This is a genomic window from Terriglobia bacterium, from assembly GCA_020072845.1.
Taxonomy (GTDB): domain Bacteria; phylum Acidobacteriota; class Terriglobia; order Terriglobales; family Acidobacteriaceae; genus JAIQGF01.
Genome location: JAIQGF010000001.1, coordinates 1 through 115343, shown reverse-complemented (window position 1 = coordinate 115343; position 115343 = coordinate 1). Strand labels below are relative to the sequence as shown.

Sequence of the window (115343 nt, the reverse complement as noted above, 5' to 3'; positions counted from 1 at the left end):
GAGAAGCCAAGGACCCGGAGCGTGCCGTGCCCCGCGCCATGCGTTCCATGGTCGGCCGGCTCATCCTCTTCTACATCGGAGCGATGATTGTCCTCATCGGCGTGGTGCCCTGGGACCGCATTCAGCCGGGCGCCGACGTCACCGCCAGCCCGTTTGTCACCGTTTTTCAAGTCATGGGGATCCCAGCCGCAGCGCACGTGGTTAACTTTGTCGTGCTCACCGCCGCACTCTCCAGCATCAATTGCAACTTCTACCTGGTCACGCGCATGATGTTTTCGCTCGCGCGCGGCGGCTATGCGCCCGGCGTGTTTGGAAAGGTCTCGCGCCAGGGCACGCCGGTCAACGCCCTGCTCATGTCCACCTTCGGACTGGCGCTGGCTACCGTGATGGCCGCATTGTACCCGCGCACGGCGTATGTCTACATGTTCGGGATCGCGCTGTTCGGCGGGCTTTTCATCTGGCTGATGATTTTCCTGACTCACCTGCCCTTTCGCCGCCGCTGGGAACAGAGTGGCGCGCCGCCGCTACCGGTGCGCATGCCGGGATATCCGTTTACCACGCTGCTGGGAGCGGCCTCGATCATCGCCATCCTGCTGACCACGTGGTGGGTGGAGGGAATGCGCGTGACGCTGCTCGCGGGCATTCCATGGCTGGCGTTTATTTCGCTGTGTTACGTCCTGTGGCGACGCGCGAGCCGTGTGGCCCGGGTCTACGACCCGGGAGGCCACGGGTCAGAGACCCGTGCCACACAGCCGGCTCCGTGATGGAGCTGCCCTTGCCGTACCAGCCGGGGTTTCTGATAAATTGGTGCGCCCGGAGTCTTGCTCCGGCGGTCGGAATGAGAGTGGGGCTCATTCATGTATCCGCACGCCTTCCGTTACCATCGCGCCGCTTCGCTTGAGGAAGCCGCGTCCATGATTGCCGAACTGGGCGAGGACGCCAAGCTGCTCGCCGGCGGCCAGAGCCTGATTCCGCTGATGAAGCTGCGGCTGTCCTCGCCTTCGCACCTGGTGGACCTGAACTTCGTTCCCGGCGTTTCGTACATCCACCGCGCCAATGGCGACCTGCGCCTGGGCGCGATGGCGAGGCACGCTGACCTTGCCGCCTCCGCCGCCGTGCGCGCCATCCCGCTGCTGCACGATTGCGCCGCTGGCATTGCCGACGTGCAGGTGCGGAACCGCGGCACCATCGGCGGATCGCTCGCCGAGGCCGATCCCAGCGGCGATTGGGGCGCCGCGCTGCTGGCGCTTCCCGCCGAGGTGCGCTGCGTTGGCCCGGCAGGCGAACGGAGCATTTCGATTTCCGATTTTTTTCTTGACGCCTACACCACCGCGCTCGCGCCCGGCGAGGTGGTGCGCGAAATCCTGGTGCACGTTCCGCAAGGCGCCGCCGGCGGAGCCTACGTTGCCTTCAAGCGCTGCGCTCCCGTGTATGCCACCGCCAGCGTCGCCACGCAATTGACCATGAACGACCGCGCCACCTGCCGCGAGGCGCACATCGTGCTCGGCTGCGTCGGGCTCACCGCAATCCGCGCCCGCACCGCTGAAGACGAGCTCGCCGGCAAGGAGCTGAACTCGCAGACCATCGCGCGCGCCGCCGAGGCCGCCATGGCTGCCGCCGATCCCCAACCCGACATGCGCGGCTCGGTGGGTTACAAGCGCACCCTGGTAGGTTCGCTCACCCGGCGCGCCCTGGAGGCTGCGCTGCGCCGCAGCCAGGGCGGGGCCGTGCAAGGCGGCCACATCTATGCCTGACGTGATCTCGAAACCGACGGACCGCGTGGCAATCACGCTCAAGGTGAACGGGAAGTCGTACACCGAGAGGATCGAGGGGCGCACGCTGCTCGTGGATTTCTTGCGCGAGACGCTCGACCTTACCGGCACGCACATCGGATGCGACACCAGCTATTGCGGCGCCTGTACCGTGCTTCTGGACGGCAAAGCGGTGAAGTCGTGCACGGTGTTTGCCGTGCAGGCTGATGGCGCCGAAATCACGACCGTCGAAGGGCTGGCGGCGGGCGGCAATCTCAATCCATTGCAAGAAGCGTTTGCCGGCAACCATGGCTTGCAATGCGGTTACTGCACGCCGGGCTTCCTGCTGGCCGCCACCGAACTGCTGGCGTCGCATCCACGGCCCTCCGACGAGGAAATTCTCAAGGGAATCGCAGGGAACACGTGCCGCTGTACCGGGTACCAGAACATCTTGAAGGCAATCCGGGCGGCGGCGGGAACAGCAGATTCCTCGCGGGGTTGAAACCCCGCTCGGAATGACAAGAGAGAAAATGCGCGGGTTCGGCACGACTAAAGTCGTGCCCGGATACAAGGCGAAGCACGATACGTAGGCAGTCTGTCAATCGCGTCGACGATGCACGACCTATCGCGGCGACGAGGAGGGGGAATGGCCTTTAGCTTTGGCGGCGAATTCACGGTGCAGCGCACGCCCGAGGAGACCTACGATTTCCTTACCGACCCGAACCGGTTCTGCCCGCTGCTGCCCGACTACCAGAAAGTGGACGTGCGCGACGCGGAGAATTTCATGGTGGATGTGAAGGTCGGCATCTCGCACATCCGCGGTACGGCCACGGTGAAGCTGCATCTGGCCGAGCACACTCGTCCTTCCCACGCCCTTTACACCGGCAAGGCCACCATGGCGGGAGGGAACGTGGACCTGAATGCACGTTTCGATCTGCGTCCTGACGGCGTCGGCACGGTGGTGAGTTGGAAAGGCGAGGCGCAGGTGTTCGGCCGTCTGACATCCATCGCCGGCGGGCTGCTGGAGCCGCTGGCGCGCAAGAATATTCAGAAAGTGGTCGCGAGCCTGCAGCAGGCGATGAATGGGGAGAGGAATCGCACCACCGAGACACCAAGAACACAGGGGACCACCGAACAACCAGATGCGACAACAGGAACGGATAAGCTCGGTGTACCTCGGTGACCTCGGTGCCTCGGTGGTGAATACTCAGCGGAGTTCTACTCGGATCGACGACCGATAGACCGAAACAGCTATGGCGACCAAGGACGACGTCAAGACGACATGGACCGGCCAGCCGCTGCGCCGCAAGGAAGAAGACCGCCTGGTCCGCGGCAAGGGCAAGTTCATTGACGATTACAAGCTCGAGGGCATGCTCTACATGCGCCTGGTGCGCTCGCCGTACGCACACGCGCGCCTCAACAACGTGGACGTCAGCGCCGCCGAAGCTCACCCCGGAGTGGTTTGCACGCTGACCGGCGCCGAGGTCGCGAAACTTACGCAGCCCTTCCCCGAGATCGCTTCGGGCGCTGGCGCAAAAATCCAGGACTATCCGCTGGCGGTTTCGAAAGTTCGTTTCCAGGGCGAGCCGGTTGCCGCCGTGATCGCCGATTCCCGCCTCACTGCCGAAGATGCCGCCGAACTGGTGCAGGTGGACTACGAAGCGCTCGAGCCGGTGGTCACCTGCGATGCAGCGCTCGCCGACCGCAGCATCCTCCACGACGAAGCCGGCACGAATCTGGTCTGGCAGGGACAATTCGAGTACGGCGAAGTGGACAAGGCGTTCGCCGAGGCGGCGTCCGTCGTCACGATCGACCGGATGCACTTCCACCGTTTCTCTTCGACGCCGCTGGAGAACAACGCCGTCATCGGGCAATGGGATGCGGACGACAACACCATCCAATACTGGAGCAACAACAGCTTTCCCGCATTCGCCATCCAGTTCCTGGCGCCGCACCTCGGAGTGCACATTGACGCCATCCGGACACAGAGCTACGACATCGGCGGCAGCTTCGGAATCAAGATCACGAATTATCCGTACATGGCGCTGTGCGCGCTGGCTTCGCGCAAGGCCGGCGGCCGTCCCGTCAAATGGAGCGAAACCCGCACCGAGCACCTGATGGCCAGCGCTCACGGCAACGAGCGCACCTTCCTGAACACGCGCGTCGCGCTCGACAAGAACGGCGTGATCACCGCCATCGAATCGCGGCACATCGACGATTGCGGCGCCTACCCGCGCTACGAGCCGCTGGGCTGCATCATCTGGGCGCAGGTGCTGCCGGGCGCGTATCGCTTCCGCAACCTGCGCATTGATTTCAAGCAGGTGGCGACCAACAAGTGTCCGGTCGGCCCCAACCGCGGCTACTCGCGCATGCAGCACCTCTGGTTCCTGGAGCGCGTGCTCGACACTTGCGCGCGTGAACTCGGCATCGACCCCGTCGAGATGCGCCTGCGCAATTACATTCAGCCGACTGAGATGCCGTACACCACGCCCAACGGCTGCGTGTACGACTCCGGCAATTATCCGGCGATGCTGAAAAAAGCGCAGGAGCTGATCGGCTGGGACGACTGGCAGAAGAAAATTCCCGAGATGCGCCAGCAAGGGCGCGCGGTCGGCATCGGCATCGGCACCACGCTCGATTCCGGCACCAACAATTTCGGCCAGGCGCGCATCATCAACCCGCTCGCGCCGTTCTCCGGGAATTCGAAGGCAGCGATGGTGAAAATCGACATCTACGGCGAGGTCGTCGTCTTGCTTGGCTCCGTGCCCCAGGGCCAGGGACACGAGACCACTGCTTCGCAAGTGGTCGCCGACGTCCTCAATATCCTGCCCGAGACGGTGCACGTTCGCCCCGGCTTCGACACCGATTTCAACGTCCATACCGGCCACACCGGCACCTACGCCAGCCAATTCGCGGTCACCGGCCTGTCGGCGATTTACGGCGCCGCGGTGAAGCTGAAAAAAGAACTCGCGCAGCTTGCCGCCTTCGTGCTCGACGCGAGCATTGACGATCTGGAATTCGGTGTGGGCAAGGATGGTCCCGAGGTTCGCGTCAAGGGCTCCGATAAGGCGATTCCGTATGGCGGCCTCGCCAACATTGTGAACGTCAACAACGCCGGGCTGCCGGAGGATCTCGACGTCACGCTCAACTGCCGTTACGTGTATCGTCCGCCATTCAAGCTTCCCGACCTCGGGAGGAAATACGGCAACCTGACGCTGACCTATGCCGCACAATTGCACATCGCGGTGGTCGAGGTGGAGCGCGACACCTTCGTCCCGCGCATCCTCGCCTATGCCTGCGTGGACGATTGCGGGCGCGCCGTCAACCCGCGCATCGTCGAAGGCCAGGTGCACGGCTGCACCGCGCACGGCATCGGCGCCGCCATCATGGAGACCTGCGCCTACGATCCCGCCGGAAACCTGCTCACCAGCACTTTCAGCGACTACACGCCCATCACCGCCCTCAACATGCCGCGCCTGCGCTACGGCCACATCGAAACGCCCTCGCCGTTTACCTTCAACGGCGCCAAAGGAATGGGCGAAGGCGGGGCCGCGCCGCTGCACACCATGTGCGCCGCCATCCAGGACGCGGTGTATCCCCTGAAGGTGTTTGTCAGCGATTCGCACAACACTGCCGACAGCTTGTTTGCCGCCATCCAGTCGGCGCAATCGGGCGCGCACGCACGCGGCGTTCGCATCCAGCATTCCAGCGCCGGCACGGAAACCAAATGGGAGGGAGGCCAGGACCTGATGTAGCAAGATCACGGGATGAAAAAAGTTCTCATCGTCGGCTGCGGGGCTATCGGCTCGCTCTACGCCGCGCACTTGGCGCGCGTCGCCGAGGTGTGGGCGCTGGTCCGCCGGGACGACCACGCGCGTGTCTTGAACGAGCGCGGAATTCGCGTCACCGGCCAGCGCGGTTTTGTCGCGCACGTCCATGCCACCGGCGATCCGCAACAACTCCCCGAATTCGACTTCGCCATCGTCGCCACCAAGGCCACCCACACCCGCCAGGCCTTTGCCCCGGTGGGAAAGCGCTGCGACCGCGCCGCCGTTATTTCCGCGCAGAACGGCCTCGGCAGCGAGGAAGTGCTGGCGGAACTCACCCGCGGATACGTCATCCGCGGCACGACGTTCATGAGCGGAACGCGCCACAGCGATTGCGACGTTGAACTCGAACTCGACCAGTACACATGGCTCGGGCCGTTCGAGCCGTCCGGAACGCCGTTCGCGGTGGTGAAGGCGGCGGCGGACCTGATCGTCGCCGGCGGTCTCAAGGCGGTGGCGCTGGAAGATGCGCGCCCGGCGCAATGGTCGAAGCTGATCTTCAATGCCTCGGTCAATGCGGTTTCCGCGCTCACCCGGTTGCCGCACTCGCCCGAGTTTGCCGACGAGCGCTCGCCCGAGGCGCTCGGCCGCCTGCTTCACGAGTTGATCGACGAAGGCAAGCGCGTGGCACAGGCGTGTGGCGTTGCGCTGCACGAAGATCCGTGGGAGATGAACAAGATTGGCGCGCAAACCAATCACCCGACCTCCATGCTCTTCGATGTGGACCACGAGCTGCCGACCGAGGTGGATTATCTTTGCGGCGCCATCGCGTGCGAGGCGGAACGCGCCGGCGTCGCGGCTCCGCTGCACTCCGCGATGTGGCGGTTGGTCCGGGGCTTGGAAGTTTCCTGGCAGCAGGAGAAACACAAGAAGGCTACGCAGAGGGCGTAGCAAAGGCATGCCGTATCCAATCGACACCGCCAAGCTCGACCGTGTTCGCGCGCTGATGAACGAGCACCGTCTCGACGCCATCGTGGCGCGCGCACCCGACAATGTGATGTACCTCACCAACTATTGGTGCATGAAGGGCTACGACGCAGTGGTATTCCCGCGCCAGGGCGAACCGACGCTCATCGTCATCGAGCCGCAACTCGGCGACGCGCACCGCACCGCCTGGACGCGCGACATCCGCCCGTTCAGGTTCTACGACGAGCGCGACCCGCGCCCGCCGACCGCGCGCTCCCTCGACCTGGCGCTGCAGGTCCTGCGCGAGCGCGGATTGACCGAGCGAATCGGAATCGAGCTGACCAACGGCTCGCAGGCCGCCGACCGCATGGTTGGCGAGCCGACCGTGTACACGCAGCCGTATTTCGACGCGTTCCGTGGCGCCTGCCACGATCTTGCCGATGCCATGCCGGTGCTGATTGAAGCGCGCGCCATCAAGACCGCGCAGGAAATCGAGCGCATGCGGCTGGCCAACGAGCTGGCGGCCATCGGCATGGAGTACGCGCGCGACCACATGAGACCCGGCGAGCACAAGGAGAGCGACGTCGCCGCCATGATCGAAGGCCGCATTCACGCTGCCGGGATCGGCTACAAGAACAAGGTCGAAATGGCGCGCGCCTTCACCCTGGTCTGGTCGGGCAAGGGCATCGCCACCTTCACCGCCACCAAAGCGAATCCCATTCAGGAGCACGAGCCAACGCTGGTGGAAATCTGGGTTTGCGCCGATGGATACTGGAACGACCTGACAAAAAACATCTGCCCGGGCCGCCTTACGCCGGAATACAACCAACTGCTGGAGATGCTGCTCGGCGTCTTTAACGATGCGGCTGATTACGTGCGCGACGGCGCCAGCTTGCCGGAACTCGATCGCCGCATCCGCGCCGGCATTGCCGCCGGAGGATATCCCGGCCAGCCGTCGCATCCGGTGGCGCACGGCGTCGGCGCACGCGCCCACGAGCCGCCCTACGCGCACCAGGCGGGTACGGGCACCATCCGCCGGGGCATGGTGCTGGCCATCGAGCCCGGATGTTACTGGCCCGGCGGCGGCGGCTTGCGTCTGGAGGACAATTTTCTGGTCACGGAAAACGGTTGCGAAAAATTGTGCAGCTATCCCGATGATTTCCGCGTCTTCTCCGCGGGTACTCCATGACTCAACCCGGCGTGGAACCTTCGAAGCTGCCGCACGATGTCGCCGAGCGCATCGTCGCCGAAGTGCGCGAGGACGAAATTGTCTCCATGGCCTGCGAGGTCATCAACATTCCCAGCCCCACCGGCGACGAGCTCGCCATGGGCAACTACCTGCAACGGCGCTGGGAAGAGATGGGCCTGCGGGTGGTGCGCCAGGAGGTGGAGGAGGGCCGGGCAAATATCGTGGCACGATACGAAGGCCGCGGCGCTGGGCGCAACCTGATGTTCAACGGCCACATGGACACCTCCAACACCGGGCGGGAGCCGTTTCTCGCCGGCATCGGTTACAAGCCCAGCGCCGTGGTCAAGAACGGAATGATCTACGGCCTCGGCATCTATAACATGAAAGGCGCGCTCGTCTGCTATACGCAGGCGGTGCGGGCGTTGCAGCGTGCCGGAGTCGCGGTTGAGGGCGACGTTATCCTGGCCGCGGTCGTCGGCGAAATCGAGAAGGCACAGTGGGGCGAATTTAACGGCAAGGAATACCGCGGTTACGGCGTCGGCTCACACCATCTTGTCACCCATGGCGTCGTACCCGACATGTGCATTCTCGGCGAGCCCACCGACATGGCCGTCGTGCTCGAGCACTTCGGGTCGCTGTGGGCGCGCATTTCCGTCGCCGGCAACTACGTCCACACGGCGTTCGCCGAAGGCAAGGAAGATGAGAATTGCATTTTGCGCATGGCCGGCGTGCTGGAAGCCGTGCGCGAATGGATGCCGCGCTGGCAGACGATGGCGGCGCACGGCGGGCACAAGGGAATCGTGAATGTCGGCGGAATCCGCGGCGGCCACCCGTGGCGCGCCAGCCGCACACCCGAGCGCACCGACCTTTTTCTCGACCTGCGCGTTCCTCCAGCGATGGAAATGGCCGAGGCGCGCCGCGAGATCCAGCAGCTCTTCCTCAAGCTCCGCCGGCAGAACGCGAACTTCGGCCTGGAATTTGAAACCTACGTCTCGGTTCCGGGCGCCACCATCAGCGGCGATCACGAGATGGTGCGCGCCATCGAGGCCAACCACCGGCGTGTGACCGGCGACACTCCGCGGCGTGACGTGGTCACCTGGTGCTCAGACGCCTCTGTGCTCTCGCGCTACGGCATTCCCACCGTCAATTACGGGCCGTCCAGCGGTCCGCGCGACGCCGAAGGAGAAAAGGTCGCGATCCGGACGTTCGTGGACATCACGCGCATCTACGCCCTGACCGCCGCCGAGCTGTGTGGCGGGCGGACCGCATGACCCCGCGTTGCCAGAACGGCCCGCCGATCACGCCGGCAGAAATCGAGCGCCGCCATGCCGCGCTGCGCGCCGCCATGGAGCGCGACCATCTGGACGCGCTGCTGGTATGCGGGAACCAGTACGCGGGCTTCGAAGGCGCGGTTCGCTATGTCTCCGGCTTCGAGATCGTGCATCGCTACGCCTACGTCCTGCTGCCGCTCGCGGGTGAGCCCACGCTGGTGTTTCCCGCCGAGGCGCGCTGGATCGGCGACAAAAAGAAACCCTGGGTGCGCGAGCAGGTCTGGCCTGAAGTTCCCGGCCGCTGGTTACGCGACCGCGCACGCGAGCACGGCTGGAAGCGCCTGGGCGTTGTCGGCATGGATTTTGTCATGGCGGTGCGCGACTACCGCGAGCTCGCCCAATCCGCGTGCGAAATGGTCACATGGGATTTCCCGTTCGACATGGTGCGCGCCGTCAAGAGCGACTGGGAACTGGCGCACATCGGGCAGAGCATGGAAGTCATTCTCCACGGCTTCGACGCGCTGGTGCGCAACTTTGAACCCGGCAAGACCGAGGCCGAGATCATGGCGCCTGCCGTCGAACGCTTCTTCGCCGGCGGCGCCGGGCCGCGCATGATGAACATCGTGCTTTCCGGCCCGCACGGCGAGGCCGAAGCGCACTTCAAAGTTCCCGGCGACCGTGTCGTCGAGCCCGGCGACCTGATGCTTTACTCGCTGGAAATCGGCGGGTACGAGGGTTACTGGGTGGAATTCTCGCGCGCCCTCATTCGCGGCAAGCCGAGCCCGCGCATCCAGCAGATGGCTGCTGCCTATCCCGAAGCGATGGAGGCCGCGCGCCGCGTCCTGCGCGAAGGGGAGCGGGCCAGCAACGTACATCGCGTGGTTGCCGAAACCTTCGCCGCCCACGGCTTCAGCCTCGGCCATCTCTCGGGTCACTCAATCGGGCTGACCATGCTGGAGCATCCCGCGATTGGCGCGCGCAGCGAGGTCGAGTTGCGCGAGGGCATGATTTTCTCGCTGCACCCGCAGGTCATCGACCGTGACGGCCAAGTTTGCCTTTACACCCAAGACACATTCCGCGTCGGCAAGAGTGAAGGCGAAAACCTCGCCGACGTGGAGTGGAAGTTTTATCAGGGCGGAGAAGAGATCCGGGTCTCTCAGTCCATCGGTCCATCGGTCTCTCAGCCTGCGCATGACCGCCGGTAGACCGACAGACCGAAAGACCGAAAGACCGACAGACCGAGTGACCGAAAGATCGAGAGACCATGAGAATTTGCATCATCGGTTGCGGCGCCATCGGCAGCCTGTTCGCCGCCCACCTGGCGCGTGCCGGCGAGGCTGAGGTTTTCGCCTTCGACGTTTCCCGCGACCACGTCTGCGCCATCCAGCAGCGCGGCCTGCGCATCTCCGGCGAGGCCGACTTCACCGCGCGCCTGCAAGCCTCGACCGATGCCGCCGAAATTCCGCGCTGCGATTTCGGCATCGTCGCCACCAAGAGCACGCACACGCGTCCCGCCATCGCCGCAGCGGCACGCATCTTCGACGAGCGGAGCGCCGTGTGCTCGGTGCAGAACGGCGTGGGAAACGAAGAGATCGTCGCCGAGCACGTGCACTACGTCATCCGCGGCACCACGTTTCCTGCCGGACACGTGATCGAACCCGGCCACGTCGGCTTCGACATCCGCGGCGACACCTGGATCGGTCCTTTTGAGCCGACCTCCACGCCGATGCAGAAAGTTGAAGAGCTTGCCGGGCTGATCACGCGCGCCGGGATGAATACCATCGCCATGGCCGACGCGCGCGGCGCACAGTGGGCCAAGCTGATCTTCAACGCGGGCACGAACGCGGTCGGCGCATTAACACAGTTGCACCACGGTGCGGCGGTGTTTTTCCCGCCCACCGGCGAACTGTTTGACGCGCTCATTGACGAAGGTATCGCGGTAGCGAAGGCGCTCGGCATCACCCTCGACGGCGATCCCAAGGCGCTGGTGAAGAAAGCGGCGAACGCACCGGGCATGCACAAGGCGAGCATGCTGCAGGATATTCTGGCCAAGCGTCCCACCGAAGTGGATTTCATGAACGGCGCCATCGTGCGCTGGGGCGAGAAGACCGGCGTGCCGACGCCGCTGAACCGCGCCGTGTGGCAGTTGATTAGGGGTTTAGAGCATTCTTGGATCAATCCTTAAGGTCTTTCAGTCTATCGGTCTATCAGTCATTGAGAGACCGATAGACCGACCGACCGAGAGACCGAGAGACAACGTGATTCCATTCCGTATCGGCGTCTTGCAGCTCAGCATGGAACCCGCGCGCGAGACGGTGCGCATGGCGCACGCCTGCGAACAAGCCGGTTTCGACACCTTCTGGCTTGCCGAGGCCTACCCTTGGTGGCGCAAGCATGCCTACGAAGCGCGCTCTTCCACCGCGATCACCGCGCTGGTCGCGCACGAAACCAAGCGGATCAACATCGGGTGGGGAATCATCTCGCCGTACACCCGCCATCCGGTGCAGATCGCCATGGAAGCGCGCGTCATGCAGGACCTCTGCGGCGAGCGCTTTTTGCTCGGCCTGGGCGCCTCAAAGATCTTCATGAAGGAAATCGGCGAAGGCGAAGGCAAACCCGGCGCCGGTCCGGCGACCGTGATGCGCGAAAGCCTGGAGATCATTCGCGGCACGCTCGACGGCGGCGCGTTTGGTTACGACGGCAAAGTGTTCTCCGCCGAGGTCCCGCCGCTCAAACCTGACGCGCACGTTTCGCGCGTACGCACCCCGATGTACTTTGCGGGCACAGGTCCGGTGCTGCAACGCATGGCGGGCAGCCACACGGATGGCCTGTTGACGGCCAGCATCACCACGCCGGAATTCGTGCGCTACTCGCGGCACAACATGGAAGAGGGCGCGCGCCAGGCAGGCCGCGATCCGGCGCAACTCGATCTCGGGTCGGTGATTGTCGGAAGCATCGGGCGCGATTCGCGCCGCGGCCGTGAAGGCGCCCGCGAAATGGCGGCCATGTATCTCGCCAACAAGGTGCAGAACATCAAGGGCTCGGCCGACGTGCTGCTGCAATCGGCGGGACTCACCTTCGACGACATTCGCCCGATCGCGGATGCCATGGAGCAGGGCGGGCGCAAAGCCGCGGCGCGCGCGGTGTCCGATGAAGTGTTCGAGAAGGTGAAGCCGATCGCCGGCACGCCCGAGGAGTGCATCGCGCGCATCCAGGAGTACCGCGACGCGGGCTGCTCCCACATCATGCTGGAAGTCTGGGGCGAGGACCGGGAGCAGCAGGTCAAGCTGTTCGGCGAAGCCGTGCTGCCGCATTTCAAGGAACATCAGCGTGCAACTGGAAAGTAGCGAGCATTGCCGAATTGCGGAACTGCGGAATTGCAGAATTGAACACCGCAGCCGCGACAATTCGGCAGTTCTGCAGTTCGGCAATTCCGCAATCTATCGCTAGTGGCCAACAGTTTCTTTCTTCTGCAGCACTTCACGATAGATGGCGCGGAATTCGTCGTCGGTGACCAGGCCGCGCTTGGCAATGGACATCTTTTTCACTTCCGCGAGCAAGGCGGCGCGCTGTTCCGGCGCGATCTCCAGTTTCAATTCGCGGCATTTCAAATCGATGGAATCCAGGCCGCTCTTCTTGCCAAGCACGATGCTGCGCGTCGCGCCCACCAGGTCGGCAGCGTAGGGCTCGATGGCTTCGGGAATGTGAAACTGGGTGGCCACCGCGCCACTCTCGCGATTGAAGAGATTATTTCCGACCGCCGGTTTCCATGGTTCCATCTGGTATCCCGAAAGCCGCTGCACGGTCTCGGAAGTTTCGCGCAGCTTGGCCAGGTTGATCTCAACCGGGACGCCATACAGGCAGCTCAACGCCAGGGCGGTTTCGCCGAGGTCGCAATTCCCGGCGCGCTCGCCCATGCCGTTGATGGTGCCCTGCACCCAGGTGGCGCCGGCGCGCACCGCCGCCACCGAGCACGCCGTTCCGAACCCGAAATCGTTGTGCCCGTGCCAGTGGATGGGCACGCTGTCGCCGACCCAGCGCTTTACCTCGGCGACCAGGAAGTCCACCGCTTCCGGCCCGCAGACGCCGATCGTATCCACCACCACCAGCTCCGCCGCGCCCGCTTCCAGGGCAGCGAGGTAGATCTGCTGGAGAAATTCCAAGTTGGTACGCGTGCAGTCCACGGGAAAGAACGCGACGCGAATGCCATTCTGCTGCGCCAGCAAGACGGCGTTGACCAAACGCTTCTGCGATTCCTCGCGCGTCAGGCCGTACGCCTTCAGCTTGATGTCGCTGGTCGGTACCTCAATGACAGTAGCTTTGACACCGAGTGCTACCAGCGCCTCGATGTCGGCCTTCTGGGCGCGCGAAAATCCCCAGATCTCTGCTTTCAGCCCGGCGCGCAAGATCAGCCGGATCGCCTCCGCGTCTTCCGGGCTGACGCGCGGAAAGCCGGCTTCGATGCGCGAGATGCCGAGCACGTCCAGCTTGCGCGCGATCTCCAGCTTCTGCTCGGGGCTGAGCACCACGCCGACCGTCTGCTCGCCGTCGCGCAGCGTGGTGTCGTAGAAACGAATCGGCTCGGCGACCTGGAACCGGCCGTGCTCATTCAGCTCACTGACCCAGACTTTGTTGTTGTTCATCGCTGCTATGTTTTTCCTCAGGGGCTAAAGCCCGCATTTTTGGCGGCTCTTGGCGGCACGGCTCCTTCGACTCCGCTCAGGACAGGTTCCGCCGTGCCCTACCCAAAATCATTTATGCGATAGCTTCCAGCCACTAGCCACTAGCTACTGGCCTCTGTCTTTCCGTGCGCCTGTTCCCACGCGATCACCGGATTGCGCAGCACTCCGATCCGCTCGATCTCACATTCCATGACGTCGCCGGGCTTCAGGTACCAGGCCTTGGGATCGCCGGAAAATGCCGCCACGCCCGACACTGTTCCCGTCGAAATCACGTCGCCGGCGCTGTAGCCCATGGGGGAATAATGCGCCAGGATCTCCGGAATCTTTACCGACATCTTGCTGGAATGCGATTTCTGGCGCGGCTGGCCGTTGACGCGCAGCTCCATCGCGAGGTTGTGCGGGTCAGGGATCTCATCGGCGGTCACGATCCACGGTCCCAGCGGGCAGAACGTGTCAATGCCCTTGCAGAAGCTGAACACGCCCGACTTCATCTCCGTCCGCTGGATGTCGCGCGCGGTGATGTCGTTGAAGATGACGTAGCCGCCGATGTAATCGCCGGCCTGCTCGGCGGTGAAGTGCTTGCCTGCTTTTTTGGTGACTACCGCCAGTTCAAGCTCGTAATCGAGTTCTCGCGTCAGGTGCGACGGATACACCACCGGCTCATCGGGCCCGATGATGGCGTCAATGTTCTGAAAGAAAACGATCCAGGGCAGCACCGGGTGCGAAAATCCGGCTTTGGTGGCTTCCTCGTGATGCTCGCGGAAGTTGCCGGCGGTGTGGAAGAACTTGCGCGGGATGATGGGCGCCTTCAGCTTCACCTGGTCACGACGAAATACGACCGGTTCGCCCGACGGTCCGCGCAGCGCGGCTCCCTCCGCCATCGCGTATGCCATTGCCTCGCGCGCGGCGTCCAGGCTCGCGTCGCCGCCCTCGAACAGCAAGCGGAGATCGGAAGGCACCAGCGCGTCGGCGATTCGGTAGGCGGCGGCGCCTTGCGAGGAATGTTGGGCGGCGCAGGCGAGGTTAAGATCTACGATGCCATCGCTGGCGATAGCTCCCGCGCGGCGCATCTGCAAGGGATTTTCAAAGGTGACAAGACGCATAGAGCCGTTCTGGTGCGGCAGTGTATGTGAAGCGGGAGGGCTTGTCCAACCCGCGTTTTGTTGCATCCGCTGCGGCACGCCGCACATCTAGTTTGAGCTTATGACGCGCAATTCCTCTCTCGAATCGCAATTGACCGAAGTTCTGGGCCTGACCCGCCGGCCGGTGGCGGTCAGCACGTCGCCGCAGCCGGGAATCCCGAAATTTTCCGGCAGCGTGCCCGCGGGCTGCAGCTTCTGGCGCCTGGCCGCCGAAGGCCGCTCGTTCTACACCGAAGCCGGCGACCACTACAACTGCGCCATCGGTTGCTACACGCACAACATCCCTCTGCCGCCGGAGCGCGAGGCGGAACTGGGCGCGACCATCGCCTTCATGACCTCGATTGGGTACATCCGGCCGGAAGACATTCCCGGCATCGCGCGCCTGACGAACTCGCCAGGGACCATGGCGTATGCGCCGCTGGCCGACGCATCGTTTACGCCGGAGGTGGTGATCCTGGTCGGTAAGCCGGGGAAACTGATGCTGCTGCAGGAAGCGGCGGCGCGGGCCGGCGTGCAAACTCAGCCGTCGCTGTTCGCGCGTCCGACGTGCATGGCGATTCCGGCGGCGCTTGCGGGCGGCACGACCGCCTCCAGTGGGTGCGTGGGGAATCGCGTCTATACCGATCTTGCCGATGACGAGCTCTACATCATGGTTCCGGGCGCCGACATCGAGAAGATCGCCGCCGAGCTGGACACTATCCTCGATGCCAATGCGAAGTTGAACGATTACCACCGCCAGCGCAAGGCGGAGCTGCTGAGCGTGAGATAGAACGAGCCGCTAGGCGGAAATTTGCAGCACGGCGGCGCCTTCGATGCGGCTGTGCTTGAGCGCTTGCAACGCCTGATTCGCCTGCTCCAGCGGAAACACTTCAACCTCTGTTTTGACTGGGACTTCGGCCGCCAGGCGCAGGCACTCGCGCACATCTTCACGGGTGCTGTTGGCGGCTGAGCGCAACACGCGTTCCTGGTACAGCAAGTCGTAATCCATCGCCGGAATCTGGCTCATCGTGATGCCGGCCAGCGCTACGGTTCCGCCCTTGCGCACCGCGCGCAGCGCTTCAGGGACCAGCGAACCCGCAGGGGCAAAGATGATGGCGGCATCGAGCGGCCCCGGTGCAGGGTCTTGCGCGCTTCCGGCCCATGATGCGCCGAGTTTTAGCGCGAGTTCGCGGTGCGCCGCAGCGCGGGTAAAGACCAAAACCTCGCAGCCGAGATGGCGCGCGATTTGCAGCACGATATGCGCCGAGCCGCCGAAACCATACATCCCGAGCCGCTCCCCGGGGCGCACATTGCTAAGGCGCAATGAGCGGTAGCCGATCACCCCGGCACAGAGCAGCGGCGCGGCGTGCTCGTCGTCGAATTGCGCAGGAATGGAGTAGGCAAAATCCTCGCGTACGATGACAGCTTCGGCATACCCACCGTCTACGTGGAACCCGGTAAAGCGGCCGGTTTCGCACAGGTTCTCCTGGCCGCGACGGCAGTACGGGCAATCTCCGTCGGTGGAATACAACCAGGGAACGCCAACGCGATCACCCTCGCGGAAGAGCTTGACCGCGGGACCGGCTGCGTCCACTGTTCCCACAATCTGGTGGCCCGGAACCACGGGTAACTTCGGCAGCTTGAGATCGCCTTCGACGATGTGAAGGTCGGTCCGGCACACGCCGCAACAGCGCACGCGCACGCGAATCTCCCCCGCGCGCGGTTCGGGCAAAGGCACGTCGCGCAAGGTCAGCGCGTTTTGTTCCGCCGGGCGGGGCTGATCGAGCACCATGGCGCGCATGCGCGGAGTGTAACAAAGAGCGGCAACTGGTTGTTGGTAGCTGGTAGTCCGTAGTCGTCGATCGGTTCCAAACCATTGCCGATTGTCGATTGCCGATTGTCGATTGAGCGCACGCGAAGGCACTGGGGCCTACATCCCCGTGAAATGACAGCAGGTCCCTCGACTCGGTCCAACGTGCCCAAAAGCGGGGCACATTGGACCTCGCTCGGGATGACACACACTGTAGGTGTATTACTGCGCCACCGGTTGCGTTGCAGCTTTCGATTTTTCCGCCAGCCAGGCGTTCACGTTCTGCTCCAGCACATCGAGCGGAAGAGCGCCGTTGCGCAGCACGACTTCGTGGAATTCCTTGAGGTCGAATTGCGGTCCGAGCCGGCGGCGGGCGCGCTCCCGCAATTCCCGGATTTTCATCTGGCCAATCTTGTAGCCGAGCGCCTGTCCGGGCCAGGCGATGTAGCGGTCAATCTCGTTGACGATGTCGAGTTCCGCTTTGGGCGCGTTCTGCATGAAATAGTCAATCGCCTGCTGGCGGGTCCAGTGCATGGAATGCATGCCGGTATCCACCACCAGGCGCACGGCACGCCACATTTCATACGTCAGTTGGCCGAATTTCGAGTACGGGTCGGTGTACAAGCCCATGTCGTCGCCAAGCGACTCGGCGTAGAGTCCCCAGCCTTCGACGAAGGCGCCGTAGCCGCCGTAGCGCCGGAATTTGGGCTGCTCGCCGGCTTCGTAAGCGAGCGCAATCTGCAAGTGATGACCGGGAACCGCCTCATGCAGCGTAAGCGCCATCATCTCCCATTTGGGCCGCGTCTCCGGCTTGTAGAGGTTGACGAAAAACGTGCCCGGACGCGAGCCGTCGGCGCTGAGCTGGCGGTAGTACGCGGTGGTGGTGTCGGGGGCGGAGATTTCGGGGATCGGTTCGACGCCATAGGGCGCGCGCGGCAGCGTGCGGAAGACCTTCACCAGGTTGGGATCAATGGTCTTGGCCAGCGCCTTGTAGGCTTCCAGGAGTTCGGCTGGGTTCTTATAGAAAAAGCGCGGATCGCTCCGCAGGAACTGAAAAAATTCCGCCATCGAACCCTTGAATCCGGCTATTTCCTTGATGGCCTCCATCTCGCCGCGGATGCGTTTCACCTCATCCAGACCCATCTGGTGCACCTGCTGCGGCGTCAGGCCGGTGGTGGTGTATTCGCGCACGAAGTAGGCATACATCTCGCCGCCGCGCGGGAGTTGCCAGATGCCGACCTGGTCGTAGCACGCCGGCAGGTAATCCTTCACAAAGAAATCGTGGAAGCGCTGGAACGACGGGACTAGCTGCTCGCGGATCGCCTTCTGAGCCGCGGTGGCTAGGCGCTGGCGGTCAGCTTCGGCGATGGCAGCGGGAAAATTCCGGAACGGCTTGTAGAAAGCGCTCGCCTGCGGGTCCTGCACGATCTGCTTTTCGATTTGGGCGGGGACGCGCTCCATGATGACCTTGGGCAGCACGATGCGTTCGCGAATTCCCTGGCGCATCAGCGCGATGGTCTGGTCCATGTGCTCGGGAAAACGCTGCAGGCGGGCGATCCAGTCTTCGTAATCCTTGACGGTGGTGAAGCGCAGGGCGTCGCCGAGTTCGTTGGCGGTCTGGATGCCGCCGCGCTGGTTCAGCGGAACCAGGTACCAATGAAACGCGTGGCCCTCGGCGGCAAGCTCGTGCTGGCGCTGGAAGAGGTCATAGTTGATCTGCTCCGGGGGCGAGAGGCGGGCGCGATCCACGCGCTTGATCTCGTCCAGCACGGCGAGCGTGTGCTGGTAGCGCGCTTCGATGGCGGTGAGGCTGTCGTCTTCCCAGCGATCGTTCCAGCGGCGGTCGCCCAGCGACGAAGCGCGCGTCGGGTGCTGCTGCATCTGGTAGTCCCATTCGCGGTCGAAGAGCGCGTGCAGGGTGTGCGTGGCGTCGCTGGCCGGAGTTTGCGCTGCGAGCGGGGCGGCGGAAATCAAAAGCAGGAACCAGAGGAGATGTCGCATGGCGCGGAAGGATAGCAGAGTTTCGCAATGACCTCACGGGACCCAGCTTAGCCAAAGCCATCCGAATAGCAGCGTCGCGGCGGTGACCGGCAGCCCGACCCGGAAATAGTCCCAAAACCCGATGTGCACCGCCGGGCGCGACCGTTCGACGACGATGATGTTCGCGATCGAGCCGGTGATGGTGAGGTTCCCGGCGAGCGTGCTGGCCATGGCGAGGACGAGCCAGGCGTGGCGTGGATTTTGAAATCCGGGTGCCAACGACTTCAGCAGCATAACGGCGGGCACGTTGCTGACCAGGTTCGACAGCGCGGCGGTCACGATGGTGAGAATGGCCGCATTGTGCAGGTTCCACCGCTGGGCCACCTCCAGCAGCAACGACGTGAGCCCCACCTGCTCGGCGCCGCCGACAATCAGAAACAGCCCGATGAAAAATACCAGCAGGCCCCAGTCCACCTCGTCGTAAACCAGGCGCGGCTCCAGCGAGCGCGTGATCAGCAAGATCGCTGCGCCCACGGCCGCTACCAGAGGGGGCGGCGCACCGGCCATGAATCCTGCGAGCACGGCTGCAGTCACCACAACCGGCTTGCCGAGCGAGCGTGCAGCGCCCTGCGTGACTTCCACGACGACGCCGTTGTTGTCGTCCGGCGTTTGCCTGTCGCCGACGAAGTGCAGCACCAGCCAGTCGAGCAACAGGCCAATAATGGCAACAGGTCCGAGGTGGGCGAGAAAAGAACGGTAGGGAATGCCGGAGAACGAGCCGATCAGGATGTTCTGCGGGTTACCGGTGATGGTGGCGACGCTGCCGATGTTCGAGGCGGTGGCCACCGCGAGCAGGTAGCGAGCCGGGGGAACGTTCATCCGTCGAGTGATGGTCAGCACGAAGGGGACCATGACCAGGCAGATGATGTCGTTCACAAAGAATGCGGAGAGAATGCCGCTGGTGAAAATGATTGCCGGGAGCAGGTGATGCCGTCCCATGCGGGCGACGGCGAACTCGGCGACGCGGTCGAAGAAGCCCGCCAGGTGCAGGTTGCCGACGATCAGCATCATGGAGAACAGCAGCACGATGGTGGCGAAGTTGATGTAGCGCAGCGCGTCGCCGGGGCCGAGGATGCGGAAGGCGAACATCAGTACGGCGCCGATAATCGCCATGCCGGGGCGGTCAATTTTCCAGCCAGGAAATTTGCCGATGGCGAACACCAGGTAGCTGGCGAGAAAAATCAGGTACCCGGCGACGAACTGCGCTTCTGTGAAGGCGTGGTGCATGGAGAAAGTTTCAGTTTCGAGTTTCAGTTTCAGTTTAAGAACTGGAGCGACGAGGCCCACTGCGATTTTCGCGGGAATCTAGAACGCAAACAAGTACGAAAGCTTCACGAACACCTGGTTGCCAAGATCGGTGACGTCGAACGGCGAGCGGCGCTGGCGGTTGTAGCCGATATAAAGCGCGCTGCGGGCGGTGAAATCGTAGGCGAACAGCGAGTTGATGCTGAGGTCGTTGCCGTGGCGGTCGCTGGCGTACTGCGCGAAGACGCGGGCGCGCGCCTTGGTGTTGAACTGGTAGGTCCAACGCGAGATGAAAAAGCGGCGGTACTGGAAGTGGCGGTCGTTCTGGAGATGTTCGTCAATGAGAATGGCGCTGAGTTCAGCGCGCAGGTGGCGACCCAGTCGCGCCGTGGACTGAAGTTGCAGCTCGCGCTTGGAGCCGTAGAAATTCTCGTTGTACTGCACCATCTTTTGCGTCTGGAACAGCAGATCAAAATACACGCGCCGGCTCTGGTTGGAGGAGAGCTCCACGATATAAGTCGGCACCTCGTAGCCGCGGGTGTTGGGCAGGCGCTGGAAGTCCGGCGTGAAGAAAAAAAATCGGGTGCGGTCGTAATTGCCGCGGAAGTGCACGGTCCAGAAATTCTTGAACTGCGCCTTGAAATCGAAATAGGCGTTGGAGTCTTCCAGTTCGCCGTGAGTGCCGTTGCTTTCGTCGTAATTCCAATTGAAGAAGAGCTGGCGGACGCCATAGCGGTTGATGAACGGTTTCCAGGTCGCGTTCACCCAGCCGATCCAGCGGTCTACCTCGGGTTCGAAGCCGGTGTGGCTGAGGTCGACCTTGTTGCCGAGGAACTTGCCGCCGGTATCGTAGGTGAACTTGTCGGAATCGTAGATAAACTCCGAGGTCCACCCCAGATGCTGCGCGTCCACGCCGGGATGGGCGTCGTTGGTATTGACCATGGCCTGCGAAACCCAGCGAATATGCGGGCCGGAGAGGATGCTGAGGTCCACCGCGTGCGTGCTCTCGCTCTGGCCGACGCTGCCCGGCTCCTGCCGGCGATTCACGGTCATGAAACCGAAGGCGGACTTCTGAAACAAATCATGCTGCAGGCGCAGGACGCCGAAAAACGCTCCCGGCGCTTGCTGCAGGGTTTGGGTTGCGGGATCGACGTAGTCTTGCGACTGCGTGACGGCTTCCAGCGCCCCGATGGTCCATCCGCCGCTCTTGCCGGTGATCTTGCCGCCCTCCAGGATGCGCTGCGGTTCGCCGTCGGGCATGGGCGAGCCGATGCGGCGCGAGAAGAACAGTTGCAGCGGCGTCTGGAAATAGTTGGCGCCCTCGGTGAAGAACTGGCGCTTTTCAGGGAAGAAGATTTCGAAGCGGGAGACCTCGGCGGTGAACTGGTCGGCCTCGGTTTCGCCGAAGTCGGGATTGATGGCGAGGTTGGCGGTCAGGTTCTGCCGCAGACCGTAGCGCGCGTTGAGTCCGCCGTTGGCGGTGACCTTGTTGAGCTGGGGCTGGCGTCCGCCGCTGCGGTCGGCGCCGCCGGCGAACGGAACCAGCTCGAGATTGCGCCCGACGTGTACGTTTTCCAGCCCGGTCAGCACGCCGGCGCGCGAGGGCTTCATGAAGCCTTCGAAGAGCGGCACCGGAACCCAGAATGCGAATTCGTTCTCCCGCAGCCGCTCGCGCCCGATGTTGATGCCCCATTCCTGCGAGGAGCCCTGCGCGATGCGGATGGACTTGAACGGAATCACAACTTCCGCCGACCAGCCCCAGGACTCGCGCGAGACGCCGCTGTACCAGATGCCGTCCCAGGTCAGGTCAATCGTGCCGAAGCCCTGGCCGCCGCGCGATTCGTCGAAGGTGCCGTCGAACTGCACGCCGGCGGCGGTGATGCTGAAGAAGTAGCCGGTGCGGCGGTCGTGGAAGGTGTCGAGCAGGATGTCGGCGCTGTCGGAGCCGCTGGAGACATCTCGGGCGACGAAGTGGTAGTTGATCTTGTCGGGGTCGTCCTCGAAGCGGAAACCGAAGTAGATGTTGTTGTCGTCGTAGAAAATGCGGGCTTCGGTGCGGCGGCTGACGGGCGCGCCTTCGTGGGGCTGCGTTTGAGTGAAGTTGGTGATCGGTTCGATCGTCGTCCAAACCGGTTCGTCAAGCTTGCCGTCAATTTTTAGGTGCGCGTTGTTGATGCGGCGCACGCGGATTGTGTGGTCCCCGGTATTCGCGGCCAGTTGTCCGTGAAGGGGCGTGACAGCCAGCGGAAGAATGGCGAAGATGAGGACGAGCAGAATCCCGCGCATCATGGCAAAATGACGAGAAAGAATACAGCAGCGGTGATCCAAACCACAGTGCTATGGCCGCAGGTAACAACTTTTTACAGGCACGGGTGTCTAGAACTTAAGAAGTCATCGGTTCTCGGTTCTCGGTTTTCGGTAATCGACGCGAGGTTTTCATGAAACGCAGTTGCGCCGTTCTTCTCCTGCTCGCCGCGCCATTGCTGTGCAGCGCGCAAACCAGCGATAAACCTGCTCCGAGCGACAAGCCCGCCAGTAACGAAGCTCAAGCGCGGCGCGAAGGCCGCGGCATGCGCCAAGGGCCGGGGATTGCCGGGACGATCGGTGAAATCAAGAAAGACGGATTTACCGTCAAAACCATGCAGGGCAAGACGGTGACGGTGAAGGTCACGAGCGAAACGCGCTTCAGAAAAGACCGTCAGGAGGCGAAGCTTGCCGATTTCAAGCCCGGCGACATGGTGATGGTCGGCGGCGAGCCGGCAGGCAACGACGCTTGGACGGCGCGGTTCGTGGCGTCACGCCAGGGCGTGGGCCAGGGCGACATGCAGGCGCTGCGTGAGGGCATGGGCAAGCAGTTCATCGCCGGCGAAGTGAAGGCGATTGATGGCACCAAGCTGGCGATCGCGCGCCCGGATGGCCAAACCCAGACCATCGAGGTGGACGAGAACACTTCATTTCGCAAAGGGCGCGACAGCATCACGCTGCCCGACATCAAAGTGGGCGATCATGTATTCGGGCGCGGCGCGTTAAATGCGGCGGGCGTATTTGTGCCATCCACATTCAACGCGGGCGACATGCGCATGATGATGGGCGGAGAACGCCCGCAAGCGCCGCCTCAGCCGCCGAAATAATCGTACCGAGTTCCGCCGAGAGCACCCTGGATTGACAAAATTTTACGTGGCTTTTGCGCCGCGAACGCAGTCGAATCGCTTACCTTCGGGTTAGCACACTCATCTACATTCTGCCGATGAAGTTTGTCCCAGTGCTTCCGACATTCTCCAGACGCGGCCGGCTTGCGGCCATGGTGCTGCTGTTGGCCGCGGCGTCGCACGGGTTCGCGCAAGCGCCGGCATCCTGCGACGTGGCGGGAAGGGCGGTCGCCGGCGCGGTCCCGCTGCCCGGCGTCGCCATCGCGGCTTCCAATTCCTTGACCGGCAAGAGGGCCGCGACCTCCACCGGGGTGGACGGCGCCTACTTCCTGGTTGCGCCGTCGAATGGGCGCTACGTCATCCGCGCTGAACTGGCGGGTTTCGCACCCGTGACCAAGGAAGTGGTGGTCAATGCCGCCAACTGCCATCCGCGCGCCGACCTGGAAATGATGTTGCAGTCGCGCGCGCAGGCGGAAGAGCAGCGCCAGCAACAGCAGACACAGCAGCAGGTTGCCGGCCTGGCGAGCCGCGGTTTCCAGAACCTTGCGCTGGCCACCGATCCTTCCGGCATGGGGCAGAGCGAGGGCAACGGGAACGGCGGCGGTGCGACGGACATGACCGGCATGCCGTCGCAGGCGCTGAACCCGGACGCCGCCACCGAGTCGGTGGCGATTGCCTCCTCCAACAATGCCGCGCAGACCAACGACATGATGTTTGGCGGCAATGACGAGCAGATGCGCGAACGCATCCAGGAGTTCCGCGACCGCGCCGCCCGCGGCGAATTCGGAAACATGGGCGGCGGTATGGGCGGACCCGGAGGAGGCCCGGGAGGGCGCGGAGGCCCCGGCGGAGGCGGCGGACAAATCATCAGGATCGGCGGCCGCCGCGGCTTCAACCTCAACAAGCCGCATGGAGCGCTGTTTTACTCCGCCAGTGACGGTGTCTTCGACGCCAAGCCCTATTCGCTGAATGGCCTGCCCACAACGCAGCCGGGTTACTTGCAGCAACGCTTCGGCGCCACCTTGGGCGGGCCGCTGAAAATCCCGCACATCTATAACGGCGGCGCCAAGACCTTCTTCTTCCTCAACTATTCCGGCAATCGTTCGACCAGTCCGTACGACGTGCTCTCCACCGTGCCCACGCTGGAGGAACGCGCGGGCGATTTTTCCGAAGCGACCACGCGCAACGCCGCTGGGGTGCAGATTCCGGTGCAGATCTTCGATCCGGTCACGGGCCAGCATTTCGCCGGTAACCAGATTCCCACCATCCGAATCAATTCTGCGGCGCAGGAGTTATTGAAGAATTTCATTCCGAAGCCCAATGTGCTGGGCAGTCCCAGTTTCCAGAATTTTCACTACGTCACCTCGACGGAGAACAACAACGACAACTTGAATCTGCGCATCATTCACAATTTCGGAGCGTCGTCCAACATGCCGTTCCCGATGGGCGGCGGCGGAGGCGGGCGCGGCGGGCGCGGGCCGCGCAACAACTTGAATTTCGGGATTCACTGGCAGCGCGCGGACGTGCAGAGCAACCTCTCGCCGACCATCGCAGGGCGGTCGAAAACCAGCGCGCTGGACGTTCCCGCCGGTTGGGTTTATGGCAAGGGCCACCTGACCAACAATCTGCGCTTCGATTTCAATCGCCGGAATTTCTCCACCAACAATTTGTACGCGGGTGTCGAGAACATCGCGGCCGAAGCAGGAATTCTCGGTGTTTCGCAGAACCCGTTCGACTGGGGCGTGCCGGGGCTTTCGTTTACCGACTTCGTCGGCGTGAACGACATCACGCCGCTGGCGCGCCACGATAGCACCTGGTCGCTGTCCGATACCGTGATCTGGAACCACGGCAAGCACAATGTGCGCTGGGGCGGCGATTTCCGCCGCATCCACCAGAACCCGCAGACCGACAAGAACGCGCGCGGCAGCTTCGTTTTCACTGGCCTGTACACCGCGCAATACGTGAATGGCGTGGCGGTGCCGGGCACGGGATTCGATTTTGCCGACTTCCTCCTCGGCCTGCCGCAGCAGGCCTCGGTGCAGTACGGCGTCAACGACTATCATTTCGCGGCGAATTCGTGGGACTTGTTTATCCAGGACGACTGGCGCGTGCGCGGTAACCTGACCATCAACGTTGGCTTGCGCTATGAATACGTCTCGCCGTTCACGGAACAAAACCATCAACTCGCCAACCTGGACGCCGCGCCTGGATTCGTGGCGGTGGCGCCGGTGTGCGCGGCCACAATCGGCGCATGCAGTTCGGCGGGGCCTTACAGCGGCGCGTTTCCGGCAACGCTGGTCAATCCCGATCGCAACAATCTGGCGCCACGCATCGGCATCGCCTGGAAACCAATGGCAAAGACCGTGGTGCGCGCCGGTTACGGGATCAACTACAACACCACGCAGTATTCCGCGATCGTGCAGAACTTGTCGTTCCAGCCGCCGTTCGATTTCACGCAGACCAACATCGGAACCACCGCGAGCCCGCTCCTGCTGCAGAACGCGTTCACCAGCGCGCCTTCCGCCACCACCACCAACAACTACGGTGTGGACCGCTATTACCGCCTCGGTTATGTGCAGATTTGGAACCTCGACGTGCAGCGCGAGCTGACGCGCACCCTGGTGCTAAACCTGGATTACAACGGCAGCAAGGGAACGCACCTTGACCTGTTCCGCGCGCCCAACCGGACGCCGAGCGGCGGCTTGAGCATCGCCGGAGTGCAGCCGTTCCTGTGGGAGTCGTCGAATGCGGATTCCATCATGCACAGCGCCTCGGTGCGGCTGAACAAGAGAATGTCCGGCGGACTTTCCGTCGGCGGCCGCTATACCTATTCGAAGTCGATTGACAATGCTTCCACCATCGGCGGCGGGGCGGTCGTGGTGGCGCAGAACGATCAGGACCTGGCGGCCGAGCGCGGGCTTTCCAGCTTCGACCAGCGGCACCGGCTCACGGCGGATTACGTGTACGAACTTCCCTGGGGCACGAACAAGCGCTGGCTTTCGACCACCACGCTGGCCTCGCGCATCTTCGGCGACTGGCAATGGAGCGGCAATATCGCCTTTGCTACCGGGATGCCATTCACCGCTCGCGTGCTGGGCAGCTTTACCGACGTGGCCAGCGGCGTGAACGGCACGCTGCGCGCCAATGTCACCGGCCAGCCGGTACCGCTGTCCGATCCCACCGTGGCGGAATGGTTCAACACGGCGGCGTTCGTCATTCCTCCGGCCGGAACCTTCGGCGATGCCGGGCGCAACACCATCGAAGGCCCGCATACGTTTTCCGTGAACATGGCAATCGCCAAGACGTTCACCATGGGCGATACGAAAGGGTTCGAAGTGCGCCTGCAGGCGACCAACGTGTTCAACAACCCGCAGTTCACGACCATTGACACGGTCGTGAATTCACCTACTTTCGGGCACGTGATCTTGCCCGGCGGGATGAGGCAGCTGCAATTTTTGGCGAGGTACAGGTTCTAGCAATTTGTGATTTAGTGATTTGTGATTTAGTGATTTGAAAAACAGTTTCACATTTCGTGTCGCGGCTATCGCGCTGATCGCGGCCATGCTTGTGCCGCCGCTTCCGGGGCAACAGCAGGGCGGAGCGCTCTACCGCTTCCGCGTTGAGACCGACGTGGTGCTGGCCAACGTCGTCGTGCGCGACAAGAGCGGCGCCATCGTCCGCGGCCTGAAGAAAGAAGACTTCACGCTGTACGAGGACGGCAAGCAGCAGCGCATCGACAGCTTCGATTTCGAGCAGACGGATACCCAGGCGGTCCCGCAGCCGGCGCAAGCGGTGCTGGTCGCGCCTCGCACCACCCCGTCAGTGCCCGTGGTGAAGCCCACCGACAAGCTGGAATTCCGCGACCATCGGATCGTCGTGCTGTTCTTCGATCTCACCTCCATGCAGCCGGAGGAGATCGAGCGCGCGGTGCAGGCGGCGCAGAAGTTCGTGGACAAGCAGATGACGCCCTCCGACATGGTCGCCGTGATCTCGCTGGCGTCATCGCTGCAAGTGAACCAGGACCTTACATCGGACCACGACCTATTGGTCAAAGCGCTGGCACGAATGAATCCATCGAGCGGAGGAGGATTCGACGCCGGGATAACCGGCGACACCGAGGGCACCGCCGATACCGCGCAGCCCTTCACGCCGGACGACACCGAATACAACATCTTCAACACCGACCGGCGGCTGGAAGCGCTGCAGTCGCTGGCCGACTCGCTCTCCCGCATCGAGCAAAAAAAGTCGGTCATTTATTTCAGCAGCGGCATGGACAAGACCGGGATCGAGAACCAGTCGCAGTTGCGCAACGCCATCAACCGCGCGGTGCGCGGCAACGTCGCCATTTATCCGATGGACATGCGCGGCTTGCAGGCCATTATTCCCGGCGGCGAGGCGCAGCAGGCCAGCCTGCGCGGAACCTCGCCTTACTCGGGCGCGTCGGTGCGCAATGCCTTCGATTCCAATTTCTCCACCCAGGAAACGCTGGTCACCCTGGCCGCCGACACCGGCGGGCGCGCCTTCCTCGATTCCAACGACTTCGGCGCCGTCTTCAAGAAAGTCCAGGAAGACACTTCCGCGTACTACGTGCTCGGCTATCGCAGCTCGAATCCCGCGCGCGACGGGCGTTTCCGCAAGATCACCGTGAAGACCTCGGTGCCGAACGTCAAGATCGAATTCCGCAAGGGCTACTACGCGCCACGCGACTTTGCGCATTCCAACAAGGACGACCGCGAGCAGCAGTTGCTGGATGAATTGAGTTCGGAGCTGTCGTCCACCGACCTCGACGTCTTTCTCTCCGCCGCTTACTTCCGCCTCAGCGATTCGCGCTTCTACGTGCCGGTATCGCTGGTGGTGCCGGGGTCGGAAATTCCGTTCACCCAATCGGGCGACAAGGACAAGGCGACGCTTGACATCATCGGCGTGGTGCGCGACGAACTGCAGCGTCCCGTCGGCAACGTGCGCGACACCGTCAAGCTCAATCTCGACGAATCGCAGCAGGTGCGCCGCAAGAACGTGCAGTACCAGGCCGGCTTCACGCTGCCGCCCGGCAAGTTCCACTTGAAGTTCGTGCTGCGCGAAAACCAGAGCGGGCGGCTGGGCTCGTTCGAGACCGATGTCGTCATTCCCGATTACAAGCGGGAAAAGGCGCCGCTGAAGCTCAGCTCGGTGGTGATGGGCACACAGATCCAGAATGCGGGCAAGCGTAATTCGGAAAACGTCCTGGCCAAAGATGGCGAGGAGCTGATTCCCAACGTGCTGCACGTCTTCTCGCCCAGCCAGCACCTATATTTTTATTACGAAGTTTATGAGCCGGTGAAGGACACGCACGCGGCTGACAAGACAAAACAAATCCGGCTGCTGACCAGCATCCAGTTTTTCCAGGGAAGGGTGAAGGCGTTCGAAACACCGCTGGTGGAGGCGCACCAGCTCACCGCGCCCGACCGCAAGGCCGCCGTCTTCCAGTTTGACGTGCCGCTCAGCCAACTCAAGCCGGGGCTGTACACCTGCCAGGTGACCGTGATTGACGACGCCGCCGGCACGTTCGCGTTCCCGCGCTTGGCGTTGCTGGTCAAGAGCGACGCGGTGAAACCGGCGACAGGCGGGGAGTGAACGAATTGCCTTTACCGTAAGCTAAGCTGTTTGAGTTACGTCATATCCGGTGCAAGAGCATAAGTTACGATAAGGGCTGTTATCACTCGTTGAGCGGGAGCATAATCCGGCTGAGGCATCGGCATGAGCGAGAATTTGAAAAGGGTTGCGACCAGTAGAAGACCCGCCGTACCGCGCATAGCATGCGTGATTTGTGCTCTCTTCCTAGCCGCCATTGGCGTCAGCAGCGCCCTCGCGGAAGGAGAATCGTCGTTTGTTCTGGAGATTGCCCTCTCGCAAAATGCGATAACGCCGGGAGGTGCGACATGGAAGGCCGGGGCTCCAGTGTTTTTCATTATCACGATGAAGAACAATTCGGAGCATGTTCTCCACTTTGCTCTCACCAATCCAGCGTTCAATTACCGGGCCATCGTCCTCGACTCCAAAGGAAACGCGGTGCCGGAGACAGAAGTCTTCCGCAAGATGCGAGAGAGTCTGCGAAGCCCTTTCGGGATTACAACCCGCAACATCCTCGTCGAACTAAAGCCGCATGAAACGTGCCAGGACACAATTGAAATCAGCTATCTCTATGACGTAGTCGAACCGGGCGAGTACACGGTACAACTAGAACGAGACCTCCCACCGGAACTCGGCAAGGGAGTGGTCAAGTCGAACACGATCGCAGTAACTGTGGTGGCAGGAAGTAGCCCGTCGCAGCAAATGACCATCAAAGATCCGGCGGAATACGACGCCTACGTCAAGGTTGTCCAAACGCCGAATCCTACGGAAAGGGTGCAGGCCGTAGAACGATTCCTTCGGCAGTATCCAAACAGTGTGGTTAAGGCAGAGGCGCTCAAGCTCCTCATGATGGCATACCAGCAACTTAAGAACGAAGATGAAGCTGTGCGCACGGCTGAGCGCCTATTGGAGTGCGAACCGGCGAATCTGCGAGCCTTGGCGCTGGTCGCGTACACCTATCACGAGTGTGCCGCGCGGAATGGCTCCGACGCAAGGAAGTGTTCGGATAATGCAGCGAAGTACGGCCACCAAGGGTTGGAGGTATTACGGAAAGAACAAGAGCCGCCCGACGGAATGACGGACGACGAATTCAAAACGCTGAAAACACAGGTGAGGCCAATTCTTGAGGAAGCAGCCCGCCTGGAACGGTCGAAAGACAAGAATGCACAGCAACATTCGGCGCACTAAGGGACGAATGGTCCGCGTAATCGCTTTTGTTTTCAGCCGTGAACTCGGCACTGACGTGCCGGGCTAGGTTCTGCCGCCCTGCGGGCTCCATCCCCGGCAGGTCCAACATTTCCAACCAATGGTGCACGGTAAATTACCAAATTACAAAACTTAAGAAATCACCAAATATCTTACGTGTGGTAATCGGCGTTGATGTGCACGTACTCGCTGGTCAGGTCGCACGTCCAGAACGTCGCGCCCACCTTGCCGCGGCCTAGTTGCACGCGGACATCGAACACCGGCTGGGTGAGATAGGCGTGCACTTTCTTTGCGTCGAACCGCGCCGCGACGCCGCGACGGCAGACCTGGTGTTTCCCGAAAAAAATATCCACCTTCGCGGGATCAATCGCCACGCCGGAGTAGCCAACCGCCGCCAGCACGCGGCCCCAGTTGGGATCGGCGCCCGCCCATGCCGTCTTCACCAGCATGGAATTGCCGATCGCCTTCGCCACCTGCGACGCCTCGGCATCGGAGCGCGCGCCCTCGATGCGCAAATTCACCACGTGCTTCACGCCTTCGCCGTCGCTGACAATCTGCTTCGCCAGTGACTCGCACACCGCCTGCAACCCCGCGCCAAAGTCTTTTTTCTTCACCTTGCCCGCTTCGCCACTCGCCAGCAGGAGCACGGTGTCGTTGGTGGAAGTGTCGGTATCCACGTTCATGCGGTTGAAGGTGACATGCACGGTGTCGCGCAGCAATGCGCCCAGTTCGCGCGGACTCGCCTCGGCGTCGGTGAACAGGTACACCAGCATGGTCGCCAGCCGGGGATGAATCATCCCGGCGCCTTTGCATGTCCCGAACAGCGTGACGTCGCCGAAGCGCGCTGAAGCGGTTTTCATGCGCGTGTCGGTGGTCATGATGGCGCGCGCGAAATTTTCTGCCCCGGCGACGGCGGTTGAACGGGCAGCGAACAATCGTGGTATTGCGCTGATCAGCTTGTCGGCGGGCAGCGGCACGCCGATGATGCCGGTGGAAGCAGGGAAGACTTCGTCCTGCTTGCATCCCGCCGCCTTGGCGACCCTGCGGCAGACCTGCTCGCACGCGCGCCGGCCCGCTTCTCCTGTTGCGCAGTTTGCGTTGCCGGAATTCACCACCACGGCGTGCACGCGTCCCCGGGTTCGGCGCAGATGCTCGCGCCCGCATATCAGCGGAGCGGCAATCACGCGATTGGTGGTGAACATCGCCACCGCATTGGCGCCGTGCGGAGCGAGCGCCAGCGCCATGTCGGGGGAGCCCGAGAGCTTGATGCCGGCGGTGGCGGAGGAGAATTCAAATCCCCGCGGTACGAGGATCTCGGCGGCGAGCTTCATGATTCAGCGCGGCCGATACGGACCAGGGTGGCGACGGCCGGCTGCCGCTCCGGGCGGAGCACGGCGTCAATTTCACGGGTGCATTCGGGAATTTCGGCGAGCGCCGCTGCGCCCGCATAAATCATCGCCTTCTCGTCGCAGCGGGTGAACAGCGGACAGTTGCGGCAGTCCTTGAAAATCTTGTCCGGCAGCACGGCGTGCGGCACTTCGACAAACCCCAGCCGCCCGAAATACTCCGGCGAGCGCGTGAACAGGCACACCTGCGCGACCTGGTGCTGGCGCGATTCCTTCAGCAGCGCTTCCACCAGCTTGCTCCCGGCGCCCCGGCCTTGCGCCTCGCGCGCCACCGCGATGGATCGCACCTCCGCCAGGTGCTGGCCATAGAGGTGCAGCGCGCCGCAGCCGATCACGCGCCCGTTCTGCTCGACCACGGTGAAGTCGCGCACGTTTTCGCAGATCTCGCCGATGGTGCGTGGCAGCAGGACGTCCTGATCAGCGTAGTGCGCGATCAGCGCGTGAATCGCCGGTGCGTCCGGCAGGGCCGCCTTCCGCGTGCGAATTTTTCCTTTGCCGAACCCCATTAGCGTTTTTTGCCTGTCGTCACACCCACCCTAGCCAAACCCGGGCTAGGATGGGGCACCCGCGATCCGTTTTTCGATTCGACTTCGGTGAGCGCCTGGTCGAGCAGCTTCATGCCCTCGTCCACCTGTTTTTCCGTAATGATGAAAGGCGGAAGGAAGCGCAGCACCGTGTCGTGCGTGCAATTGATCACCAGCCCGCGCGCCAGGCAGGCGTCCACCACGTCTTTTCCCGGGACTCCCAGTTGCAGCGCCAGCATCAGTCCGATTCCGCGCGCCTCCACCACCGAGGGATGCTGCCGCTTCACCGTCTCCAGCTTCTCGCGAAAATACTTTCCCACTCGCCGCACGTTCGCGATCACGTTTTCGCGCTGCAAAGTATCGAGGAAGGTGATGGCCACGGCGCAGGCCAGCGGCCCGCCGCCGAAGGTGGTGCCGTGCAGGCCCGGCTTGATGGCGGCGGCGACGTGTTCGCGGGTCACGATGGCGCCCAGCGGCAGGCCCGACGCCAGCGGCTTTGCCAGAGCCAGAATGTCGGGCGTGACGCCGTATTTCTGGAACGCGAAGTATTCTCCGGTGCGCCCCAGACCGCATTGGATCTCATCGGCGATCAGCAGCGCGCCGTGACGCTCGGCCAGCTTGCGCGCAAGCGAAAAGAATTCCGGCGTCACCGGGTTGATGCCGCCCTCGCCCTGGATGGGCTCGAGGAGGACCGCGCACACGCTGCCATCGAACTTCTTTTCCAGGTCGGCGGCGTTGTTGAATTTGACGAAGCGCACGCCGGGCAGCAAGGGCTCGAACGGCTCGCGATATTTTTTCGTCGCGGTTGCCGCCAGAGCGCCCGCGGTGCGGCCATGGAACGAATTTTCCATGGCGAGGAACCGCCACGGCGCCTTGCTTCCGTTCTTGTTATGGAGTCGCGCGTAGGCGCGCGCCAGCTTCAGCGCTCCCTCGATGGCCTCGCTGCCGCTGTTGCAGAAAAACGCGCGGTCGAGGCCGGAGATCCTGGCCAGGCGCTCGGCCAAAGCGGCCTGATAGTCGTGGTAAAAGAGATTGGAAATGTGCACCAATCGCGGCGCTTGCTTGCGGATGGCCGCCAGCACCGCCGGGTGGTTGTAGCCGAGCGCGCACACCCCGATCCCGCTGAGCCAATCCAGGTACCGCCGGCCACGGTCGTCCCAGAGATAGCAACCCTGGCCGCGGCGAAACAGCACGCGCTTACGATCGTAGGTGGGCAGCAGAAGTCTGGCTTCCGCCCGTGCCACCGCCTCGAGATTCACGCGATCAACTCCGTTCCCACCTGGATTTCACCCCTCGCAAACTGGTTGAGCGCTTCCATCTGCGCGCCCGGCAGGATGTGCACCGAAGCGACGCCGCCGGCCAGCGCGCGCTCGCACGCTTCCAGCTTCGGCAGCATGCCGCCGGTGATGACCCCCGCCTCCCGCAGTACCGCGATATTGTGCGCCGGCAGCACACGAATGACGCACCGGTACGCGTCCAGGACCCCGTTCACGTCGGTCAAGAACGCCAACCGCGCTGCCTGGCACGCCACCGCGCACGCCGCCGCCATCTGGTCGGCGTTGATGTTGTAATACTCGCCGTCCGCGCCCAGCGCCAGGCTGGCGATCACCGGCACCGCGCCGGCGTTCCAGATCGCGTTCAGCCAATGCGGATCCACCGACGAAATCTCGCCCACGAATCCCAGGTCCGTGCCGCCGTTGACGCGCTTGCGAGCGCGGAAACTGAGGCCGTCGCCACCGCACATACCGATCGCCGGCTGTCCCAGCTTGCCCAGCGCGCCCACAAGTTTCTTGTTGATCCCGCCGGCGAGCACCATCAACGCGGCATCGCGCGTTTCGGCGTCGGTAACGCGCAAGCCGTGAACGAACTCGCTTTTCTTGCCCAGGCGTTCCAGAAGCCGCGTCAGTGCTTTGCCACCGCCATGCACCACCGCCACCTGGTCGCCGCTCTCGACCAGGCCGGCAACGCAGCGCGCGCAACGGTCCACCAGGGTGGCATCATCCAGCAGGGCGCCGCCAATTTTGATGACCAGCCTCAATGGACCGTCCCCGCAACGTAGCTCGCCTGCGTTGCCGCCGCTACGTAGGCAGCGCGCGGGAAGCGGCTGCGCGTGGCCGGTACCGGGATCAGTCCCTCGCGCTCGTCCCAGCCGTACATCAGGTTCATGCTCTGCACCGCCTGCCCGGCCGCGCCCTTGATCAGGTTGTCGAGGCAGGAGACCAGCATCACGCGCTTGCCGTCGGGCGCCAGCACCCAACCGATGTCGCAAAAATTCGAGTGCTGCGAGTGCTGCACCTCGGGCAGACGCGGCGGCGCGAAAATCCTTACGAAGGGGCTGCTCGCGTAAAAGTCGCGAATCAGCTCTTCCAACTCCGATGCCGTGACCACCCGCTTCAAGTGGGCGTAAATGCTCGACAAAATCCCGCGGCGGATGGGCAGCAGGTGCGTGCTGAACGTCAGTTGCTCGGGCGCGAGTTGCAATTGTTCCAAAATCTCGCCGGCGTGCCGGTGGGTGAATGCCGAGTAGGCGCGAAAATTTTCCGCGGTCTCGACGAAATGCGTTTCCGCCGTCGGCGACTTGCCCGCGCCGGAGACGCCGGATTTCGAATCGCACACCACGCCGTGCTCCACGTCGAGCAGCCCGGCTTCGATCAGCGGCGCCAGCGCCAGGATGGCCGACGTCGGATAGCAGCCGGGATTGGCGACCAGTTGCGCGTCGGGCAGCTGGGCGCGGCAGAGTTCCGGCAGCCCGTATAGCGCCTTGTCCATCACCGCCTCGGAGGCGGGCGAGCCAATGTCTTTGAAGCCGTACACGGCGGCGTACTGGTGGGTGCGCAGCCGCCACGCGCCGCTCAGGTCAATCACGCGCAGCCCGCGCTCCATTGCCTCCGGCACCCAGGCGCGCGAAACTTCGTGCGGCGTGGCCAGGAACAGCAGGTCAACACCGCGCTGGTGCAGCAGCCGCCAGGAGAAAGGATGGATGGGCACCGTGGTGCCGTCCACCGGCGAGATGATCTCGGCGGTGGCGCTGCCGTTGTCGCTCTCCCGCGCGAGCAGCAGCGGCGGTCTCATGCGCGGGTGCTGAAACAGGATGCGGGTAAGCTCCTGCCCGGAATACCCGGTGGCGCCGACGACGGCGGATTGCAGTTCTGCGCTCATAAGCGGGCCCATAACCTTCCGGAATAATTATGCATGCAATGAATATTTATGCACTCATTGCGGGCGGTGTCAACCGAAAAAACAGGGACAAGGGGCAAGGCTCGCGGCGCACGGCGCACGGCACAAGGCGCAAGGCAGGGCTGCAGGTTTCGGACTTAGGCCTCAAACTGGATGGATCTGGAAGCTGAAGCTTCGCCACGGAGTCACGGAGGGTAAGCGGGATCAACACAGATGTCATCCTAGCGAGGCGTCGTCCGGTGTTGGCGACGCCGAGTCGAGGGGCCCCTATTCGTCTCATGCTTAAGCCTGAAGCCTAACGCCGTGACCTTGTGGCTTCCGAATCGCGCAAGGCACCTCGCGCATCTTATAGATAGAGCGCAATTTGGAGTTCCAGCCCGGTTTGTCTTTTGCCCCTTCGAGGCGTATATTTGTAAGCGACTGCTGTGTCGGACAGCTTCGGCGACGATAACCAGTGGGCGCGAGCCCACTTTTTATTTGAGCTGTCCCCAGCCGGTCCGAACACGAAAATGGCGATCGAGCTGGAGCACGTGCGGCAAATTGCCGAGCGCGTCACCGCATCCCAAGGTCTCGAACTGGTGGATGTCGAGTTCCGGGGCGGCGGCAAGGCCCGCCTGCTGCGCTTGTTCATTGATAAGCCGGGCGGGGTAACGCACGAGGATTGCGCATTCGTCAGCCGCGAGCTGGGGACCATCCTCGATGTCGAGGACGCGATCCCCGGTTCGTATACGCTGGAGGTTTCTTCGCCGGGGCTGGATCGCAAGCTGGTGAAGGCGGCTGATTACGAGCGCTTCGCCGGCAGCCGGGTTCGCCTGAGCACGTGCGAGCCGGTGGAGGGCAGCCGTCACTTTGAAGGACGGTTGCAGGGCCTGCGCGAGGGACGCGTCGCGCTGGAGGTAGGCAGCAAGAAGGCGCCGGCGCACGCGGTCGAGATCGAATTGGGCAACGTCGAACGGGCGAACCTGGTTCCGGAGTTCTGAAGCAGTCGTTAGTCGCTGGTCGTTGGCCGCATCGCGCAACATTCCGGTGACTGACTAACGACGAACGACCAACGACAGGATTGTTATGGCAAGCGAGCTTTTCAACACCATTGACGCACTCAGCCGTGAGAAGGGCATCGACCCGCAGATTGTGGTCAGCGCGGTGGAAGACGCCATTGTGGTCGCCACCCGCAAGTACTACAAGACGCAGGAAAACTTGCGCGCCGAGCTGGACAAGGACACCGGCCAGATCCGCGCCTTCGTGGTCAAGCAGGTGGTGGAAAGCGCCGCGCAGATCGAAGATGCGACCAACCAGATCACGATTGATGACGCCCGCCGGCTCGATCCCAAAGCCGAGGTCGGCGGCGAGTTGCGCATTCCCAAAGCCACCGACGTGCTGGGCCGCATTGCCGCCCAACTGGCCAAACAAGTTATCTTCCAAAAAGTGCGCGAGGCCGAGCGCGACACGGTTTACAACGAGTACATCGGCCGCGTGAACGAGGTCGTCAACGCCACCGTCAAGCGCGTCGAAGGGCCGGACCTCATCTTTGATATCGGTAAAGCCGAAGCCCGCATGCCGCGCAAGGAGCAGTCGCGGCTGGAATCGTTCGCTCCCGGCGAGCGCGTCCGCGCCGTCATCACCCGCGTGGAAAAGGCCGCCAAGGGCCCGCAGGTGATCGTCTCGCGCGCCGCGCCCGACCTGGTGCAGCACCTTTTCCAGACCGAGGTGCCGGAAATCTACGACGGCACCGTGGTCATCCGCGCCATTGCGCGCGAAGCCGGCGAGCGCACCAAGATTGCGGTGATGTCGAAGGACAAGGACGTGGACGCCGTCGGCGCCTGCGTGGGCATGAAGGGCATGCGCGTGCAGTCCATCATTCGCGAGCTGCGCGGCGAGAAGATTGACATCATCGAGTACCACGAAGACGCGGTCACCTTCGCCGAAAAGGCCTTGCAGCCCGCCAAGGTCAGCCGCGTTACCGTGCTCGATACCGGCGAGAAGCACCTGGAAGTCATTGTGGACGACAGCCAGCTCTCGCTCGCCATCGGCAAGAAGGGGCAGAACGTTCGCCTGGCCGCCAAGCTGCTCGGCTGGAAGATTGATATCAAGAGCGAGGAAGAGAAGCGCCAGGAGGTCGAGCAGCAGATGTCGGCGCTGGTCGGAGCCCAGGCCACGCCGCTGTCGGTGGTGCCTGATCTCGGCGAGGGCCTGCTGGAGAAGCTGACGGCCGCCGGCGTTTCCACCGTCGAGCAGTTGGCCGACATGACGCCGGAGCAGCTCGAGGCCATTCCCGGCATCGGGCCCAAGACAGTGGAAAAAATCAGCATTGCGGTCAATAATTATTTTTCCAGCCTGGAAACCGGAGAGGTTCCGTCGGCCGCGCCCGATTTAGAAGCGTCTGACGAGCTCCCTGTCCCGGGCGAGCAGGGCGCCATGCCGCCGGACGATGTCGGCCCCGATGCCGGCGGTGAGGCAGGCGATACCGAGGGCTTGGCGCAGGATTCTGCCGCGTCACCGCAGAGCGCGAGCGAGTTGGTGGAAGAAGGCCAGGACCTGGAAGCGGGAACCGTCAGCGTGGTGGAGAACGTTCCTCCTGCCGGCGAGGCGGAAGTCACGACGCACGATCAGCAGCCTGACGCAGAGAATGTTCCCAAGGATGAGCAGTGACAGCGCCGTTCGTTGCTAGCCGTTCGTCGTTCGCAATTTCGCGCGATGAGAAATTTGCTGACGGCCAACGGCCAACGACTGACGACGAACAACCAAATTCAAACCGTGAGGTAGCTATGAGGACATAGCGCGGCGCACGGAGGAAAAAACAAGCTCGGATGGTAGACACCTCTAAGATTCGAATCAACGACCTGGCCAGGGAACTGGAAGTCAAGAGCAAGGCGATTCTCGATGTTCTGCCGAAGGTTGGCGTCACCGAAAAGAAAACGCATTCCAGTTCCATCTCCGTCGAAGAAGCGGAAAAAGTGCGCCAGCACTTTGAAGCGGAGAACAACGGGCAGGGCGGTGCGGCGCGTGCCGCACGCGCGCGGCCGGACGACATCAAGACCAAGGTTGATCTCTCGCACATCTCCAAGCCCGGCGATGTTCTGAAGGCGCTGCAGCAAAAAGCGCACCCCGCCGCCCCGGCTGCGCCGCGTCCCACGGCGGTTCCGCCGCGCGCTCCCGAGATTGCGAAGCCTGCCATCCAGACCCCGGCCGCCAAAGCGCCGGTCGCAGTGCCTCCGCCGCCGAAGCCGGCCGCGCCGCCCGAGCCGGTGGCGGCGCCGCCGCGTTTGGTGAAGCCTGCCGAGGCCCCGGTGCGCCCGGTCTACCGCGCTCCGGAACCGCCGCCGGCGGCGGAACCGGAGCCTGAGGTTGAAATTCCGGAAGTCATCTCCGAGCCCATCTTTGCCGAAGTAGAAAGGCCCGCTGCCTCTGTGTCCACGCCACCCGTAAGCGCTCCTCCAGTTGCGCCGCCTGTCGCCCAGGCTCCGCCGATGCACGTTGCGCCGCCACAAGCCGCGCACCCGAAGCCGCCGGCTGCACCGCCGCGGCGTGTCATCGTTCCGCAGACCGGCCCGCGCCCGGTTTACACCGCGCCGCCGCAGGCCGACCGGCCCGCGGCCAGCACTCCGCGCCCTGCGCCCGGCCGCCCGGTGCCCGGTCAACCGATTTTCCAGCGTCCGCGTCCCGCCGCGCCGGGATCGCGTCCGCCGCTGCGTCCGGGCGAACGCCGCCCGATGCATCCCACGCGCCAGTCTCCTACCGGTGCGCGTCCCCTGGGCGTTGGCCCGGGTGCTCCCGCCGCGCCGCCGAGCGGACGTCCCGCGGGACGTCCCGCGCCCTCGCGCCGTCCCGGTCAGCGCTACGTTCCTCGCGGGGTGAAGGAAGGCCCGATGAAGGGCTTCGTGCCTCCGCCGCGGCTGACGATTTCCAACGAGCCGCTGCCCATCACGCGCGAGATCACGATCACCGAAGGCATCAGCGTGAAGGACCTGGCGGAGAAGCTCGGCATTCGCGCCAAGGACCTGATCACGCGCCTGCTCGCGCGCGGCGTCTTCGCCACCGTGAACCAGACGCTGGACGCCAACCTGGCCGGCGACATGGCCCGGCAGTTCGGCGCCGACACCAACATCATCACCTTCGAGCAGCAGGCCGCCGCCGAGGTTGCGCAGGCCGAAGCCGCCACCGCCGACCAGGGCAGCGTCGGCGCCGTGCCGCGTTCCCCGGTGGTCACCATCATGGGCCACGTGGACCATGGCAAGACTACGCTGCTGGATTCCATCCGCCACGCCAATGTCGCCGAAGGCGAGGCCGGCGGCATCACTCAGCACATCGGCGCCTACAAGGTCACCATCACCGACACCAACTCGCCTGCGTATGGCCGCCAGATCGTGTTCATCGACACGCCCGGCCACGAGGCCTTCACCCGCATGCGCGCCCGCGGCGCCAAGGTCACCGATATTGTCGTGCTGGTGGTCGCCGCCGATGACGGCGTCATGCCCCAGACGCTGGAGGCCATTGACCACGCCAAGGCCGCCGAAGTGCCCATCATCGTGGCGGTCAACAAGATCGATAAGCCCGACGCCTTGCCCGAGCGCGTCAAGAAGCAACTGGCGGATCGCGGCCTGATGCCGGAAGACTGGGGCGGCACCACGGTTTTCGTGGACGTCTCCGCCAAGCAGAAGAAGAACCTGAATCTGCTGATGGAGATGATCTGCCTGGTCGCCGACCTGCAGGAACTGAAGGCCAATCCCGAGCGTTCCGCCACCGGCACGGTGATGGAGGCCAAGCTCGACCGCGGCCGCGGCAGCGTGGCCACCGTGCTGGTCGCCGACGGTACGCTGCGCACCGGCGACAACTTTGTCGTCGGCAACACCTTTGGCAAGGTCCGCGCCATGTTCGACGATCGGGCGAACGCGCTCGAGGAAGCGCCGCCTTCGACGCCGGTCGAACTGCTCGGCTTGGAAGGCCTGCCGCAGGCGGGCGACCAGTTCGTGGTGGTCGCCGATCGCGAAAAAGCCCGCGGCATCTCCGAGTACCGCGAGCAGAAGGCGCGCGAAGCCGCGCTGGCCAAGAGCTCGCGCGTCTCGCTGGAAGGACTGGCCGAGCAGCTCAAGACCGCCGGCATCAAGGACCTCAACGTCATCCTCAAGGCCGACGTGCAGGGCTCCGTCGAAGTCCTGAGCGACCTGCTCGCCAAGCAGTCCACCGACCTGGTGAAGGTGAAGCTTCTGCACAGCGGCGTCGGCGCCATCACCGAAACCGACGTGCTGCTGGCCTCGGCGTCGAACGCCATCATCATCGGCTTCAGCGTCCGGCCGGAACGCAAGGCCTCGGAAATCGCCGAGCAGGAGAAGGTGGACATCCGCCTGCACTCCATCATCTACGAGCTGCAGGACGAAATCCGCAAGGCCATCACCGGCATGCTGGAGCCGGTCATCAAGGAGACCTACCATGGGCGCGCCGAGGTGCGCGACACCTTCCGCATCCCGAAGGTCGGCACGGTCGCCGGATGCTTCGTGCAGGACGGCATCATCAAGCGCGATTCCGAGGTCCGGCTGCTGCGCGACAACGTGGTCGTCTTCAAGGGCAAGATTTCCTCGCTGCGCCGCTTCAAGGAAGACGCCTCCGAGGTGCATAACGGCCTGGAATGCGGCATCGCCATCCAGAATTACGGCGACGTCAAAGTCGGCGACGTCATCGAGGCCTTTGTCACCGAGCGCGTGGCCGCGGAGATGACGGCGTAGTTCGACGGAAGGCTTACGACTCGGGAATGTCTCTTGTTTCGCGCTGTCGGCTGGAGTAAGTTTTGCTCGTGGATTGGCGTCAGTACATTACGGTGGAGCCCGACAAAATGGGTGGCAAACCGTGTATCCGCGGGATGCGATTCACGGTTTACGACGTGCTCGACTACCTTGCTTCCGGAATGACCGTCGACCAGATCTTGGCCGATTTCCCGTACCTGACTAAAGATGACATCCAGGCTGCGCTTGCGTATATCGCCGACATGATTCGCGGCACGGCCCATCTGCCAGCGTGAAGCTCCTTTACGATCAGAACCTCTCGCCTGTCCTGGTACGTCGATTGCAGGATCTGTTTCCTGGAAGTGAGCACGTGTTTGAACTCGGCATGGGCGCGGCAGGGGATCAGGCCATCGCCGCCTACGCAAAGCAGAATGGCTTTGCGGTGGTGACCAAAGACTCTGATTTCCTCTTTCATGCTCATGGCAGGATGCAGGCAAAGGTGATTTGGCTCCGCCTGCAAAACTGCAGCACGGCGCAGGTACATGATGTTCTGCGTCGTCACGCAATTCGTATTCAGAGTTTCTGGGACGATACGGACGCGACCCTGCTCACGATCATGTGATGGCGATAGCGTTCCTTACTATCGAACTTCGCATCGAAGCGGCGCACTCCCTTAAGGACAAGCGCCAGGTGCTGCGCAGCCTGAAAGACCGCCTGCGCGCCAGCTTCAACGTGTCGGTGGCGGAACTTGACGCGGCCGATCTTTGGCAGCGAGCGACCGTGGGTGTGGTAAGTATTTCCGGCTCGCGCGATTACCTGCGCGGCCTGATGGAAAAAGTGGAGCGCTCGGCCACCAGAATTGCCAATAATGCCGGAGCGGAAATCACCGATTCCTTCATCGAATACTTCTAGCACTTGGCAGTTTGCTTGGCGGCCAAGTGCGAACGGCTGATTGGCACGGTGGAGACGTGCACATAAGGCTGGGGCCCCTCGCAATCCCGGTCTGGCTAATTGCTAATTGCTAAAAGCTAATAGCTGTCTTATGGAACACCGCAACGCACAACATCATTACGATCGCCTCGGCGAGACCCTGCGCGAGGAGATCTCCGCCATGATCGAGGGCGAGCTCACCGACCCCCGTATCGGACTGGCCACGGTCACCGACGTCAGGATGTCGCCCGACGGCAAGTCCGCCCACGTCTCCGTCAACGTAGCGGGCGACGACCAAGAGGCGGAGCAGACCCTGGAGGGCTTGGAGGCCGCCCGTAACTATATCCGGCACGAGCTTTTGGACCGATTAAGGATTCGTCATGCGCCCGATCTGTTTTTTCATCTGGACAGGTCGCAACAGTTGGAGACTAGAATTGACGAGTTACTCCGGCGACTAAAGAAGCGGAGCAGGTAACCCGCCGGGATTCAGGACGATTCGGCCCGTGGGAGAGACGCTCAACGCGATTCTGGCGGAGATCGGACGGCGAGACCGCTTTGTCCTCACCTCCCATGCGCGCCCCGACGGCGATGCCATCGGCTCCGTGCTCGCCTGCTGCGAGATCCTCCGCCGCATGGGCAAGCAGGCGGAAGTCGTGCTCAACGGCGCCGTGCCGCACATCTACCGCCCGCTTCCTTTCGCCGATTCCGTCATCAACGCGCAGGCCATCAATGGCCACTACGAAGCCGCGATCGTGCTGGAGTGCGACAGCATCCAGCGCGCCAACCTGGAAGGACTGGAAAAACAGTTTCTCATCAACATTGATCACCACGTCAGCGGGCAGCCGTTTGCGCACGTCAACTGGATCGATCCCAGCGCCTGCTCCACCGCCGAGTTGATTTACCGGCTGGCGCGCGCCGCCAATGTGCCCATCTGCCCCAACGTCGCCACCTGCCTCTACACCGCCGTCCTCACCGACACCGGCGCGTTCTGCTACGTCGGCACCAGCGAACGGACCTTTGCCCTGGCGCAGGAGCTGGTGCGCGCCGGCGCCGATCCCGCGCGCATCGCGCAGAGTATTTATTTTTCCGTGCCCACGTCGAAGATTCGCCTGCTCGGCGCCGCGCTTTCCGGCCTGCATCGCGATGGCGACCTGGCATGGATGGCCGTCAATCGCGAACAAATGGAGCGCTGCGGTGCGATTGACGAAGATTGTGAAGGGCTGGTGAATTACGCCCTCGGAATCGAAGGCGTGGAGGTCGCGGTTTTCTTCCGCGAACTGGCCGACCGGCGCTGGCGCGTCAGCCTGCGCAGCAAAGGCGCGGTGGATGTCTCGCACGTCGCCGCCCGCTTCGGCGGCGGAGGCCACTTCTGCGCCAGCGGCTGCGCTCTCGACGGCCCCGTCTCCGTCGCCGCCGAACGCATCCTCGCCCAACTTCGACTCCAGCGCAAGTCCCACGAATCGAGCTCGCGCGCAACGCATTAGTCGTGTTGCTATAGAATGCGTCGCATCCGGGTACAAGAAATGGGCCTGTCTCCTGGAACGCGCCTCGGTCCCTACGAAATCGTCGCCGCGGTGGGCGCCGGCGGCATGGGCGAGGTGTACCGCGCGCGCGACGCCCGTCTCGGCCGCGATGTCGCCGTGAAAGTGCTTCCAGAGTCCTTGGCGCGCGACACTGACCGCCTGCGGCGCTTCGAACAGGAAGCGCGCGCGGTGGCGGCGCTGAACCATCCCAACATCCTGGCCGTGTTTGACGTCGGCAGTCACGATGGCTCGCCGTACCTCGTATCCGAATTGCTGGACGGGGAGACGCTGCGCGATCGGTTGCTCGGCGGTCCGGTGCCGGCGCGCAAGGCAGTGGAGTTGCTGGCGCAGGTGGCGGAAGGGCTGGCGGCGGCGCACGAAAAGGGCGTGATACACCGCGATCTGAAGCCGGAGAACATCTTCATCACGCGCGACTCGCGAGTGAAGATCCTGGACTTCGGACTGGCGAAACTGATACCGGCGCAGGCGGGCGCAGCGGCGGGAGCAGGACCCGCCTCGGCCGCCACGACACAAACCACGCCCGGCGTGATGGTGGGAACCGTTGGCTACATGTCACCGGAGCAGATTCGTCTGGAGGCTGTCGACTTCCGATCCGACATCTTCAGTTTTGGCGCGGTGCTCTACGAAGTCCTGTCCGGGAAGCGCGCGTTCAAAGGCACCACGAGTGTCGAAACCATGAACGCGATCCTCAAGGACGACCCGCCGGCGCCTGCCGAGCCAGCCTTAAGCGTGCCTCCGGCCTTGGATAGCATTTTGCGGCGCTGTCTGGAGAAACCGCCGGAGCGCCGGTTTCAGTCGGCAAAGGACATTACGTTTGCCCTGGAAGCAGTGAGTGTGTCGAGCGTGTCGCTCCCCCAACCGGCTGTGCCGGCACGCCGGGCGTCCTTCGTCATCTTTGCCGCTGCCATACTGGTTGCGGTACTAGCAATCGGCTGGTTCGCGATCGGAAGTCGCGGAGCGCGCGAACCGGCCACTTTCCGGCAAATCACGTTCCGGCGTGGATCGCTCCAGGCTGCCCGGTTTGCCTCCGACGCCACCAGCATCCTCTACAGTGCGCAATGGGAAGGTGACCCTCCGCAGATTCAAACCAGCCGTATCGGCGACAGCGAATTCCGCTCCCTGGGGCTGCCTGCGGGAACGATTGCCGCCGTATCTTCCCAGGGCGGCATCGCCATGCTGCTCGGTTGCGAGCCATTCTTTGTCTCCGATTGCGGGGGCACGCTGGCCCAAGTGCCGCCGGGAGGAGGAGCGCCACGCGCGCTGCTGGAGCATGTCCACTATGCCGATTGGTCCCCCGCCGGCAACAGCCTCGCGGTCGTAGTGCAGGACCCCAACGGGCGCAACCGGATCGAGTACCCGATTGGGCGAGTCCTGTTCGAAACTTCGGGCTGGATCACCACGCCACGCGTCTCTTCCGATGGTAAGCGGGTTGCCTTTGCTTACCACGACGTGGCCAACGATGATCGCGGCAAGGTTGCAGTGGTGGACAGCGAGGGACATGTCCAGTATCTGACGGGCGAACTTGCCAGCGTGGAGGGACTGGCATGGTCGCCGTCCGGGAATGAGGTCTGGTTCGCCGCATCTGCCGAAATTGACAAGAGTGCCTGGTCCGACACCGTGTACGCCGTCAATCTCAAGGGCGAGGTACGCGCGGTCGCTCGTTTTCCGGGAATCGTTCGCTTACACGACGTCGCATCCGACGGTCGTGTTCTGCTTTCGCGTGAAGTGTGGCGCAATCAGCTTATCGGGTACTTCCCCGGCGACGCCGCTGAGCATCCGTACTCGTGGCTCGATTGGTCCGTGAGCATGGGAAGCAGCTTGTCTCATGATGGACGCTTGCTGTTGTTCAGCGAAGCAGGAGCCTCTGCAACGGACGAATTCGCACCCTACCTGCGGCCGACCGATGGTTCCCCTCCTGTCCGGCTTGGCAAAGGCGCTGCCATTGCGCTTTCGCCGGACGGGAAATGGGCGGCAGTCAATGATCTGACGTCCAACACGTTGTCTCTGGTGCCGACGGGTGCCGGTCGCGCCCGGCAACTGGAATCCGGCCCCATCCAGCAGTATGACTTTCCCGGTTGGTGGTCAGGCGACGGAAAGACACTGAGTTTCGTCGCTCGAGAACACGGCCGAGGCATGTGTGTCTATTCCCAGCTTGCGTCGGGTGGGCTGCCACGCCAACGCACCCCTGAAATGCAGTTCATCGGCATGTTGCGTCCGCATTTTGCGTTGTCATCGGATGCAAGTCTCGTGGCAGTGATTCCGGCTGGCGCGTCGAAGATCCACCTGTTCGACAGCAATGGGAAAGACCTGGGCGAGGTGCAGGGAAGTAGCGAGGACGACGTGCCTGCTGCGTTTGCCGGCGACGGCCGTTTGATCGTTGGCCCGCGCCACGGACGCTGGCCGCTCCAGTTCTTTGCGCTCGATCCGAGGACTGGTAAACGCGCCTTGTGGAGGCGGTTTGCCCCGCTCGACCGTGCCGGCCTCAGGGCTGACTGGAACCTAAGCGTAACTCCGGAGCTGAACTACTACGCCTACTCATTTACGCAGGCAACTTCAGAACTGTATGTCATGGAGTCGCCGGTGGGGCACGGCTCCACGCGGTAGCTCAATTTCCATCGCTAATGTCTGTATGCTAGTTGCACCGCTTTCACCCGCTCCAAGTTTGTCACCAATTGCTGCCAGTGCCCGATTCCGCTATTTGCATGCATTCCGGTGCGCACGCATCGGCGCTACTGCCACGCATGCGTAAAATGGGGGCGTGAGTAAGTTTGTGATTCAGGCAGGGAGCATGTGACCGATACGGCCTCTCCTGCCGCCCGCGCCCAAGCCGCCGCCTGGACCGAACTGGTGACGCTGGCGGGCTTCTGCGCCTACCTCTTCTACTTCGGGTTGGGAAGTTTCGGGCTGGTCGGCGCCGATGAGCCACGGTATGCGCAGATCGCGCGCGAGATGCTCGCCCGCAACGACTGGATCACGCCCACGCTCAACAGCCTGCCGTGGCTGGAAAAACCGGCGCTGTATTACTGGTGCGCCATGGTTTCCTACAAACTCTTCGGGGTGAGCGACTGGGCGGCGCGCGTGCCCTCCGCCGTGTTTGCCACCGCGATGATCGCGGCTATGTACGGCTTCGTGCGGCGTTTCCAGGCCGGCATGCAGCTCGATGCCGCGCTGATCGCCGCTTCGTCTGCGGCCGTCATTGGATTTGGCCGCGGCGCGTCCACCGACATTCCGCTGGCGGCGACGCTTACCCTGGGACTGCTCGCGTGGTACGCCTGGCGGGAGACCGGACGCAAACCGTGGCTGGCTATTTTCTATTTCATGGTTGCGCTGGGCACGCTGGCAAAAGGTCCGGTCGCGCCGGTGCTGGCGGGCGCGATCATCGTTGTGTTTGCGTTCGTGTGGCCCGGGTCTTCGACCCGGGGACGCGGGTCAGAAACCCGCGCCACACAGGTAATCGCGCAAACACTGTGGATTCCGGGCGTGTTGTTGTTTTTCGCCGTCGCGCTGCCTTGGTATGTCGCAGTGCAAATGAAGACGCACCAGTTTTTCCAGGTGTTCATCCTGCAGCACAACCTGGAGCGCTTCGGGACCAACCTGTATAGCCACCAGCAGCCCTACTGGTATTACGTACCGGTTTTCCTGCTCGGCGCGCTGCCGTGGACGGTGTACGTACTGGCGGCAATTGTGGCAGCGCTGCGCGGCACGACCGGAAATCAGGCAGCGCCGGAACCTGGCGACCGGCAATGGCGCGCGTTCCTGCTGCTGTGGATCGCGGCGCCGCTGGTGGTGTTCACGATTTCGCACTCGAAACTGCCGGGTTACATTCTGCCTTCCGTCCCACCGTGCGCGCTGCTGCTTGCCGATTGGATGAGAACGCGCCGGGGCGAGCGCGCGGCTGCGCCGTTGGCCATTTTTCATTCGCTGGCGTGCGGGCTGCTGCTCGGAGGAGCGCTGCTGGCGCCCTACTTCATCGTGCGCCTGCATCCGCCGGCGCAGGCGACCACCATCGCCGCCGTTGCCGCCGCGGTGATCGCCGTCGCCATGCTGGCCAGTTTGCGCTGGCAGGGCCTGCGCGTGCTGCGCTTTGTCACGCTGGTGCCGGTGGTGCTGGGGCTGGCATTCGTGCTGCGAGTGAGCGCGCCGGCCATTGACCGCACCCAATCGGCGCGGCCGGTGGCGCTTGAGCTGGCGCGGCTGGATACGCGCGGCGCGCAGCTTTCCGCGTTCAACGTCACCCGCGAGCTGGAGTATGGCCTGGATTTTTACCGCAACCAGCCGCTGTTGCGCTACGAGCGCGGCGAGGTGCCTGCGGGCGACCACCTGCTGATCGCGCGCACCGGCTCGGAAGCGCAACTCGAGACGCTGCTCGCGCCGCGGCGGCTGTCGCATGTGGGCGGGTTTGCGCCCCAGCACCTCGAGTTTTATTGGGTTTCGTCCGGTTCCGGCCATCAGCACCATGTACCGTAACAGTTGTGAGTTGTGTGTTTTGAGTTGTGAGCAAAAGCGGTACGGCTCAAAACCCACAACTCAGAACTCACAACTCGCATTGCTTCAGTCGTGCCCCGCGTCTAGACTTCCACGTTGCATCAATCCGCGGTGGGCGTGGCCGGCATCGCACGCGGTATTGGACTTGAGCGTGGAGATTCTCGATCTCAGGCATTTTTCGTCGTCGGACCTGCGTCCGCTGCTGGACGAAGAGGCACAGCTTTGGTCCAAGCTGCTGGCGTGGGACTACAGCGGTTCGGCGGAGATGATCCTGCGCTACATTGACGCGCGCATCCTGCCCGGCTACGCGGCGCTGGAGAAAGGCCGCATCTGCGGGTACTCGTTCTTCGTCTACGAGGGCAGCAAGGGAGTCATCGGCGATCTGTTTGTGGAAGGCGACGGCGTGCGCTACGCCAGTCCGATTGAGCACCCGGTGGAAACGCGGCTGCTGACGCACGTCATCGAGACGCTGCAGCAGTCTCCGGGCATTCACCGCATCGAGGCGCAACTGCTGGTGCATCCCACGGGCGCGGTGGCGCGGCCGTTCCTGGAAGACGGCTTCCATCGCCATCCGCGCTTGTTCATGGTGCTGCCGTTGGCGTCGAGCGCAACAAACGGGCAGGACAGGCTGCTTTCTGTCCCCGAGGGAATTGATATCCGGCGTTGGAGCGAGCAGGACTACCAGGCGGCGGCGGCGGTGATCACGGCGGCCTACCGCGGGCACATCGATTCCGAGATCAACGACCAGTACCGCACCATCGCCGGATCGCTGCGCTTCCTGAACAATATCGTGCGATTTCCCGGCTGCGGGCAGTTCGACGGCGGCTCCTCCTTTATCGCCTATCACCGCCCTTCGCGAACCGCGGTCGGATTGATCCTGTGTTCGCGGGTGAAGAACGACGTCGGACACATCACGCAGGTGTGCGTCCTTCCCGAGCACCGGGGCAAGGGAATCGGCGAGGCGCTGCTGGCGGCGAACCTGCAGGACCTGAAGCGCCGGCGATTTTCCATGCTGTCGCTGACGGTCACGGAAGCGAACAAATCGGCGGTGGAGTTGTATAAGCGGCTGGGCTACCACATCGAGCGGGTGTTTGACGCGTTCGTGTGGGAAGGCTAAGAGTATTGGCAATTTGCGATTGGCGATTGAAAAGTGCGGAAGTCCGGTCGCTACGCCACGTTGTCGGCAAATACTAATGCTTGACATTACTACTGCATAGCATTAGTATAATCTTCTCGATGATCAAGAGCTTCGCGGAGCCCGACGCGCGGAGGCTGTGGGAGTACGGCACCAGTCGCCGCCTTCCTGCCTCGTTGCGCCGTTCGGCATTCAAGAAGCTGGCAATTCTGAACGCTGCCGTCGCACTGGAAAACCTGCGCGTACCGCCGGGAAACCGACTCGAGGCACTGAAGGGAGACCGCGCCGGCCAATACAGCATTCGGATTAACGACCGATATCGCGTCTGTTTCCTGTGGCGAGACGGCCATGCATACGATGTCGAAATAGTTGATTACCACTGAGGAGCAAATGTCTCAAAAGGTATTTGCGGTACATCCCGGAGAGATCCTGAAGACGGAATTCATGGATCCGATGAACATCACCGCGTATCGGCTGGCCAAGGAACTCGATTTCCCGGGGACGTATGACATTGTTCGGGGGAAGCGTGCCATCACCGCCGATACGGCATTGCGCCTGGGCAAGTACTTTGGCCTGCCGGCGCAGTTCTGGATGAATTTGCAGACGGATTACGATCTGCGGCTCGCACAGAGGTCCACGAACCTGGCGAAAATCAGGCCGCATAAGGACGCCGCATAGATTCGGATAGACGAAGGATTAGTGTCGCAGCAGCCACATGGCCCAGCCGGCGCCGATCACGCCCACAATAAATAACGTGAAGCAATAGGCGCCGTAGCGCACCATGTCGCGCGGGGTGTTGCGTTGCGTGATGCCGAAGACCACCGAAGCGAACACGGCAAACAGCAGCGCGGCGGTGAAGTGCGACAAGTGCAGGGGACTCATGGTTTCTTCCCGATGGCGATGTGGTAGGCGTCCACGGCGCTGATGATGTTGAGCAGCCCGGCGACGATCAGGTACTTAGTGCCGTAGTCGGCGGTGGCGCGTGCAATGTTGCCGGTGCCGGCATCGAGCGCCTTGCTGACAATGTAGAGCGCGCCCGCGCCGATGTCGCCAATGAATCCGAGGACGTCGAGGATGTCGCCGGTGTTGGGCGAGTAGAGCTTGCCTTCCATCAGCAGGCCGAGCGCGAACATGGCGACCACCGAAACCATCAACAGCAGGCCGCGCGTCCAGCGTTTCTGCAGCAGGTGACCGGCGCCGGGAATCAGCCATCCCACCGCCGGGGCCACCACGGCCATGACGGCGTTGGGTTCGGCTACCGTTGCGGCGCGCTCGATAGTGGGCTTGCTCGCGGCCATCAGATGATCACCAACTCGCGCTGCACTTTCCCGGTGACCTCGGCGGCGTCCTTCCGCACCATCACATTCACCTCGCTGCGCACGCCGAATTCGGGCAGGTAAATTCCGGGTTCCACGGAGAAGCAGGTATTGGGCAGGATCTGCCGCTCGTCGTGGATTTCCAGATTATCCATGTTGGCGCCGTTGCCGTGGACTTCGGTGGCAATGGAATGACCGGTGCGATGGATGAAATATTTCCCGTAGCCGGCGGTTTCAATCACGTCGCGCGTCGCCTTGTCCACTTCCCAGCCGGCGATCTTCTGTCCGGCGGAAATGGCGGCCTTCACTTTTTCCACGCCCGCATCGCGCGCTTGTTTCACCACCTCAAAAACTTCGCGCTGCTTCTGCGACGGCGCCTTGCCGACGAAGCCCATCCAAGTGATGTCGTAGTAGACGGCGCCGGGCTTGTTCTGCTTCGCCCAGACGTCGAGCAGCACCAGGTCGCCCTCGCGGATCGGCGAATGATGCTCGGCGGACGGGCCGTAATGCGGGTTGCTGGCGTTGGCGTTGGCGGCGACGATGGGCAGGTCGTCGGTGACCAGGTCCTCGCGCTGGAACGACTCGGCGAAAAATTTCTGGATGTCGAACTCGTTGGTGCCGCCGCTGCGCACGCGGCGCCCGATTTCCTGGAAAGCGGCGGCCGTGATGGCGTCCACCTTCTTGCCGGCGGCGAAGTGGGATTCGATCTGTTCGTCGAGCAACGTGGCCTCGAAGCGCGAGACCAGGTCGGCGGAGCTGACGATGTTCTTGCCGAAGCTGCGCACCAGTTCGACCGTGCCGGCGTCCACCAGCGAGATCGTGAAAACGATGTTATTGGGCGAATACTGCATGGCGACGTTGCGGTACGGCGCCAGCATGGACTTGAGATTTTCGAACAGCTCCTGCCAGCCCGAGTACTCGCGCTTGGTGCCGGGCAGGGTGTCGAGATGGCCGGCCTCGATGCGATGCACCAGCTTGCGCGGCTCGCCCTCGGCGGGCACAACGTAATACCAGCGCCGGGTGACCATCAGGTGCTCGGGAACTCCGAGCACGCGATAGGCAATGGCGTCGCGGTGGTGGTGGTCGTAAAACAGCCACGCATCGATCTTCTGCTCGCGCAGGGCGGCCTGAATAGCGGAGAGGTTCATGGGCAAAAATCTATTGTATCGGACGCATTACGATTTCTGCGAATCCTGCACTTGACGCTCCAGGCGGCGGACCGAATCGTCTGTTTCGCGCAGGATTCCCGAGGATTCGACCGCGCCGAGTTGCTGCTCGAAGGCTGGCACGAACAGCGGCCGGTGTTCGAACATCATGCGCTTGAGCGCTTCGAGGTGCAGCTTGAGTTCGCGGATTTGTTTTTGTTGGACAAGGAGAAGTTGGTAGATCGCAGATTCATTCATAGGGTTTGTTGATCAGCCCGGATTCTCTATCCGCCGTCCCCTTCGAGTGCGCTCAGGGCAGGCTCTGCGGGACTCTGAACATTTTTCGAACAGCATCCCCGGCACTTACGAGTCTGTGTGAGAACTGTGTCGCGCCGCTGGCGCTCGACAATTTTATTCCACTTTCCCCAGCGCTGCCGCGCTGGGCTAACGAATACCGCCGCTCCGCGGCTGGATTATGGGTGCGTTCGGACAAGTATGCTTCCCGGAAGTGAGTTCTCACACAGACTCTTACATGCCGGGCTGGTTTCCAGCGCCCCTTCGGGGCTCTATTCTCGCTACGACCTGAAAGTTCGCTACGACCTACAAGTCAGCAGCCGCTTTTGCCAGCACCTTGGCTCGCGTTTCCGCCGGCAATGTTTCGCAAGCGGTGCGGAGGACCAGCCGCGGCGCGCGCGCGCGCAGTTTCATCAGCAGTTTGACCGCGTTAGCGGCGTCGGCCTTGGCGTACTCGCGCAACAGCCACCCGAGACCTTTCTGCACCATATCATCGGCGTCGTTCAGCAGCATTTCCGACAACCGGGCAATCTCGCTGCGAAACATCCGCCGGCGGGCGCCCCGGATGAGCGCCACGGCCGAGGCGCGGCGGCGCCAGCGGTTGCGCGAGCGCGCCCAGACGAAGGCGAAGCGCACCCGCGATGGTTCGTCCACGAGCATGGGACTGATCAGGTAGTACACGAGTGCGTCGTGGTCCGCCCAGCTCGAGACGCGGTCGAGCCACTGCTCGAACAGGCGGAATTGTCTCGGGCCGAAGTCGTGCACGGATTTTTCCAGCAGCATCACCGCCATGTTTTTTTCTTCCAGCACGCGGCCGCGAAAGAGCTGGTCGGCAACGGAAACCAGGTAATCGAGCCCGTGTTCGTTCAGCAGCACGCGGTGGAAGCGGTACGCAACCTTGCGCAGCTCGGCGGTGTACCAGCCGCGAGAGGCGACCTTCTCCTTGAAAAATCGCTGTACCTCTTCCGAGTGCGGCGCCGAAGCTCCGTTCTTGATGACGCGACGGACGTGGTCGGCCATGTAGGCAGGAGGTTTCATCCTGCTCATCATAATAAATGGGTTGTTGAGCGGTTGTGTTCTGCTCAACCGCTCCTATACATTGCCCCCATGGTTTCTCGCCGCGAAGTTCTGAGGTTGGGTGCAGTCGCCGCAGGAACATCTTTCCTGCCGTTGACCGCCGGTAGTGAGCCGACCGCCGCGCAGCCGGCGTCCATCCAGGCGCTCAAGTCGATGCGCGACCAGGCTCGCCCGATCACGGCTGGCGAGCGCGGGCAGCGCATCGCGCGGGCGCGTGGGTTGATGGCGGCGAACAGCATGGACGCCATCCTCATGATCGGCGGCAGTTCGCTCATGTACTTCGCCAATGTCAGTTGGTGGAACAGCGAGCGGCTGGGTGCGCTCATCCTCCCGGTCAAGGGCGAACCGTTCTTCGTTGTGCCGGCATTTGAAGAGGATCGCTTGCGCGAGCAACTGGCAGGCGGACCGCTCGATCCGAAGCAACATCGCTTTGACAATCCACAGCTAGCTAAGTGGCCTTTTGACGTCAAGGCCGCCGACGTACGCACCTGGCAGGAAGACGAAGACCCGTACCGGCTGGTCGCGCAAGGACTGAAGGACCGCGGCCTCTCGGTGGGCACGCTGGGCACGGAAGAACGGGTGACATTCGCGTTCAGCAACGGCGTGGCGCAGGCAGCGCCGGCGCTGAAGATGGTGAGCGCGACTCCGGTCACCGCCGGCTGCCGCGGAGTGAAATCGGCGCACGAACTGGAGCTGATGAAGCTGGCCAACCAGGCGACCTGGCTGGTGTATCGCGCCGTCTATCAGGCGATGCGGCCGGGCATGACGCAGCACGATGTCGGTGCGCTGATTACCGCCGCGTACGGCAATGTCGGCTTCCGCGGAGGCGCCAGCGTGCAGGTGGGCGAATACACTGCGCTGCCGCATGGCTCGCGCACGCCGCAGGTCATCCACGAAGGCATGCCGATCATGATTGACGACGGATGCACGGTGGAGGGCTACAACTCCGACATCACGCGCACCTTCGTCCTCGGCAAGGCGACCGACAAGCAAAAGCACGTTTTCGAAATCGTGCAGCGGGCGCAGAAGGCAGCACTAGATGCGGCGCGGCCGGGCGTGGCGTGCGAAGCCGTGGACGCGGCCGCGCGCAAGGTCATCACCGACGCCGGATACGGCCCCGGGTACAAGTTTTTCGGGCACCGGTTGGGCCACGGCATCGGCATGGACGGCCACGAATGGCCGTACCTGGTGCATGGCAACGCCCTTCCGCTGGCGCCGGGCATGACGTTCAGCGACGAGCCGGGCATCTACATTCGCGGCGAATTCGGCGTTCGGCTGGAAGACGATATCTACGTCACCAACAATGGCGCGGAGATGTTCACCACCCCCAGCCCGTCCATCGAGCACCCGTTCGGCTGAACGAGTCTTCGGTCGTCAGTCTTCAGTCGTTAGCAAGTCGGAAACAAGAAGTGACCCGCGCATTGGCAAACTGGCCACTAGCCGCTACCTTTTGACCCATCGCCTCACGATGAGTATTATGGCCGCGCCGAATTTCGTCGCTCGTGGGGGCACGTTACCGGTCCTGGGGTTCACCGCTGGTTTCCCTTTCAAGGAGGAATTACGTATGGCGAAAAAGCGCAGTGGAAGCTTCACCCGAAGGGATTTCCTTAAGACCACCGGCGCCGCCGCCGTGGTGGCGGGAGCGGGTCCATATTTTCTGTTTCCGGAAAGAGCGCAAGCGCAGCAGAAGACGCTGAAGATTGCGCAGTGGAGCCATTTCGTTCCCGATTACGACAAATGGTTCGATAGCGAGTACACCAAAGCCTGGGGACAGAAGCACAACACCAATGTGATCGTGGATCACATCAACCTCACCGAGATCAACGCTCGTGCCGCCGCCGAAGTATCCGCCCAGAAGGGACACGACCTGTTCATGTTCCTCTCGCCTCCGGCGGCCTACGAGCAGCAGACTGTGGATATGACGCACGTGTACCAGGAGGTCGAGAAGAAGCACGGCAAGAAGATCGACCTGGCGCACAAGTCCACTTTCAACCCGAAGACGAAGAAGTATTTTGCCTTTTCCGACTCCTACGTTCCCGATCCCGGCAACTGGTACAAGGAATGGTGGGCGGAGGCGGGCTATCCCAACGGTCCCGATACCTACGACGACCTGCGCACGGGCGCGAAGAAGATTCGCGACAAGCGCGGCAACCCCTGCGGGTTGGGCCTGGCGCAGGAGCTCGACACCAGCATGGCGATGCGGGCCATCTTGTGGTCCTTCGGCGGCGCCGAGCAGGATGAGCAGGGCAACGTGACCATCAACTCCAAGGCGACCATCGAGGCGCTCAAGTACATGAAGGCGCTCTACCAGGAGTCGGAGACGCCGGAGGTCTTCACCTGGGACCCGTCGTCCAATAACCGCGCAATGCTGGCGGGGAAGACGTCCTATGTCGCCAATGCCATCTCGATCACGCGGCAGGCGGAGCGGGAACACAGTCCCATTTCCAGCCACATCATGGTCTCGAAGGCGTTGAAGGGCCCGGCCAAGCGGCTTGCCGCCGAGCACGTGATGGACTGCTACGTGGTGTGGAATTTCGCCGACAACAAGGAAGGTGCGCAGCAGTTCCTGATTGATTACATTGACAACTTCAAGCAGGGCTTCGAGGCGGGCAAGTGGTACAACTTCCCCTGCTTCCCGTCGACCGTGCCCGACATCAAGAAGATCGTGCAGAACGATCCCGCGGCCGATCCGCCCAACAAGTATGCCGTGCTGGCCGACGTGCTAGACTGGGCCACCAACGTGGGCTACCCGGGGTATGCCACAGCCGCTATTGATGAGGCTTTCAAGACTTGGGTGATTCCCACCATGTTCGCCAAAGTCGCTCGCGGCGATGAAACTCCCGAAAACGCCGCTAAGGCGGCCGAGCAGGAGTACAAGCGTATCTTCGCACGTTGGAAATAACGTCGACTTGAGGGATCGATGGCCGTTGTCGAAACCAGAAAACTAAGCAAGGTCTTCAAAGAGGGTGAACTCGGCGCAGTGAACGATGTGAATCTGGAAACTCGCGAAGGCGAGTTTCTGGTCTTCCTCGGTCCATCGGGATCGGGGAAGACCACGCTGTTGCGCATGATCGCCGGCCTGGAAAATCCCACGGCCGGCGAGATTCGCATTGGGGGACAGGTGGTGACCCACCTCACCCCGCGCGAGCGCGGCATCGCCATGGTTTTCCAGAGCTACGCGCTCTATCCCCACCTTTCCGTGTACAACAACATCGCCTTCCCGCTGAAGGCGCAAAAAGTTCCCAAACAACTGCACAAGCAGAAAGTCGAGTGGGCCTCGTCGCTGCTGGGAATCGGCGCACTCTTGCAGCGCAAGCCGCGCGAACTGTCGGGCGGCGAGCGGCAGCGTGTCGCACTGGCGCGCGCCATCGTGCGCGAACCCTCGGTCTTCCTGCTGGACGAGCCGCTTTCCAATCTCGACGCCAAGCTGCGCGCCAGCGCCCGCGAGGAGCTGGAGCTGTTTCACAAGCGCGTGGGAACAACCACCATCTACGTCACCCACGACCAAGTGGAAGCGATGGCGATGGGCGACCGCGTCATGGTGCTGCACAAAGGCTACATGCGCCAGCTCGGCACGCCGCGCGAGGTCTACGACACCCCGGCCGACACCTTCGTCGCGACCTTTTTGGGTTCGCCGCCCATGAACCTGCTGGAGAATGGCGACTACATCGTCGGTTTCCGCCCCGAGCATCTCCTGCCCATCGAGCTGGCGCCGAATCCGGCGATCACGTTCCGGCTGAAGGTCAAGGTCACCGAGTACCTGGGCGCGGAGTGGATCCTCTACGCCAGCGTGACCGGCGGAAAGTTTGACGGCAAGGAAGTGATCTCGCGCCTCGCGTCCGCCGCGTCGTTTAAACCCGATCAGGTCTACGACTTCGGCGTGCGCGACGCCGACCTGCACTTCTTCGATCGCCAGTCCGAGAAGCGTACCCAACCCAAGGTGCTGGAATGGCAGTGAGCAAGGCCCCGTCCGAGACGGTGGGCGTGGACGAAGGGATTCCGGTCGCGATTCCCTGGCACCGCACCCCGGAAAACCGCGCCAAGCTGCTGGGTGTGGCCATGTTCTCTCCCGCGATCGTCTTCATCGCCGTGCTCATCGGTGGTCCCTTCATCCTGGCGTTTGTCTATGCCTTCACCGACGTCAGGGTCGGCAGCATCGAGTCGCACTGGGTGGGGCTGGAAAATTTCCGCAGCATCCTGCAGAGCCCCAGCTTCAGGAAGGCGCTGATGAATTCGTTCATCTTCACCATCATCTCCCAGGTGCTGGTGATCGTCGGCTCGACCATCCTGTCGGTGGCGCTGAAGGAAAAATTCCACGGCCGCGGGTTTGTGCGCTTCCTGATCCTGCTGCCCTGGGTGGCGCCGATCTCGCTGGGCGCGATCGGCTGGAAGTGGATTCTGGATTCGCTGTATAGCGTCATCAACTGGGTGCTGGTCGCGCTGCATTTTTACAAGCCATACTCCGCGCCCATGTGGCTCGGCGAGCCGTATCTGGCGATGGCGTCGGTCATCCTGGTGCACTCCTGGCGCCTGCTGCCGTTTTCCACCGTCATCATGCTGGCCGGTTTGACCGCCATTCCCAAGGACATCCCCGAGGCCGCGCAGGTGGATGGCGCCGGTTTCTGGCGCACCCTGTTCCAAATCACCATTCCCATGATGCTGCCCATCATCATGGTGGCGGTGCTGTTCGGCATCATCTTCACCTTTACCGACATGACCGTGGTGTACGTGCTGACCGCCGGCGGGCCCTACGATTCCACCCAGGTGCTGCCGTCGCTGGCCTTCTTCACCGGCATTCTCGCCGGCGACCTCTCCCAGGGTGCGGCCATCTCGCTGTTCCTGGTGCCGATCATGGTGGCGGTGACCTACGTGATGTTGCGTCTGGCGTACAAATCGGAGGTGGCGTGATGCAGCGCGGCGCCGCTCGCCCCGCCGGCCACATCATCGCGCGCTGGGCTGTCCTGGTGGTGTTTGCCGTTCTTTTGGCGTTCCCGTTCTACTGGATGTTCATCACCACGTTCAAGCAGACTGCGGACCTGTACACGCTGCAAAACAATCCCTTCAAGTTCAACATGGCGCCGACGCTGGAGCACCTGAAGCTGCTGTTCGGCCAGACCAAGTACATGGTCTGGGTGACGAACACGGTGATCGTCGGTGCGATCGTGGTCGCAATCACGCTGGTGCTGGCGCTGCCGGCCGCCTACGCCCTGACCCGGCTGACTGGGCGCTGGGGCCAGAGGATCGGCGTCGCCATCTTCCTTACCTACCTGGTGCCGCCAACGCTGCTGTTCATCCCGCTCTCGCGCGTGGTCGCCATCCTCGGCTTGCAGGACACCATCTGGTCGGTGGTGCTGGTGTACCCGACATTCACCGTGCCGTTTTCCATCTGGCTGCTGATGGGATTTTTCAAATCCATCCCGCGCGAACTGGAAGATGCCGCCATGGTGGATGGCCTCTCGCGGCTGGGAGCATTCTTCAAGCTGGTGGTGCCGATTTCGCTTTCCGGCATCCTGACCGTCGTGATCTTTACCTTCACGCTGGTCACGCAGGAATTCGTCTATGCGCTGACGTTTATCTCCACCGAGCGAAGCCAGATGTTGAGCGTCGGCGTCCCCACCTTCCTGGTGCGTGGCGACGTGTACTACTGGGGCTCGCTGATGGCCGCCTGCCTGATTGCCAGCGTGCCCATCGCCATCCTGTACAACCTCTTCCTCGACCGCTTTATCGCCGGATTTACCGTGGGCGCGGTGAAGTAGCCCTGCCGGGCGGGGGGGGCGCGGTACGATTCCGTGTTTTCGTCTTTAGCCTGAAGCCTGAAGCCTGAAGCCTGAAGCCCGAAACCCGCTATTTTGACTGGGACTTCAGGACTTCGCGGATCTCGCGATTGATGCGCGCCGCATCCCGCGCCGCGTTGTCAATCAATTCCAGCCATTTCTTGTTGGTGTCGTCGAGTTTGGCCTGCGCCAGCAGGTAAGAAGCTTGCATGATGGTCTCAATGGAATTGCTCAGATCGTGGGCGAGCGAGCGCAGCTTGCTATTGTTTTCCGGAGACATCTTCGTTGGTTCCATACGCGTCTGCGGCAGCATTCTACTCTCCTGCCTTGCCACAACCGGGCCCCAGGTCACTGATGCCACCTCCTGTTGGAATCCCTTTCCGGGATTAACGTTGTTTGCCGGCCATTTCTTTTCGTTCGCCAGCGGCCATCGACCAGAGCCTGTCCCGAGCGCAGTCGAGGGGACCATCGACAACTGACCGGTTTGCATGCCGCCATTCACGTCTGTAAAATACATAGCGGTGTAGCCTTCGCGGCGCCGTTCGGCAGCCGCGCCACGCCGAAGTGGCGGAATTGGCAGACGCGCATGGTTCAGGTCCATGTACCCGCAAGGGTGTGGGGGTTCGAGTCCCTTCTTCGGCACCAAGAATTCTAAGCCCTGTGTAGCCTGGCGGTTACGCAGGGCTTTTCCTCGTAGCGCGTTTGTAGCGCGGTAAAACTGGTGAGAATGGTCTCGGTTCCAGGCGCGCTTTCAGTAGCCTGCTCAAGGGGGCGATAACGATCTTCAAGGGCCGGATCGGCGCTGGAATCCGCTTCTGCGTGAGTGCGATTGCCGGCAGGGCGACTGCCGGCGCTGTGATTGCGGGGGTCATGGTTTGCGCGCCGGTGGCCTTGTCCGCAGCGTGCAGTTCCACTAAGAGAAGGAACGGCGGCGCTTCCGACATCAAGTACGTGTACTCGCATGCGCGATTCAGATCAATGACCACGCGCGCCGCGTCTTCAGATTTCTGTGTCACCCGCAGGCGATTCACCAGCCGGTCGCCGACCGGGATAATCTTGGCGTGCAGGGCGTCGATTACTTCAGGAGCTATGCGGGTTTCGGCAAGATCGAAATAAATGCGGTCGGGGTTGGCCAGTTGCTCTGCCTTCACTTTCACCGGACCGCTCAACTCGATGGCAATGCTGGTGAAGTCCGGCCGCGAGTTGTACTTCACTCCCTGGAGGATGGCGGGGCCGATGGCGACTGTCTGCGGTAGCGGCGATGCGGACACGGCGATTGTGGGCGCCGGTTCGGCTGCCACGATTGAGCGCGGCGCCAGGGCGGGCGGTCTCAGCAAGCCGTGCTGATGTCCGATGAGGACGCCCGTGACGCAACTGACCGACAGAGTTGAGATCACCAGCCACGGACGAAACTGGCTGCGAGGTTGTGGCCGCCGCACAGCCACGGGCCCTGGCTCGCTTCGCGCCAGCTTGCTAGTGACCGCAACATCCCGGCGAATTTTCTGCGGAGCTGGCGTCGGCGCAGTCTTCGCCGTGGCTAACGTGGTGGCTGACGGCGCAACTTCGCAAGCGGCTGCGACCGGCTCACGCGGTGGCGGTGGACCGACGACATCACGGACGCGAATTGCGTCTGCCACCACACAGGCCAGCAATTCAAGGGCGCGACTCTCGCTGCTTCCAAATCGCGCGGGCGAAGCGGAAAATACTTCGACAATCCCAATTGATTGTTGATCCTGCTCGACCGGCACCACGAGGATAGAACGGATGCCAGCGACGCTACACGCTGTCTCGTTGACGCGCGGATCGTTCTTGGTGTCCTCGCAGTACAGAACCTCGCGGGTGCAGAACGATTGGCCGGTAAAGCTCGAGCGAAGGATTACGCACGTGCCAAGGGGGGGCGCCTTCAGACCGGCACGCCCCCGGCAGACCACGCGGTTATCCTGGAGCAGGGCCACCGCTGCCGCATCCGCCCGGGTCAACGCGCGGGCATGATGCGCGACTGACGCCAAGACTTCGTCCATTTCAAGTTCGAGGTCGGCGGCCTGCCGCTGCAACGATACCAAGGCGGAGAATAGTTGTGCCGCCCCCGCGGGCGTGAGTTCCGTGCTCAGCGGCTGCCAGTGCTGGCCCAGCAGGTATGCGGTTGCCAGGACGGCCTGCAGGCGAAGCATTCCCTCATGACCGGTCTCATCAAGATCAGCAACCGATGCGGCGGCGGCGTGGATCGGCTTGCGGTCTACAGCAGCACGCGGCATTTCGGGCACGGCCGCACGGCGCTCCTCTTCTGCTTGCCTCAGCAATTCGTAGATTTTGCTCATTCAGTTCCTAGCCGCAATCACGCTTTGCTGTGTTGTTGCCTGACTCGACCTGCCGTCCCGGGCAGTCGAATCCGCCGGCCGGCTTGGACGTGGTTGGGGTCATCCAGCCCGGGTTCAGCGCCCTGATCTGTTCGAGTCGGTTCGCGTCGCAGCCGCCGAGGTAACGCGAAAAGAAGACCGGGGCTTGCATGTTGCAGCTCCTGACGCTTCTCAGTTGCCATTCGCTAACACAGGCATTGGCAGCGGGATGACGATAAGGAAGACAAAGGCAAGCAAATAGCCGATGGACGAACTTGGGCTGAAACGCGCGAGGAGACATCCCAGGTTGCGCCACTGTCACGCCGTTGACGAGCTTCCAGACGGGCATGGTCCAACCGACACGATCAAAGTCGCGGTTGGAAACAGTGCACTTCAGTAACCATCCAAATATTACGGTTGTGCCTTTGATATCAGTACGTTGCGGTTTGACTCCAGGGGCGTTACGGCTCGACCAAAGTGCAAGAAAATGCAAAGGTAGGGAAATAGTCCGCACATTTCGCCCTGCTTTGAGGCGCGACTTCGAGCGTGCGATAGATTTCCGATGCTATGGCAGTTACGGTGGACATGCAGAATCCAACTGGCTTCTCCGAACTATGTGATGGATCTGGAGTTGACCGTGCCGGCCGCAGCGCTGGCATTTCCCGCCGTCCCGCTCAAGGATGTTCAGCTTCAACTCGCGGTAACGCTTGGGGCCGAGCCGAAGCCACCGTCGCTTTCGAAAGTCGCCATGCCGATCGCCTGATGTCGCGCAAGAATTGCTGCTGGTGCGCTGCCGAGAGGAATGCAAAGGACCGCAGCTTTTTCGCATTCTGCAGACCGCGCGCCCAAAACACAGGTTGCCTGATTCCGCGCTCCTGGCAACCCACGGTTTTTCCTAGGGTGCGCAGCAATTACATACGAGTACTGAAGTCGTCTCCTTGTTCACAAGCACTTGCGACTGGTGATGCCCGTGCTCTTCCGGTATGGCGTAACTTGGCGGACGCCCTGCAAGGAGGGCCGCATGCGGCACCCGGTCGTTCTATGCGTGGATGACGAAGTGGAGGGCTTGATCGGACGCGAAGCTCTGCTGAAGCAAGAAGGCTGTTACGTATTGATCAGCACCAGCCCCCGTGAGGCGCTGAAACTGTTCGCCTCGTGCCACGTCGATGCCGTGGTTCTGGATTACCAAATGCCGGAGATGCGCGGTGACGTGGTCGCTTCGCGCATGAAGCGGCTCAAGCCGGACATTCCGATCATGCTGCTGAGCGCACACGATTCGTTACCTGAAGAAGTGTTGGACCATGTGGATGTGTTTTTTCCCAAGCGGGAGCCGCCGCGGAAGTTCGTGGCGGCGGTTCACGTATTGCTCGCCGATCGGGAAAATTTCTTTGCCAAGTGGCTGCGTGATTGGAAACGCAAAGCCGCCGCTTAGTTAGCACGCTTGGAAATTTCCTCGTGGGCTGCGCGGACAAACCTCACAGCCCGCCTCAATCCGCCACGATCTCCGCTTCTTCCGGATGCAGCTTCTCGCCCGGCCTGCTGCTCAACAGACCGAGTCCCAGGCTGACGACGGCGGCGGCCGCCAGCAGCGCCACGCATCCACGCCATCGCGCCCATTGCCAGCACCATCCCGTGACCACCGCGCCCAGGCTGCCGCCCAGATAATAAAACGTGACGTACAGGCCCGCGGCCGACGATCGCGCCCGCCCGGCGATTGCCCCGGTCTCCACCGTCGCCGCCGCCTGGGCGATGAACACTCCCGACGAAAAAAGCGCCAGCCCGGCGATCACCACCGCCAGCGACGGCGCCAGCGTCAGCAGCAGTCCGGCAATCATCATCGCGCAGTAGAGAAAGGCGGTGCGCCGGAAGCCGTAGTGGTCGAGAAACTTTCCCGACATCGGCGTGATCACCACGCCGACCAGGTAGACGAAGAAGATGCTGCCCAGTTGCGCCGCGTTCAGATGAAACGGCGGCGCCGCCAGGTAAAAATTCGCATAGGTAAAGCACCCGACGAGCGAAAACAGCACCGCCGCGCCGGTGCCGAAGTTGGCCAGCAGCCGCAGGTTGCGCAAATGCCGGCGCGCATCCGCCAGGGCATGCGACATGTGTTCCGCCTGCACGAACCGGGTCGCCATCGGCAGCCATGCCCGGACCAGCAGCGCGCCTGCCAGGTTCAATCCGGCCAGCGCAACAAACGTGGCGCGCCAGCTAACATGCGTGGTGATCAGCCCCGACAGAAAGCGGCCCAGGAATCCGCCCATCACCGTGCCGCTGACGTAGGCGGCCATGGCGCGTCCCACGCCGCGCCCCTCCCATTCCTCCGTGATGTAGGCCAGCATCACCGCAATCACGCCCGGAACGAACAGGCCCTGCACGAATCGCCAGAAGATGAGCGCGTGCAAACTAGTGGCGGTGGCGCACAGCGCGGTGGGCAGCGTGAGCAGCAGCAGCGACGGCACGATCACGGTCGTGCGGCCCCGGCGCTCGGCGACGACACCGACAAAAGGCGCGGTCACCGCCACGGCAAAAATCGTGGCACTCACCGTCAGACTGACTTCCAGCTCGGAGGCGTGAAAAAGCTGCCGGAAATAAGGCAGCAGCGGCTGTGTCGGATAGACATTCAGGAAGGTGCACATGCCGGCGAGCATCACCGCCGCCATGGTCTTGTCCATGCGCGCCGCGTAGGGCGTCACGAGTTGCGCGTTGTCCGCCAGTTCGACTCTCCCGCTCCCATCCGCCAAACATTTTACCGCGCGGTCTTGGCGTGAAGTTGCGGGGCGGGGCGAGGTGGGGATGGTATCGGCCGTTTGGTCTATCGGTCGTTCGGTCTGTCAGTCGATCAGTCTGTCGGTCGTTCGGTCTATCAGTCGTTCGGTTCCAGTGCAATTGGGCTTAACCGAATGGACCGACAGACCGATAGACCGATAGACCAAAGCGCATCTACTGCTTGTCGTACACCGCGACATTGTTGACCGGTTTGCCGGCGGCGTCGGTGCCCTTGAAAGTCGAGGTACGGGTTTTCCCGTCTTTCGACACTACGGAAATGACCGTCATCACCACTTTCCCGCCTTTCTTCAGCGTGCTCTCGGTGGTGTTGGCGTCCACACGCTTGACGGCTATCGTGTCGGTATTGGTGACGCCGGTAGTCGGATTGTCTTTGCCGTCGTAGTTGGCGGAGAACTCGATCTTAATCGGCTTGCCGGCGGCATCGATGCCCGTCTGCGTCAGGTGGATGCCGGCGCCCTTGGCCTCGATCTTCATCGTGACTTCCTTCGGCGCCGGACCAGGACTGTACTTCGACTTGGCGACGTTGAGCTTCCAGGTCCCAACGTGCGGGTCGACCGCGGCAGCGGTGACGCTCACTGCGAAGACGCACAGCAGGAACAGAGTCAGAGTTCTAGTGATGCGCATTTTGCCTCCTGAATTTGGGTGTTGGAAAGAGAGTGCGGGGCATTCTAATGGGAAAAGGCGGGAGTGGAAAGCGCAAAGTGGATTGCGAGTGCCGCGGCGCGTGGTAGCTGCTGATGGGTGTGCCCGCTTCGACCCGACAGCTCCCCACGACCGTACTGCCTATTCTTTGCGCCAACGCGAGCGGCAACTTAGTCTCCCGGTTTGTCGATCTTGCAGGGCGGGGCCGGAATTGCTTCCCGTTTAGAGAAACCTTCTTGCGAAGCGCGCATTTTGTCAGCAACTTTCGACTGGCTCTGCGGTTGGCAGAAGTAGAGAATAAGTCTCAAGGTAGAGCGATGACCTGCCATCCACGTGCGCTGGCGTGCTTCGTGTTCCTTTTGGGGGTTGTGGCCGCCGCATCCCCACCGCAAGCTGCGGCAGAGGTGCGGTTGGGCGGGATCGGCATCGGCGGCGGATACGCCCGCAGCCTGTTCTATCCGCCCTATTACGGATACGGACCGTTTGCCTGGCCCTACTACAACCCCTTCTGGGGACCCCATCCGGCAATCTATCCGGGATACTCGAACGCTCCCGAGGCAGGAAAGGTCGTGCTGCGGAACGCCGCCGCCGACGCACAGGTGTACATCGAAGGCGGTTACGCCGGGGAAGCCGGCAAGCTGAAGTCGCTGCATCTGCAACCCGGGGTGTACAAGCTGGAGGTGCGTTCCGCCAGCGGCAATTTCGAGCGGCGCATTTACGTGCTCAGCGGCAAGACGCTGAAGATTGATCTGCGGAGTTCACAACCATGAAGGCTCGCGCGCTGTATGCCTGTGTGCTGTTGCTCGCAGCTTCTGCTTTGGCGCAGTCGAAGGGAATCAAGCCGCGTCCCAACCCCGACGGCTTTCCCGCCTCGGCGCAAACCGAGACTGTGGTCATCGGCGCGGCGCAACTCTCCGCCTCCCAAGTGGGACATACCTTCGCCTCACCCGAACTCGGCAAGGGCTATATCGTCGTCGAGATCGCCCTCTATCCGAAGAATGGCGAGCTCAAACTCGATCCGGCCAATTTCACCCTCGCCATCGAAAGCACTAAGACCGTGCTCCACGCCGCCAGCCCGCAGGCCATCGCCGCCGTCCTGCAAAAGCCCGGCGGCCGCGACGTGACCCTCTATCCTGTGGCGACCGTCGGCTACGAGTCCGGACGCGACATCTATGGCCAGCGCCAGAGTGGCGTGACCACCGGCGCCGGTGTCGGTGTCGGTCTTGATCCCAAGCAGCCGAAGTCCGATGCCGACCGCCGCGTCCTGGAAGCCGAGTTGAAGGACAAGGCTCTGCCCAGCGGGACATTCGAGAAACCCGTTGCTGGATATCTTTACTTCCCGGTCAGCGGCGCAAAGAAAGTGAAGTACATTCTGCAGTACAGCGACGCGCACGGCAGCGCAGCCATGCCGTTGCCGGAACCGGGCAAGTAGCCTCAACCAGGGCCAGCATCTCCAGCGCGCGTCCTTCGGCACAAGGAAGGCGACCGATACACCTGTGTTTGGCTAATGCCTAATGTACTCTAACGGTTTAGCCGGAAGGGGGAATAGACCGTGAGAGTTGCATTTCTGGGGCTGGGGTCGATGGGACGGGCAATGGCGCGCAACCTGCTGAAGGCCGGCAACACAGTTGTCGTGTACAACCGCACGCGCGCCAAGGCGGATGGACTGGCGAAGGAGGGCGCGATGGTCGCCGAGCATCCGGCCGCCATCCACGCCGACGTGGCGTTTAGCATGGTCGCCGACGATGCTGCCCTGGAACAAATTGTGTTGGGTCCGCAGGGCCTGATTGCGGGCCTGCCCAAAGGCGGGATTCACGTCTCCATGAGCACCATCAGCGCTGCTCTGTCGCGAAGTTTGGCGGACAAGCACCGCGAGCACGGGCAGACATTGGTGTCGGCGCCGGTGTTCGGACGTCCGGAAGCCGCCGAGGCGGCGAAGCTATTCATCGTGGCGGCCGGACCCCACCAGGCAATCGAGCGCTGCCTGCCGCTGTTCGACGTTATGGGGCAGAAGACGTTTGTGGTCGGCGAAGAGCCGGTCATGGCCAATGTCACCAAGCTGAGCGGAAACTTCATGATTGCCTCGGTCATCGAGTGCCTCGGCGAAGCTTTTTCCCTGGGGCGGAAATACGGCCTCGAGGCCGGCACCATGCTGGACGTGTTCACCAACTCGCTGTTCGCGGCGCCGGTGTACAAGACCTACGGGGCCATCATTGCGCAGCAGAAGTGGGAGCCGGCCGGGTTCCGCCTGCGCCTGGGATTGAAAGACGTGCGTCTGGCGCTGGCGGCGGCCGATGGCGCCGCGGTGCCCATGCCGGTGGCCAGCTTCATCCACGACAGTTTTCTTTCCGCCGTCGCGCGCGGCATGGGCGAGCTGGATTGGGCCGCGCTGGCCAAGTTGGCGGCGGAGCGTGCCGGGTTGAAATAGGCTTTCAGCCCCCAACATTAGCCACAGAGGCCACAGAGGAGAAGAAATGAAAAATTACTCTGTGTCCTCTGTGGCTAAAGAGGTTTGCTGAATTCTGGCGAGCTACCTCTGCGAAATTCCGCGTACCAGCGTACCGTCATTTCCTGCGCCGGATCGCCGCCGGCGACCCCTTGCGCGATGTCAACTCAGGAAATGATGTTGCGTCCCAGACGCACCCATGTGTTAAGGAGGCGCATCTCCGCCGCGTCTACAGTTGTCTCTAGGTACGGGCGGTATCTTTGGATGAGGCGGCAAGTCTCTTCGCGCCAGTCGTAGTCAGCCGCAGACGAAAGGGTGTTGAGGAAGTTCCACACCTCTTTTTTTGAAAAGTTCCCGTTGGCATTCGTGTCAGCGATTTGCTTCTCAACCGATTGCTGTACGGCTGGTGTTCCGAACTCAGCTTCTATCACGCGCTTGGAGGCGATCATGGCGTCCCGCTCGTAAGGAATGTCCCAGGCCATAGCGCCCCGGTCGAACTCTCCGACATTGCCGAACAGGATGCAGTTTACTTTATAAGCCAACCTCGACTGGCCGTACTGCATGAAATGCTGAAGCTCGTGCGCGAATATCATTGTGAATGTGACCGGGTCGCCTATGTATTTGGTGCCGGGGATATAAATCAGATTGTCAAAAGCAAACTCCTTTTCGCGGGTATAGAACCACTCTTCAACGTAATGGGGCCACCTGCCACCTCCAAAGATCGGGGTGTGGATCCCGCTTGATGAGGCATGCAGTCTAGGCAAGTCCGGTGGAATTTCATCATCAATATAGGAAAGCAGTTTGTAATCGGGAAGCTGGAAATAACTGAGGACTCGCTGACACAACGGTTCAACTTTCTCTTTCAGAACTGCTGACTTGAATTTTAGTGCAATCACGTTTGACACCTGGGCGGGAACGCCGTTCAGTACTGGGACTCACCAGTGTTGAATCCGATTACTCGCATTTCAACCTTGAAGGTATAGTGCCCATGCTGCCAATTCCCAGCTTCTATGCTATCGAGCACGTACGTCTGCTCGACGTCCTTCGTCAGACCAGCAGGGATCGTGTACGCATATCTAAAACGATCAAAATCCAGCATCTTACCGGAGTGGTCATAGAAGACAACCACAACGTCAATCTGAGAGACTGCAACCGGGAGCTTATTTGTGAGCCTTATCTGATAGCTTCTAGGGTAAGAGGACCTGAAGTCAGTTGCCAAGACGCCTTCTTCAGTTCTTGTTCCCAAGCCGTCTATTATAGATGTGGATGCGTTAGAGCTCTTCAGTGTCGGGCGCAGTGGTGCCACAACGGCCGGGTGGGTTTCGAGCATCTTCGCCAAGTAGCTTACAGGTACGGCCAAATTAAGGTTCTGTCCCTCCTTAAATGTTGCAACAGCGACCCCAATAACTTCGCCTGCAACATCCATCACTGGCCCACCGCTACTGCCCGGAGAGATCGGAGCAGTCATTTGAACGATTGAGTCTGATCCCGTATGCCTGATTCCGCTGATGATGCCCGCTGAAAAGGTGCCCTCTAGGCCGAGGGGATTGCCGATCACATAAACGCTATCACCAATGCTCGGGCCTGGCCCCGGACTCAATCGCAACGAAGGGGCTTTCCCCGAGACCTTCAGTAAGGCTAAGTCTGCATGGCGATCAATTGCGAGAGTACCCAAGATTTGATATGTGTGAGCTTGTCCGACCAGTTTCGCCGACCCGCTGCCGGCATCTTCAATGACGTGGGCGTTCGTAGCGACTACGTTTTCAGAGACAAAGAATCCGCTCCCGATGCACAGCGGCTGGCCATTCGAATCGTTCATTGCGAGGAGGACGACAGACTTAAAGCCTCTCTTGGCCAGTTCTCCCGGAGACTCCGCAAGGCATACTGATACAAGTGCAAACAATAAAACCAACAAGCGATGCGGCCTCAATCTGATCCTCCTCAATTGCACGAATCAATTTTGGAGTGCTGCTGGGAGTCATTGTAGCGCCGTTCGCTGCCTGTGTGCCCGTAAGTCCACGGTTAAGTTTTGACGAGGTAGGCCCAACCATACGCGCAGACGTTAAATGTAAACAAATATTGACGTGAACCTGAGAGGACATTGAAAGATCGACGAACCAGAGGGAGCCTGAAGCCCGAAGCCTAAAGCCTGAAGCCTTTCGAGCTACCGCTGCGAAATTCCGCGTACCGTCATTTCCTGCGCCGGATCGCCCCCGGCGACGGCTTGCGCGATGATGAGCTGGCGGGCTTCGGCGCGCCACCCCGGCAGACGCGCGGCAAAAAACGCCGATCCTGCAATGCAGGCCACGCCGCCGATGGCCACCGTGATCGGGGCGCCCAGCCGGTCCGCCAGCGCGCCGGCGAAAAACGACCCAAACGGCGCCATGCCCATGAACATCATCGAGTACACGGCCATGACGCGCCCGCGCAGGTGATCGGGCACCATGGATTGGATGAGCGTGTTGGAGGACGCCATCTGCACCATGATGGTGAAACCCACGGGCAGCAGCAGCAGCAGCGAGAGCCAGAGCGAGCGCGCGAAGGCAAACAGGATCAGGCTCGCGCCAAATCCAACCGAACAGACCGCCACCCACTTGCCCAGCCCCTTCAACCCCTGCTTCGCCGCCAGCGTCAGCGCCCCGAGTAGCGCGCCGACTCCGGTGGCGCCCATCAGCAGTCCGAGCCCGCGCGCGCCCACGTGCAGGATGCGGTCGGCGAAAATCGGCATGAGCACCGCATACGGCATGCCGACCAGGCTCACCAGGCCGAGCAACAGCAGCAGCGTGCGGATCGGTGCGGTATGGCGCACGTACCGGAATCCCTCGATGATGTGCTCCAGCGTGGAGGCGGTGCGCGCCGGCGGCTCGTAGCGGCGGACGTCCATCAGCACCAATCCTGCGAGCACAGCGAGGTAGCTTACCGCGTTGGCGAAGAAGCACCAGCCCTCGCCCACCGCCGCCACCATGACGCCGGCCACCGCCGGACCGACGATGCGCGCCCCGTTGAACATCGAGGAGTTCAGCGCGATTGCGTTCATCAGGTCTTCGCGGCCCACCATGTCCACCAGAAACGCCTGCCGCCCGGGAATATCGAAAGCGTTGACGACGCCCAGCGACGCGGCCAGCGCGAAGATGTGCCACACGTGCACGCGGTGGCTGAGCGTCAGCCACGCCAGGACGAAGGCCAGGATCATCGAGGCGGTCTGAGTGGCGATGATCAGGCGATGGCGGTGGTGCCGGTCTACGATCGTGCCGCCGATGGGAGCCACCAGGAAGACCGGGAACTGCGACGCGAATCCGACCGCGCCCAGCAGCAGCGACGACCCGGTCAGCCGGTACACCAGCCACGCCTGCGCCACCGACTGCATCCAGGTGCCCACCAGCGAGATCAGTTGTCCGCTGAAAAAGAGCTGGAAATTGCGGTGCCGCAACGAACGCATCGCCCGCCAGACTCTGCCTTGAGAGGAGGGAATTGCGGGTTGGAACGAATTCGCCGGCGGCATGGATTTTGGATGCTGCGTAAAACAGAATAGCAGGGGGATGAGTACCGAGTACCGAGTACCGAGCGCTGAGCACCGAGTACCAACTGCCGACTGCCACCTACCAACGACTGACAACTAACACCCGCTACCAGTTACCACGCAACCCAGTACTCAGTACTCAGTACTCGGTACTACAATCGAAGCAATGCCCCTCAACCCCAAGCGGCTCAGACTGTGGTTTGCCTCCGCGGCCATCCTATTGGCGGCGCTGGTCGCCGGGTTCTATTTCTATGGACGCATGCGGGTGCGGCACGCGATCAAGGAAGTGCCGGAGAAATTCGGCGTGAACATCCAGCAGAGCACGCAGGGGTTCACGCTGTCCAAGTCCGAAGCCGGCCACACGCTGTTCACCATTCACGCCTCCCGCGCGGTGCAGTACCAGGAAGGCGGCAAGGCCGAGCTGCGGGGCGTCAGCATTGTCGTCTATGGCCGCCAGTCGAACCGCTACGACCAGATCTACGGCGCCGACTTCGAATACGACCCCCAATCCGGCGAGGTGACCGCTAAAGGCGAGGTGCACATTGATCTCGAAGCCAATGCGGAAGGCCCGCTGAACCCCGACCAGGCGCCGCCGCCGGAGCTCAAGAATCCCATTCACGTGAAGACCAGCGGCCTTATCTTCAACGCCAAGACGGGGCTGGCCAGCACCAGGGAGCGCATCGAGTTTCGCGTGCCGCAAGCCAGCGGAGCGGCGGTCGGCGCCGGCTACGATTCCAAGGCCGCAACCCTCACCCTCGATTCCAATATCGTGGTGACCTCGACCGACCAAAGCGCCACCACCATCACCGCCCGTCGTAGTGTCATCACCAAGGGTCCCAGCCGCGCGGTGCTCGACGGCGTGCACGTGGCGCGCGACACCGGTTCCTTCGCCTCCAACCAACTGACGGTGTACCTGCGGGACGACAACACCATCGAGCACCTGCTCGCCACCGGCGACGTGCGCGCCGACACCAAGGGCAAATCCGCCACCCAAGTGCGCTCGCAGCGCGCGGAAGCCTGGATCACCGCCAAGAACGCGCTGAAGGCGGCGGAATTCTCCGGCGGTGTGCAGTTGGACAGCACCGGCGAGCAGGCCATGCAGGGGACCGCGGGCAAGGTGAGGGTCGCTTTCGCGGCGCAGAACCGCGCCGACAAGGCCGTTGCCAGCGACGGCGTCAAGCTGCTGCAACAACCGGCTCGCGGCAAAGCGGCGCATCCGGTGGAGATCGCCGCGGCCAGCATCGACTTTCTGGTGCAGAACGGGCGCACCCTGCAACAGGCCGTAACCGGCGGGCCGGCGCAGGTCACGGTCTTACCGCTGGCGGGCGCGTCGGGACCAGACGCCGGGCAGACCGTCGCCACGGCTGGACGCTTCGAAGCGCGCTTCAATCGCCAGAACCGCATCGATCACTTGACCGGAGCGCCGGATACGAAGGTGGTGTTGTCATCGCCGGGGCAGCCGGACAAGACCAGTACGAGTGATGCGCTTGAGGTGACGTTTAACCCGGCGGGCGCCATCGCGTCCATGCTTCAGGACGGCCACTTCCATTACACCGAACCCGCCGGGTCGGGCGGGAATGATCGCGCCGCCTGGGCTGAGCATGCCCGCTATACGCCCACGGAGGAGGTGCTGACGCTGACCGGGTCGCCTCGGGTGGTCGATGGCGGCCTGACCACCACGGCGGACGTGATTCGCCTGGATCGCCGCTCCGGCGATGCCGCCGCTACCGGCGACGTAAAGAGCACGTACAGCGATCTCAAGGCGCGTCCCGATGGGGCGCTGCTGGCTTCCTCCGATCCAATTCATGTGACCGCGCCCAGCATGCGCGCGCTGCGCGGCAGTGGCATGGCGGTGTACACCGGCGGGGCAAGGTTGTGGCAGGGATCCAGCATCGTGCAGGCGCCGGTGATCGAGTTCAACCGCCCGGACGGTCGCCTGGTGGCCAGGGCTTCCACGCCGGGCGCGGCAACAGGCGCCGTTACCACCTCCTTTGTCCAGCGGGACCAAAACGGGAAAGTAACCCCGGTGAGCGTCGGCGCGGCGCAGTTGACCTACCTCGACCACGAGCGCAAGGCACGATTTGAAGGTGGCGTGGTCCTGCGCACTACGGACACAACCATGACCGCGGAAAAAACTGATGTCTATTTGCAAGCCAGGGGCCAAGCTGCCGCCGCTTCCGGGCAGCCGGCGCCCAGCCAGATTGAGCGGATCGTGGCTGAAGGGCAGGTCAATATCCAGCAACCGAACCGGCGCGCGACCGGCCAAAAGCTGGTTTACACGGCTTCGGACGGCAAGTTTGTGCTGGTCGGCGGACCCCCTAGCATTTTTGATGCCGAACGGGGCAAGATTACCGGCGGTTCGTTGACTTTCTACAATCACGATGATAGGGTCGTGGTTGATAGCAGCAATTCTTCGCCAACCGTAACCCAAACGCGGGTAGCCAAGTAGATGCAGACCCTGGCGACAGACGAGATAGGCAAATCTTATCGCGGGCGCCGGGTCGTAAGTGCCGTCAGCCTCCACGTCAAGCAAGGGGAAGTGGTGGGTCTGCTGGGGCCAAACGGCGCCGGCAAGACGACCACTTTTTACATGATTGTCGGGCTCACTCCTCCCGATTCGGGAAAAGTGACGCTCGACGGCCAGGACATCACCGCAACCCCTATGTACTTGCGAGCAAGGAACTTCGGCGTCAGCTACCTGCCGCAGGAGCCCTCGGTTTTCCGCAAGTTGACGGTCGAGGAGAACATCCTGGCGGTGCTGGAAGCGCAGCCCACCTCCTGGCACGAACGCCGGGAGAGGATGGAGAAGCTGATCGGGCAGTTGGGTTTGGGATACATCCGCAAGAACCGCGGCTATGCCCTGTCAGGGGGTGAGCGGCGCCGGGTGGAGATTGCCCGTGCCCTGTGCATCCAGCCCAAGTTTATCCTGCTGGATGAGCCTTTCTCGGGGATCGACCCGATTGCTGTGCTGGACCTGCAGAAGATCATTGCCGATCTCAAGGCCAGCGGCATCGGGGTGCTGATTACGGATCACAATGTGCGCGAGACGCTCTCGGCCACCGACCGGGCGTACATCATTAACGAAGGACGCATATTCCGGACGGGTACTCCGGAGCAGCTCGGCAACGACCCGGAGGTCAAGCGAGTGTATTTAGGGGAAAGCTTCTCCTTGGTCTAGGGTGAAGTCTCACGCCGGTAACTTGCCCTCGGGCAAATTCGGAGCGACACTTTGATGAACGATTTGCTGATTCGCCGACTTGCTGATTGCATTTCAATCCCCAAATCGCTAAATCACCAAATCACGAGATGTTTGTAAGGCATCCATGGTACTGCTGTCACCAAAGCTCAACTTAAGGGTCATGCAGAAGCAGATCCTGACGCCTGGCCTGGTCCAGATGGTCAGCGTTCTGGCGTTGAACAAGCTTGAGCTCAAGGACATGATCAATGCGGAGATGGTGGAAAACCCCGTCCTGGAGGAACTGGACGGCACCGTTCCGCTGCTCGATGAAGTGGCCGGCAAGGAAGAGGAGCGCGAGCGCTTGGCCGCCGCCGAGGCCGATCCCGCCGCCGCGGTCGACAAGAAGGACCCCTTCGACGAGATTGACTTCGGTACTTTCTTCCAGGATTACCTCGATCCCGGCTATCGCAGCCCGGAATCTGAGTCCGTGGAAAAGCCTTCGTTCGAGAACTTCCTTTCCAAGGCCAGCACCCTCACCGACCACCTCATGTGGCAGTTGGGCGCAATGAGCGTCACGCCCGGCGTGCGCGAGGCCGCGGAACTGATCATCGGAAACCTCAACGAAGAGGGGTACCTGACCGCCAGCGACGAGGAGTTGATGCTCGCGGCGCTGCCGCCCGTGCACGCGGCGCCTCCGCAACCGGCCGTTGCCGAATCCGAGCCTGAGCCCGAACCGCAGCCGGAATCGGATGCCTTGCTGGACGATCTGACCGGCGAAGCGGTGGCGCTCGAGACCGCGGATGCCCTATTCGTCCCTACGATGGCTGACGAAGCGGCGCAGGCTTCGTCGGAAGTTTCGGTCGCCGTGGCGGCCGCGGAGGAAGAGGTCGCACTGGCGGCAGTGGCCGAAGCGGCGGTACCAGTCGCAGCGCACGCCGGGCCGCAACTGGTGGAATCGACGGGCGCCAAACCGCTGTTCACGCGCGAGGAGCTGCAGGAGGCCCTGGGCATTGTGCAGCAGATGGATCCGGTCGGAGTCGGCGCACGCGACGCGCGCCAATGTCTGCTGGCGCAATTGATATTTCTGCAGCATGCGCACCAGGTGACGGGCGCCAACGGCACCGGAACCGGCGAAGCGCTGGCGGATGCCATCGTCATTGTCGGCGACCATCTCCGGGCGGTGCAGAACAAGCAGTTGAAGGAAATCGCCAAGGCGATCGGCCGCCCGCTGGAAGCGGTCCAGGCCGCCCTTGATCTGGTGAAGACGCTCGATCCCCGCCCCGGTCTGCGCTACAACAAGGTCGAACCGCGGCTGATTGAGCCCGATGTGGCCTTCATCAAGCATGGCGACGAATACCTCGCCGTCCTCAACGACGACGATGTCCCGCAATTGCGCCTCAACACCACCTACAAGAAGCTGCTGAGCCGCGAGGCCGCCGAAAAAGATGTTCGCAATTACGTGAAAGAGCGGTATAAGTCCGCCATCCAGTTGATCAAGAACATCGAGCAGCGCAAGCAGACTATCTTGAAGGTTTGCTACGCGATTCTGGGGCGGCAAAAGGATTTCCTGGACAAGGGCATCGACCAGTTGAAGCCCATGATGATCAAGGAAGTCGCGGAAGAAATCGGCGTGCATCCTTCCACCGTCAGCCGTGCCGTGGCCAACAAGTACGCCCACACGCCCCAGGGCGTGTTCGAACTGCGCTATTTCTTCAGCGAAAGCGTCAACGGGCCGGAGGGCAGCAACACCTCGTTGCTCATCCTGAAGCGCCGCGTCAAGAAGCTGATTGAGGAAGAAGATCCCACCAGGCCGTTAACCGACGAGCAGATCACCCGCATCCTCCAGTCGCAGGGCATCCAGGTCACTCGCCGCACGGTCGCGAAGTATCGGGAAGACATGCACATCCCGAGCACCCACCAGCGCAGAGTGAAAGACTGATTCGGGTGGCCCGCCCTTGCGCCCGGGTTTGGCGAAGGGTGGGTGACACAACGTTCTTAGCCGTACAGGAAGTTGAACGCACCAGGATGGTCACCGGGACGTTCGGAACACGGACGGCGGGCATCCTGGCGATAAAGGGGGCGTTCGATGAACGTGGAATACACCGGCAGGCAGTACGAAATCAGTCCCAAGGTCCGCAAGCAGGTCGAACACGGTCTCGCCAAACTGGTCAAAATTCTGGGCGACAATCTTGAGTCGAAGGTGATCCTCGCCGTCGAGAAGCACCGCTGCAAGGCCGAGATCACCGTCACCGTGCGCAGCAATCCCATCGTCGGCGCGGCCGTGGCGGGCGACATGATCGCCGCGGTTGGCGAGGCGCTGGAGCGCATCGAGCGCCAGGCCATCAAGCACCGTACACGGTGGCGCTCCATCAAGCAGAAGGCGCGCAAGAAGCAGCCCGCCAGCGCCGCCGAAGTGCAGGTCGAGGAATTTCGCATGGCGGTGGGCGCGCAAGCTGCCACTGCGGTCCCGGTGGTGGTGCACGCTTATCCGGCGGCGGCGCGTACCCTGGAGGCGCACGTTGTGCCCTCCCACGACGCCGTGGCGCTGCGTCCCATGACGCTGGAGGAGGCCGTCAAGGAAGCCCAGTTCCGCGATCGCGACGTCTTCGTCTTCCGCGATCTGAAGGGCAAAGTCAAGGTCCTGCACCGCACCAAGGACGGCAAAATGGAGTTGATTGAGGCGCCTTAGAAGCAGTTTCAAGTTTCAGTTTCAGTTTCAGAGGGGCACAGCGATGTGCCCCTTTTCATTGGGGTCTATCGGTTCATCGGTCCATCGGTCGGTCGCTTGAATTCGAACGTAAGGACCGAGAGACCGATAGACGGATCGACCGACCTGATGCCGAACTGAGTTACTGACAAACGAAGTTTTGCGTTACGATGCAGCTATGCCGTCCGGCAGCGCCAACAAACGTCGTGCCCGCCCCGCGAGTCCGCGTCGCAAGGGCGTCCCGGTGCGGGACCCCCACCGCCGGCCGGAACTGGTCATCATCACCGGCATGAGCGGGTCGGGCAAGGCTTCGGTCCTCAAGGTGTTCGAGGACCTCGGCTATTACGCCGTGGACAACCTGCCCATGGAGTTGCTGCCGCGCTTCGCCGAGTTGGCGCGTTCCTCCGACATCGAGCGCACCGCGCTGGTGGTGGATGTCCGCGAGGGCGCCAAGCTCGATCGCCTGCCCGTCATGCTGAAGCAGATCAAGCGCACCTTGCGCACCACGGTGCTCTTTCTCGAGGCCAATGACGAGGCGCTGCTCCGCCGCTTCAGCGAAACCCGCCGCCCGCATCCGCTGGGCGCATCCGCGCCGGTCAAATCGTCCATCGCCGCCGAGCGCCGCCGCCTGCGCCCCATCTCCGCCGTCGCCGACGTCATCCTTGACACCTCGAAATTCAACGTCCACGAGCTGCGCGACCACATCCTGCGCCGCTTCGAGCGCGAGCACACCGAAAAGAACATCCTCGTCTCTTGCGTCAGCTTCGGCTACCGGCACGGCGTACCCGACGACGCCGACCTGCTGTTCGACGTCCGCTTCCTGCCGAATCCGCATTTCGTGCCCGCATTCCGGCCCCTTACCGGACGCCACCCCAAGGTCGCCAAGTACATCCGCTCGTTCCCGCAGACGCAGGAGTTCATCAACCGCATTTCCGATTTGCTGGTCTATTTGCTGCCCCACTACGTCAAAGAAGGGAAGAGCTATCTGACCATCGGCTTTGGCTGCACCGGCGGCCAGCACCGCTCGGTCATGATTGCCGAAGACGTTGCCAAATGCTTGCGTAAGGGCGGGTATCAGGTCAAGGCCATCCACCGCGACTCGCCGCGATGACTCGATTCGGCAATTCCGCAGTGCGGCAATTCGTCAATTTCCTTTAGAATGGCTGTGTTGCCTTCCCCTAAGATATCCCCGGTTGGCGGCCAGAATCCCGGTCCCACCCCGGCGGTGCGCTGATGCGTCATGCCTGGCGCCTGGTGCGCTACATCCGCCCCTACGCCCTGCAACTGCTCGCCTCGGTGGTGCTGCTGGCGGGCGTCGGACTGTTCAGCGCGTTTCGTCTCCTGCTGGTGCGTCCCATTTTTGACCGAGTTTTGAATCCCGCCTCGCAATCGCGTGACATCCTCCTCTTCAAGGTTCCGTGGAGCCAGCACGCCCTGTACTTGCAGCAGCTTGTGCCGGAGCATTTCCACAACGCCTGGACGGTCGTGGCCTTCGCCCTCGTCGCCTCCACGCTGCTCAAGGGGTTGTTTGACTACGCCGGCACCTACCTGGTGAACTACGCCGGTTTTGGGCTGATCACCGATCTCCGTGACGAGCTTTACAACGCCATTCTGCGCCGCTCGGTCGCCTTCTTTCACCGCTTCTCCACCGGCACACTGCTCTCCACGCTCATCAACGACATTGAGCGCGTGCAGGTCGCCATGTCGGCCGTTCTCGCCGAGTTCCTGCAACAGTTCTTCACCTTGTTGTTTACCGTCGCGGCGGTCATCGTCCTGGGCGGAAGGCTGGCCTGGTTCCTGCTGCTGTTTGTGCCCTTCATCGTATTTTCAGTCGGCCGGATAGGAAGACGGGTGCGGCACACCACGCGCCGCGGACAGGACAAGCTCGCCGAGATTCACAATATCCTGCACGAAACCATCACCGGAAATCGCATCGTGAAAGCGTTCGGCATGGAACTGTGGGAGGCCGTCCGTTTCCGCGGCGCAGCCCGGCGCCTCTTCCGTGCCAACCTGCGTTCCGTCCGCGCCGCTGCGCTCAGTTCGCCGCTCATGGATTTCTTCGCCATGGTGGGCATCGCCTTGATGCTCCTCATGGGCCGAGACCGCATCAAGACCGGCGAGTTCACCCTCGGCGCCTTTGCGGCGTTTATCGTGGCCGTATTCAGCCTTTACGATCCGGTCAGGAAGATGGCGCAGTTCTACAACAATTTTCAGCAGGCGATTGGCGCCTCGTCCATGATCTTTTCCTTCATGGACGCGGACGATGACGTCAAGGAGCGGTCCAAGCCGGTGCAGTTGCCGAAATTCCACCAGGGGATCCGCTTCGAGCACGTCAGCTTCGGCTACGACGACGGCAACGGCGCGTCGCGCCCGGTGCTGCAGGACGTTGATCTGGAAGTAAAGGCCGGCGAAGTCGTCGCCATCGTCGGTTCCAGCGGCGCCGGCAAGACCACCATGGTGCACCTGATCCCGCGCTTTTTCGACGTCACCGGCGGCCGCCTCACCATCGACGGCCGCGACGTGCGCGAGCTTAGCCTGGCCTCGCTGCGCGCCCAGATCGGCATCGTTACCCAGGACACCATCCTGTTCAACGATACGGTGCGCAATAACATCGCCTACGGGCAGCCCAATGTCTCGCTTCCCGTGGTAAAAATTGCGGCCGAAGCCGCGCTGGCCGACGGTTTCATCGGCGAACTGCCGGAGGGCTACGACACCATCATCGGCGAGCGCGGCGTGCGCCTCTCCGGCGGCGAGCGCCAGCGCATTGCCATTGCCCGCGCCCTGCTGAAGAACGCGCCCATCCTGATTCTCGACGAGGCCACCTCCGCCCTCGACACGGAAAGCGAATCCCTGGTCGCCTCCGCGCTGCAGAACCTGATGGCGGGCCGCACCACGGTTGTGATCGCGCACCGGCTCTCCACCGTGCGCCGCGCCGACCGCATCATCGTGCTCGAAAACGGCGCCATCAGCGATATTGGTTCGCACGAAGACCTCATGGCGCGCCTGGGAACCTATCGCAGGTTGTATGATCTGCAGTTCGTGGATCTGGAGCCGCCGAAAGTGGCCGCCGAGTCCGCGGGAGAGAAGTAATTTGTAAATGGTAATTTGTAATTTGCAATTTCGTTGAGAGCGCAACCGGCCTTCCGGCCAATTACCAATTACAAATTACCAATTACAAATTATGTCCATCCGCTCCATGACGGGGTACGCCCAGGTGAAAGGCCAGGTGCACGACCGCCTCGGCTTCACCTTGTCGCTGAAATCGGTGAACCACCGTTTTCTCGATCTGCACCTGCGCATGCCCGCCGAGACCGACGCGCTCGAAATGCAGCTTCGCCGTGCCCTGAAATCCAAGCTGGCGCGCGGGCATGTCGAGCTGACGCTCGACATCGAGCGCGCCGACGCCCAGGGCATCACCGTCAATCGCGAACTGGTCAGCGGCTACATCACCGCCTTCCGCAATGTCGCCAAGGAATTTGGGCTAACGGCGGAGCCCGACCTCAACGCCATCTTCAAAATTCCGGGCGCGCTCGACGGCGCCGGCGGCGACTTTGATGAAGAGACCGAAAAAGCCGTGCTCGCCAAGCTGGACGAAGCGGTCAAGCGGCTGGACGCCATGCGCGCCGAGGAAGGCAAGGGAATCGACCACCAGTTGCGCGGGCACATGCAGCGCCTGCTCCAGGCCACCCAGGAAATCGGGAAACATCGCGCCGCGGTCTCGCAGGCCTACCTGGAGAAAGTGCAATTGCGCATGCAGGAATTGATCGGCGCCCACGCCGACCGCGACCGCATCCTGCAGGAAGCCGCGCTGCTGGCCGAGCGCAGCGACATCCGCGAGGAGTTGGTCCGCATGGAAACGCACGTCCAGCACTTCCTGGGGCTGCTCGACCAGAGCGGCGAAGTCGGCAAGAAGCTCGACTTCCTGCTCCAGGAAATGGGCCGCGAGGCGAACACGCTGATGTCCAAGACCTCCGGCGTGGCCGGCGAAGCCTTGCGCATCACCGAAGTTGGGCTGGGCATGAAAGCTGAAATCGAAAAATCTCGCGAACAGGTGCAGAACGTCGAATGAGCGGGATTCTTTTCATCATCTCCGCCCCCTCCGGGTCCGGCAAGACCACGCTCACCAACGAACTGCTCACGCTGGTTCCCGGCCTGCAATTTTCCATCTCCTACACCACGCGTCCGCCGCGCGGCAGCGAGCAAAGCGGGCGCGAATATTTCTTCGTTTCCAAGGAGGAATTCGAGGAGATGATCCGCCGCGGCGAGTTCCTCGAGTACGCCTGCGTCTTTGGCCATTACTACGGCACCGCCCGGCGCTTCCTCGACGACGCCCGCAACACCGGCCGCGACCTGGTGCTCGACATTGACGTGCAGGGCGCGGCCCAGGTCGCGAAAATGGCGGAGGCGGTCAGCATTTTCATCCTACCCCCTTCCCGCGAAGTTCTGGAGTTCCGGCTCCGCAATCGCAGCCATTCCGAACACATGGATTCGGAAGAAGTTATCCGACGGCGCCTGGAGGGGGCGCGGAAAGAGATTGAGAATTACCGGAACTATGACTATATTCTTGTGAACGACCGCCTGGAACAATCCATCGCCCAGCTGAAGGCAATCGTGGCGGCGGAGCGCCTGAAACGCTCGGAAACGAAGCCTTCCGCGGAGAGTGCCGGCGTGTTGGCCGCAGCCGAAAGGTCGTTGCTGCCCAACGTTCGTCCGCGCGCCGAGCAGATTCTGGCCTCGTTTGAACGGCCGGGAATGGACACGAGGTGAAAGTACCATGAAGTTGATGGAAGGCTTCGATAGCAACTATCGGTACATCCTGGTGGCGGCTCGCCGGGCGCGCCAGATCCAGTCCGGCGCGCGGCCCATCGTCAGCACCAATTCGCGCAAGCCGTGCCGCATTGCCCAGGACGAGATCAAGGCGGGCAAGGTGAAATGGTTCATCCCCGAGGTGCCGAAGTCGCCGGTTGCGGTTGCGGCAGAGTTCTTCGAGAAGGCTATCGTCGCGGAGAAATAAGTCTCCGGCGTGCCAGCCGCATCCAAGTAGTCAGGGTCCGAGTCGCGAAGGAGATGGCCGCGGTGAGTTGGCCGAGCGCCGACAGCCGACGGCCGACAGCCTGATGAGAATCGCGCTGGGTGTCAGCGGCGGAATCGCGGCTTACAAGGCGGCGGAAATTCTTCGCCTCCTGCAAGACCGCGGCGTCAAGGTGCAGGTCGTCATGACCCGCGCCGCCCAGGAATTTGTACGTCCCCTCACCTTTGCCGCCCTCTCCGGCGAAAAAGTCATCACCGACATGTTTGCCCGCGAAGGCGGCGAGCCCAACGTCGAGTCCGCCATTGAGCACATTGCCGTCGCCGAACGCATTGACGCCCTGCTGGTTGCGCCCGCCACCGCCGACATTCTCGGCAAATTTGCCAACGGCATCGCCGACGATTTTCTCTCCACGCTCTTCCTCGCTACCACCGCGCCCGTGATCGTCGCGCCGGCGATGAATGTCAACATGTGGAACAACGCCGCCACCCAGGCCAACCTGGCGACGCTGCGCCGCCGCGGCGTCCGCATCGTGGAGCCGGGAAGCGGATACCTGGCGTGCGGCATGGTCGGCCCCGGCCGCCTGGCGGAGAACGAAGCCATTGTCGCCGCGACCCTGGAAGCGCTCGGCGCAGCGCAGGATTTCGCCGGCCAGACCGTGCTGATCACCGCCGGGCCGACGCGCGAGGCGATTGATCCCGTGCGCTACATCAGCAATCGTTCCAGCGGCAAGATGGGATACGCGCTGGCGGAAGCGGCGCTGCGCCGCGGCGCGCGCGTGCTGCTGGTCAGCGGACCAACCGCGCTCCAGCCGCCCGACGGCGCGGAACTGTTCCGGGTCGAGAGCGCCTCCGAGATGCACCAGGCCGTGATGGAACATGCCGCCGGCGCCAACATCATCATCAAGGCTGCCGCCGTCGCCGACTACCGCCCGAAAAAAACTTCGGTGCAGAAATTGAAGCGGCACGATTTCCTGCGCGAGGGAGTGCAAGGCCAAGGTTACGCCCAGCTCGATCTCGAGCCTACGCCCGACATCGCCGCCGAACTGGGCGCGCGCAAGCGGGATCAGATCGTGGTCGGCTTCGCCGCCGAAACCGAAAACGTGCTGGAGAACGCGCGCAAGAAGCTGGTGTCGAAGGGCCTGGACGCCATCGTTGCCAACGACGTCTCGCAGCCCGGCATCGGCATGGATTCCGACCGCAACGCCGTCACCATCATCACCGCCTCCGAAGTAGTGGACGTGCCCGAAGCGACCAAGGCCGAAGTCGCCCAGCGCATTCTCGACGCCATCCACCGGCTTCGCGCGAAACCATTGAAGATTGCAGATTGAAGACTGCGGATTGCAGATTGAGATCGAAGGCCCGCAGCCTTGGCCATTCTGCAATCTTCATTCTGCAATCTTCAATTCGTTTGCTGTAATCTGAATTCAATGCCCCGAACGCTAACCCCCAACCAGCGCCGCGCCCTTGCTGCCCGCGTCAATTACTATCGCGAACTCGGCATTTACGATTTCTATCGTCGCGAATCCGATGTGGCACAGGCGTCCTCGCCCGCGGATGACGTGGCACACGCTCCCTCGCGGGTGCAGGGATCAACCGCGCTGGAAGTTGGTGTTGTCATCAACGCTCCCGCACCCAACATGTTTGCCCCCGAACTGCTGGAGAAGGTCGCCACCGATCCTGCCGCCGCGCTGCGCATCATCCGCGAAGAGCTCGGCGAAGATTGCACCCGCTGCAAGCTGCACAAGCTGGGGCGAAAGCAGATCGTGTTCGGCGTTGGCAACCCGCGAGCCGAGCTGATGTTCATCGGCGAAGGCCCCGGCGCCGACGAAGACCAGCAGGGCGAGCCTTTCGTCGGACGCGCCGGGCAGTTGCTCAACAAGATGATCGAGGCCATGGGCCTGAAGCGCTCCGAGGTTTACATCGCCAACGTCGTCAAGTGCCGCCCGCCGGGCAACCGCACGCCGGAACGCGACGAGTGCGAAACCTGCATGCCCTTCCTGATGCGCCAGGTCGAGGCGATCAATCCGAAAGTCATCGTGGCGCTGGGCGCGGTAGCCGCCAAAAACCTGCTGCAGATGAACTCCTCCATGGGCGAGATGCGCGCGCGCTCCTACGATTTCCGCGGCGCCCGGCTGTTCGTCACCTACCATCCCGCATATTTGTTGCGCGACCCGCGCCAGAAATCGGAAGCGTGGAAGGACCTGCAGCAGGTGATGAAGTACCTGGGATTAGAGACACCAGCCAAGGCGAGCAGCCAGAAAAACTAACCACGGATTACCACCGAGTTCCACGGATCAGAACAGGCGGTTTTCCTGCTTGGTTTATCCGTGAGAATCCGCGCAAATCCGTGGTTAACTCGTTTTCTTCCGCTAAACTCAATCCAACTTATGGCTGAGTATTGCGACGTCGCGCTGCCCGTGCCGCTGGAGGCGAACTTCACCTACCGCCTCAACGGCGCCATGCCGGTGATTGGCGGGCGCGTTATCGTCCCGTTCCGCGAGCAGCGCCTGCCCGGGATCGTGGTCGCGCTGCACGACACGCCGCCGAGGATGGCAGCGAAGAACGTCCTCACGGTCCTCGACGCTTCGCCGGTGCTCGATCCAGAACTGATGAAACTCGGGCAATGGATCGCCGACTACTATGTTGCCCCGCTCGGCGAAGTCTTTCGCACCATGCTGCCCCTCGGCGCCGAATTTCGTCGCGCGCGCGGCTATCGCCTCACCGACCGCGGCATGGAAGCGCTGCACCAGTCGGCGACCCTCGGCTCGTCATTGCGTTCCCCGAAATCCGCCGAGGACCAAGCCCAGGAGATCGCCGTCCTCAACCACCTCCTCGACCGCGACATTGTCCGCGAAGAATCCCTGCGCTCCGCCACCCGCGCAACGCGGGAAACTCTGAATTCGCTGGTGCGTAAGAAGTGGATCGAACGCGTTGATCTTTCCGCCGTGCGTGACGCCACCCGCACCATCCGCATCGCTGTACTGAATGAATCCGTGGAACCGCGCTGCGCCGAGGCCGCCAAAGGTCGCGCGCTCAATGCGAACCAAAACGCGTTGCTGGACGCGTTGAAAAAATCCGGCGGACGCATCGCCATCGAACAACTCAACCGACTTCCGATTCCGCGCACCACGCTGGCGACGCTCATCAAGCGCGGCCTCGTTATGGTCGAAAACCAGCCCGCCGAATTTCGCATCTCGTCGCTGAAGACGCGTGGTCTCGATTTCATCTTCAGCCAAAAACAGAAAACCGCGCTCGAGCAGATCAACACCGCCGTCGCCGCCAGGAAATTTTCCGTCACGCTCCTGCACGGCATCACCGGGTCGGGTAAGACGGCGGTGTATCTCGCCGCCATGCAGGAAGTGCTGCGTTCCGGCCGCTCCGCCATCATGCTGGTTCCCGAGATCGGTCTCACGCCCGCTGCTGCCGCGCACCTCCACCAGGTGTTCGGAGAAGAAGTCGCCATTCTGCACTCCGGCCTCTCGGACGCCGAGCGCGCCGAGCAGTGGCATCGCATCCGGCGTAGCGAGGCGCGCATGGTGGTCGGCACGCGCTCGGCCGTTTTTGCGCCGGTCAGCGATCTCGCGCTCATCGTGGTGGATGAGGAGCACGACACCTCCTACAAGCAGGAGGAAACCCCGCGCTACCATGCCCGCGACGTGGCCATCATGCGCGCAAAGATGAAGACGGCGGGCGCGGCGGTCGTGCTAGGCTCCGCGACGCCGTCGCTGGAGTCCTACCACAACGCGCGCACGGGCAAGTACTCGCTGGTCGAGCTGCCGGATCGTGTCGAGCGCCGCCCGCTGCCCGAAGTCGAAATCCTCGACATGCGCGAAGAGTTCCGCGCAACCGGCATGACCAACGAACAGCTCATCTCCCGCAAGCTCGCCGCCGATATCGGCGAACGTCTGGCGCGCAACGAACAAATCATGCTGCTGCTCAACCGCCGCGGCTATTCGGCATTCGTTCTCTGTCGCACCTGCGGCGACACGGTGCAGTGCAAGAACTGCGCCATCTCGATGACGCACCACAAGCGCCGCCGCGTGCTCGAGTGCCACTATTGCGGCTATACGCGCCCGGTGCCGCAGACCTGTCCCAAGTGCGCCAGCGAGTACGTGCAGTTCCTCGGCTCCGGATCGGAGAAGCTGGAAGAACAGCTCCACGGCATGTTCCCGCAGGCGCGCATCGCTCGTCTCGACCGCGACACCGTCCACGGCCGCGACGATTTCGAGCGCGTTCTCTCCGCCCTGCATGCCGGCGAGCTGGACATGGTTGTCGGAACACAGATGATCGCCAAGGGCCACGATATTCATGGGGTCACGCTGGTGGGCGTGGTCGGCGCCGACCTCGCGCTCATGTTTCCCGACTTCCGCTCCGCCGAGCGCACCTTTCAGCTCCTTGCGCAGGTGGCGGGACGCGCCGGACGCGGCAGCACTCCGGGCACCGTCATCCTGCAAACCTACTTTCCCGAGCACTACGCGGTGCAGTACGCCGCCCAGCACGACTTCCGGTCGTTCTACGAAAAGGAACTCCGCTACCGCAACTGGATGCGCTATCCGCCGTTCAGCGCACTCGCCAACGTGCTGGTGCGCAGCAACCGCCTCGACGACGCGCTCAAGTGGGCGGGCACGCTGGGAAATTGGCTGGAGAAGACGCCGCACGAGGGAATCCGCGCGCTCGGACCCGCGGCCGCGCCGTTGTCACGACTCAAGACGGAATACCGCTACCATTTCGTGTTGAAATCTTCCAGCCGCGCCAAGCTCAATGGATTGTTGCGAGCCATGCTGGCTCACGCCGTCGCACAAAAAATCCCGCGCACGAACGTTGTGGTGGATGTAGACGCTCTGTCGCTTCTTTGAAGTCTTCAGGCTTCAGTCTTCAGTCGTCAGGAAAACGCTGAAGACTGAAGACTGACGACTGAAGACTGTTCCTAGCGCAGCGCCGCGCCCTTAAACGGCTCGGGCACGAAGGTCAGGATCAGCATCGCCAGCGCCAGCAGCGCCAGCAATATTCGGTTGGCGCGCAGGCCGGGCCACAGCGGCACCTGCGGATGACGCACGCCGCTGATGGTCAGCAGCAGCGCCCAGACCAGCCATCCCGCCCAAAGGAAAAATCCCATGGGCAGCAGGATTCCGACCGTCAATCGCGACACGTGCTTGTGCAGCCGCGGCGAAAGCGCATACACCATGTGCCCGCCGTCGAGTTGACCGCCGGGTAACAGGTTCAGCGCGGTGGCGAACATTCCCACCCAGGCAGCGATGGCCGTCGGGTGCAGATACGCCGCGCCGAGGGGAATCTGTCCCGGCCCGCTGATGTCCAGGGTCCCCAGCAACCAATGCGCGAAGTGAAAGACCAGCGGGTATCCGAAGACAATGTCGGATACCGGCACGCCCGGCTGCGACGGCTTGGACAGGGTCAGGGCAGCGACCAAGGTGATGAGCGCGACCACGAATCCGGCAATCGGCCCCGCGATGCCGATGTCGAACAGTGCTTCGCGCGAGCGGATCGGCGACTTGATGCGGATGAACGCGCCCAAGGTTCCGATCAGCGTCGGCGCCGGGATGAAGAACGGCAGGGTTGCGTTCACGCCGTAACGCAGGCAGTAGATGAAGTGCCCCATCTCGTGCGCCAGCAGGATCAGCATCAAGGTGCCCGCGAACGGCACGCCCAGCAGCAGGCGCGACGGCTCGGCCATCACCCAGCCCAGCGGAAACAGCGGCAGCGTGTTGTCGTCGAGGGAAAACGCCGGCAGGTTGTTAAGGAAGTTGAATTGCAGCCGCGCCCCGACCACCAGCGTGGTAAAGACGGTCGCCAGCAGCAGCAGCGCGTGCAGCCAGTAGCGCCGGCGCGGGCGCTCCGGCACCAGGAACACCTCGATGGGCTGAAGGTCGTAGGCCGGGGGGACAGGTGGAATCGGGTCAGACATCAGTTTCGAGTTTCTGGTTTCTAGTTTCTAGTTGCGGAAAATCTTGTTGCTGCGCAAGGGTTCCGTCTCTCTAGAAACTGGAAACCAGAAACTAGAAACTTGTTGTGCTTAGTCAATCGACTGCAGTTCCTTGCCGGGCTTGAAGCGCACAGCCTTGCCGGGCGGGATGTTGACCTCGGCGCCGGTGCGCGGGTTGCGGCCAATGCCGGTCTTGCGCGGGCGAACATTGAACACGCCAAAGCCGCGCAGTTCAATGCGGTCGCCGTGCGACAGCGCTTTCTTCATGCTGTCGAACACGGTTTCCACCGCCAATTCCGCCTTGGTCTTGGTGATGCCGGTCTTGTTGACCACTTCGTTGATGATATCGAGCTTGATCACCTAACGCTCCCAAAGTACTGCAAAGTGTTGATGCTAAAGACACAAGCGCTGAAAGTCAACCAGTACCGAGTACCTGGCACCGAGTACCGGGCAGGATCGTGCGCGGCGCGCCTCAGTGCTCGCTAGTCGCTGCTCAGTTCTGGACATCGTTTCTCCACAAGATTCTTGGTATTCCACAGATTCTTCACACCATGAGTCGGAAGCCGGACTTGCCGTGCACGGTGATTCTTGCGAATCTTGTCAGAACCAAGTCCCGAGTCCCGAGTCCCGAGCACTTCCGATATTGTGTTTGCCATGACTGTGAATACATTGCCCTCGGCCGGTGCCGCTCTCGCAACTCGCGACGCGCGACTCGCAACCAGGAGAACCATGTCTATCAAAAGCGATCGCTGGATCCGCCGCATGGCGCAGGAACACGACATGATCAACCCGTTCTCCGAGAAGCAGGTTGGGACCGGCGTCATTTCCTATGGCCTGTCGAGCTACGGCTACGACCTGCGCGTCGCCGACGAGTTCAAGATCTTCACCAACATCAACGCCACCGTGGTCGATCCCAAAGACTTCGACGAGCGCTCGTTTGTCGCCATGCAGTCGGAGTGCGCCATCATTCCGCCCAATTCGTTTGCGCTGGCCCGCTCGGTGGAGTACTTCAAGATTCCGCGCGACGTGCTGTCCGTCTGCGTCGGCAAGTCCACCTACGCGCGCTGCGGAATCATCGTCAACGTCACCCCGTTCGAGCCCGAATGGGAAGGCTTCGTGACGCTGGAAATCTCCAATACCACGCCGCTGCCGGCCAAAATCTACGCCAACGAGGGCCTGTGCCAGATCCTGTTTTTCCAGTCCGACGAGCAGTGCGAGATCAGCTACGCCGACCGCAAGGGCAAGTACCAGGCGCAGAAGGGTATCGTGCTGCCGAAGGTGAATAAGAAATAGGCTTCGGGTTTTAGGCGTTAGGTTTTAGGCTTCAGGTGCGAGGCATCGTCGGTAACTCTGTCCTGCGGACGGGGCGCAACCCGGCGGTGCCCATCATCGCGCATGGGGTTCAGGACTCGATTGATTTTGTGCTGATCTTTCTGGGCAAGTATCCCGGGATGTAAAACCGGGTCGACGCTTTGAGACCTACCGCCGCTCTTCGCTGGCCTTGAACATGTACTTGATGGCGGCTTTGTAGATGAGGACGTTGGGCTGGCCGGTACGGTTGATCTTGATGCAGCTCTTGTCGTACCACTCGATGACGCCTTCCATGGAATCGCCGTCCTGGAGCACGATGACCATGGGTGTTTTGGCCTGCATCTGCTTCTGGTAGTAAAAATTCTCGGCGTGCGTCTGTTCCGCGGGAGGGACCTTCTTGGCGGAGGCGGCGCGCTCGGGCCGCTCGCGGCGTTCGCCGTCGGCGCGGGTCTCGCTGCGGTTCAGCGTGGGGCGGATCAGCTTGCGGTTGGCAAACCCCTCGGCGGGCTCGGGCGCCCTTCCCACAGCGGTGGAATCAGTTTCCTTCATATGATTGGCGGCTCCCCGTGCGGCCGAAGCAGCGCACGCTGCCCGGGCCGGAATTCTCCGACGCGGCTATCCCGGCGGAACGCCACACACCAATGATTACAGTGACGCCCTTAGTAATGACGTTATTAACAGGTGTGGACTTGGGCATACCGTATCACAGGGCGTAGGTCATGACAATCCTGAGTCGCCAGTCGCCAGGCTGCAGGCCGCAGGCAGTCAACTGCTATTTTTCCAGAGACGCGACCATGGCGTCGAGCGAGACAGAGCGCAGCAGGTTGCGGCGCATGCCGCTTTCGACTTCGCCGACGCGCTGGGCCGCCAAGGCAATCCAGGCGAAATCCAGCGAGGCGGCCAGCCGGCTCAGTTCCGGGGCGATGTCGCTGTTGCGCACCAACTCCGGGGTTGCGGACTTCAGGTACATCAGGTCTTCGAGCAGCGAATACAGGGTCCGGAGAAGCTGATCGGTTTTGTCGCGGCCCTCGGCGCCGGCGCGATAGGTCTCGGTGGCGCGAAACAGGGCGCTGTGGTCGTCGGCATGGAGGGCGGTGTTGAGCAGCAGCAAGGCATCCTGGCGGGCTGCAGTGTAGGCGGCAAGATCGAAGGAGCGCGCGCGTCCGACGGCGCCCTCCGAGAGCCTGGCGACCAGCGCCCGCTGCGCCGGTTTCCATTCCGGATGCAGGCGCGCCAGGTCACCCTCGATTTCGCCGGCGGCCAGCGCGCACAGTTGAAAGGTGACGCAGCGCGAGCGGATGGTGGGCAGCAGTTGCCCGGGATTTTCCGCCAGCAGCAACAGCGTGGCGAATTCGGGAGGTTCCTCCAGCACTTTCAGCAGCGAATTGGCCGCCTCCTTCATGAAGGCCGCGCTGGTGAAGATGTAGACGCGGCGGCGTCCCTCGCCGGGGAGAAAGTAGATGGTCTGGATGACGTGCCGGACCTGGTCCACTTTGATCATCATTTGCGGCGGGTCGGGCGGGATGATGAGGACATCGGGGTGCGTCTGGACGAAAATGCGCGTGTCCTTCTTGTCGGTTTCGCGCAGGCCCTCGCGCGCTTCGACGGCGGCGGAGCAGCGCGCTTCCAGGTCGTCGGCCTCGGCGATGCGCACACAGTTCTTGCACTTGCCGCAGAAATCCGGAAGCTCGCCGGGCGGCGGCGCGAGGCAGTTCATCGCTTTGGCAAGCATCTGCGCCAGCGTGTATTTGCCGGCGCCCTCGGCCCCGGCCAGGATGACGGCGTGGGGGAAGCGGTCGCGCGCCAGCATGCCGCGGAGGCGGTCAACGACGTCGCGATTGCCGTGAAACTGCGCAAATCCCATTGAGGACAAACTAACACAGAGACACGGAGACACAGAGGAATGAAGAATAAAGATTGAAGAATGAAGAATGAAGCATGAAGAATGAAGCATGAAGAATACGGCGCCTCAATAGTAAATAACCTAAGCGATTGGGATTATGTGATAGGATGGAGGCATGCCGACGGTCCTGCGGTTCGGCACATTCCGGGTGGTGATCTATCCCAATGATCATCGCCCAGCCCACGTCCATGTTATCGGGTGCGGGCATGAGGCGGTCTTCAAACTGAACTGTCCCACGGGACCGATTGTGCTGCGCGAGAACTACGGCTTTTCGCGAACCGATACGAGCCGCGTCAAACGCGTGCTGCTGCAGCATCTGGCGCATCTATGCAGTGAATGGGGGAGAATTCATGGCGCTGCGTGACGAATTCGAACTGGCGAAGCAGAGAGCGAGGAACCGGCGTGCGAGATTCCCTGCGGCGGTGGATGCGCATTACGACCGGCGGCTGGATCGCGTGGTCATCTGCCTCGATTCGGGAGTGGAGTTGGCGTTTCCTCCTCGACGTGCCCAGGGGCTGGAGCGCGCGCGGCCTTCTCAATTGGGGAAGATCGAAATCACGCCCTCGGGCTTCGGCATTCACTTTCCCAAACTTGATGCCGACCTGTACCTTCCTGCGCTCATCGAGGGACTGTTTGGCTCGAAGCGCTGGATGGCGTCCAGACTGGGAGCAGCCGGCGGGAAGTCCCGGAGCGCATCGAAGATTTCGGCGTCACGCGAAAATGGCCGGCTCGGGGGCAGACCCAAGAAAGTTGCCGGGTAGATTACGCCGTTTTGGCTGCGCCCAGGAATCGTGTGCGCACGGCGTCCACGATCTCGCGGTGCACGATGTCAGGCTGGCGGCGCGCGTCGAGCATGAGCACGCGGTGCGGTTCGCGCCGGGCGATGGCGAGATAGGCGTCGTGCACACGGGTAAAGAACGCCTGGTTTTCCTGCTCGAAACGATTCTCGTCGGCCTCGCCGCCCTGCGCGGTCGCGACTCGGGACAGGTTGCGGCGCCGCGCGCGCGCCACGCTGGCTGCCGGGTCGGAGTCCATCAGCACGGTCATATCGGGATAAACATTGCCGCAGGTGAGGCGATGCATGGTGAGCACAGTCTCGCTGCCCAGCTCGCGGCCGCCACCCTGGTAGGCTTCGGAAGAGTCGGTGAAGCGGTCGCAGAGCACCCATTTACCGGCTGCAAGCGCAGGGAGAATGATCTCGTGCACCTGTTGCGCGCGCGAGGCAAACAGCAGGGCAAGCTCCGCCGTCGGGACCAGTCCGGCGGTGGCGGAATCAAGGACGATGCTGCGGATGCGCTCGCCGACGGGCGTGCCGCCGGGTTCGCGCGTCACCACCACCTCGATTCCTTCCTGGCGCAGGACTTCGGCCAGGCGCTGCGACTGTGTGCTCTTGCCGCAGCCGTCGAGTCCTTCGAAGGTGATGAACCGGCCTGGTTTTCCGGGGCTCACGGGCGACATGATAACACCCGTGCTGCTACACTTTTGCGCGGTGCCGCGCCGCTGGCGCTCGGGAATTTTATTCCACGCCTCCCCACCGCTTCCGCGGTGGGCTTACGAATTCCGCCCGCTTCGCGGGCTGTAACTCCGGAGTGAAATGAACGTCGCTGGTAACTCGCATCAGCAAATGCGGAGTGAAATGAACGTTGCTCGTCTTCAGCTTGCTGCCCTCGTACTCCTCGCAATTTTTCCACTTAGCCTCGCCGCCGAGGCGCAGCGCCGCCCTGCGCCTGCTTCCGCGAAGCCGCCGGGCACCATCATGCTGGCGGTGGATGCCAGCCAGGCGGCCCAGAAGCTTTTTCATGCGCGACTGACGATGCCGGTGACGCCCGGCCCGCTGACGCTGCACTATCCGAAGTGGATTCCGGGCGAGCACATGCCCAGCGGGCCGGTGGTGGACAACGTGGGCGTGAAATTCAGCGCCGCAGGGCAGACGATTCCGTGGCGGCGCGATGACGTGGACATGTTCACCTACCATCTCACGGTCCCACCAGGCGTGAACCAACTCGAGATCGCGATGGATTACACCTCGCCGGTTTCCGGCGAGAGCGGCTTTTCCGCCGGCGCCAGCGCCACCGACAAGCTCACGGTCATCAGTTGGAACCAGCTTCTGCTTTATCCTGCCGGATTCACTACCGACCAGCTCACCTACCAGGCATCGCTGCAACTTCCCGCCGGATGGAAATTTGGGACGGCGCTGCCGCAATCGGAAACGGCGGCGGGCGACACCGTCTTGTTTCAGCCCGCCACGCTGACCACGCTGGTGGATTCGCCGGTCATCATGGGCGAGTTTTTCCGCGCCGTGCCGCTGTCGCCGGTGGGCGAAGCGCGGCCGGCCGAGCTGGATGTCGCCGCCGACAGCGCCGCTGCGATTGATATCAGCGCCAAGGTTGAGAACCAACTGAGCAACCTGGTTGCCGAAGCGGGTGTGCTGTTCGGCGCGCGGCACTACCGCGACTACCACTTCCTGCTGTCGCTCAGCGACCACGTGGCGCACTTCGGGCTCGAGCACCACGAGTCGAATGACAGCCGCACCTCCGAGCGCGCGCTGATTGATGACAACCTGCGGCGGGTGGCGTTCGGAGATCTTCTGCCGCATGAGTACACGCACTCGTGGAACGGGAAGTACCGGCGTCCGCTGGGGCTGGCGACGCCCGACTTCGAACAGCCGATGAAGGGCGAGCTGCTCTGGGTGTACGAGGGCCTGACGCAGTACTTCGGCAAGTTGCTGGCAGCGCGCTGCGGAATCTGGTCGGCAGACGATGTTCGCGACAACGTCGCGCTGCTGGCGGCGGAACTCGCGCACCGCCCGGGCCGGCAGTGGCGGCCGTTGCAGGATACCGCGGTGGCGGCGCAGTTGCTCTACGAGTCGCCGGCGCAGTGGTCGAGCTGGCGGCGCAGCGTGGATTTCTATGACGAAAGCGCGCTCATCTGGTTGGACGTGGACGCCACCATTCGCCGCCTAACGAACAATAAGAAAACCATGGACGATTTCGCCAAGCTCTTCTACGGCCCGCCCGACAATCCGACGAATGTTGCGCCGCAGGTGAAGCCGTACACGTTGGATGACGTTGTTGCCGCGCTCAACCAGGTGGCGCCAAACGACTGGCGCAAATTTCTGCTGGACCGCGTCAACTATGTCGGCCCCGACGCGCCGCTCGCCGGCCTTGAAGGCAGCGGCTGGAAACTGGTGTACACCGACACGCCCAGCGACCTGCAGCGCACCCGCGATTCCATCGAGCAGGACGCCGATTTCCGCTTTTCTCTCGGCCTGTTCATCAACCGTGCGGGGCGCGTGGGCGATTCCGTCTTCTTCATGCCGGCGTACCAGGCGGGAATCATGCCGGGGATGACAATCGTTGCGGTGAACGGGCGCAAATATTCAGCGGAGGTGCTGCACGACGCGGTGAGAGCGGCGAAGAACAACGCAGCGCCCATTCAATTGCTGGTGGAAAACTCGGAATACTACAGGACGTATGCGGTGAACTATCACGACGGCGATCGCTATCCGCATTTGGTGCGGGATACGTCAAGGCCGGATTATTTGGGGGACATGATTCGGGCGCACGTGGGGAAATAGATGTAAGTTCCGAGTTGCGAGGGAATTGGGCGATCGGCTATCGGCGGTCGGGAACAGCACAACAGCAGATTCCTCGCTGCGCTCGGAATGACAATCAGCAATCAGCAGTCACCAATCACCAATCACCAATCGCAAACCGCAAGTCACAAATTACAAATTACTCCTCCACTCCTTCAAATAAATCCGTTTCTGGTTTCATCACGCTGGGCACGGAGCGCGCTGCCAGGTGAAACTGCTCCTGATGGCCGCGCCGGCGCACGTGGTTCTCAAACAGAGTAAACAGCGGCGCCTGGCTGGCGTGCGCCTTGAAGGCGGCAATCTTGGTTTCCAGGTAATCGCCAATTTCAATCGTGGCGGTGGCCGGCGGCAGCGCGACCGGTTGACGGTCGGGCAGAGTGAACAACGCGGTGGAGTAGTACAGCTTCTGGGTGCGATGCGGGCTGACGCCGTCGGTGAGTTGCTCGACGTAGCGATTGGCGCGTCCCGCCCAGTGAAACGCCATGGTGGCGAACAGGGCGGCCATGGAATGGTCGGGATGGGCGGTGATGGCGCCCTCCGGGCCCAAGGTGAGGATCACCTGCGGACGGATGGTGCGAATCCTGAGCACCAGGTCTTCGACGACGCGGTAGAAATCGGCGCGATCGAGGGCGGCATCGGGGTAGCCGAGCACTTCGCCGCGCGTGAGGTTGAGGATGCGGCATGCGTCTTGAAACTCCCGCCGCCGCTGCGCCGCAAGTTCTTCGTCCGAGTTGGCATTTCCGCGGTGTGTCGCCGCCTGTCCCGGGGTGAGGCAGATAACGTAGGTCTGGACGCCGCGCTCGCGATAGAGCAGCAGCGACCCGCCGAAGCCTCCGGCTTCGTCGTCAGGATGAGCAGTCACACACAAGAGTCGCAGCATCGGTCCTCGCATCGGGCATCTTACAAGGCGCTACACATCGGCAGCTTAGATGTCGGATACGGCTGAGAAGACGCTTTGCTCCGCAGTCGAGGGGGAAGCGGCGGCCGAGGGCTACAAAACGTATGGTTGAATTGGAGCAAGAGCATTTCCGATTGTCGATTGCCGATTGTCGATTGAAAACGAAGCTGCGGACGAGGGCTTTGCACACGCGGGGGCGCGTGTGCCACATCCAAAACTCGGGCCTATGAGCTAAGAGCTAATCGCTATCTTCCGACAGCATGAATTCCAGGACTTCCTGCGGATGCTGCGCCATCCACACCGGCGCGAATGACTGGCGATGCAGCGGCGAGGGCCCGAACTTGCGCAAGCTGGCAATGTGCTTGGGGCTGCGATAGCCCTTGTTGGAGGCGAGATCGTAGGCGGGATACACCGGCGCCCAGCGGCTGACGAGTTCGTCGCGGTAGACCTTGGCGACGATGGAGGCGGCGGCGATCGAGGCCGACAGGGCGTCGCCGTGAATGATCTTGGTCTGCGGGCACTGGTACTCGACGCGCACCGCGTCGAGCAGCAGGTGGTCGGGCGGCGGTTGCAGTTGCGTGACGGCCTCCACCATGGCCAGCAGCGAGGCGTGGTAGATGTTGATCTGGTCGATGCGCGCGGCGTCCACCGCTGCCACCGCCCAGGCGATGCAATGGTCCTTGATCCGCTGCGCCAGGATTTCGCGGCGGGGCGCAGGCAGGAGCTTGGAATCGCGCAGGCCGCGGATGCGGTAGTGGGGATCGAGAATCACCGCACCGGCAACCACGGGCCCGAAGAATGCGCCGCGCCCGACCTCGTCCACGCCCGCTACCAGCGTCGCGCCGGCAGCCCAAGCCTGCTTCTCGAACTTCAGAGTGCACTTCAGCCGTTTGAGCAGGCGCATTTTCGCCGCGGAGGGCGAAATCTCATCCACGGGTTTGAGCAAACGGGGCACAGAAAAGGCTTTAGGCGTTAGGCCTTGGGCGTTGGGGTTCATCTTATCGCAGTTGGCGAACCCGAGACTTAACGCCGAAAGCCTAACGCCCAAAGCCTAATGCCTGAAACCTATTCCGCTTCGCGCAGGCGGGCAGCCTTGCCGCGGCGGGCACGGAGAAAGTACAGCTTGGCGCGGCGGACGCGCGCCGAGCGCAGGACTTCGATCTTGTCAATGACCTTGGAGTTGAGGGGGAAGATGCGCTCGACGCCGTGGCCAAAGCTGATCTTGCGGACGGTGAAGCTGGGCTGGGCGCCGCGGCTGCGGGCGATGACCACGCCTTCAAACGCCTGCAAGCGCTCCTTGTCGCCTTCCTTGATCTTGACGTGCACGCGCACGGTGTCGCCGGCATGGAATGGCGGCAGGTCGGTGCGCTGCGCCTTGGCAATCAGCTTCTGCAGTATCGGTGAGGTGGACATGACACTTTTCCTTCGTAAAATCGAACTTTCAATATAACAGCCACTTGGGGTTGGGCGCTAGGCAGAACAGGCCGCGGGCTGCAGGCTTCAGGCGGATTCGCCGCAGATTAACGCTGATGGACGCAGATTTTGTTAGATCTGCGTAGATCTGCGTTCATCTGCGGCTTTGCCGAAGTTCTTCCACGATTTCGCGATCCTCTTTGCTCAGCTCCACCCGTTCCAGCAACTCCGGGCGGTTGCGCAAGGTTTTCTCCAGAGCCCTTTTGCGCCGCCAGCGCCGGATGGCCTCGTGGTCGCCTGAGGCCAGCGGCTCGGGGACAAGCATCCCGCGAAAATCCGACGGGCGCGTGTAGTGGGGATAATCGAGCAGCCCGCCGGCGCTGATCGTCGAATCCGGAATGCGTTTGCCCTCGGCATCCACCGGCAGGCGAGGATTTACCTCGCCCGTGCCGAACGACTCGGTCCGCGCGGAGGCCTCATTGCCCAACGCCCCGGGAAGCAGGCGCGTGACCGCGTCCACAATGATCGCCGCCGGCAGCTCGCCGCCGCTCAGCACGAAATCTCCCACGGAAATTTCGCGATCGGCCAGAAACTCGCTCACCCGCTCGTCTACGCCCTCGTAGCGGCCGCAGATGAGGAACACGCGGTCGAGTTCGGACATTTCTGCCGCGATTCGCTGGTTGAACAGTTCGCCTTGCGGCGACAGCAGCACGACGGATTCTTTGACCCGGCGCGAAATCCTCTCCTGGCGGGGCGCGACGCGCAGGAAATCCAGGCAATCGAAGATCGGCTCCGGCTTCAGCACCATGCCCTCGCCGCCGCCAAAAGGACGATCATCCACGGTGCGGTGCTTGTCTTTGGTGAACGAGCGCAGGTCGTGGATGTTGATCTCCACCAGGCCAGACTCCCGCGCCCGCCGCACGATGCCATACTCGAGCGGCCCACGAAAAAAATCCGGGAAGATGGTGATGAGCTCAAATTTCATAAACAGCTATTAGCTCTTAGCTTCTAGCTCTTAGCCAGACAAACCGAAAAGTCTGCCCGGCTGCACTCTGGCTAAAAGCTGAGAGCTAACAGCTAAGAGCTTTTCTTCTGCTGCAAATCTTTCTCTTCCTTCGAAAGTGGCGCGTCCAGTTCCAACATGCCTTCCGGCAGCTCCATTTCGATGCGCTTCGCCGCCGTGTCAATGCGCTGCAAGTATGCCTGCGCCAGGGGGATCAGGTGTTCCTGCTGGCCCTCTCGGACCACCAGCAACGGCGCCTCACCGGCTCCAAACTGAACATCGGCCACGGTTCCGACGGCGCGCCCGGCGGCCATCACTTCGCAACCGACCAGGTCGCCGACGTACGCCGATCCTTCTTCGAGCGCGGCCCGCTGCTCGCGGGGGATCTGGATCTCGCACCCGATGAGCGCTTCGGCATCGTTAATAGAATCCACGCCGGCAAACTTCAGCACCAGGCGTTGCTTATGCGGCCAGAAGCTCTCGACGCGCAGTTCGCGGCGCGCGCCACTCTCGGCGAGGGCGAACACCAGCCTGCGTTGCGCGAACCGTTCGGGAAAATCGGTGAGGACATCGGCCGCGACTTCGCCGTGGCGCCCTTGCGTCTTGACCACGCGGGCGATGGTGATGAACTCGTCGGCTATTCCAGGATCTCCAATTCGAAGCGGCGGTCCAGCTTCATGCCGGCGGCGCCCAGGATGTTGCGAAAGGCGCGCGCCGTCCGGCCCTGCTTGCCAATGACTTTGCCCACGTCGCCGGGCGCAACCCGCAGTTCCAGGACGGTGGCGTCGTGTTCTTCGACCGCCTCCACCGACACATCGTCGGGCGCATCGACCAACGACTTGACGATCTGCTCGACGAGCGCGCGCAAGTCGGGCTCGGGCTGCTCAGGACGCGCTGCGGATGGCTCGCTCGACATAGAGAATTACGCTGCCGGTTCGGCGCTCACGGGGGTGTGCTTGGAGACCAGGCGCGCCACCGTTTCCGACATTTTGGCGCCCTTGCCGACCCAATGATCAATGCGGTCGCGCTTCAGTTCGACGCTGGCCGGGTTGGTGCGCGGGTTGTAGGTGCCCACCACTTCCACCGAGCGCCCGTTGCGCGCCCGCTCTTTTTCGATCACCACGATGCGGTAGTGAGGTTGTTTACGCGCGCCCACGCGCGCCAGTCGAATCATTAACACAGAGCAACTTCCTTTCCTGCTGGTTCCTTGATGGGTTTCCTGCGGATGACCGAGGAGTTAAGACAAACGCTTATTATTGCGGAACATGGCGCAGTTGGCAATCGCAAAGAGGCGCCGGTAGTGGGTCAGTGTCATCTGGTTGTCCATGACGACGAAAATCCCGCGCCACCGACCGACATAGGCAGACGCAATTGATTTCTCAAGCGATTAATCAAGAGGAAAATTCGCTATTTGCGAAGATTGCTCTTGACGCTTCGCAGTTTGCGAAGTATCGTAGGGCTGGCTTCGCGGTTTGCGAAGTGACCCCAAGACGATGCAACTTCGCGAAATGCGAAGCGTTCTGATCCAGAAGGTAGCGCGATGCACGTCATAAGCCGGAAGAAGCTTGTTTCCGCGTGCTCTCGCGACCGAAGCTTAGAGAGGCCGCTGGCCGACTGGTTCAAAATAGCATCATCGGCTAATTGGTGCAGCATTGTTGACGTTAGGAAAACTTACCCGACAGCCGATTTCGTTGAGCCCTTCACGGTGTTTAACATTAGAGGGAATACGTTTCGATTGATCGTCAAGATCGAATACAAGTGGAAATTGGTGTTTATCAAAGACGTGCTTACGCACGCGGAGTACAAGAGGTGGTCCAATGAGCGCACTCGCAAGTGAATACGGTACGCTTCTGTCTGAGACCAAGCCTGAAGTTATTGACGGAGAGGATCAGCACCAGCATTTCGTTGAGGTCTTGGAGCGGCTTACGAGCCAGGAAGCGCTTACTCCCGCTCAGGAGAAGCTGGTTGCGCTATTGATTCTGCTGGTCACCGAGTTTGAAAATCGCAACTACCCAATGCAGGCATCGGGTCCGCTGGATGTAATCAGGCACATTATGGAGGTTCAAAACCTCAGGCAAAAAGACCTGGTGGACGTGTTCGGAACCGAAAGTATCGTATCCGACGTATTGAATGGACGGCGAGAACTACGCAAGAAGCACATTCAGAAACTTAGTGCAAGGTTCGGAATCTCTCCCGCCGCGTTCTTCTAGCCTTGCAAAACTTCCGCCGGCTCTGTTCTGAGGGTGTAGTCCGCGTCGGCGGCGGCAAAGATGACCTTGCCGTCACGGATCACATACGCCGCCGGCAGCGGCAGCTCCCAACTGGTATCGCCGTTGATGAACGGCAGGTTCACGAAGGTGCGGGCGTACATCTCCTGCTGGCTCGCGGGGACGCGGTACACCAGCCCAAATTGCCTCGCCACCGTATTGCCGGCATCGCTGAGCAGCGGAAAGCCGAGCTTGTGCTGGTTGTGCATGAGATAGGACTGGTGCACCGTCTGCGGCGAAATCCCGACCAGCGCCGCTCCCGCCGCGCGCACCTGCGGCAGGGTTTCGTTCCAGGCTTCCACGGTCGCAACGCAAAAGGGGCACCAGCGTCCGCGTAAGAAAAGGATGACCAGCGGCCCGGAAGCGAGCAGCGCTGACGAGCTGATGGTGTTTCCATCCTGATCGGGCAATTCGAACGAGGGCGCGGCGGCCCCCACCGGCAAAACGCGTTCGAGCATTCCGGACGCGCGCAGCTCTTCCACCGCGCGACGATTGATGGCGAGGGAATCGGCAGGGACGTACTTCTCCATCAGCGCGCGGCGCTCGTCCAGCGCCGCTTTCAAGGTTGCGTGCCCCAGCCCGGTTTGTGCCTCCTCGAGTCCTCGCCACTTCATGTTTTGATTAGAACACGCCTACTCTTTCGCATCGCGATCCACGAGCTTCTGCATGAGCTCCTGGTAGGTGGGCGGCATGTGCACGGTTTCGCGCATGGCCACCGTGATGGGATAACGGATGCCGCCCTTGTGGGTGCCCTCCAGCCCTTCGATGATCTCCTCTGCCCATCCCCAGGGGAACGCGAAGACCATCTCGGTGTCCTGAGCCATGCCGAAGATGCGGTCGCCGGAGCACGGCAGGATCACCTTGGGCTCGTTGGTAGTCATGGTCTGGATGACAATCTCGGCGCAGTCCAGCCGCCCGCCCGAGGTGCTGACTACCCGGCCGCCGCGCTTGTACAAGGTCGCGTGCACCAGGCGGAGCACCTGCGCGCTGTTGCCGTACAGGGCGATGACGTGCGGCTCGAACTTCGCCCGGTTCAGCGGCGCCACGCAGATGTGCTCGTAAGTTTCGGGCTCGAATTTCCACGCGCTGGCTTCCAGGTTCGTCGCTGCCTGTTCGTCCTTGCAATACATGCCGAGGGCCGCGAAACCCTTGAGGTAATCGTCATTGGGCTTGCGGAATCCGAAGGCGATCGCCGCCAGCGGGCAAATGACGTCCTTCTTCCCCACAGCGACGCCCCAGCCGTAACGCCGGGCAATTCCGATGGACTGGCAGACGATCCACTGCTCGCCCAGATCGCGGCTCGGCACTTTCAGATCGGGCGGGATCGGTTCGCCGGGTTTCAACATGCGGAGGGCGAGAGGAAATGTGTCGGGACGGATGAAGCGCCCGATAGCGTCGTCGAGCTTCTGCAGGGTCGCGGCAAAGGCGGGAGCAGTGGTTTCGGTGGGCATGTGTTCACCATCCAGTTCCGAGCTGCGAGTTTCGAGTCGCGAGTGATGCAGCACTGGCCACTAGCCAGAACTTCCTACATCCCGGGGAACTTCATGCCCGCCAGCTTGCGTCCGAAGCTCGCCTTGCCCATGTCCTTGAACATCTTGCGCATCTGCGCGTACTGGCGGAGCAGTTGATTGACTTCCTGCACGGTGGTGCCGCTGCCGCGCGCGATGCGTTTGCGCCGGCTGCCGTTGATCACCTCGTGGTGATCGCGCTCGTGCGGAGTCATGGAGTTAATGATCGCTTCCACGCGCGTGATCTGCTTTTCGTCCACGTTGTCCACGGCCTTCTGCATGTTGGCGAACGGGCCCACGGAAGGCAGCATCTTCATGATGCTCTGGATGGAGCCCATTTTTTTCACCTGGCGCAACTGGTCGCGGAAATCCTCCAGCGAGAAGCCGTCGCCCGCCAGCGCCTTGCTGGTGAATTCCTCGGCCTTCTTGCGGTCGAGGCTGGCCTCGGCTTTTTCAATCAGCGACAGAATGTCGCCCATGCCGAGAATGCGGCCGACGATGCGGTCGGGGTGAAACGGCTCCAGGGCGTCGTACTTTTCGCCGATGCCGATGAACTTGATGGGCTGCCCGGTGACTTTGCGGATGGAAAGGGCCGCGCCGCCGCGGGCATCGCCGTCCATCTTGGTGAGCACCACGCCGGTGAGGGTCAGCTTCTTGTGGAACTCGTCGGCGGACTTGACCGCGTCCTGGCCGGTCATGGCGTCGGCGACAAACAGAATCTCCTGCGGGTTGAGCAGCTTTTTCAGCGACTGCATCTCGTCCATGAGCTGCTCGTCAATGTGCAGGCGGCCGGCGGTGTCCACGATCAGCACGTCGCTGCCGGTAACTACGGCCTCGCGGCGGGCCTCTTTGGCGAGGCGTTCGACTTCTTTGGTGAGCGGTGGCAACGCTTCGCTGCCGCCGCGTTCGGGGTTCGCCACCTCGACCTGGCCTTCGTACAAGTTCGCGCCCACCTGCTGTGCGACGACTTTCAACTGCTCGCGCGCTGCCGGGCGATAAACGTCCACCGAGACCAGCAGCGGCCGGTGTCCACCCTTCTTCAGCCAGTGCGCCAGCTTGGCCGAGGTGGTGGTTTTTCCGGAACCCTGCAGCCCCGCCATCAGGATCACGCTGGGAGGCTGCGAAGCGAACTTCACCTTGGCGGTGTCGTGCCCGAGCAGCTCGATCAATTCGTCGCGCACGATCTTGATGACCTGCTCGGCCGGCGAAAGAGCGGTCATGACTTCCTGCCCGACCGCCTTGGCCTGGATGTGGTCAATGAGCTCCTTGACCACCTTGAAGTTGACGTCGGCTTCGAGCAGCGCCAGGCGGATTTCGCGCAGCGCCTCCTGGATGTTCTCTGCGGTGAGCTTGCCCTGGCCGCGCAGGTTCTTGAAGGCGCGCTGGAGTTTGTCTGTGAGATTCTCAAACATAGCTAGTCGTATGATTCTATCAAGCTCTTAGCTGTTAGCTTTTAGCTCTTAGCCGAAATCCCGAAGTGCGGGTAGTCGCGGACCCGAGTCGAAGGCGTAAAGTGCTTACAGCATGAAGAAGCGAAGACAGCCGAAGCGCCGCTCCGGAGATTCTATGCGGCAGGAATACGATTTCAGCAAAGGTGTGCGCGGGAAATACGCCGCGCGCTATACGTCGGGCACGAACGTCGTTGTTGTTCGAGCCGGCAAACGAAAGCCAGCATAGCTGATCCGTTACACCCTCACCCATCCATACTGGGTATTGCTCGGCTCGGCCATCCCTGACGCCTTGTACATTTTGCGCAGCCGCTGCAGATAATCGGCGGGCATGGGATTGATCTTCTGGTTCGGGTCAATCCCGTAGACGCGCGCCGCATTCAAGCCGAAGATCTGGCGCTTCACCTCGGGCGTGAGCGGCTTCCAGCCGAAGCGCTTCTGCAAGTCCTGGGGCATCTCCAGGCGGCGGAAGGCCTCGATCTGCCACTGCGGCGAGCCCCACCAGATGGAATCCGTGCCCCAGAGCACGTGGTCGGCGCCGAACGCGTCAATGATCATGCCCATCACGTACGCCGCCAGCAGCGGACTGGTAGAGACCATCAGCGCAAACGTGCTCCCCATCTCCATGTAGACGTTCTTCACCGCGGGATTTTTCTTTTTCCAGGCGCAGAGGTCCGAGGTCCACGGGATATAGGTCGTCTTGCGGAACTCGTCTTTGGCGGCGGCCAGCGCGTCCTGTGGCCCCCGGAAGCCAGAGTGATAGACGAGGAAGTTCAGGTTGGGAAAATCCTTGGCTGCCTTGGTCACGTCCATCGGGCTCCACCACTCCGGGTCGCCCGGAAAGGGCAGGCCCTTGTGGATGCAGATGTTCTTCACGCCCTGCTTCACCGCCTTCTCCAGCGCCGGGTAGGTGGTTTTCTCGTCGTCTAGCCGCCAGCCTTCTTTCCCCTTGGCGCGCGCCACGCCGGTGTAGCCTTTCCAGGCGTTGATCTTCAGCTTCGACAACTGCGCGTCCATCAGGTCGAGGTTCTCCTGGCCCAGATCGGGCGAGAAATATCCGTGGCTGATGACGCGCGGCGAGCTGGTCAATTGGTTAATCCAGCTTTTGCTCTTGAAGATCACCTCCGGCGTCAGCACGTCGGTTTCCTCCGACGAGCCCGGCAGAGCGCTCAGCGCCACCACGTCGGTGTCGCTGTCGAGGAACACTTCCTTGATGTAGTTTTCCAGGTAGGCATCCTCGATGGCGGCCTTGCGGTCCTTGAGCGCCGGGTTCATGCGCGCGGCGTTGTTGCGCATGCCGACCACCGCCCGCAGAAACTCCTGGTCGGCGTGCGGCGCCTGTTCCGGCATGGCCACGTGGTGCGTCTGAATGTCGAAGATGAAGGTTTTGAGCGTCTTCTGATCAACCGCAGCCGGGTCGAACAGCTCTTCCGCGTCGACCGTGAACATCCTGCCAAAGACCGTGTTCATGGCCGCAAAGGCCAGCGCCATGCCGCAGGAGGTTTTGAGGAATTTGCGGCGGTCCATGCCGAGCTGTTTGGCCTGCCGCTGGGCGCCGGCGAGGATTTCTTGCTCCAGCCGCTGCTGCTCCCTCGTCTGCGGAATGGGCGTGTACTCTTCATTGGAGATTACCTGGGTGGGCACCGGCAGATAGCGATCGAGCCAGGCGTCCAGTTCCGATTTTCGAATCCAACCGTTGTGGTTTTCGGGCTTCGCAGGCTTGGGCGCGGTTTTCGAGTTGGGCATGTCCTCACCCCCGCAAGAGCACCCCAGCAGGCCAACATCGGGCCTGCTGGGGACCCCGCAACGTTGGGGGGAAGGATACGCCGTACGCCCGCGTCTGCCAACTGCGGGCAAATGTGGGGAACTATCGAATGCTGATGCTAGCCCCCGAACACTTTCTTGGCAGCCGCGACCGTGTTGGCGTGGATGGTGATGGTGTCGTTGATGTCCTGGGCATAACCGCCGGCGAGCGTGACCATCACCGGAATGCCGCGAGTTTTCGCCAGCCGGAAGACGAACTCGTCACGGCGCTTGAGGCCTTCGATGGTCAAGTTCAGCCCGCCGAGTTGGTCTTCCTCGTAAGGGTCGGCGCCGGCGACGAAGCTGATCAGTTGGGGCTGGAAGTGGCGCAGCGCGGAGCTGACCGCATTGTCCAGCCACCCGAGATAGGGCTCATCGTCAATGCCATCAGGCAAGTTGACGTCAATCGAAGACGGCGGTTTCCACGTCGGATAGTTGTTCTCCTGGTGGAGCGAGATGGTGAACACGTCAGTGCCGTCAGCGGGAAGCTCGCGAATGGAGCCGTGCTCGGTGCTTCGCACAGACGGTGCGCTCACCGAGGGCAGCGGCTGCGAGGCCTGCGCCAGCGCGCGCTTGCGCCCGAAGATCACCGCCGTGCCGTTGCCCTGATGAACGTCGCAATCGATGACCAAGGCGCGTTCAATCTTGTTGTCTTTCTGCAAACGGCGGATGGCGACGGCGATGTCGTTGATCATGCAGAAGCCCTCGCCGTGGTCGGGGAAGGCGTGATGAAATCCGCCGCCGAGGCTGATGCCGACGCCATCCTGAAGCGCGCAGCGTCCGGCGAGTATGGAACCGCCCGCGTTGAGCCAAAACGCCTCCACCAGTTTCTCGGAGTAGGGAACTTCCATCTGCAATTCTTCGCGGGCGCTGAGCGTGCCGGTTTGCAGCTTGTACACCCAGTCGGCGCCGTGAACCAGGAGGATGTCGCGGTCGTCGGCTTTTTCGGGAACGATGAAATCGGCGGGCTCGGCGATGCCGCGCTCCAGCAGCCGGTCATGAACGAGGCGGTACTTGGAGGCGGGAAACACATGCTGCCCGATCGGCAGGTAGTAGGCGTCGCTGTAGACGATTTTGAAGGGCAGCATCGCGAAACGTGCAGCTTAGCGCCTGAGCGCGGTGCAGCACAACTCTGCGGCAACCTAAAACCAGTAGCTAGCTGTCAGAGGTCAGGGGCCAGCTTTCTCTCCTGACCGCCAGCCGCTGGCCACTTGCAACTTTGTTTTCGTCTGTTCTTGCTTACAGGGGCGATTCCAGTCAGAATCGCTTGACCACCCCGAACTCATGTCTTCACCCACGAAGGCGCCCGCGACCGGCGCAGCTCCCACGAATGTGCAAGCCAAAGGCAGGCGCGCGGCACATCTGTGGTGCGCCGTGCTGAGCGGGTTTGCGGTGCGGCAAGAGCCTGGAAACGCGGGTGCGAGCGTCACAGAAGTGAAGGCGGCGCTGCGGTATAGTCGCAGACAGAGATTCCGGGGCATGTTCCAGAAAAAAAGACCAACGCAGAGCGCGCAGGGGAACGGCAGAGGTCGCGGAGTGCGATCTTGGGCTGTCGTGTTGCTGGCGCTCGTCCTCGTGATGGTTCTCTCCGGCTGCAAGCGTGGGGGGAAGTATCAAACGGAGGTCGCGTATGTCGCGGTGCCGCAGGCGAACCTGCGCGATCGCGTGGCACCCGTGTACAACAAGACCGGCGTGGTGCACAACGGCGAGCGCGTCGAGGTGCTGGAGAAAAGCCGCCGCTTTCTGAAAGTGAAGAGCGTGCGCGGCGAGGTCGGGTGGATCGAAGAGCGGTACCTGGTGGACGCCGACGTCTATGTCGGATTTGAAAATCTCGCCAAGGAAAATGCCAAGGCGCCGCCGCAGGCGCATGGCACCGCGCGCGCCTCGCTCAATATGCACCTGACGCCCGGGCGCGATACCGAGCACCTGTTCCAGATGCCCGATGGCGCCAAAGTCGAAGTACTGAAGCGCGAGACGGCCGAGAAGCCGGTGCCGAAGATCAATCCCGCGCTGCCACGCATACAAAAGCCCGGAGCGAAGAAAGGAGCCGCGAAGCCGGACGAGCCGCAGGTTCCGATGGAGGACTGGCTGCTGGTGCGTGACCAAGCCCGGCATGCCGGGTGGGTTCTGGCGCGCATGGTGGATTTCGACGTGCCCCTGGAGGTCGCGCAGTATTCGGAAGGGCAGCGGATCGTCGCCTATTTCGTGCTCAACCAGGTTGCGGACGCGGACAAGAAGGTTCCGCAGTACCTGGTGCTGCTGACCGAGAATAAAGATGGTCTGCCGTGGGACTTCGATCAGGCGCGGATTTTCACCTGGAACGTGAAACGCCATCGTTACGAGACCGCCTATCGCGAGCGCAGGCTGGTGGGAGTTTTTCCGGTGAGCGTGGGCAGCGCGGATTTCGGCAAAGAGGGCGTGCTGCCGACGTTCACGCTGCGCGTGAAGGACGACGACGGCAAGACGGTGGATCGGAATTACAAAATGAATGGGCCGATCGTAAGGAGAGTGCTGGCGCCGGGAGAGGAGCAGGCGAAGGCGGCGGGCACGAGACGGAAGCGGCGGTGAGAGGACCGGGGATTTAGTGAATTAGTGATTTGTGATGGTTCCTCTGCTGCGATCCTGGCTTCCAAGAAAACCTAGATCCTTCGCGCGCGGCCAACCCCAGGCCGCGCGCGAAGCATGACATCCGCTAAATGCTGGGTAGGGTGAGTGGGGCGCCGGTGTCGAGGGCGCGCTGGAACTGGGTGATGGCGGCGCGGACCGCTGCCAGATTCACGCCGGCAAAAGAATCCGGATAATCCTGCAGATTGCGCTGGGCGCGGGCGAGCAGCGAACGCGCGCCGTCGAGATTGCCGCGGCCGTGGTGGTGGAGCGCGACGGCGACCTGGATCAGACCCTGGAGGAATTTCTTCTCTTCCACAGGCGCGGCGCGCCAGACGTCCTCCCAGACTTCGTGGGCGTCGAAGTATTCGCGCGCATTAAAGAGCGTGAGGCCGCGTTGGAAGGTGGGATGGTCCATGGAAGTTTCAGTTTCAGTTTCAGAGACAGCAGATTCCTCGCTGCGCTCGGAATAACAATCCTAAAGGATTAAGGTCAACCCAGCAGCACGCGTGAACTGAAACTGAAACTGAAACTGAAACTAGGACTGAAACCGAAACTGAACCCTATTTCCCAAACATCGGGTAATGGCTGGCGGCGCCCATGAAAAAGAGCATGGGAAATGAGAGCACGAAGTTTACGCGCGAGGCGAGAAACGTCAGCCGCGCCAGTTTCGCCAGCTCCGCTGGCATGGCGCCGGCGGGATTCTCGCGCGTCCAGCGGATGATTTTCTTCTGCATGCGCCAGATCACGCCCCAGACATTGAACAGCATGAACCAGCCGATGCCGCCGCCAATGCCGATGGAGAGCAGGCGGTTGCTTTCCCAACCGTCGCTGTTGAGGGCGAGATAGGCATAGGCGGCAGCAAACACCGCCACGCCGCAAATAATGCCGAGGAAAGCCCCTTTACGCAGGACGTCGGCGGGCGACATCAGCGCGCCCATCTCGATGGCAAATGCGACCGTCCAGAGCACGAAGAAACTCCAGATGGCGCGGCCGGGCGAGGCGTTGGCGTTGTGCGCGTCGGTGGTCACGATGTTCATCCAGTAGGTGATTCCGGCGAGCACGGTCACCACCGAGGCCCAGCGGAACCACCACAGGGCGCGCGTCATGAGCAGCGGAACCACCCGGGCGCGCGTTCCGCCATCCAATTCTTTCAGGAAGGGCACGTTAACCAGGTTGAAAAAATACAGCAGGCCGACCCAGGTGATGCCAGCCAGAAAATGGATCCACCGCACCAGCATGAGGGCGTTGACGGCGCCGCCCTCGGGAAACAAAACATGGGCCTGAAAGGCGGCAATGGCGGGCGCGATGGGCATGGGCGGCCTCCTGCAAGGCTTCAGGCTGCAGGCTTCAGGCTTCAGGAACAGCAGTACCGAGTACCGAGGCCTGATCCCTGTTCCGGAGCAGGGCGATTCTAGCAGAGTGGGATTCTCGGACAATTCATGGGCGGGCAGTTGAAAACCGGCGGGCGCCGCCGTATCGTTAAGAGCGCTGCAAGGATCGGGTGGGAGAGATGGGCTCCGCTTGGGGCAGGGGCGGTTTTCTGACAAAGGAGAGATCGGCAGATGGACAAGCCGGCGCAGAACATCCAGGATTCCTTCCTCAACACAGCACGCAAGGACAAAGCGACCATCACCATTTACCTGCTTAGCGGGGTGAAGCTGACGGGACGCATCCGGTCGTTCGATAAGTACTCGGTCGTGCTGGAGACCAACAACCAGGAACAGCTTATCTTCAAACACGCCATTTCCACGGTGGTGATGGCGAAGGGTGCGTACATCGGGGAGCGGCACGAACCGCGGCCCATCGGTGAAGCCAAGCCGGCCGCGGCCACTCCGGGGCCCCATGCGAGCGAGCCGATATCCGCCCCTTCGGGAACGGAAGGGTAACAGCCTCCCTTGCGCGGCTCCGAATCCAAACGCAGTCTTGAGGGGCTTCGGGGCCGGCGTGCGCCCCATGAGATCCGCGATCGCGATGCCACCGAGCGCGCGTTCCTGGTCGGGCTGGATTACCCGCAGCGCGTGGCGCGGGTCTCTGAACCGCGAACCCGAGCTTGCGAGCCAGACCACGCGGTGCCGCCGTCGGCGCGGGCGGCGCGCAATGCCGCGTCGGTGCCGGCAGAAGCAAAATCGGCGCGCCAGCCGCTGTTCAGCGCGGAAGAGTCGCTGGCGGAATTGAAGGAGCTGGCAACGAGCGCAGGCGCTCAGGTGGTGGGGGAATTTCTCCAACACCGGGACAAGCCCGATCCGGCGACGCTGATCGGACGCGGCAAACTGGAGGAACTCGCCGGCGCGGCGGCGATGTCGAACGCCGACCTCATTATCTTCGACCACGACCTTTCGCCTTCGCAGCAGCGCAACATTGAAAACGAAGTCAAGCCGCGGGTCATCGACCGCACGCAGCTCATCCTCGACATCTTTGCCCGCCACGCCCGCACGCGCGAAGGCCAGTTGCAGGTCGAACTGGCGCAGCTCCAGTACCTGCTGCCGCGGCTGACGGGGCGCGGCGTGGAGATGTCGCAGCTCGGCGGCGGCATTGGGACCAGGGGCCCGGGTGAAACCCAGCTCGAAACCGACCGGCGGAGAATTTTCCGCCGCATCCGGCATAACCAGGAACAACTGGAAAACGTGCGCAAGATCCGGGCGCAGCAGCGGCAGCGACGGGAATCCGTTCCGGTGGCCACGGTGGCGCTGGTGGGCTACACCAACGCGGGAAAATCCACGCTGTTCAACGCGCTGACGCAGGCCGGCGTGCTGGAATCCTCGAAGATGTTTGCCACGCTCGATCCCACGATTCGCGGCGTAACCCTGCCCTCGCGGCGCAAGGTGTTGCTGAGCGACACGGTGGGATTTATCCGCAACCTGCCGCACACGCTGGTCTCGGCGTTTCGCGCGACGTTGGAAGAGGTGCAGCGCGCGGCCCTTATTGTGCAGATTTCTGACGCGACCAGCCCGATCCGGCAGGAGCAGGAGGCGCAGGTGGAGAAGGTGCTGCACGAACTGGAATCGGAGAAGAAGCCCCGGCTGCACGTGGTCAACAAGATTGACGCGCTGAGCGCCCGGGACCGCGAGCACCTGCGTGACGATGCGCTTACAGTGCACGTCTCCGCCTTGCGCGGGCAGGGACTGGGAACGCTGCTGGACCGCATTGACCACGTACTGGAGGACGATCCGCTGCTGCAGGTCCGTCTGCGAGTGCCGCAGTCGGAAGGCAAGGCGCTGGCGATGCTGGAGGGCGGGGCGCGGATCTACTCGCGTCACTATCGCGACGGCATGGTGGAGATGGAAGCGCAGGCGCCGCAGAGCGTGGTCAGGAAGGTGGGAAGATTCATCGTGGATTAATCAACTACGGTCTGGCGCGAGGTTGTGCATTGTGGCAGGATGGAACTATGAAACCGCGTAGGCCCGCAGTCAAGGATTCGGTGCAAGAGGCTTTCCGCGACCGGCACAAGGAAAACAAACAAGCCAATGTTGCGGCCAAAGCAGCGCGAAAGAAAACAAAGACACAAGCCGCGCCCGATGATGTGTGGCCCTTTTCCCCTATCGAAATTCGTGGCGAGCCGCTGTCAGCAACGATCCTGCAAGAGAGGCGTCAATAGTTGGCGCTCTACTATTTCGAAACCAGCGCGCTAGTTAAGCTTTACATTCGCGAGCCCGGTACGGCGACAATGCTGCAACTTGTCAGCCAACGCGCAGGTAATCAGTTCGCGGTTCTTTCACTGGCGCAGGTCGAGGTACAATCCGCCGTCCGGCGGCGTCAGCGTGCGGGCGACGTTCACGCATCGGCTGCGGACAGGCTGCTCGACGTTTTTCAGCATCACTTACAAACGAAGTTTGTCCGACAGCACGCGACCGAGGTTGTTATCGAATCGGCGTGCGCGCTTGTCGACCAGTACGGCCTGACGACCCTGGACGCGATTCATTTGGCCGCCTATATGTCGCTTGCAATGAACAGCGGCCCAGAACCGACTCCGTTTGTGTCGGCTGACCAACAACTTCTTCGGGCGGCAGAAGCCCTGGGAGCAACAATCGTTGACGTGTCGGCTGGGGCCTGAGAAGTCAAGCGGTAGAAGTTAAATGGGCCGGCGATCAAGAAGCGGTGACGATTCCTTGACCACAGGCCCATTCGATCCTGAATCGGATCGGAGGTGATAGTTACATGTTAACCCTCCGGGCGGCGAAGTCAAGGCAAACTGCAAGTTTCTGCACATGGGCACAAAGCCGATTCAGGAATCCTCGCCGGCGGGAAAGCGACGCGGAGAGACGGGTAGAAGTCGGGCAAAATCAAGCAAATGCGCGTTGACAGCGGCTCTGGAGCGATGCTACGGTTGTCAGTTCAAGCGGCCATCATAAGCTAGCCTGATTCACCCGTCGAAATGGAAGAGACACTCCGACAATTAGGCGGATTACTGCTCGGATCGGTTCCGACCATCGTCCTGTTCCTGGTCACGTACTTTTCCTACCGGCTGATCGTCCACGGCAAACTGGAATCGGTGCTCCAGGAGCGCTATCAGCGAACCGAGGGAGCCATCGAAAAGGCGCGCGCCGATGTTGCGGCGGCCGAGGCCAAGACCGGTGAATACGAGCAGCGGTTGCGTGAGGCCCGCGTGGCCATCTTCAAGGCGCAGGAAGTGCGCCGGCAGAAGGCGCTGGCAGCCCGCGCGGCAGCGATCGCGCAGGCGCGGGAGCGGGCCCAGCAGCAGGTGGCCCAGGCGCGCGAAAGCGTCTTCCAGGAACTGGAGGCTGCCAAGCGCCAGTTGCTGCCGCAAAGCGAACGGCTGGCGAGCGCAGTCATTCGCATCATTCTGAGGCCGGTGGCAGGCGTGCAGCGTCCGGCCGGGAGCGCGCAATGAGCCGGCGCAGGCGCGTCCTCTCTATCGCAGTGGTCGCGTGGTTGCTGTTGCTGGGCGCGGCCTGGGCGCAGCATCAGCCGGCCGCCACGCCACCGCCAGGGACAAAATCGGAACCGGCGGCGAAGCCGCAGGAACCCGCGCGCGAAAAGACACAGGAATCTCCCGGGCAGAAGCTGACCGAGGCTTCCGAGCATGCGGGGGGTGAAGGCGAAGAGAACGCCGAGTTCAAGCAGTCGCCTTCGGTACGCTTTTTAGCGAGGATCACCGGACTGAGCCTGCACTCCGCCTACTGGCTGGCGATTGCGCTGAATTTCGCGGTGATCGCTGCCGCGGTCATCTGGTTCAGCCGATCGAAGCTCCCGGGGATGTTCCGCGCGCGCTCCGAGTCCATTCGCAAAACCATGGAAGAGGCGCAGCGCGCCAGCGCCGACGCGGGACGCCGGCTGAGCGAAATCGAGGGCCGGCTGTCGAAGCTGGACAGCGAAATCGCGGCCATGCGATCGCAGGCTGAGGCCGAGGCTGCCGGCGAAGAACAGCGCATCAAGGCCGCCGCCGAGGAAGACGCGCGCAAGATCGTGGAGTCGGCCGGGCAGGAGGTGGAAGCCGCTGCCCGCCTGGCGCACCGCGATTTGAAGGCGTATGCAGCGGAATTGGCGGTATCGCTGGCGGAGAAGCGCATCCAGGTGGATGCGGCCACCGACCGCGCGCTGGTGGAGAACTTCGTCGGACAGCTCGGCCAAAACGGCGGCGGCAAGGAGGGCAAGTAGATGGCCGCAATCACCAGCCGTTATGCGCGCGCCTTCGCCGACGTGGTGTTCGCCTTGAAGCTTGCCCCGGCGAGCGTGCTGGAGCAGTTGTACGGCATGGTGTCGGTGGTCCAGAGCAACCTGGTATTGCAGCGCATTTGGGAGAACCCGTCGGTGCCCGCGGAGCAGAAGCGCGCCTTGCTGGACGCCATTGTGGCGCGCGGAAACGTCTCCAAGCCGGCGCGGAACTTTCTGGCGGTGCTGATCGATCACCGGCGCATCGAGCAGTTGACGACGATCGTGCGCGAGGTGGAAAGCGAACTGGACACGCGGCAGGGATTCGCGGAAGCCGAAGTCACCAGCGCGCGCGAGCTGTCCGCCATCGAGAAAGGCGCGCTGGAAGGCAGGATCGCGCCCATGACCGGCAAGAAGGTGCGCGCTCATTACGCCATTGACCCCAGGATTCTCGGGGGCGCCATCGTCCGGCTGGGCAGCACGATTTACGACGGTTCGATCAAAGGGCAGTTGCACAGGATGAAGGAACAACTTGCTACGGAATAGCCGTTGGCCGTTGGCATTTGGCCGCCGAAGATCCGGATTATGTGCCAATTGAATAGCGATTCTGTGAGAACTGAATTCATATGGCTCAGATAAAAGCTGACGAAATAACGAAACTGATTCGCGAGCAGATTGAGAACTACGAATCGCGCATCGCGGTGGACGAAGTTGGCTCGATCATCTCGCTCGGTGACGGCATCGCGCGCGTCTATGGCCTGGACAAGGTCATGGCCGGCGAATTGCTTTCCTTCCCGCACGGCGTGTCCGGCATCGCCATGAACCTGGAAGAAGCGCAGGTGGGCGTGGTGGTGCTCGGCGAATACACCGAACTGAAGGAAGGCGACGAGGTCAAGCGCACCGGGCGCATCGCCAGCGTGCCGGTGGGCGAGGCGCTGATCGGCCGCGTGGTCAACGCGCTGGGCGAGCCGATCGACGACAAGGGCCCGATCGCCACCAAGAGCTTCCTTCCGGTCGAACGCATCGCGCCGGGCGTGATTGACCGCCGGCCGGTGCGTGAGCCGATGGCCACCGGCCTGAAGGCGATTGACGCCATGATCCCGATCGGCCGCGGACAGCGTGAGCTGATCATCGGCGACCGCCAGACCGGCAAGACCGCGATCGTGCTGGACACCATCATCAACAACAAGGGCCGCGACCTGATCTGCATCTACTGCGCCATCGGGCAGAAGCGCTCGTCCATCGCGCAGGTGGTGAAGATCCTGGAAGACGCCGGCGCCATGGATTACACCATCGTGGTGGCCGCGTCGGCTTCCGAGCCCGCGCCCATGCAGTACATCGCTCCCTACGCGGCGTGCGCCATGGGCGAGTACTTCCGCGACAGCAAGCGGCACGCGCTCACCATCTACGACGATCTTTCCAAGCACGCGGCGTCGTACCGCGAGATCTCGCTGCTGCTGCGGCGTCCGCCGGGGCGCGAAGCTTACCCGGGCGACGTGTTCTACCTGCACTCGCGTTTGCTGGAGCGCGCCGCCAAGCTGAGCGACAAGAACGGCGGCGGCTCGCTGACCTCGCTGCCGGTGATCGAAACCCAGGCGGGCGACGTTTCCGCCTACATTCCGACCAACGTGATTTCCATCACCGACGGCCAGATTTACCTGGAAACCGACCTATTCAACTCCGGCATCCGTCCGGCCGTGAACGTCGGTTTGTCGGTGAGCCGCGTCGGCGGCAGCGCGCAGATTAAGGCCATGCGCCAGGTGGCGGGCACCTTGAAGCTGGAGCTGGCGCAGTACCGCGAGCTGGCGGCCTTCGCACAGTTCGGCAGCGATCTGGACAAAGCGACGCAGGCGCAGCTCAACCGCGGCCAGCGGCTGGTCGAAATCCTCAAGCAGGACCAGTACACTCCGCTGTCGTTCAGCAAACAGATTCTGATCATCTTTGCCGGCACCGGCGGACACTTGGACGACGTGCCGGTGGAGCAGTGCCGCGAGTTCGAAAAGGCGCTGTACGCCTACGTCGACGCCATGAATCCCGGCCTGCTGAAGCAGATCGAGGAAAAGAAAGTGCTCGATGACGAACTCAAGGCCGCGATGACGAAAATCGTGAAGGAGAGCAAGGAGCGGTTCGTCAGCGAACGCCAGGTGGCGGCGGCAAAGGCGTAAGCTGCAGGCTGCAGGCTTCAGGCAGAGCAGCACCGAAGGGAGGACGCCATGAATTTGGAAGAGATCGAAACCTTGATCGAGGACACGAAGCGGCTGCCGCGGGCGGCGGACAAAGTCGCCCTCGCCACCGCGCTCGGCGTGCTGGAAGTGGCGCGCCAGTTGACGATCATGAACGCGGCAGTGGCGCAGCAGGCCAAGGCAGGGAAGAAGTAGCGAGTTGCGAGTTCTGAGTTGTGAGCGAACCGCAGATTCCTCCCGTTCGACTCGCTGCGCTCGGAATGACAAGTCTTTAGGGCTAATGGCTAAGAGCTAAGAGCTGAATGGCAAACATACTCGATATTCGCCGCCGGATTCGCAGCGTGCGCAACACGCGGCAGATCACCAAGGCGATGAAGATGATTTCGGCGGCGCGGCTGCGCCGGGCGCAGGACCGGGCGCTGTCGGCGAGACCGTACGCGCAGATGCTCACCAACGTCCTGAAGTCGCTGGTCTCGCGCGCCGAAATCTTCGACCCGGAAACGGGCGAGCCACGCCATCCGCTGCTGGCGCAACGTCCGGAGAAGAACATTCTGGTCATCGTGGTCACCGCCGACCGCGGCCTGGCAGGGGCGTTTAACGCCAACATCATCAAGGCCGCCTTCCGCTTTTTCGCGGCCAACGAAGGCAAAATTGTCGATATCGAAGCCGTCCGCCGCAAGGGGCGCGATATGTTCCGCCGCCGCTTCCCGACCGCGACTCCGGAACAAACCGAGCGCGCCGGCCCGGCAACTTGAATCACTTTTCCGAAGTTTTCTGACATATGAATTCTTTGCTCTGAGTTATCAGCTTTCAGCTATCAGCTTGTGCTCCCGCCGGTTTGGCTGAGAGCTGAAAGCTGATGGCTGACAGCTTTA

General features: G+C 62.4%; 111 protein-coding genes and 1 tRNA gene (1 of these 112 running past the window's edge). 69 read left to right on the top strand and 43 right to left on the bottom strand.

Annotated elements, in window-relative coordinates; all coding sequences use genetic code 11:
• The 11 genes from LAN70_00560 to LAN70_00510 all read left to right on the top strand — a co-directional run.
• Positions 1–764: the 3' portion of an amino acid permease gene (locus LAN70_00560; protein MBZ5509638.1), read on the top strand. It extends 607 nt beyond the left edge of the window; 764 of the gene's 1371 nt are visible here — the last part of the coding sequence; its start codon lies beyond the left edge, outside the window; it ends in the stop codon at positions 762–764.
• 93 nt (positions 765–857) lie between these two features.
• Entirely contained in the window at positions 858–1754 is an 897-nt protein-coding gene (locus tag LAN70_00555) for a xanthine dehydrogenase family protein subunit M (protein ID MBZ5509637.1), read from the top strand.
• Complete coding sequence (locus tag LAN70_00550) at positions 1747–2253, top strand: (2Fe-2S)-binding protein (protein MBZ5509636.1); 507 nt, start codon at positions 1747–1749, stop codon at positions 2251–2253. Before LAN70_00555 ends, LAN70_00550 begins: the two co-directional genes overlap by 8 nt.
• Before the next feature lie 144 nt (positions 2254–2397).
• The gene (locus LAN70_00545; GenBank protein ID MBZ5509635.1) at positions 2398–2934 is read left to right on the top strand and encodes a carbon monoxide dehydrogenase subunit G; all 537 of its coding nucleotides are present in this window, start codon (positions 2398–2400) and stop codon (positions 2932–2934) included.
• Positions 2935–3004: 70 nt separating this feature from the next.
• Positions 3005–5506 carry a xanthine dehydrogenase family protein molybdopterin-binding subunit gene (locus LAN70_00540; protein ID MBZ5509634.1) on the top strand — a complete coding sequence of 834 codons (2502 nt, stop codon included), beginning with the start codon at positions 3005–3007 and terminating at the stop codon, positions 5504–5506.
• 12 nt (positions 5507–5518) lie between these two features.
• Positions 5519–6469: a ketopantoate reductase family protein gene (locus LAN70_00535; GenBank protein ID MBZ5509633.1), complete on the top strand. Its 951-nt coding sequence runs from the start codon at positions 5519–5521 to the stop codon at positions 6467–6469.
• A 7-nt stretch (positions 6470–6476) separates the two neighbouring features.
• The gene (locus LAN70_00530; protein MBZ5509632.1) at positions 6477–7673 is read left to right on the top strand and encodes a Xaa-Pro peptidase family protein; all 1197 of its coding nucleotides are present in this window, start codon (positions 6477–6479) and stop codon (positions 7671–7673) included.
• Positions 7670–8944, top strand: a complete 1275-nt coding sequence (locus tag LAN70_00525) for a M20/M25/M40 family metallo-hydrolase (protein ID MBZ5509631.1) — start codon at positions 7670–7672, stop codon at positions 8942–8944. Before LAN70_00530 ends, LAN70_00525 begins: the two co-directional genes overlap by 4 nt.
• Positions 8941–10149, top strand: a complete 1209-nt coding sequence (locus tag LAN70_00520; protein MBZ5509630.1) for a Xaa-Pro peptidase family protein — start codon at positions 8941–8943, stop codon at positions 10147–10149. The genes LAN70_00525 and LAN70_00520 overlap by 4 nt, the downstream gene beginning before the upstream one ends.
• A 59-nt stretch (positions 10150–10208) precedes the next feature.
• Positions 10209–11129: a 2-dehydropantoate 2-reductase gene (locus LAN70_00515; GenBank protein ID MBZ5509629.1), complete on the top strand. Its 921-nt coding sequence runs from the start codon at positions 10209–10211 to the stop codon at positions 11127–11129.
• A 73-nt stretch (positions 11130–11202) separates the two neighbouring features.
• Entirely contained in the window at positions 11203–12291 is a 1089-nt protein-coding gene (locus LAN70_00510) for an LLM class flavin-dependent oxidoreductase (GenBank protein ID MBZ5509628.1), read from the top strand.
• A 99-nt stretch (positions 12292–12390) separates the two neighbouring features.
• On the opposite strand, the gene LAN70_00505 is transcribed toward LAN70_00510, so the two are convergent.
• Together LAN70_00505 and LAN70_00500 are read right to left on the bottom strand one after the other, a co-directional pair.
• Positions 12391–13587 (bottom strand): hypothetical protein, encoded by a 1197-nt coding sequence (locus tag LAN70_00505; GenBank protein ID MBZ5509627.1) that lies wholly within the window; start codon positions 13585–13587, stop codon positions 12391–12393.
• A gap of 140 nt (positions 13588–13727) precedes the next feature.
• A complete protein-coding gene (locus LAN70_00500) occupies positions 13728–14519 on the bottom strand; it encodes a fumarylacetoacetate hydrolase family protein (GenBank protein MBZ5509626.1) in 792 nt (263 codons plus the stop codon).
• Positions 14520–14859: 340 nt separating this feature from the next.
• Between LAN70_00500 and LAN70_00495 the strand changes: the two genes are divergently transcribed.
• Entirely contained in the window at positions 14860–15537 is a 678-nt protein-coding gene (locus LAN70_00495) for a DUF169 domain-containing protein (GenBank protein ID MBZ5509625.1), read from the top strand.
• Between the two features lie 9 nt (positions 15538–15546).
• Here the strand turns inward: LAN70_00495 and LAN70_00490 are convergent, their stop codons facing one another.
• The 4 genes from LAN70_00490 to LAN70_00475 form a co-directional block, all read right to left on the bottom strand.
• Positions 15547–16548 carry a zinc-dependent alcohol dehydrogenase family protein gene (locus tag LAN70_00490; GenBank protein MBZ5509624.1) on the bottom strand — a complete coding sequence of 334 codons (1002 nt, stop codon included), beginning with the start codon at positions 16546–16548 and terminating at the stop codon, positions 15547–15549.
• 231 nt (positions 16549–16779) lie between these two features.
• Positions 16780–18558 (bottom strand): DUF885 domain-containing protein, encoded by a 1779-nt coding sequence (locus LAN70_00485; protein ID MBZ5509623.1) that lies wholly within the window; start codon positions 18556–18558, stop codon positions 16780–16782.
• Between the two features lie 33 nt (positions 18559–18591).
• Positions 18592–19824: an anion transporter gene (locus LAN70_00480; protein MBZ5509622.1), complete on the bottom strand. Its 1233-nt coding sequence runs from the start codon at positions 19822–19824 to the stop codon at positions 18592–18594.
• Between the two features lie 78 nt (positions 19825–19902).
• Complete coding sequence (locus LAN70_00475; protein ID MBZ5509621.1) at positions 19903–22131, bottom strand: carbohydrate binding family 9 domain-containing protein; 2229 nt, start codon at positions 22129–22131, stop codon at positions 19903–19905.
• Between the two features lie 149 nt (positions 22132–22280).
• On the opposite strand from LAN70_00475, the gene LAN70_00470 reads away from it, so the two are divergent.
• The 4 genes from LAN70_00470 (at position 22281) to LAN70_00455 (ending at position 29789) form a co-directional block, all read left to right on the top strand.
• Complete coding sequence (locus LAN70_00470; protein MBZ5509620.1) at positions 22281–22973, top strand: DUF5666 domain-containing protein; 693 nt, start codon at positions 22281–22283, stop codon at positions 22971–22973.
• A 116-nt stretch (positions 22974–23089) separates the two neighbouring features.
• Positions 23090–26467 carry a TonB-dependent receptor gene (locus LAN70_00465; GenBank protein MBZ5509619.1) on the top strand — a complete coding sequence of 1126 codons (3378 nt, stop codon included), beginning with the start codon at positions 23090–23092 and terminating at the stop codon, positions 26465–26467.
• Between the two features lie 85 nt (positions 26468–26552).
• Positions 26553–28604, top strand: a complete 2052-nt coding sequence (locus LAN70_00460; protein MBZ5509618.1) for a VWA domain-containing protein — start codon at positions 26553–26555, stop codon at positions 28602–28604.
• 123 nt (positions 28605–28727) lie between these two features.
• Positions 28728–29789: a hypothetical protein gene (locus LAN70_00455; GenBank protein ID MBZ5509617.1), complete on the top strand. Its 1062-nt coding sequence runs from the start codon at positions 28728–28730 to the stop codon at positions 29787–29789.
• 170 nt (positions 29790–29959) lie between these two features.
• Here the strand turns inward: LAN70_00455 and argJ are convergent, their stop codons facing one another.
• Genes argJ through argC form a run of 5 tightly spaced genes read right to left on the bottom strand, consistent with a single transcriptional unit; the run spans position 29960 to position 34896 of the window.
• A complete protein-coding gene (gene argJ, locus LAN70_00450) occupies positions 29960–31138 on the bottom strand; it encodes a bifunctional glutamate N-acetyltransferase/amino-acid acetyltransferase ArgJ (GenBank protein ID MBZ5509616.1) in 1179 nt (392 codons plus the stop codon).
• A complete protein-coding gene (locus LAN70_00445; protein ID MBZ5509615.1) occupies positions 31135–31698 on the bottom strand; it encodes an N-acetyltransferase in 564 nt (187 codons plus the stop codon). Before LAN70_00445 ends, argJ begins: the two co-directional genes overlap by 4 nt.
• A gap of 20 nt (positions 31699–31718) precedes the next feature.
• Complete coding sequence (locus tag LAN70_00440; GenBank protein ID MBZ5509614.1) at positions 31719–32996, bottom strand: aspartate aminotransferase family protein; 1278 nt, start codon at positions 32994–32996, stop codon at positions 31719–31721.
• A complete protein-coding gene (gene argB / locus LAN70_00435; protein MBZ5509613.1) occupies positions 32993–33775 on the bottom strand; it encodes an acetylglutamate kinase in 783 nt (260 codons plus the stop codon). Before argB ends, LAN70_00440 begins: the two co-directional genes overlap by 4 nt.
• Entirely contained in the window at positions 33772–34896 is a 1125-nt protein-coding gene (argC, locus tag LAN70_00430) for an N-acetyl-gamma-glutamyl-phosphate reductase (protein MBZ5509612.1), read from the bottom strand. Before argC ends, argB begins: the two co-directional genes overlap by 4 nt.
• A 527-nt stretch (positions 34897–35423) precedes the next feature.
• Between argC and LAN70_00425 the strand changes: the two genes are divergently transcribed.
• From LAN70_00425 to LAN70_00365, 13 genes are all read left to right on the top strand, one after another.
• On the top strand, positions 35424–35894 hold the full coding sequence (locus LAN70_00425; GenBank protein ID MBZ5509611.1) for a ribosome maturation factor RimP: 471 nt from the start codon (positions 35424–35426) through the stop codon (positions 35892–35894).
• An 85-nt stretch (positions 35895–35979) separates the two neighbouring features.
• Positions 35980–37563 (top strand): transcription termination factor NusA, encoded by a 1584-nt coding sequence (nusA, locus tag LAN70_00420; protein MBZ5509610.1) that lies wholly within the window; start codon positions 35980–35982, stop codon positions 37561–37563.
• Between the two features lie 158 nt (positions 37564–37721).
• Positions 37722–40634 carry a translation initiation factor IF-2 gene (gene infB, locus LAN70_00415; protein ID MBZ5509609.1) on the top strand — a complete coding sequence of 971 codons (2913 nt, stop codon included), beginning with the start codon at positions 37722–37724 and terminating at the stop codon, positions 40632–40634.
• A 68-nt stretch (positions 40635–40702) separates the two neighbouring features.
• Positions 40703–40927 carry a DUF433 domain-containing protein gene (locus LAN70_00410; protein ID MBZ5509608.1) on the top strand — a complete coding sequence of 75 codons (225 nt, stop codon included), beginning with the start codon at positions 40703–40705 and terminating at the stop codon, positions 40925–40927.
• Entirely contained in the window at positions 40924–41253 is a 330-nt protein-coding gene (locus tag LAN70_00405) for a DUF5615 family PIN-like protein (protein MBZ5509607.1), read from the top strand. Before LAN70_00410 ends, LAN70_00405 begins: the two co-directional genes overlap by 4 nt.
• On the top strand, positions 41253–41543 hold the full coding sequence (locus LAN70_00400; protein MBZ5509606.1) for a DUF503 domain-containing protein: 291 nt from the start codon (positions 41253–41255) through the stop codon (positions 41541–41543). Before LAN70_00405 ends, LAN70_00400 begins: the two co-directional genes overlap by 1 nt.
• A gap of 130 nt (positions 41544–41673) precedes the next feature.
• Entirely contained in the window at positions 41674–42036 is a 363-nt protein-coding gene (gene rbfA, locus LAN70_00395; GenBank protein MBZ5509605.1) for a 30S ribosome-binding factor RbfA, read from the top strand.
• 28 nt (positions 42037–42064) lie between these two features.
• Positions 42065–43045, top strand: coding sequence for a bifunctional oligoribonuclease/PAP phosphatase NrnA (locus tag LAN70_00390; GenBank protein MBZ5509604.1), 981 nt, complete (start codon positions 42065–42067; stop codon positions 43043–43045).
• A 39-nt stretch (positions 43046–43084) separates the two neighbouring features.
• The gene (locus LAN70_00385; protein ID MBZ5509603.1) at positions 43085–45709 is read left to right on the top strand and encodes a protein kinase; all 2625 of its coding nucleotides are present in this window, start codon (positions 43085–43087) and stop codon (positions 45707–45709) included.
• Positions 45710–45895: 186 nt separating this feature from the next.
• Complete coding sequence (locus LAN70_00380; protein MBZ5509602.1) at positions 45896–47572, top strand: glycosyltransferase family 39 protein; 1677 nt, start codon at positions 45896–45898, stop codon at positions 47570–47572.
• Positions 47573–47741: 169 nt separating this feature from the next.
• Positions 47742–48707: a GNAT family N-acetyltransferase gene (locus LAN70_00375; GenBank protein MBZ5509601.1), complete on the top strand. Its 966-nt coding sequence runs from the start codon at positions 47742–47744 to the stop codon at positions 48705–48707.
• A gap of 119 nt (positions 48708–48826) precedes the next feature.
• Positions 48827–49108 carry a type II toxin-antitoxin system RelE/ParE family toxin gene (locus tag LAN70_00370; protein ID MBZ5509600.1) on the top strand — a complete coding sequence of 94 codons (282 nt, stop codon included), beginning with the start codon at positions 48827–48829 and terminating at the stop codon, positions 49106–49108.
• A 7-nt stretch (positions 49109–49115) separates the two neighbouring features.
• Positions 49116–49403: a HigA family addiction module antidote protein gene (locus LAN70_00365; protein MBZ5509599.1), complete on the top strand. Its 288-nt coding sequence runs from the start codon at positions 49116–49118 to the stop codon at positions 49401–49403.
• A gap of 18 nt (positions 49404–49421) precedes the next feature.
• Here the strand turns inward: LAN70_00365 and LAN70_00360 are convergent, their stop codons facing one another.
• From LAN70_00360 to LAN70_00340, 5 genes are all read right to left on the bottom strand, one after another.
• Positions 49422–49607 (bottom strand): hypothetical protein, encoded by a 186-nt coding sequence (locus LAN70_00360; protein ID MBZ5509598.1) that lies wholly within the window; start codon positions 49605–49607, stop codon positions 49422–49424.
• A complete protein-coding gene (locus LAN70_00355; GenBank protein MBZ5509597.1) occupies positions 49604–49963 on the bottom strand; it encodes a hypothetical protein in 360 nt (119 codons plus the stop codon). The genes LAN70_00360 and LAN70_00355 overlap by 4 nt, the downstream gene beginning before the upstream one ends.
• A gap of 59 nt (positions 49964–50022) precedes the next feature.
• A complete protein-coding gene (locus LAN70_00350) occupies positions 50023–51189 on the bottom strand; it encodes a Xaa-Pro peptidase family protein (GenBank protein ID MBZ5509596.1) in 1167 nt (388 codons plus the stop codon).
• A 27-nt stretch (positions 51190–51216) separates the two neighbouring features.
• Positions 51217–51444 (bottom strand): hypothetical protein, encoded by a 228-nt coding sequence (locus LAN70_00345; GenBank protein MBZ5509595.1) that lies wholly within the window; start codon positions 51442–51444, stop codon positions 51217–51219.
• 342 nt (positions 51445–51786) lie between these two features.
• On the bottom strand, positions 51787–52518 hold the full coding sequence (locus tag LAN70_00340) for a DNA alkylation repair protein (GenBank protein ID MBZ5509594.1): 732 nt from the start codon (positions 52516–52518) through the stop codon (positions 51787–51789).
• 132 nt (positions 52519–52650) lie between these two features.
• Between LAN70_00340 and LAN70_00335 the strand changes: the two genes are divergently transcribed.
• The 5 genes from LAN70_00335 (at position 52651) to LAN70_00315 (ending at position 58313) form a co-directional block, all read left to right on the top strand.
• Positions 52651–53916, top strand: a complete 1266-nt coding sequence (locus LAN70_00335) for a Xaa-Pro peptidase family protein (GenBank protein MBZ5509593.1) — start codon at positions 52651–52653, stop codon at positions 53914–53916.
• Positions 53917–54121: 205 nt separating this feature from the next.
• Positions 54122–55459, top strand: coding sequence for an extracellular solute-binding protein (locus LAN70_00330; GenBank protein ID MBZ5509592.1), 1338 nt, complete (start codon positions 54122–54124; stop codon positions 55457–55459).
• A gap of 18 nt (positions 55460–55477) precedes the next feature.
• Positions 55478–56515 carry an ABC transporter ATP-binding protein gene (locus tag LAN70_00325; protein MBZ5509591.1) on the top strand — a complete coding sequence of 346 codons (1038 nt, stop codon included), beginning with the start codon at positions 55478–55480 and terminating at the stop codon, positions 56513–56515.
• 101 nt (positions 56516–56616) lie between these two features.
• Complete coding sequence (locus LAN70_00320; GenBank protein ID MBZ5509590.1) at positions 56617–57465, top strand: sugar ABC transporter permease; 849 nt, start codon at positions 56617–56619, stop codon at positions 57463–57465.
• The gene (locus tag LAN70_00315; protein ID MBZ5509589.1) at positions 57465–58313 is read left to right on the top strand and encodes a carbohydrate ABC transporter permease; all 849 of its coding nucleotides are present in this window, start codon (positions 57465–57467) and stop codon (positions 58311–58313) included. The genes LAN70_00320 and LAN70_00315 overlap by 1 nt, the downstream gene beginning before the upstream one ends.
• Before the next feature lie 88 nt (positions 58314–58401).
• Here the strand turns inward: LAN70_00315 and LAN70_00310 are convergent, their stop codons facing one another.
• Positions 58402–58932, bottom strand: a complete 531-nt coding sequence (locus tag LAN70_00310) for a hypothetical protein (GenBank protein ID MBZ5509588.1) — start codon at positions 58930–58932, stop codon at positions 58402–58404.
• Here LAN70_00310 and LAN70_00305 point away from each other — a divergent pair.
• Positions 58890–58976: transfer RNA gene (locus LAN70_00305), tRNA-Leu, on the top strand. The two genes, LAN70_00310 and LAN70_00305, sit on opposite strands and share 43 nt — an antisense overlap.
• A 29-nt stretch (positions 58977–59005) precedes the next feature.
• On the opposite strand, the gene LAN70_00300 is transcribed toward LAN70_00305, so the two are convergent.
• On the bottom strand, positions 59006–60649 hold the full coding sequence (locus tag LAN70_00300) for a GAF domain-containing protein (GenBank protein ID MBZ5509587.1): 1644 nt from the start codon (positions 60647–60649) through the stop codon (positions 59006–59008).
• A gap of 7 nt (positions 60650–60656) precedes the next feature.
• Positions 60657–60839, bottom strand: a complete 183-nt coding sequence (locus tag LAN70_00295; protein MBZ5509586.1) for a hypothetical protein — start codon at positions 60837–60839, stop codon at positions 60657–60659.
• 447 nt (positions 60840–61286) lie between these two features.
• On the opposite strand from LAN70_00295, the gene LAN70_00290 reads away from it, so the two are divergent.
• Both LAN70_00290 and LAN70_00285 read left to right on the top strand, forming a co-directional pair.
• Positions 61287–61430, top strand: a complete 144-nt coding sequence (locus LAN70_00290) for a hypothetical protein (protein MBZ5509585.1) — start codon at positions 61287–61289, stop codon at positions 61428–61430.
• A 258-nt stretch (positions 61431–61688) separates the two neighbouring features.
• Complete coding sequence (locus LAN70_00285) at positions 61689–62099, top strand: response regulator (GenBank protein ID MBZ5509584.1); 411 nt, start codon at positions 61689–61691, stop codon at positions 62097–62099.
• Positions 62100–62154: 55 nt separating this feature from the next.
• Here LAN70_00285 and LAN70_00280 read toward each other — a convergent pair whose 3' ends face one another.
• Both LAN70_00280 and LAN70_00275 read right to left on the bottom strand, forming a co-directional pair.
• The gene (locus LAN70_00280) at positions 62155–63339 is read right to left on the bottom strand and encodes an MFS transporter (protein ID MBZ5509583.1); all 1185 of its coding nucleotides are present in this window, start codon (positions 63337–63339) and stop codon (positions 62155–62157) included.
• 268 nt (positions 63340–63607) lie between these two features.
• Positions 63608–64078, bottom strand: a complete 471-nt coding sequence (locus LAN70_00275; protein MBZ5509582.1) for a hypothetical protein — start codon at positions 64076–64078, stop codon at positions 63608–63610.
• 335 nt (positions 64079–64413) lie between these two features.
• Here LAN70_00275 and LAN70_00270 point away from each other — a divergent pair, with 335 nt between their 5' ends.
• From LAN70_00270 to LAN70_00260, 3 genes are all read left to right on the top strand, one after another.
• Positions 64414–64866 carry a hypothetical protein gene (locus LAN70_00270; protein MBZ5509581.1) on the top strand — a complete coding sequence of 151 codons (453 nt, stop codon included), beginning with the start codon at positions 64414–64416 and terminating at the stop codon, positions 64864–64866.
• A complete protein-coding gene (locus tag LAN70_00265) occupies positions 64863–65528 on the top strand; it encodes a hypothetical protein (GenBank protein ID MBZ5509580.1) in 666 nt (221 codons plus the stop codon). Before LAN70_00270 ends, LAN70_00265 begins: the two co-directional genes overlap by 4 nt.
• 120 nt (positions 65529–65648) lie before the next feature.
• Entirely contained in the window at positions 65649–66524 is an 876-nt protein-coding gene (locus LAN70_00260; protein ID MBZ5509579.1) for an NAD(P)-dependent oxidoreductase, read from the top strand.
• 185 nt (positions 66525–66709) lie between these two features.
• On the opposite strand, the gene LAN70_00255 is transcribed toward LAN70_00260, so the two are convergent.
• The 3 genes from LAN70_00255 to LAN70_00245 form a co-directional block, all read right to left on the bottom strand.
• Entirely contained in the window at positions 66710–67438 is a 729-nt protein-coding gene (locus LAN70_00255) for a hypothetical protein (GenBank protein MBZ5509578.1), read from the bottom strand.
• Positions 67439–67464: 26 nt separating this feature from the next.
• Positions 67465–68457, bottom strand: coding sequence for a S1C family serine protease (locus LAN70_00250; protein ID MBZ5509577.1), 993 nt, complete (start codon positions 68455–68457; stop codon positions 67465–67467).
• Positions 68458–68706: 249 nt separating this feature from the next.
• Positions 68707–70044, bottom strand: a complete 1338-nt coding sequence (locus LAN70_00245) for an MFS transporter (GenBank protein MBZ5509576.1) — start codon at positions 70042–70044, stop codon at positions 68707–68709.
• Positions 70045–70228: 184 nt separating this feature from the next.
• Between LAN70_00245 and lptC the strand changes: the two genes are divergently transcribed.
• From lptC to priA, 12 genes are all read left to right on the top strand, one after another.
• The gene (gene lptC, locus LAN70_00240) at positions 70229–72511 is read left to right on the top strand and encodes an LPS export ABC transporter periplasmic protein LptC (protein MBZ5509575.1); all 2283 of its coding nucleotides are present in this window, start codon (positions 70229–70231) and stop codon (positions 72509–72511) included.
• Positions 72512–73240: an LPS export ABC transporter ATP-binding protein gene (gene lptB, locus LAN70_00235; GenBank protein ID MBZ5509574.1), complete on the top strand. Its 729-nt coding sequence runs from the start codon at positions 72512–72514 to the stop codon at positions 73238–73240.
• Positions 73241–73385: 145 nt separating this feature from the next.
• A complete protein-coding gene (gene rpoN, locus LAN70_00230; protein MBZ5509573.1) occupies positions 73386–75179 on the top strand; it encodes an RNA polymerase factor sigma-54 in 1794 nt (597 codons plus the stop codon).
• Between the two features lie 147 nt (positions 75180–75326).
• A complete protein-coding gene (gene raiA / locus LAN70_00225) occupies positions 75327–75929 on the top strand; it encodes a ribosome-associated translation inhibitor RaiA (GenBank protein ID MBZ5509572.1) in 603 nt (200 codons plus the stop codon).
• 196 nt (positions 75930–76125) lie between these two features.
• Positions 76126–77058 (top strand): RNase adapter RapZ, encoded by a 933-nt coding sequence (gene rapZ, locus LAN70_00220; protein ID MBZ5509571.1) that lies wholly within the window; start codon positions 76126–76128, stop codon positions 77056–77058.
• Between the two features lie 122 nt (positions 77059–77180).
• Positions 77181–79037 (top strand): ABC transporter ATP-binding protein/permease, encoded by a 1857-nt coding sequence (locus LAN70_00215; GenBank protein ID MBZ5509570.1) that lies wholly within the window; start codon positions 77181–77183, stop codon positions 79035–79037.
• A 91-nt stretch (positions 79038–79128) separates the two neighbouring features.
• Positions 79129–80016 carry a YicC family protein gene (locus LAN70_00210; protein ID MBZ5509569.1) on the top strand — a complete coding sequence of 296 codons (888 nt, stop codon included), beginning with the start codon at positions 79129–79131 and terminating at the stop codon, positions 80014–80016.
• Positions 80013–80714 (top strand): guanylate kinase, encoded by a 702-nt coding sequence (gene gmk, locus LAN70_00205; protein ID MBZ5509568.1) that lies wholly within the window; start codon positions 80013–80015, stop codon positions 80712–80714. The genes LAN70_00210 and gmk overlap by 4 nt, the downstream gene beginning before the upstream one ends.
• 7 nt (positions 80715–80721) lie before the next feature.
• Positions 80722–80961 (top strand): DNA-directed RNA polymerase subunit omega, encoded by a 240-nt coding sequence (rpoZ, locus tag LAN70_00200; protein MBZ5509567.1) that lies wholly within the window; start codon positions 80722–80724, stop codon positions 80959–80961.
• A 103-nt stretch (positions 80962–81064) separates the two neighbouring features.
• Positions 81065–82306 (top strand): bifunctional phosphopantothenoylcysteine decarboxylase/phosphopantothenate--cysteine ligase CoaBC, encoded by a 1242-nt coding sequence (gene coaBC, locus LAN70_00195; protein MBZ5509566.1) that lies wholly within the window; start codon positions 81065–81067, stop codon positions 82304–82306.
• 99 nt (positions 82307–82405) lie between these two features.
• Positions 82406–83245, top strand: a complete 840-nt coding sequence (locus tag LAN70_00190) for a uracil-DNA glycosylase (protein MBZ5509565.1) — start codon at positions 82406–82408, stop codon at positions 83243–83245.
• Between the two features lie 120 nt (positions 83246–83365).
• Entirely contained in the window at positions 83366–85834 is a 2469-nt protein-coding gene (gene priA / locus LAN70_00185) for a primosomal protein N' (protein MBZ5509564.1), read from the top strand.
• A gap of 71 nt (positions 85835–85905) precedes the next feature.
• On the opposite strand, the gene LAN70_00180 is transcribed toward priA, so the two are convergent.
• Positions 85906–86901, bottom strand: coding sequence for a site-2 protease family protein (locus LAN70_00180; protein MBZ5509563.1), 996 nt, complete (start codon positions 86899–86901; stop codon positions 85906–85908).
• Positions 86902–87009: 108 nt separating this feature from the next.
• Positions 87010–87279, bottom strand: a complete 270-nt coding sequence (locus LAN70_00175) for an integration host factor subunit beta (GenBank protein ID MBZ5509562.1) — start codon at positions 87277–87279, stop codon at positions 87010–87012.
• A 369-nt stretch (positions 87280–87648) separates the two neighbouring features.
• Between LAN70_00175 and dcd the strand changes: the two genes are divergently transcribed.
• A complete protein-coding gene (dcd, locus tag LAN70_00170) occupies positions 87649–88212 on the top strand; it encodes a dCTP deaminase (GenBank protein MBZ5509561.1) in 564 nt (187 codons plus the stop codon).
• A 186-nt stretch (positions 88213–88398) separates the two neighbouring features.
• Here dcd and LAN70_00165 read toward each other — a convergent pair whose 3' ends face one another.
• Positions 88399–88779: an RNA chaperone Hfq gene (locus LAN70_00165; GenBank protein MBZ5509560.1), complete on the bottom strand. Its 381-nt coding sequence runs from the start codon at positions 88777–88779 to the stop codon at positions 88399–88401.
• Between the two features lie 223 nt (positions 88780–89002).
• Complete coding sequence (locus LAN70_00160) at positions 89003–90094, bottom strand: DNA polymerase III subunit (protein ID MBZ5509559.1); 1092 nt, start codon at positions 90092–90094, stop codon at positions 89003–89005.
• Between the two features lie 154 nt (positions 90095–90248).
• Between LAN70_00160 and LAN70_00155 the strand changes: the two genes are divergently transcribed.
• Together LAN70_00155 and LAN70_00150 are read left to right on the top strand one after the other, a co-directional pair.
• Positions 90249–90497, top strand: coding sequence for a DUF4160 domain-containing protein (locus tag LAN70_00155; protein ID MBZ5509558.1), 249 nt, complete (start codon positions 90249–90251; stop codon positions 90495–90497).
• Positions 90484–90894 (top strand): DUF2442 domain-containing protein, encoded by a 411-nt coding sequence (locus tag LAN70_00150; protein MBZ5509557.1) that lies wholly within the window; start codon positions 90484–90486, stop codon positions 90892–90894. Before LAN70_00155 ends, LAN70_00150 begins: the two co-directional genes overlap by 14 nt.
• Before the next feature lies 1 nt (position 90895).
• Here LAN70_00150 and tmk read toward each other — a convergent pair whose 3' ends face one another.
• A complete protein-coding gene (gene tmk / locus LAN70_00145; protein MBZ5509556.1) occupies positions 90896–91591 on the bottom strand; it encodes a dTMP kinase in 696 nt (231 codons plus the stop codon).
• Between the two features lie 178 nt (positions 91592–91769).
• On the opposite strand from tmk, the gene LAN70_00140 reads away from it, so the two are divergent.
• Positions 91770–93710, top strand: coding sequence for a M61 family peptidase (locus tag LAN70_00140; GenBank protein MBZ5509555.1), 1941 nt, complete (start codon positions 91770–91772; stop codon positions 93708–93710).
• Positions 93711–93867: 157 nt separating this feature from the next.
• On the opposite strand, the gene LAN70_00135 is transcribed toward LAN70_00140, so the two are convergent.
• The 7 genes from LAN70_00135 to rpsP form a co-directional block, all read right to left on the bottom strand.
• On the bottom strand, positions 93868–94608 hold the full coding sequence (locus LAN70_00135; GenBank protein MBZ5509554.1) for a PIG-L family deacetylase: 741 nt from the start codon (positions 94606–94608) through the stop codon (positions 93868–93870).
• A 256-nt stretch (positions 94609–94864) separates the two neighbouring features.
• Positions 94865–95623 carry a ribonuclease HII gene (locus LAN70_00130; GenBank protein MBZ5509553.1) on the bottom strand — a complete coding sequence of 253 codons (759 nt, stop codon included), beginning with the start codon at positions 95621–95623 and terminating at the stop codon, positions 94865–94867.
• 68 nt (positions 95624–95691) lie between these two features.
• Positions 95692–96021 carry a 50S ribosomal protein L19 gene (rplS, locus tag LAN70_00125; GenBank protein MBZ5509552.1) on the bottom strand — a complete coding sequence of 110 codons (330 nt, stop codon included), beginning with the start codon at positions 96019–96021 and terminating at the stop codon, positions 95692–95694.
• Between the two features lie 172 nt (positions 96022–96193).
• Positions 96194–97024: a tRNA (guanosine(37)-N1)-methyltransferase TrmD gene (trmD, locus tag LAN70_00120; GenBank protein MBZ5509551.1), complete on the bottom strand. Its 831-nt coding sequence runs from the start codon at positions 97022–97024 to the stop codon at positions 96194–96196.
• 92 nt (positions 97025–97116) lie between these two features.
• Positions 97117–97683 (bottom strand): ribosome maturation factor RimM, encoded by a 567-nt coding sequence (gene rimM / locus LAN70_00115; GenBank protein ID MBZ5509550.1) that lies wholly within the window; start codon positions 97681–97683, stop codon positions 97117–97119.
• The gene (locus LAN70_00110) at positions 97680–97910 is read right to left on the bottom strand and encodes a KH domain-containing protein (protein MBZ5509549.1); all 231 of its coding nucleotides are present in this window, start codon (positions 97908–97910) and stop codon (positions 97680–97682) included. The genes rimM and LAN70_00110 overlap by 4 nt, the downstream gene beginning before the upstream one ends.
• Positions 97911–97964: 54 nt before the next feature.
• Complete coding sequence (gene rpsP / locus LAN70_00105) at positions 97965–98216, bottom strand: 30S ribosomal protein S16 (GenBank protein MBZ5509548.1); 252 nt, start codon at positions 98214–98216, stop codon at positions 97965–97967.
• A gap of 366 nt (positions 98217–98582) precedes the next feature.
• Between rpsP and LAN70_00100 the strand changes: the two genes are divergently transcribed.
• Both LAN70_00100 and LAN70_00095 read left to right on the top strand, forming a co-directional pair.
• Positions 98583–98879, top strand: a complete 297-nt coding sequence (locus LAN70_00100) for a type II toxin-antitoxin system HigB family toxin (GenBank protein ID MBZ5509547.1) — start codon at positions 98583–98585, stop codon at positions 98877–98879.
• The gene (locus LAN70_00095; protein ID MBZ5509546.1) at positions 98860–99252 is read left to right on the top strand and encodes a transcriptional regulator; all 393 of its coding nucleotides are present in this window, start codon (positions 98860–98862) and stop codon (positions 99250–99252) included. The genes LAN70_00100 and LAN70_00095 overlap by 20 nt, the downstream gene beginning before the upstream one ends.
• On the opposite strand, the gene LAN70_00090 is transcribed toward LAN70_00095, so the two are convergent.
• The 5 genes from LAN70_00090 to LAN70_00070 form a co-directional block, all read right to left on the bottom strand.
• Positions 99249–99839 (bottom strand): AhpC/TSA family protein, encoded by a 591-nt coding sequence (locus tag LAN70_00090; protein ID MBZ5509545.1) that lies wholly within the window; start codon positions 99837–99839, stop codon positions 99249–99251. The two genes, LAN70_00095 and LAN70_00090, sit on opposite strands and share 4 nt — an antisense overlap.
• 102 nt (positions 99840–99941) lie before the next feature.
• The gene (locus LAN70_00085) at positions 99942–100760 is read right to left on the bottom strand and encodes a DUF169 domain-containing protein (protein ID MBZ5509544.1); all 819 of its coding nucleotides are present in this window, start codon (positions 100758–100760) and stop codon (positions 99942–99944) included.
• Positions 100761–100834: 74 nt separating this feature from the next.
• The gene (ffh, locus tag LAN70_00080; protein MBZ5509543.1) at positions 100835–102229 is read right to left on the bottom strand and encodes a signal recognition particle protein; all 1395 of its coding nucleotides are present in this window, start codon (positions 102227–102229) and stop codon (positions 100835–100837) included.
• 273 nt (positions 102230–102502) lie between these two features.
• Positions 102503–104011, bottom strand: coding sequence for an amidohydrolase (locus LAN70_00075; protein MBZ5509542.1), 1509 nt, complete (start codon positions 104009–104011; stop codon positions 102503–102505).
• A 137-nt stretch (positions 104012–104148) separates the two neighbouring features.
• Positions 104149–105156 carry a histone deacetylase gene (locus tag LAN70_00070; GenBank protein ID MBZ5509541.1) on the bottom strand — a complete coding sequence of 336 codons (1008 nt, stop codon included), beginning with the start codon at positions 105154–105156 and terminating at the stop codon, positions 104149–104151.
• Between the two features lie 448 nt (positions 105157–105604).
• Here LAN70_00070 and LAN70_00065 point away from each other — a divergent pair, with 448 nt between their 5' ends.
• Complete coding sequence (locus LAN70_00065) at positions 105605–106636, top strand: SH3 domain-containing protein (protein MBZ5509540.1); 1032 nt, start codon at positions 105605–105607, stop codon at positions 106634–106636.
• 124 nt (positions 106637–106760) lie between these two features.
• Here LAN70_00065 and LAN70_00060 read toward each other — a convergent pair whose 3' ends face one another.
• Both LAN70_00060 and LAN70_00055 read right to left on the bottom strand, forming a co-directional pair.
• Positions 106761–107090 (bottom strand): DUF309 domain-containing protein, encoded by a 330-nt coding sequence (locus LAN70_00060; protein MBZ5509539.1) that lies wholly within the window; start codon positions 107088–107090, stop codon positions 106761–106763.
• A 145-nt stretch (positions 107091–107235) separates the two neighbouring features.
• On the bottom strand, positions 107236–107913 hold the full coding sequence (locus LAN70_00055) for a urate hydroxylase PuuD (GenBank protein ID MBZ5509538.1): 678 nt from the start codon (positions 107911–107913) through the stop codon (positions 107236–107238).
• A 324-nt stretch (positions 107914–108237) separates the two neighbouring features.
• Here LAN70_00055 and hfq point away from each other — a divergent pair, with 324 nt between their 5' ends.
• The 10 genes from hfq (at position 108238) to LAN70_00005 (ending at position 115223) form a co-directional block, all read left to right on the top strand.
• Positions 108238–108561 carry an RNA chaperone Hfq gene (gene hfq, locus LAN70_00050; protein ID MBZ5509537.1) on the top strand — a complete coding sequence of 108 codons (324 nt, stop codon included), beginning with the start codon at positions 108238–108240 and terminating at the stop codon, positions 108559–108561.
• Between the two features lie 72 nt (positions 108562–108633).
• Positions 108634–110013 (top strand): GTPase HflX, encoded by a 1380-nt coding sequence (gene hflX / locus LAN70_00045; protein ID MBZ5509536.1) that lies wholly within the window; start codon positions 108634–108636, stop codon positions 110011–110013.
• Between the two features lie 47 nt (positions 110014–110060).
• Positions 110061–110270, top strand: a complete 210-nt coding sequence (locus LAN70_00040; protein ID MBZ5509535.1) for a hypothetical protein — start codon at positions 110061–110063, stop codon at positions 110268–110270.
• Positions 110271–110726, top strand: a complete 456-nt coding sequence (locus LAN70_00035; protein ID MBZ5509534.1) for a type II toxin-antitoxin system VapC family toxin — start codon at positions 110271–110273, stop codon at positions 110724–110726.
• A 321-nt stretch (positions 110727–111047) separates the two neighbouring features.
• On the top strand, positions 111048–111524 hold the full coding sequence (locus tag LAN70_00030) for a hypothetical protein (protein ID MBZ5509533.1): 477 nt from the start codon (positions 111048–111050) through the stop codon (positions 111522–111524).
• Positions 111521–112291, top strand: a complete 771-nt coding sequence (locus LAN70_00025) for a hypothetical protein (GenBank protein MBZ5509532.1) — start codon at positions 111521–111523, stop codon at positions 112289–112291. The genes LAN70_00030 and LAN70_00025 overlap by 4 nt, the downstream gene beginning before the upstream one ends.
• Positions 112292–112831, top strand: coding sequence for an ATP synthase F1 subunit delta (gene atpH, locus LAN70_00020; protein MBZ5509531.1), 540 nt, complete (start codon positions 112292–112294; stop codon positions 112829–112831).
• A gap of 80 nt (positions 112832–112911) precedes the next feature.
• On the top strand, positions 112912–114450 hold the full coding sequence (atpA, locus tag LAN70_00015; GenBank protein MBZ5509530.1) for a F0F1 ATP synthase subunit alpha: 1539 nt from the start codon (positions 112912–112914) through the stop codon (positions 114448–114450).
• A 48-nt stretch (positions 114451–114498) separates the two neighbouring features.
• A complete protein-coding gene (locus LAN70_00010) occupies positions 114499–114663 on the top strand; it encodes a hypothetical protein (GenBank protein ID MBZ5509529.1) in 165 nt (54 codons plus the stop codon).
• 107 nt (positions 114664–114770) lie between these two features.
• The gene (locus LAN70_00005) at positions 114771–115223 is read left to right on the top strand and encodes a F0F1 ATP synthase subunit gamma (protein ID MBZ5509528.1); all 453 of its coding nucleotides are present in this window, start codon (positions 114771–114773) and stop codon (positions 115221–115223) included.
• The last annotated feature ends 120 nt before the right edge of the window (positions 115224–115343 follow it).

Coding starts and splice junctions, on each gene's coding strand:
- LAN70_00555 (MBZ5509637.1), top strand. CDS start 858: ATGTATCCGCACGCCTTCCGTTACCATCGCGCCGCTTCGCTTGAGGAA.
- LAN70_00550 (MBZ5509636.1), top strand. CDS start 1,747: ATGCCTGACGTGATCTCGAAACCGACGGACCGCGTGGCAATCACGCTC.
- LAN70_00545 (MBZ5509635.1), top strand. CDS start 2,398: ATGGCCTTTAGCTTTGGCGGCGAATTCACGGTGCAGCGCACGCCCGAG.
- LAN70_00540 (MBZ5509634.1), top strand. CDS start 3,005: ATGGCGACCAAGGACGACGTCAAGACGACATGGACCGGCCAGCCGCTG.
- LAN70_00535 (MBZ5509633.1), top strand. CDS start 5,519: ATGAAAAAAGTTCTCATCGTCGGCTGCGGGGCTATCGGCTCGCTCTAC.
- LAN70_00530 (MBZ5509632.1), top strand. CDS start 6,477: ATGCCGTATCCAATCGACACCGCCAAGCTCGACCGTGTTCGCGCGCTG.
- LAN70_00525 (MBZ5509631.1), top strand. CDS start 7,670: ATGACTCAACCCGGCGTGGAACCTTCGAAGCTGCCGCACGATGTCGCC.
- LAN70_00520 (MBZ5509630.1), top strand. CDS start 8,941: ATGACCCCGCGTTGCCAGAACGGCCCGCCGATCACGCCGGCAGAAATC.
- LAN70_00515 (MBZ5509629.1), top strand. CDS start 10,209: ATGAGAATTTGCATCATCGGTTGCGGCGCCATCGGCAGCCTGTTCGCC.
- LAN70_00505 (MBZ5509627.1), bottom strand. CDS start 13,587: ATGAACAACAACAAAGTCTGGGTCAGTGAGCTGAATGAGCACGGCCGG.
- LAN70_00500 (MBZ5509626.1), bottom strand. CDS start 14,519: ATGGCATACGCGATGGCGGAGGGAGCCGCGCTGCGCGGACCGTCGGGC.
- LAN70_00490 (MBZ5509624.1), bottom strand. CDS start 16,548: ATGCGCGCCATGGTGCTCGATCAGCCCCGCCCGGCGGAACAAAACGCG.
- LAN70_00485 (MBZ5509623.1), bottom strand. CDS start 18,558: ATGCGACATCTCCTCTGGTTCCTGCTTTTGATTTCCGCCGCCCCGCTC.
- LAN70_00480 (MBZ5509622.1), bottom strand. CDS start 19,824: ATGCACCACGCCTTCACAGAAGCGCAGTTCGTCGCCGGGTACCTGATT.
- LAN70_00475 (MBZ5509621.1), bottom strand. CDS start 22,131: ATGATGCGCGGGATTCTGCTCGTCCTCATCTTCGCCATTCTTCCGCTG.
- LAN70_00470 (MBZ5509620.1), top strand. CDS start 22,281: ATGAAACGCAGTTGCGCCGTTCTTCTCCTGCTCGCCGCGCCATTGCTG.
- LAN70_00465 (MBZ5509619.1), top strand. CDS start 23,090: ATGAAGTTTGTCCCAGTGCTTCCGACATTCTCCAGACGCGGCCGGCTT.
- LAN70_00460 (MBZ5509618.1), top strand. CDS start 26,553: ATGCTTGTGCCGCCGCTTCCGGGGCAACAGCAGGGCGGAGCGCTCTAC.
- LAN70_00455 (MBZ5509617.1), top strand. CDS start 28,728: ATGAGCGAGAATTTGAAAAGGGTTGCGACCAGTAGAAGACCCGCCGTA.
- argJ (MBZ5509616.1), bottom strand. CDS start 31,138: ATGAAGCTCGCCGCCGAGATCCTCGTACCGCGGGGATTTGAATTCTCC.
- argC (MBZ5509612.1), bottom strand. CDS start 34,896: ATGAGCGCAGAACTGCAATCCGCCGTCGTCGGCGCCACCGGGTATTCC.
- LAN70_00425 (MBZ5509611.1), top strand. CDS start 35,424: ATGGCGATCGAGCTGGAGCACGTGCGGCAAATTGCCGAGCGCGTCACC.
- nusA (MBZ5509610.1), top strand. CDS start 35,980: ATGGCAAGCGAGCTTTTCAACACCATTGACGCACTCAGCCGTGAGAAG.
- infB (MBZ5509609.1), top strand. CDS start 37,722: ATGGTAGACACCTCTAAGATTCGAATCAACGACCTGGCCAGGGAACTG.
- LAN70_00400 (MBZ5509606.1), top strand. CDS start 41,253: ATGGCGATAGCGTTCCTTACTATCGAACTTCGCATCGAAGCGGCGCAC.
- rbfA (MBZ5509605.1), top strand. CDS start 41,674: ATGGAACACCGCAACGCACAACATCATTACGATCGCCTCGGCGAGACC.
- LAN70_00385 (MBZ5509603.1), top strand. CDS start 43,085: ATGGGCCTGTCTCCTGGAACGCGCCTCGGTCCCTACGAAATCGTCGCC.
- LAN70_00370 (MBZ5509600.1), top strand. CDS start 48,827: ATGATCAAGAGCTTCGCGGAGCCCGACGCGCGGAGGCTGTGGGAGTAC.
- LAN70_00365 (MBZ5509599.1), top strand. CDS start 49,116: ATGTCTCAAAAGGTATTTGCGGTACATCCCGGAGAGATCCTGAAGACG.
- LAN70_00360 (MBZ5509598.1), bottom strand. CDS start 49,607: ATGAGTCCCCTGCACTTGTCGCACTTCACCGCCGCGCTGCTGTTTGCC.
- LAN70_00355 (MBZ5509597.1), bottom strand. CDS start 49,963: ATGGCCGTGGTGGCCCCGGCGGTGGGATGGCTGATTCCCGGCGCCGGT.
- LAN70_00350 (MBZ5509596.1), bottom strand. CDS start 51,189: ATGAACCTCTCCGCTATTCAGGCCGCCCTGCGCGAGCAGAAGATCGAT.
- LAN70_00345 (MBZ5509595.1), bottom strand. CDS start 51,444: ATGAATGAATCTGCGATCTACCAACTTCTCCTTGTCCAACAAAAACAA.
- LAN70_00340 (MBZ5509594.1), bottom strand. CDS start 52,518: ATGAAACCTCCTGCCTACATGGCCGACCACGTCCGTCGCGTCATCAAG.
- LAN70_00330 (MBZ5509592.1), top strand. CDS start 54,122: ATGGCGAAAAAGCGCAGTGGAAGCTTCACCCGAAGGGATTTCCTTAAG.
- LAN70_00325 (MBZ5509591.1), top strand. CDS start 55,478: ATGGCCGTTGTCGAAACCAGAAAACTAAGCAAGGTCTTCAAAGAGGGT.
- LAN70_00320 (MBZ5509590.1), top strand. CDS start 56,617: ATGTTCTCTCCCGCGATCGTCTTCATCGCCGTGCTCATCGGTGGTCCC.
- LAN70_00315 (MBZ5509589.1), top strand. CDS start 57,465: ATGCAGCGCGGCGCCGCTCGCCCCGCCGGCCACATCATCGCGCGCTGG.
- LAN70_00310 (MBZ5509588.1), bottom strand. CDS start 58,932: ATGGACCTGAACCATGCGCGTCTGCCAATTCCGCCACTTCGGCGTGGC.
- LAN70_00300 (MBZ5509587.1), bottom strand. CDS start 60,649: ATGAGCAAAATCTACGAATTGCTGAGGCAAGCAGAAGAGGAGCGCCGT.
- LAN70_00295 (MBZ5509586.1), bottom strand. CDS start 60,839: ATGCAAGCCCCGGTCTTCTTTTCGCGTTACCTCGGCGGCTGCGACGCG.
- LAN70_00290 (MBZ5509585.1), top strand. CDS start 61,287: ATGGATCTGGAGTTGACCGTGCCGGCCGCAGCGCTGGCATTTCCCGCC.
- LAN70_00285 (MBZ5509584.1), top strand. CDS start 61,689: ATGCGGCACCCGGTCGTTCTATGCGTGGATGACGAAGTGGAGGGCTTG.
- LAN70_00280 (MBZ5509583.1), bottom strand. CDS start 63,339: ATGGACAAGACCATGGCGGCGGTGATGCTCGCCGGCATGTGCACCTTC.
- LAN70_00275 (MBZ5509582.1), bottom strand. CDS start 64,078: ATGCGCATCACTAGAACTCTGACTCTGTTCCTGCTGTGCGTCTTCGCA.
- LAN70_00270 (MBZ5509581.1), top strand. CDS start 64,414: ATGACCTGCCATCCACGTGCGCTGGCGTGCTTCGTGTTCCTTTTGGGG.
- LAN70_00265 (MBZ5509580.1), top strand. CDS start 64,863: ATGAAGGCTCGCGCGCTGTATGCCTGTGTGCTGTTGCTCGCAGCTTCT.
- LAN70_00245 (MBZ5509576.1), bottom strand. CDS start 70,044: ATGCCGCCGGCGAATTCGTTCCAACCCGCAATTCCCTCCTCTCAAGGC.
- lptC (MBZ5509575.1), top strand. CDS start 70,229: ATGCCCCTCAACCCCAAGCGGCTCAGACTGTGGTTTGCCTCCGCGGCC.
- lptB (MBZ5509574.1), top strand. CDS start 72,512: ATGCAGACCCTGGCGACAGACGAGATAGGCAAATCTTATCGCGGGCGC.
- rpoN (MBZ5509573.1), top strand. CDS start 73,386: ATGGTACTGCTGTCACCAAAGCTCAACTTAAGGGTCATGCAGAAGCAG.
- raiA (MBZ5509572.1), top strand. CDS start 75,327: ATGAACGTGGAATACACCGGCAGGCAGTACGAAATCAGTCCCAAGGTC.
- rapZ (MBZ5509571.1), top strand. CDS start 76,126: ATGCCGTCCGGCAGCGCCAACAAACGTCGTGCCCGCCCCGCGAGTCCG.
- LAN70_00215 (MBZ5509570.1), top strand. CDS start 77,181: ATGCGTCATGCCTGGCGCCTGGTGCGCTACATCCGCCCCTACGCCCTG.
- LAN70_00210 (MBZ5509569.1), top strand. CDS start 79,129: ATGTCCATCCGCTCCATGACGGGGTACGCCCAGGTGAAAGGCCAGGTG.
- gmk (MBZ5509568.1), top strand. CDS start 80,013: ATGAGCGGGATTCTTTTCATCATCTCCGCCCCCTCCGGGTCCGGCAAG.
- rpoZ (MBZ5509567.1), top strand. CDS start 80,722: ATGAAGTTGATGGAAGGCTTCGATAGCAACTATCGGTACATCCTGGTG.
- coaBC (MBZ5509566.1), top strand. CDS start 81,065: ATGAGAATCGCGCTGGGTGTCAGCGGCGGAATCGCGGCTTACAAGGCG.
- LAN70_00190 (MBZ5509565.1), top strand. CDS start 82,406: ATGCCCCGAACGCTAACCCCCAACCAGCGCCGCGCCCTTGCTGCCCGC.
- priA (MBZ5509564.1), top strand. CDS start 83,366: ATGGCTGAGTATTGCGACGTCGCGCTGCCCGTGCCGCTGGAGGCGAAC.
- LAN70_00180 (MBZ5509563.1), bottom strand. CDS start 86,901: ATGTCTGACCCGATTCCACCTGTCCCCCCGGCCTACGACCTTCAGCCC.
- dcd (MBZ5509561.1), top strand. CDS start 87,649: ATGTCTATCAAAAGCGATCGCTGGATCCGCCGCATGGCGCAGGAACAC.
- LAN70_00165 (MBZ5509560.1), bottom strand. CDS start 88,779: ATGAAGGAAACTGATTCCACCGCTGTGGGAAGGGCGCCCGAGCCCGCC.
- LAN70_00160 (MBZ5509559.1), bottom strand. CDS start 90,094: ATGGGATTTGCGCAGTTTCACGGCAATCGCGACGTCGTTGACCGCCTC.
- LAN70_00155 (MBZ5509558.1), top strand. CDS start 90,249: ATGCCGACGGTCCTGCGGTTCGGCACATTCCGGGTGGTGATCTATCCC.
- LAN70_00150 (MBZ5509557.1), top strand. CDS start 90,484: ATGGCGCTGCGTGACGAATTCGAACTGGCGAAGCAGAGAGCGAGGAAC.
- tmk (MBZ5509556.1), bottom strand. CDS start 91,591: ATGTCGCCCGTGAGCCCCGGAAAACCAGGCCGGTTCATCACCTTCGAA.
- LAN70_00140 (MBZ5509555.1), top strand. CDS start 91,770: ATGAACGTTGCTCGTCTTCAGCTTGCTGCCCTCGTACTCCTCGCAATT.
- LAN70_00135 (MBZ5509554.1), bottom strand. CDS start 94,608: ATGCTGCGACTCTTGTGTGTGACTGCTCATCCTGACGACGAAGCCGGA.
- LAN70_00130 (MBZ5509553.1), bottom strand. CDS start 95,623: ATGAACCCCAACGCCCAAGGCCTAACGCCTAAAGCCTTTTCTGTGCCC.
- trmD (MBZ5509551.1), bottom strand. CDS start 97,024: ATGAAATTTGAGCTCATCACCATCTTCCCGGATTTTTTTCGTGGGCCG.
- rpsP (MBZ5509548.1), bottom strand. CDS start 98,216: ATGATTCGACTGGCGCGCGTGGGCGCGCGTAAACAACCTCACTACCGC.
- LAN70_00100 (MBZ5509547.1), top strand. CDS start 98,583: ATGCACGTCATAAGCCGGAAGAAGCTTGTTTCCGCGTGCTCTCGCGAC.
- LAN70_00095 (MBZ5509546.1), top strand. CDS start 98,860: ATGAGCGCACTCGCAAGTGAATACGGTACGCTTCTGTCTGAGACCAAG.
- LAN70_00090 (MBZ5509545.1), bottom strand. CDS start 99,839: ATGGAGAAGTACGTCCCTGCCGATTCCCTCGCCATCAATCGTCGCGCG.
- LAN70_00085 (MBZ5509544.1), bottom strand. CDS start 100,760: ATGCCCACCGAAACCACTGCTCCCGCCTTTGCCGCGACCCTGCAGAAG.
- ffh (MBZ5509543.1), bottom strand. CDS start 102,229: ATGTTTGAGAATCTCACAGACAAACTCCAGCGCGCCTTCAAGAACCTG.
- LAN70_00075 (MBZ5509542.1), bottom strand. CDS start 104,011: ATGCCCAACTCGAAAACCGCGCCCAAGCCTGCGAAGCCCGAAAACCAC.
- LAN70_00070 (MBZ5509541.1), bottom strand. CDS start 105,156: ATGCTGCCCTTCAAAATCGTCTACAGCGACGCCTACTACCTGCCGATC.
- LAN70_00060 (MBZ5509539.1), bottom strand. CDS start 107,090: ATGGACCATCCCACCTTCCAACGCGGCCTCACGCTCTTTAATGCGCGC.
- LAN70_00055 (MBZ5509538.1), bottom strand. CDS start 107,913: ATGCTGGTGCGGTGGATCCATTTTCTGGCTGGCATCACCTGGGTCGGC.
- hfq (MBZ5509537.1), top strand. CDS start 108,238: ATGGACAAGCCGGCGCAGAACATCCAGGATTCCTTCCTCAACACAGCA.
- LAN70_00040 (MBZ5509535.1), top strand. CDS start 110,061: ATGAAACCGCGTAGGCCCGCAGTCAAGGATTCGGTGCAAGAGGCTTTC.
- LAN70_00030 (MBZ5509533.1), top strand. CDS start 111,048: ATGGAAGAGACACTCCGACAATTAGGCGGATTACTGCTCGGATCGGTT.
- LAN70_00025 (MBZ5509532.1), top strand. CDS start 111,521: ATGAGCCGGCGCAGGCGCGTCCTCTCTATCGCAGTGGTCGCGTGGTTG.
- atpH (MBZ5509531.1), top strand. CDS start 112,292: ATGGCCGCAATCACCAGCCGTTATGCGCGCGCCTTCGCCGACGTGGTG.
- atpA (MBZ5509530.1), top strand. CDS start 112,912: ATGGCTCAGATAAAAGCTGACGAAATAACGAAACTGATTCGCGAGCAG.
- LAN70_00010 (MBZ5509529.1), top strand. CDS start 114,499: ATGAATTTGGAAGAGATCGAAACCTTGATCGAGGACACGAAGCGGCTG.
- LAN70_00005 (MBZ5509528.1), top strand. CDS start 114,771: ATGGCAAACATACTCGATATTCGCCGCCGGATTCGCAGCGTGCGCAAC.